Consider the following 81824-nt stretch of genomic DNA (forward strand, 5'->3'; position numbering starts at 1 on the left):
GTCGTTGGCTTCTATAAGAATGCCACCGTGGCGCATAGACGCCTCGGCTTGGGCGAGTCCATCCAATTACAGTAAGGTAGGTTTAGCCGGCGAGCATCGGGTAGGTGAACAGGCCGAAGTGCAGCAGATTCAAGCCAAAGTGCGTGGCAATCGCCGCGCCGAGCCCGCCGAACCGATACGCCAGGCCGTAACCCACGCCGGCAATACTCGCCAGCAGCATCCATTGCCAACCCGCAGCAAAATGCACCAGACCGAATAACAGCGAGGCCAGCAGCAAGGCGAGGTTCTCGCCATAGGGCAGGTGTTTGAAGCGTCGGCTCAGGCCGCCCTGGATATACCCGCGAAACAGCGCTTCTTCGACCAGCGTCACCAGTAGCAGGTTATTCAACACCCACAGCCACGCTTCGTCCGGCCATTTCGGCGCCCAACTGATCATCCCTAACAGCGCTGCGCCACCCAGGGCGGCGATGGCGGCCAGGGTCAGGGCCACGGCCGTGACGCAGATCGACAGGCGCAATGAGCGCCGCGCCACAATCCACGGGCAGGCCAGCAACAGCCAGAAGCCGATCAGGGGTTTGTCCTGGTTCAGGTACATCGAGAAGGGCACTGAGTCCGGAGTGAAACGCTGGGGCGCAATACCGCGACCGTTATAGAACCCCGGCAACCAGTGCATCGCCAGGCCCAGGGCCAGGACAATAAACAATCCGTGGCCCAGGTAGCGCGCCCAAGGGTTGCGTTGCTGGCGCACGGCGTACCCGGCCACCAGCAGCAGTGCGATGGAGACCGCCGCCAGTACGCCCAGTTGGCCGTAGATCAAGGCCACGACATAGCCAATGGAAAGTAGGGTGAGGTACAGCCAGGGCAAAGCAATCATGTGAAATCCTTGAAAAAAACTGGGCAGCATTATAGCGAGCGGTCTGCCTGGACGGCATGAAAACTCCTCCACCCACAGGGTGAGGGGAAAGGATTGCAAAGTATGTTTGCGGCTGGTTATAGTCGTCGCGTCTTAATCCCTTCAAAAAAGATCAGCACATGCCAGCTTCCCAGCGCATAGCGGTAGTCGATTCAGCGGTCAACGCTGTGGTCGTGCCGTGCCGTGGCAAGCAGCCTGCGCAGATCAGTCACTACCCCCCACCTGTCAGTAGCACGCCGGTGTACGCAGTCGTATCACCGCCGGGTGTTGGCATTTCGGGCTGATCAGCAATTTGCTGTTGCCCCGTGCCTGCCTGAAAAAACCTACTGAAATTCAGTTTTTTACTGAGTCGGCTTTTTTGCCTGATAACAGGTGGTAACCATGTCTGTGCTTTCAAAACAATCCGTGGCCGCGGCGGCCTCGACGAGCGTGTTTGTCTTGCTGTGGAGCAGCGGGGCGATCTTCTCCAAGTTGGGTCTTGCCCATGCTTCGCCCTTTGCCTTTCTGTTGATCCGGTTTGCCATCGCCCTGATGGGGTTGGTGGTGCTGGTGCCGCTCCTTAAGTTGAAGCTGCCACGTCCCGGCAAACCCCTGCTGTATGCGGCCGCGACGGGCCTGGTATTGCTGGGGGCCTACCAGATTTTCTATCTGCTGGCCCTGAACCTCAACGTCACCCCTGGGGTGATGGCGACTATCATGGGCGTGCAGCCGATCCTTACCGTGGTATTGGTGGAGCGCCAACGCTCCTGGCGCCGGCTGTTCGGCCTGGGGTTGGGGTTGGGGTTGGCGGGCTTGATCATGGTGGTGTATCAGGGCATCGGGCTGGCGGGCATGTCCCTGGCGGGGATGCTGTTCGGGCTGCTGGCGCTGGCAAGCATGACGTTTGGCTCGATCATGCAAAAGCGCATCACCGACAACCCCTTGGGCACGCTGCCACTGCAATACCTGGCTGGGTTGCTATTGTGCGCGGTGTTCGTGCCGTTCCAGCCGTTCCACTTTGAACACAGTGCACGCTTTTACCTGCCGGTACTGTGGATGGGGCTGGTGGTGTCCGTGCTGGCGACGCTGTTGCTGTACCGCCTGATTGCCCGGGGCAACCTGGTGAATGTCACCAGTTTGTTTTATCTGGTGCCAGCGGTGACGGCGGTGATGGACTACCTGATCTTCGGCAATCGCCTGGCCCTGCTGAGCGTGCTGGGAATGGCGTTAATCATCGTCGGCTTGGTCTTCGTGTTCCGTAAGCACTAAAACCCACCCCCCCTGTAGGAGCGAGCTTGCTCGCGAAGAACGTCAACGATAACGAGGGCATCCTGAATGAACAGGGTGCTCTCGGGTTTTTCGCGAGCAAGCTCGCTCCTACAGTAGTGAGGTTGTCATTTGGTCGGGCGCAGCACTAACCACAACGCTCCAGCGATCAACACTCCGCCATACAGATGAGCCATGGACAGCGGCTCATCCAACAGCAACGCCCCCCACAACACGCCGAACGGCGGAATCATGAAGGTCACTGTCATCGACTTGACCGGGCCAATGGATGACAGCAGGCGGAAATACAGGATGTAGGCAAACGCCGTACACACCAGCCCCAACCCCAGCAGCGACGACCACACCTGCCAGCCGCCCCAGCTCGCCGGTGGATGGCTGATGGCGCTGTAGGCAAAGAAAGGCAACAGAAACAACGTCGCCCCCAACATGCTGCCCAAGGCCGAGAGACGGCTGTCCAACCCGCCGCGCTGGTCCAGCCAACGCCGCGCCAGGAAACCGGCAAAGCCATAGCAGGTGGTCGCCAGCAGGCATGCCAGCGCACCCATCAACAATGACGCATCAAATGCCACCGGCCCCGCGCGGGTCAGGACGGCCACGCCAAACAGCCCCAGGGCCACCCCCGCGATTTTCGACGGCGTCAGGCGCTCACTGAAGAACAGCCCACCAATCAACACACCCATCAACGGTGTGGTGGCGTTGAAAATCGCCGAATAGCCCGCCGGCAGTACCTGCGCCGCCACCGAGTACATGGTCGCGGGAATCCCCGAGTTGATCACCCCCAGCAACAGGACCGTCTTGAACTTGCCCTGGAAATCCCAGCTCACGCGCATCATCGCCAGGATCACCAATAAACCCGCGGCGGCAATCGACACGCGGAAAAACGCGGTAGGCACCGTGCCGATTTCCGGCGCGATCATGCGCATGAACAGGAAACTCGCGCCCCAAATGGCGGCCAGCCCCAGCAGATACAGGGTGTCAACAGGTCTCACGGAAAACTCCTACGCCAATCGGGCGCAGAAGTGTTGCCCAGCGGGCAGGTCGGCACAATGGCTAATTGCAGTCAGTTCACCGCCGTGCAAAATCATTCTTCTCCTGCCTCGGTTCACTGGCTAAGCTCTGGGCTTCCAGATGCCCGTTCGAGGTTCCCCGCATGTCGCAGTCCGCCCTCGCTATCGCCCGGATGATCCTCGACGGTTTCGACGATTACCGTGAGCACTTCCGCCAGATCACCGATGGCGCCCGTGAGCGTTTCGAGAAGGCCCAGTGGCAGCAAGGGCAGGCCGCGTCGGCGGCGCGCATCAACCTCTATGAGGAGAAAGTCGCTGAGGTGACGACCCGCCTGCGCGCCAGTTTTGACCCTGAGGGATTGCAGGACATCGGCCAGTGGCCCCTGGTAAAAAGTGCCTATATCGGCTTGATCGACCTGCGCTTTGACGATGAGCTGTCCGAGACCTGGTACAACTCGATTTTCTGCGGCCTGTTCAGCCATGACCTGATCAGCGACGGCTGCATGTTCATCCACACCACCCGGCCAAGCCTGCGTCGGGCGCGGGCGGCGCAAACCCGCATCTACACGCCGGCCGGTAAAATAGCGGACATGCTCGCGCAGGTGTTCTCTGACTACAGCTTCAGCGAGCCCTACGCCGACCTGCCCGCTGACTTGCGCCGTCTCGAAGCCCAGTTGCGGGAAAACCTGCCGGATTGGGTGTGCAAGGACCCAGACCTCAAGGTCGAGTTGTTTTCCTCGGTGCTCTACCGTAACAAAGGCGCCTACCTCGTGGGGCGTATCTACACTCGCGACGAACAATGGCCGCTGGTGATCCCGCTGCTGCACCGCGAAGGGCGTGGCATCCAGATCGATGCGTTGATCACCGACGAAGCCGACGTGTCGATCATCTTCTCGTTCACCCGTTCCTACTTCATGGTCGATGTACCGGTGCCCGCCGAGTTCATCGGCTTTCTCAAACGCATCCTGCCGGGCAAGCACATTGCCGAGCTGTACACCTCCATCGGTTTCTACAAGCACGGCAAATCCGAGTTCTACCGCGCGCTGATCAACCACCTGGCCACCACCGATGACCAGTTCATCATGGCCCCCGGCGTGCGCGGCATGGTCATGAGCGTGTTCACGCTGCCGGGTTTCAATACGGTGTTCAAGATCATCAAGGACCGCTTTTCGCCGTCGAAAAACGTCAACCGCGCCACGGTGATCGAAAAGTACCGCCTGGTGAAAAGCGTCGACCGGGTAGGGCGCATGGCCGACACCCAGGAGTTCGCCGACTTCCGCTTCCCCTTGAGCAAGTTCGAGCCCGAGTGCCTGGCCGAGTTGCTGGAAGTCGCCGCCGGCACTGTCGAAGTGGAGGGTGACACGGTGCTTATCCGCCACTGCTGGACCGAGCGACGCATGACCCCGCTCAACCTCTACCTCGACAACGCCAACCCCGCCCAGGTGCGCGAAGCATTGGAGGATTACGGCCTGGCGATCAAGCAACTGGCGGCGGCGAATATCTTCCCCGGCGACATGCTGCTGAAAAACTTCGGCGTCACCCGCCACGGCCGCGTGGTGTTCTACGACTACGACGAAATCTGCTTTCTCACCGAAGCCAACTTCCGCCATATCCCCGCGCCGCGCACCCCCGAGGATGAAATGGCCTCCGAGCCCTGGTACTCCATCGGCCCGCTGGACGTGTTCCCTGAAGAGTTCCCGCCGTTCCTGTTTGCCGACGCCGGGCAACGCCGGTTGTTCGATGAGCTGCATGGCGAGTTGTACAACGCTGACTACTGGAAGGGCCTGCAGGACGCGATTCGTGCCGGCAAGGTGATCGACGTATTCCCTTATAAGAGGAAAGAGCAGCCATAAGCTGCAAGCGGCAAGTGAAAGCGAATCTGCTCTTGCTTGCCGCTTGAAGCTTGCCGCTCGCAGCTGCTTTTCTGCGACAATCGGCCCCCTGCATAAATAGACGACCCAAACGCACCTGATGACAGACCAAGCACTCACCCTCGACCAACTGCTCAAAACCCTCGATCACGCCATGCTCGCCGACCGCCACCGCTTGCGGCGCCAGTTGCTAGAGCTGCGCAAGAAGCCCGACGAGGACAAGCTGGCGCAGTGGGTGGCGCGCATGCAAGCATCTTGCGCGCAGGTCACGGCGCGGCGTGCCAGCCTGCCGGTGATTCGCTATGACGACAGCCTGCCGATTGCCGCCAAGCGCGATGAGATCAAAGACGCGCTGAACAAGCACCAGGTGCTGATCATCGCCGGTGAGACCGGCTCGGGTAAAACCACGCAGTTGCCGAAAATCTGCCTGGAAATCGGCCGCGGCCAGTTCGGCCTGATCGGCCACACCCAGCCACGTCGGATCGCGGCGCGCAGTGTCGCCAGCCGCGTCGCTGAAGAACTGGCCACGCCCCTGGGCGCGTTGGTCGGCTATCAAGTGCGCTTTGAAGACCAGAGCGATGCCAACACCCTGATCAAGCTGATGACCGACGGCATCCTGCTGGCCGAAACCCAGAACGACCGTTACCTGGAACGCTACGACACGATCATCGTCGACGAAGCCCACGAACGCAGCCTGAACATCGACTTCCTGCTCGGCTACCTCAAGACCTTGCTGCCGCGTCGCCCCGACCTGAAAGTCATCATCACCTCGGCCACCATCGACCTGGAGCGCTTTTCCAAGCATTTTGACGATGCGCCGATTGTCGAGGTGTCGGGCCGTACCTTCCCGGTGGACACCTGGTATCGCCCGCTTACCCTGGAACAGGATGAGGAGGGCAACCGCGTCGAGGACGACCTGACTGTCGACCAGGCGATCCTCGCTACCCTCGATGAAATCGCCGCCTATGAGCGCAGCGAACGCCGCAGCCCTGGCGACGTGCTGGTGTTTTTGCCCGGCGAGCGCGAGATTCGTGACGCCGCCGACATGCTGCGCAAGGCCCAGCTCAAGCACACAGAAATTTTGCCGTTGTACGCACGGCTGTCGCCGGCCGAGCAGCAGCGCATTTTCCAGTCCCACCCGGGCCGCCGGGTGGTACTGGCGACCAACGTCGCGGAAACCTCGCTGACCGTGCCGGGCATTCGCTACGTGATCGACAGCGGCACGGCGCGCATCAGCCGCTACAGCTACCGCGCCAAGGTGCAGCGTTTGCCCATCGAGGCTATTTCCCAGGCCAGCGCCAACCAGCGTAAAGGCCGTTGCGGCCGGGTTGAGCCGGGCATTTGCGTACGCCTGTACAGCGAAGAAGATTTTATCGGCCGCCCGGAATTCACCGACCCGGAGATCCTGCGTACCAACCTTGCGGCCGTGATCCTGCAGATGTTGCACCTGCGCCTGGGTGAAATTACTGATTTCCCGTTTATCGAACCGCCGGATGGCAAGGCCATCAGCGACGGTTTCAACCTGCTGCAAGAACTCTCGGCGGTGGACCGCAACAGCCAGCTCACGCCGCTGGGCCGCCAGCTCGCCCGCTTGCCGGTGGACCCGCGCATGGGTCGCATGTTGCTGGAAGCGGCCAAGCTCGGCAGTTTGCAGGAAGTGTTGATCGTCGCCAGCGCCATGTCGATCCAGGACCCGCGCGAGCGCCCACCAGAGCGTCAACAAGCGGCCGACCAGGCCCACGCACAGTGGAAAGACCCGGATTCGGACTTCGCCGGGTTGGTCAACCTGTGGCGCGGTTTCGAGGAGCAGCGCCAGGAACTGACCGCCAGCCCGTTGCGCAACTGGTGCCGCAAGAACTTCCTCAACTACTTGCGCCTGCGCGAGTGGCGCGACTCCCATCGTCAATTGAGCCTGATCTGCCGCGACATGCAGCTGAGCCTCAACAAAGAGCCCGCCGACTATCCGAAGCTGCATAAAGCCGTGTTGTCCGGCCTGCTCAGCCAGATCGGCCAGAAGACCGAAGACGGCGATTACCTCGGAGCGCGCCAGCGTCGCTTCTGGATTCACCCGTCTTCGGGCATCGGCAAGAAGCGCCCGCAATGGCTGATGACCGCCGAACTGGTGGAAACCACCAAGCTCTATGCACGCATGGTGGCGAAAATCGACGCGGACTGGATCGAGCCGCTGGCCGGGCACTTGATCAAGAAAAACCACTTCGAACCCCATTGGGAGAAGAAGCGCGGCCAGGTGGTGGCGTTTGAGCAGATCACCCTGTTCGGACTGATCGTGGTCGGGCGCCGGCCGGTGCATTACGGGCCGATTGACCCGGTGGTGTCCCGTGAGTTGTTTATCCGTGAAGGCCTGGTGCGCGGCGAGATTCAGTCCCGGGCCAAGTGCCTGACGGCCAACCAGAAACTGCTGGAGCAACTCGACGAACTGGAAGCCAAGGCCCGCCGTCGCGACATCCTGGCCGACGAAGAAACCCTGTACGCCTTCTACGATGCGCGCCTGCCCGCAGAGATTCACCAGACCGCCACTTTCGACAGTTGGTACAAGGTCAACAGCCAGAAAGACCCGCAACTGCTGATCATGCGCGAAGAAGATGTATTGGCCCGCGAGGCCAGTGAAGTCACCGCTGCGCATTACCCGGACACCTTGCACCTGGGCGACCTGGCCCTGGCCTTGAGTTACCACTTCGAACCCAACCACCCTCGCGATGGCGTGACCCTGCGGGTGCCGGCGCCGTTGTTGCCGGCGTTGCCAGCCGAGCGCCTGGAGTGGCTGGTGCCGGGGTTGATCGAAGCCAAATGCATCGCCCTGGTGCGCAACTTGCCCAAGGCGTTGCGCAAAAACTTCGTGCCGGTGCCGGACTTCGTCAAGGCCGCGCTGCAACGCATCGAATTTGGCCAGGGCTCGTTGCCCCAGGCGCTGGGGCGTGAATTGCTGCGCATGACCGGTGCGCGAGTCAGCGATGAGGCGTGGGCGGAGGCGGCGCAGCAGGTGGAAAACCACCTGAAGATGAACCTGGAAGTGGTCGACGGCCAGGGCAAGTTCCTCGGCGAAGGCCGTGACCTGGCCGAGCTCACCGCACGGTTCGCCGAAGCCAGCCAGGCTGCCTTGGCCGTGCCGCAAACCGCAAAGAGCCAGCAGCCGGTAGAGGCCAAGGTGTTTGCGGCGGTGGCGGAAAAAACCCAGCAGAACATCGCCGGCCTGTCGATGACGGTGTACCCGGCCCTGGTGGAAGAGAACGGCACGGTCAAGGAGGGGCGTTTCTCGACCGCTGCCGAAGCCGAGTTCCAGCACCGTCGCGCCTTGCAGCGCCTGCTGATGCAGCAATTGGCGGAGCCGGCGAAATTCCTGCGCGGAAAATTGCCGGGCTTGACCGAACTGGGCTTGATGTACCGTGAACTGGGGCGTATCGACGCGCTGGTGGAAGACATCCTGCTGGCCAGCCTCGATACCTGTGTACTTGAAGGCGAAGATAGCCTGCCACGGGACGGCGCTGGCCTGGCAGCCTTGGCTGAACGCAAGCGCGGCACTTGGACTGAGCACGCCGAACGCCTGGCACGCCTGACCCTGGAAGTGCTGAAGCTCTGGCACGGCCTGCAAAAACGTTTCAAGGGCAAGATCGACCTGGCCCAGGCCGTGGCCTTGAACGATATCAAGCAGCAACTGAGCAACCTGGTGTACCCAGGTTTTGTGCGGGAAACCCCGGCCCAGTGGTTCAAGGAACTGCCGCGTTTCCTCAAGGCCATTGAGCTACGCCTGGAAAAACTGCCGAGCCAGGTGCAAAAGGACCGGGTGTGGAGCAGCGAATTGGGCGGTTTGTGGGCGCAGTACCAGAACCGCCTGAACAAACATACCCAGGAAGGCAAGCGCGACCCGCAGTTGGAGCTGTACCGCTGGTGGCTGGAGGAATACCGGGTGTCGCTGTTTGCCCAGCAGTTGGGCACCAAGGTACCGATTTCCGATAAGCGCCTGAGCAAGCAATGGAGCCAGGTGGAGCCCTGAACCCCTGGCCCACCTGTAGGAGCGAGCTTGCTCGCGAAAAACGTCAACGATAACGCGTGTTTCCTGAATAAACGCGGCGCCTGTGAGTTTTTCGCGAGCAAGCTCGCTCCTACAGGCATTAGGGCAAGCCCCGTCCCACAATGGGATGTTTGTTTGGCCTATAGCGCCAAATCCCCAGTGTTGTGGCAAACTTCGCGGTTACAAGAGTGAATAAAAGCATTGCCAGTTTGATGCCCGCTGGATGACATCAAACCACTTTAAGTTTGGTACGACGGTACCAATATCTTCTGCCTGACAGATTTAGAGGAACGACCGTGCATAACGTCGTCATCAGCGGCACTGGCCTGTACACCCCGGCCAACAGCATTTCCAACGAAGAGCTGGTGCAGTCTTTCAATGCCTACGTACAACAGTTCAACGCCGACAACGCCGCTGCTATCGAACGTGGCGATGTGCAGGCGCTGACTGAGTCGAGCGCGGCATTCATCGAAAAGGCATCCGGCATCAAGAGCCGTTTTGTGATGGACAAGGACGGCATCCTCGATCCGCAGCGCATGGCACCGCGCCTGCCCGAGCGCAGCAACGACGAATGGTCGGTGCTTTGCCAGATGGCCATCGGTGCCGCCGAACAAGCCTTGCAGCGCGCCGGCAAGACCGCCGCCGACATCGACGGCGTGATCGTCGCCTGCTCCAACCTGCAACGCGCCTACCCGGCGATCGCCATCGAAGTCCAGGAAGCCTTGGGTATCCAGGGCTTCGGTTTCGACATGAACGTGGCGTGTTCCTCGGCCACCTTCGGCATCCAGAACGCGGCCAACAGCATCCAGTTGGGCCAGGCCCGGGCGATCCTGATGGTCAACCCGGAAGTCTGCACCGGCCACCTGAACTTTCGTGACCGTGACAGCCACTTCATCTTCGGCGATGCCGCCACGGCGGTGATCCTGGAGCGTGCTGACCTGGCGACGTCCGAACATCAGTTCGACGTGGTGAGCACCAAGCTGCTGACCAAGTTTTCCAACAATATCCGCAACAACTTCGGCTTCCTCAACCGCACGGCGGAAGAGGGCATCGGCGCCCCCGACAAGCTGTTCGTGCAGGAAGGCCGCAAGGTATTCCGTGATGTCTGCCCGATGGTGGCCGAATTGATCGGCGAACACTTGGCAGAAAACCAGCTGAGTGTCACCGATGTGAAACGCTTCTGGCTGCACCAGGCCAACCTGAGCATGAACCACCTGATCGTGAAGAAACTGCTGGGGCGCGACGCGTCGGTGGAAGAAGCGCCAGTGATCCTCGATACTTACGCCAATACCAGCTCGGCCGGCTCGGTGATTGCGTTCCACACTTATCAGGATGACCTGCCCAAGGGCGCGGTTGCCGTACTCAGCTCCTTTGGCGCCGGGTATTCGATTGGCAGTGTGATCCTGCGCAAACGCTGAGTGTGTGGGAGCTGGCTTGCCTGCGATGGCATCACAGTGGTGTGCCTGATATACCGAGGTGTCTGCATCGCAGGCAAGCCAGCTCACACAGGGTTGGGTGTGCACTTTTAAATCGAGGTTTGAATGGCAGCAGCGGACGACGCGCACCTGCTTGAACGCCTGCTCAAGGGTGAGCAGCGGGCTTATAAGGAATTGGTCAACACCTACCAGAGTGCAATGCGGGCAGTGGCCTATGCCATCGTCGGCCAGCGCCATGCCGATGAGGTGGTGCAAGATGCCTGGCTCTCGGTGGTGCGCAACCTGGCCAAGTTCGAAGGGCGATCCAGCCTCAAGACGTGGTTATTAACCATTACTGCCAACTCCGCAAAGAATCGTTACAAACAAAATCGTCGGGAAGTTCTGCTCGACGATCTGCCCTCACCCCACGGCACTATCGGTGATGACCGCTTCAGCCCGGATGATGGCCATTGGGCGGTCGCCCCGTATGCCTGGCACCAGGACACCCCGGAAGCGCTGCTGACCGAAGATGAATTGCGCCAATGCCTGGAGCATACGATTCTGAGTTTGTCCGAATTGCAAAGCAGTGTGCTGGTGTTGCGTGAACGCCAGGGTTTGGAGCTGGAAGAGATCTGTAATCTTCTCACCCTTTCACTCTCCAACGTCCGTGTGCTGTTGCATCGAGCACGGCTTAAAGTCTTCGCCACGGTGGAGCATTTTGAGGAAACGGGCGAATGTTGACCTGTAAAGAGCAAGTAGCGCGTTCCAGTGACTATCTCGATGGGCAATTGACCTTTCGGGAGCGTCTTATGGTGCGTCATCACTTGATGTTTTGCCCGAACTGCCGGCGCTTTATCCGTCAGATGCGCCTGATGCAGGCGACGCTCAAGCGTATGCCGCAGGAGCCGGTGGAGGGTGTTGATACGCTGGCTGAACAACTGGCGGTCGAGCGGCGTAAAGACATCATGTAGGAGCGAGGGGGACGCCTAGTTCTTGCTCGCGAAGAACCCACAGGCAACGCGATTATCCAGGATACCCGCGTTATCGTTGACGTTCTTCGCGAGCAAGCTCGCTCCTACCTGTTAAGCATTAGAACTTGGCTTCAGCATCCAACTGCAAGGTGTTGGTGTCGGCATCCCGCTGGGTCCGGCTGGCAAAGTCAGCCTTGGTCAGGAAGTAGGTGGCGCCGATGGCGAAGTTCTTGTCGATGTCGTAGCTGACTTTCATCTTGTGACCGCGCGAGCCGGTGGTGCCGTTGGCGAAGTCCGAATCGGTGAAGGCGCCTACGACGGCATTACGTTGAACGTCGCGGTAGTTGTAGTCCAGGTTCAAACCGAACACCTTGGACTTGGCACCCAGCAACCAGGCGGTGTCCTGGTCGGTCACCGCATCGTTGTTTTTCACGTACTGGCCGTAGAACGACAGCGGCACAGCCAGGCCACCGATGTCTGCTTGTGCAAAGCCTTCGTACAAGCGGAATTCGTTGTTGGCCGAGTTGCCGTTGACTGCCAGTGCGCAAGGCGTGGTGGTGGTTGTGCAACGGCTGTCTTCGTCATTCTTGTAGGCGTAGATGCTGCCGCCCAAGGTCATTTTCAGGTTGTCGGTGACCGAGAAACGCGTACCCAACTGGCCAGACGTCAGGCGCAGGTCATGGCGAAATTGCACGCCGTCCCCGTCCACGTTGTCCTTGAGGTTGTAGTTACCCAGGCTGCCGAACAGCTCAGCGCTGCTACCCAATGGGTATTTGTAGGTGACGGCCAGGCCTTCAGGGTTGATGTCGCTATCCCAGATCACGTCGCCCATGTTCACCCACGGCTGCAGCATCTTGCCGCCGATCACGTGCAGGTTCTTGATCTGGTCCGGGTGGTAGTCGATGTAGCCGAGGTCCAGCCAGATCGACTTTTTATCGAAGTAGCCGTCCTGGTCCTGGTTGGTGGAACGCGCATCGTCGCCGCCGCCTGTAGCGATACGGATACCGGTGTCCACTTGCGGGTTGATTTCGGTGTAGGCGCCCAGGCGCGCACGGATACGTTGACGGTCCTTGTCACGGCCACCGTTGTTGGGCTCGCCGTCGATCTTGATGGTTTCCTGACGGAAGCGCACATCACCCTTGAACTGGGTCTTGGCTGCCCAAGCCAATTTCTGGTCGAAGCTGCTCAGCTCGTTGGTTTTTTTCGCAGTGGCCGCAATCTGCTCGTTGGTCTCTTGTTGAGCCTGGCGGGCGATCTGTTGTTCTTTCTGATCCCTGGCCAGTTCCATTTGCAGTTCGGTGTACTGCGCTGCGGTGATCTGGCCGTTGGCCTTGAGCATGTCGAGCAATTTAGCGTCGACTGCAGCGCTGGCAGGAACGCTCAGTGCCAGCAACAGGCCGCCACACAGGACCGCCGCAGTTTTAGTGGAAGCAAGACGCATATCAATCTCCGAAAGTGAGGAGGGAGGGCAACACCCTCCAGGACACAACCGACCCATGACGGACGGAAAAATGTCGCCCGGTAGACCCGGACGCTCTAAAAACTGGCGTCAGTATCGCGACCGTTTATGACGGAGTAGTGGCTAAGTGATTTCATCTAGATGACAAATCGTTACGCTACGGAACTAAGGGTTTTGAGGCCTGTCCGCGTGTTTTGAGGATGTGCGCGCGGCTGTGATCAGCGATACTCGCCAGGTTTTCATGCCAAGAAACAATGAGGATGCCGATGCCGCTGCAACGCCTGGACAGCCTGTCCGATATCGCTGCGCACACGTGGGATGCCCTGATGCCACAGGCCCAGCCGTTCATGCAGCATGGGTTTCTCAGTGCGCTGGAAGACAGCGCCAGTGTCGGCCCGCATTCGGGCTGGCAGACGGAGCACTTGCTGCACTGGGAAGGCGACCGGCTGATGGCGGCATTGCCGGGTTATCGCAAATGGCATTCTTATGGCGAGTACGTGTTCGATCACGGCTGGGCCGACGCCTGCGAGCGCGCCGGCATCGACTACTACCCCAAGTTGCTGACGGCCGTGCCGTTCAGCCCGGTCGGTGGGCCGCGCGTGTTGGCTGCCAGTGCCGCAGATGCGTTCGAATTGCTCAATAGCCTGCCTGGGTATCTGGAGATCGAAGGCCTGTCGAGCGCCCATATCAACTTTACCGATGCCCTCTCCGATGAAGCCATGGCCCAACACCCCGGCTGGTTGCAACGCCTGGGTTGTCAGTTTCATTGGCAGAACCGAGGCTACCGCGACTTCCAGGATTTCCTCGACGCCCTGAGTTCACGCAAGCGTAAACAGATGCGCAAAGAGCGCGAACAAGTGGCGGGGCAGGGTATCGAGTTCGAGTGGTTGCAAGGCCATGAGCTGAGCGAAGCCCAGTGGGATTTTGTCTACGCCTGCTACGCCAACACCTACGCGGTGCGCCGGCAATCGCCCTACCTGACCCGCGCGTTTTTCAGCCTGCTGGCTGAGCGCATGCCCGCAGCCATCCGCGTAGTCTTGGCCAAACAAGGCACGCGCCCTGTGGCCATGGCCTTCAGCCTGCTTGGTGGCGACAGCTTCTATGGCCGCTACTGGGGCTGCCTGGGGGAATTCGACCGCCTGCATTTCGAAACCTGTTTCTACCAGGGCATGGACTACGCCATCGCCCACGGCCTGCAACGCTTCGATGCCGGTGCCCAGGGGGAGCACAAATTGATTCGCGGGTTTGAGCCGGTGATTACGCGGTCATGGCACTACCTGCGTCACCCGGGCTTGAAGAACGCCGTGGAGGATTTTCTTGAGCGCGAACGGGTGGGGGTTCTGGCGTATGCCGAAGAGGCGAGGGCGGCCCTGCCTTATCGGCAGGTCTGAACCATCGGTCTGGCAACCCTGCTGACTAACAATAAAACCGCTAATCTGTATGTACAATCGTACATACAGGGCATGCCATGCATTTTGAGTGGGATGAATCTAAGAACAAAGCCAATATTTCTAAGCACGGCATCGACTTTAACGACGTCCCAGATATTTTTCGGCATCCAATGCTGGCCTTGCGCGATGATCGGGCAGATTATGGCGAAGAGCGTTGGATCAGTATTGGCTGGATCAAATTGTTAATGGGTGTGGTCGTATATACCGAGCGGTGTGGTGATGTGATCCGTATCATCTCTGCGCGAAAAGCAACCAAGAAGGAGGCCAAATACTATGACGCAAACATCGAAAACTGATTGGGAGCGCCTGGCCAACATGAATGATAAAGAAATCGACACCAGCGATATTCCTGAGCTGGACGCCGAATTTTTTCGACGCGCCGAGTTACGTGTTCCGGTGAAGCAGGCGGTGACCATTCGACTGGATGCCGATGTTCTGGAGTGGTTCAAAGGTCAAGGCACCGGATACCAGACACGCATTAACCAATTGTTGCGTCAGTACATGCAAGCCCACCAGGGTTGAAGCGCATTCAATAGAGGTCAAGGCGTAAAACACACTGTAGGAGCGAGCTTGCTCGCGAAGAACGTACAGACGACGCGGGTTTACAGCTGTAAGCGCTGCGTCATCGTTGGCGTTTTTCGCGAGCAAGCTCGCTCCTACAGGGGTTTGATCAAGCGGGTTTTTCTGCACCCAACCATCGGTAGGTGATGCCGCCAATCACCGCGCCGAGGATCGGCGCGAGCCAGAACAGCCACAACTGCTGCAGCGCCCAGCCGCCGACAATCAACGCAGGCCCTGTGCTGCGGGCCGGGTTGACCGAGGTGTTGGTGACCGGGATCGAGATCAGGTGGATCAGCGTCAGCCCCAGGCCAATGGCGATGGGCGCGAAGCCTGCCGGGGCTCGACGGTCGGTGGCGCCAAGGATGATCAGCACGAACATCGCCGTCATCACCAGCTCACAGACAAAGCCTGCCGCCATGGAATAACCACCGGGTGAATGCTCGCCGTAACCATTGCTTGCCAGCCCGGAGGCCAGTTCGAACCCAGGTTTGCCACTGGCGATGAAGTACAGCAGTGCCGCGGCGATGGCGCCACCGATCACTTGCGACACTACATAGGCCGGCAATTCCTTGGCCGGGAATCTGCCGCTGACCACCAACCCCACCGAGACGGCCGGGTTAAGGTGGCAGCCGCTGATATGCCCGATGGCAAACGCCATGGTCAGCACCGTGAGCCCGAAGGCCAGGGACACGCCGAGCAGGCCGATGCCCACGTTGGGAAACGCTGCGGCCAACACCGCACTCCCGCAGCCGCCCAACACCAGCCAAAACGTACCCAGTCCTTCCGTTACGGAACGTTTGAACAGTGACATGAACACTTCCTTAGATTGCTCTATCTGATTAACGGTCTGTGTGGCTTCCCTGCCGCCTTAAATCAGGGCCCTCCTGGGGCCTGATTGCAGTACAGCAGGATTGTGCCGCAAGACCAGCCAGATAGAGAAAGCTGTCAGAATTGTTCGGAATTGAGCGGGGCTTTACCCAACAAAATCAGTCTATACCGACAAACCCTCCGGTTTGATGCTGCCATAACCGCGAATAAAGCCCGCCGTATGCCAGCAACTCGGAATGGCTGCCGCTTTCGGCGATCTGGCCTTTTTCCAGCACCACCAGGCGGTCCATTCGTGCGATGGTCGACAACCGGTGCGCAATCGCAATCACCGTCTTGCCCTGCATCAGGGTTTCCAGGCTCTCCTGGATTGCCGCTTCCACTTCCGAGTCCAGCGCAGAGGTGGCTTCGTCCATGATCAGGATCGGCGCGTCCTTGAGCAGTACGCGGGCGATAGCGATACGCTGGCGTTGCCCGCCGGAGAGTTTCACCCCGCGCTCACCCACATGGGCATCCAGCCCGGTGCGGCCCTCGGAATCCGACAGCAGTGGGATGAACTCATCGGCGCGGGCCTTATGCACCGCCGCCCAGAGTTCCTCGTCAGTCGCGTCGGGCTTGCCATACAGCAGGTTGTCGCGGATCGAGCGGTGCAGCAACGAGGTGTCTTGGGTGATCATGCCGATTTGTGCGCGCAGGCTCTCTTGGGCGACTTCGGCGATGTCCTGGCCGTCGATGAGGATGCGCCCGCCCTGCAGGTCGTAAAGGCGCAGCAGCAGGTTGACCAGCGTCGACTTGCCCGCGCCGGATGGGCCGATCAAACCGATCTTTTCCCCGGCCTTGATCTCAAGGTTCAGGCCGCCAATGATTCCGCTCTTTTTGCCGTAGTGGAAGTCCACCTGCTCAAAGCGCACCTGGCCGTGGGGCACCGTCAGGCGCGGCGCGTTTTCACGATCGACCACGGCCAGTGGCTGGGCGATGGTCTTCAGGCCGTCCTGCACGATGCCGATGTTTTCGAAGATGCCGTTGACCACCCACATGATCCAGCCGGACATGTTGACGATGCGGATCACCAGGCCGGTAGCCAGGGCAATCGCGCCCACGGAAATCAGCGACTGTGTCCACAGCCACAGGGCCAGGCCAGTGGTGGTGACGATCAGCAAGCCGTTCAAAATGCAGATCACGGTGTCCATGCTGGTGAGCACACGGGCAGCCAGTTGGGTTTTTTCGGTCTGCTCGATGATCGCTTGCTTGGCGTATTCCTGTTCGTTCTGTGTATGGGCGAACAGCTTCAAGGTGGTGATGTTGGTATAGCCGTCGACAATACGGCCCATCAACTTGGAGCGCGCCTCCGAGGAGACCACCGAGCGTTCTTTCACGCGAGGTACGAAGTAACGCAGGGCCAGGCTGTAGCAAACGATCCAGGTGATCAGCGGGATCATCAGCCGCCAGTCGGCCTCGGCAAACAACACCAGGGCACTGATGGCGTAGATCGACACGTGCCAGATAGCCTCCGCGGTCGCCACCGCCGAGTCACGCAAGGAGTTGCCGGTTTGCATGATCCGCTGGGCGATGCGCCCGGCGAAATCGTTCTGAAAGAAATTCAGGCTCTGCTTGAGCACGTAGCTGTGGTTCTGCCAGCGGATCAGGCTGGTCATCCCAGGGTTGATGGTCTGGTGCACCAGCAAGTCATGCAGGCCATTGAAGAGCGGGCGCAACAACAGTGCGACCACGGCCATCCAGATCAGCTCGGCGCTGTGGATCTGGAAAAAGTTCGCCGGCGGCGTGCCCTGGGCCAGGTCGATGATGCGGCTCAAATAGCTGAACAACGCCACTTCGATCAGGGCGCCGACCAGCCCCACTACCAAGAGCGCGGCGAAGCACGGCCACACCTGGCGCAGGTAATAGAGATAGAAGGGCAGGACTTTTTCGGGAGGGGCCGCGCTGGGGGCGTCGCGGAAAATATCGATCAGCTGTTCAAAACGACGATAGAGCATTAGGTTTGACGCCCGCCGGGCGGGCTCTCCTTTCAAAGGTGCACGGTGCCGTACGGGCACCGCGCAAAGCTGCCTGCAGACCTCAGTCGATGCGCTTGGCCGACTTGATCAACACAGGATCGATTGGCACGTTCTGCATGCCTTGCTTGGTGGTGGTCTGGGAGTTGACGATGATGTCGACCACGTCCATGCCCTTGACCACTTTGGCGAACACGGCATAACCGGCATCGCGGCCCGGGTCGAGGAAGGCATTGTCTGCCACGTTGATGAAGAATTGGCTGGTGGCCGAGTTCGGGTCATTGGTGCGAGCCATGGACAAGGTGCCACGCACGTTATGCAGGCCATTGCTGGCTTCGTTCTTGATCGGGGCTTCGGTCGGCTTTTGCGACATTTGCTGGGTGAACCCGCCGCCCTGAACCATGAAGCCCGGGATCACGCGGTGAAAGATCGTGTTGGTGTAGAAGCCCTTGTCGACATAGGCCAGGAAGTTCTTGGTGCTGATCGGCGCCTTGACCGGGTCCAGTTCGATTTCAATCTGGCCGTTGGTGGTGTCGAGCAAAACATGTGGCGCCTTGGCCGGCTCAGCCGCCATCAGGTTGGCAGCGAACAAGGCGGAACCGGCAAAGAAGGCGATTTTTTTCAGCATGGGTCAGTGATCCTGGTAGTGGTTTCGACGGTCTTTAGAAAATCGAGCAAGGTCGCGTTAAAAACCTCGGGTTGGTCCAAGGGCGTGGCATGGCGGGAATCTTCAATGACCACCAGTCGCGCATCGGGCAGCAGTTTTACATAGTTTTCTTTCTGCGCCACGGGGGTGTAGTCATGGTCGGCGCTGATGACCAGGGTTGGACAGGCAATTCTCGACAGTTGTTCCTGCACGCCCCAGGCCATGGGTGAACTCCGTTTCAGGCTTGTTGGGGAGCGGCAAAGGGCGCGTCCAGGGGAGCGGTGTCAAAGGTGCGCAGCAATTCCACGAGGATCTGCGTGGCGGGCCCCAGGGGCTTGTCTTTGTTGGAGTACAGGTAAAACGTCGGGTTGCGACTGCCGCCTTTTTCCAGGGGAAGCTGCTTGAGCACGCCTTCCTTGAGTTCGCGTTCGATCATGTGCCGGGGCAGCCAGGCAAAGCCCAGGCCGCTGCCGACGAAGGTGGCGGCGGTAGCGAGGCTGCCAACGGTCCAGCGCTGTTCGGCGCCGAGCCAGCCGACGTCGCGAGGTTGTTGGCGGCCCGAGTCACGGATCACCACCTGCATCTGGCTTTCAAGGTCATGAAAGCTCAGCTCACGGTTGAGGCGATGCAGCGAGTGGTCGGGGTGGGCCACGGCGACGAACTCCACATCGCTCATTTCCGTGCCCAGGTAGCCCGGGATAATAAACCCGCAAATGGCCAGGTCCGCCATGCCATCGAGCAGCAACTCTTCGACGCCGGACAGCACTTCCTCGCGCAGGCGCACCCGGCAGCCACGGCTTTGCGGCATAAAGGCGGTCAACGCGCGAACGAGGCGTGCGCTGGGGTAGGCGGCATCCACCACCAGGCGCACTTCGGCTTCCCAGCCCTGTTCCATATGGTGGGCGAGGTCTTCCAGTTGGCTGGCGTTTTTCACCAGTTGGCGAGAGCGGCGCAGCAGCACCTCACCGGCCTCGGTCAGCACCGCCTTGCGCCCGTCGATGCGCAGCAGCGGGACGCCAAGTTGGTCCTGCATGCGCGCCACGGTGTAGCTCACCGAAGATTGCGAACGGTGCAGTGCTTCGGCGGCTTGGGCAAAGCCGCCGTGGTCGACCACGGCTTGCAAGGTGCGCCATTGATCGAGGGTAACGCGGGGCGCTTTCAAGATGAGCTCCTCTTGTCCTAAGCTGGCGGTCCTTATTGGAGACTGCCGAATGAGAAAATTGTGTTGTGTGTTGCTGGCGCTGCTGCCGATGAGCGCGTTTGCCTACCCCATCGACGTGACGAAAAAGATCGACGGCGTGAGCATTGATTACACAGCGTCCGATGTGGACGGCGACATCAGTTCGATCGAGCTGAACAACTACGGCACCCAGGACGCGGTGTGCAAGGTCACCTTCACCAACGGCCCGGAATCGCCACGCCGTCGCACCGTGACCGTGCCAGCCGGCAAAAGCACCAACACTACCGTCAAGTTCAACCGCGCCATCATCAAGATGCGTATTGCCCTGAACTGCGCGCCAAAATAAAGCAACAGCGGAGCATGCCCACAGGAATACTCCGCATATAAACAAATTTCTAGATGGGTTGTAGCAGTTTTTTGCGCTTTTTTATCGAATGGTCCCTGGTTAACCTTCTCTCCATCGACTTACAGCAATTACCGATGGAGCCTACGAAGCCATGTCCAATGTTCTGATCATCGAAAGCAGTGCGCGCCAGCAGGATTCCATTTCCCGCCAGCTCACCCAACAGTTCATCAGCCAATGGCAAACCACCCATCCGGCAGACCGCATCACCGTGCGCGACGTTGCGGTCAATCCGGTACCCCACCTGGATGCCAACCTGCTGGGCGGCTGGATGAAACCGGCGGAGCAGCGCAACGACGACGAACAGGTTTCCCTGGACCGCTCCAACGAGTTGACTGACGAACTGCTGGCCGCCGACGTGTTGGTGATGGCCGCGCCGATGTACAACTTCGCCATCCCCAGCACCCTCAAAGCCTGGCTGGATCACGTGTTGCGGGCCGGTGTGACCTTCAAATACACCTCCACTGGGCCTCAGGGCTTGTTGACCGGCAAGCGCGCTATCGTGCTCACCGCACGCGGTGGTATCCACACCGGCGCCACCTCGGATCATCAGGAGCCGTACCTGCGCCAGGTCATGGCATTTATCGGCATTCATGACGTCACCTTCATTCACGCCGAAGGCGTCAACCTGGGCGGTGACTTCCAAGAGAAGGGCGTCAATCACGCCAAGGCACTGCTGGCCCAGGTGGCCTGAGGCGTTAATCGTCAGATAATCCCGTGCTGCTTATATAGCCCCACGCAAACCCTTCAAGTACGCGTATCGAACCTCCCTTTGCACTTTTTGCTCCTGAGTGCTCCTGCCCGACTGCCGCTTTAGCGAGGTCGGGTTTTTTTTGCGCCGAGTTTCTTCAAACCCCAAAAAGCTTTAATGTCGCGCCCATTCGAAACGAGGCGCGCATGGGCTATCTACTGGTTGTCACCCTGATTCAGGCATTTTCCTTCAGCTTGATCGGCGAATACCTCGCCGGTCACGTCGACAGCTACTTTGCCGTGCTGGTGCGTGTGGTGCTGGCCGGGCTGATCTTTATTCCGCTGACACGCTGGCGCTCGGTGGAGCCCGCGTTCATGCGCGGCATGTTGGTGATCGGTGCATTGCAGTTTGGTGTGACCTATGTGTGCCTGTACCTGAGCTTTCGCGTGCTCACGGTGCCGGAAGTGCTGCTGTTCACCATCCTCACGCCGCTGCATGTGACGCTGATCGAGGACGCACTTAATCGCCGCTTCAATCCCTGGGCACTGGTGGCGGCCCTGGTGGCGGTGGGTGGTGCGGCGGTGATTCGTTTCGATCAGATCACCCCGCACTTCCTGATGGGGTTCTTGCTGCTGCAATTGGCCAACTTCACCTACGCCGCCGGGCAGGTCATGTACAAGCACCTGGTGGCGCGTTATCCCAGTGACCAGCCGCACTTCCGGCGTTTCGGTTATTTCTACCTGGGCGCGTTGTTGGTGGTATTGCCGGCGTTCCTGCTGTTCGGCAAAGCTGACTTCCTGCCGCAAGCGCCGCTGCAATGGGGTGTGCTGGTGTTCCTCGGGTTGGTCAGCACCGCGCTGGGCATGTACTGGTGGAACAAGGGCGCCTGCCTGGTCAATGGCGGCACCCTGGCGGTGATGAACAACCTGCATGTGCCGGTGGGGTTGCTGCTGAACCTGCTGATCTGGAACCAGCACGAACCGCTGGGCCGTTTGGCCCTGGGCGGTCTGGTGATTCTGGGGGCGGTGTGGATCAGCCGGCTGGGTGTGCGTCGGGCGGTGCCGTCGCCATCGTGATCACCACCTTGCCTTTGGCGCGGCCTTGTTCGACATAGTCCAGGGCCGCGGCGGTGGATTCGAAAGGAAAGGTACGGTCGATGACCGGCCGGATAGTCCCGGACTCGACCAGCGCGGTGATTTCATCCAGTTGGGCGCCGCTGGCACGCATGAACACAAAGTCATAGCTCACGCCTTGCTTGCGTGCTTTCCTGCGGATACCGCTGCTCAACAGGCCCATGACCAGGCCTAATACCCATGGCAGCTTCTGGGTACGGGCGAAGGCGGGCGTCGGCGGCCCGGAGATGGAGATGAGCTGACCGCCGGGCTTGAGAATCTTCAGTGACTTGGCCAGCGCATCCGCGCCAAGGCTGTTCAGCACCACATCGTAATCCCGCAGCACGGCCTCGAAGGCTTGCTGTTTGTAGTCGATCACCACATCCGCGCCTAACGCCTTGACCCACTCCACATTGGCGGTGCTGGTGGTGGTCGCAACGAAGGCGCCCAAATGCTTGGCCAGCTGGATGGCGATACTGCCCACTCCGCCTGAGCCCGCATGAATGAACACCTTCTGGCCTTTCTGCAGCTTCGCGGTGTCCACCAGCACCTGCCACGCCGTCAGCGCGACCAGGGGCAGGGAGGCGGCTTGCTCCATGCTGATGTTGTCGGGTTTGCGCCCCAGTGCGTCTTCGTGCACGGCAATCCGCTCGGCGAAGGTGCCGATACGCTGCTGGGGTGGGCGGGCGTAGACTTCGTCCCCCGGCTTGAAGCGTTGTACCGCAGCACCGACGCTGAGCACCACGCCGGCCAGATCATTGCCCAGTGTCAACGGTAACGCATACGGTAGGATCAGTTTGAATTCGCCCTTGGCGATCTTTGCATCCAGCACATTGACACTGCTGGCCCGCACCTGAACCAGCACGTCGTGCTCACCCACGATAGGCGCGGGGGCCTCAATGAGGCGGCCGGGCTGTTTGCCGTACCGTTCGATGGAAAATGCCTTCATGGTTCAACGCTCGTCGCTTGGCTGAGAAGGGCAGGCGCGGAGCACGCCTGCTATCGGTTGATCAGGCGTTGGCCAGATAACGCTCGGCAACCTGGGACTGCTTGATCTGCGCGAGCAGGCCTTGTCGCGCAGCCTGCAACGCGTCCCAGCGGGCGCCGTCCTGCAACGGCGGAATGGTCACCGGCTCGCGGCGATCGAAACCGACCAGCGCTGCGTCCACCAGATCACCCACTTCCATCACGTCCGTGAGGGTGTTGATATCAATGCCCGCACGTTCCCAGATCTCGGTACGCGTAGCGGCGGGCAGCACGGCTTGCACGTACACGCCTTTGGGCGCCAGCTCCAGGCTCATGCCCTGGGACAGGAACAGCACGAACGCCTTGGTCGCGCCGTAGACCGTCATGCCGAATTCCGGGGCCAGGCCCACTACCGAGCCAATGTTGATGATAGCGCCGTTGCCCGCTGCCGCCAGGCGCGGAGTGATGGCACTGGCCAGGCGTACCAGCGCCGTGGTGTTGAGGGCGACCAACTGCGCGACGCTGTCGGTGGATTGTTCGATAAAACCGCCGGACTGCGCGGCGCCGGCATTGTTGACCAGGGTGCCAATGCTGGCGTCATCGCGCAGGCGCGCTTCAACCACTGCCAGGTCCGCGCTCTGGGTCAGGTCGGCCGGGAGAATATCAATGCTGACGGCATGCTGTTCACGCAGTCGGGCGGCGAGCGCTTCCAGGCGCGTGACGTCACGGGCGACCAGTACGAGGTCGTGGCCGCGTGCGGCAAAGCGTTCGGCGTAGGCGGCGCCAATGCCGGTCGAAGCGCCAGTTATCAGAACGGTGTTGGAAGTGCTCATGGTGTGATGCTCTGTGAGTGCGAGGAGGTTTTATGATGTCGATCATAATCAAAGCTGTCAACGGTTTTGATTATGATCGACATCATAGTAATATGCCTATCTCGCAAGCGGGCAGGACCACACACATGAAGATCACCAAGGCGCAGTCACAGAACAATCGGGCCCATATCGTCGCGACAGCTTCCGAGTTGTTCCGCGAGCGGGGTTTCGATGGGGTGGGCGTGGCCGAGTTGATGGCCGCGGCCGGTTTTACCCAGGGCGGCTTTTACAAGCACTTCGGTTCCAAGGCGGACCTGATGGCGGAAGCCGCCGCCAACAGCCTGGCGCAGTCATTGGCCGACAGCGCAGAGATGGAGGTGGAGCAATTTTTCGAGGTTTACCTGTCCCGTCAGCACCGCGATCATCGCGGCGGCGGATGCACATTGGCGGCGTTGTGTGCCGATGCTGCCCGTCAATCGGACACGCTGAAGGCGACCTTTGCCAACGGCTTGGAAAACACCCTGCAAGCCCTGGAAGCAAAGTACAACGCGGCTCATGAAACGCCACAAGAAGGCGTGCGCGCGAAAATGCTCGACAGCATGGCCCATGCCATCGGCGCAATCATGCTGTCGCGGGCGTGCCCGGATGATTCCGCCCTGGCCGATGAAGTGCTTGAGGTGTGCCGCAAGGAGATTACGGCATCACTGCCGTAATCCCGTTCGCATCACCTCATGCCGTTTCGGCGACGGGCACCGGCATGGCCCCTGCCAATGCCGGCAGCACGCCGGCGCGCAGGTCGTTGCCGCTCGGCTGCTGATACAGGCTCAGCCCGAACTCCGGCAGCACGGCCAATAGGTAATCGAAGATATCGCCCTGGATCCGCTCGTAATCGCCCCACGCGGTGGTGCGGGTAAAGCAGTAGATCTCCAGCGGCACGCCCTGGGCGGTGGTTTGCATCTGGCGCACCATGCAGGTCATGTTCGGCTGGATGTCCGGGTGGCTTTGCAGGTACGCCAGGGCGTAGGCGCGGAAGGTGCCGAGGTTGGTCATGCGCCGACGGTTGGCCGACAGTTGCGCGCTGTGGCCCTGGGCCTCGTTCCAGGCCTTGAGTTCGGCCTGTTTGCGGCTGATGTAGCCGCTGAGCAAGTGCACCTGGGTCATGCGCACTTCTTCTTCATCGTTCAGGAAACGCACGCCGCTGGCGTCGATGTACAGGCTGCGCTTGATACGGCGCCCACCGGAAGCCTGCATGCCCCGCCAGTTCTTGAACGACTCGGACATCAGGCGCCAGGTGGGGATGGAGACGATGGTCTTGTCGAAGTTCTGCACCTTCACCGTGTGCAGGGTGATATCCACCACATCGCCATCGGCGCCGACCTGGGGCATTTCGATCCAGTCACCCACGCGCAGCATGTCGTTGCTGGTCAATTGCACACTGGCGACGAACGACAGCAGGGTGTCCTTGTACACCAACAGAATCACCGCCGACATCGCACCCAGGCCTGACAGCAGCAACAGCGGCGAGCGGTCGATCAGGGTGGCGACGATGATGATCGCGCCAAACACGAACAGCACCATTTTCGCCAATTGCACATAGCCCTTGATCGAGCGGGTGCGTGCGTGTTCGGTGCGTGCGTAGATATCCAGCAGCGCGTTGAGCAGGGCGCTCATCGCCAGCACCATGAACAGAATGCTGATCGCCAGGGCCACGTTGCCGATGAACAGGATGGCGGTCTTGCTCAGGTCCGGCACCAGATACAGGCCGAACTGGACCACCAGCGACGGCGTCATTTGCGCCAGGCGATGGAAGACTTTGTTGTGCCGCAGGTCGTTCAGCCAGTGCAGCGCCGGTTGCCGGCCGAGCAATTTGACCGCGTGCAGGATGAGGTAACGGGCGACCCGTCCCACCACCAATGCCACCACCAGCAACACCAGCAAGCCTAGGCTGGAATGCAGGACCGGGTGTTCATCGAGGGCGCCCCAGAGGTCTTGGACGTTGAGCCAGAGCTGTTTGATATCCATGAGTGAACCGATTCTTCTTTAAGACAACACGGGGCGATTAGAGCATTTAAGTGCAACAAAGTTGACGCTCTAGACAAAATCGCTGACAAAAAAGCAGCTGATTAGCCCCGTTCGCGTAAAGAAACTCGGTTTGGGCGCGCGAAACCGGTAACCTATGCAGCTGATATTTTGTATTTCTTCGAGGTAGCACCCGTGTTTTCCCAATTCGCCCTGCACGAACGCCTGCTCAAAGCCGTGGCCGAGCTTAAATTTGTCGAGCCTACGCCTGTGCAAGCAGCGGCCATCCCGCTCGCGCTGCAAGGGCGTGACCTGCGGGTGACGGCGCAAACCGGCAGCGGCAAGACCGCCGCTTTCGTCCTGCCGGTGCTCAACCGCCTGATCGGCCCAGCCAAGGTACGCGTCAGCATCAAGACCCTGATCCTGCTGCCGACCCGCGAGCTGGCCCAGCAAACCCTGAAGGAAGTCGAGCGTTTCTCGCAGTTCACCTTCATCAAGTCCGGCATCATTACCGGTGGCGAAGACTTCAAGGTCCAGGCCGCCATGCTGCGCAAGGTGCCGGATATTCTGATCGGCACCCCAGGGCGCATGATCGAGCAGCTCAACGCTGGCAACCTTGACCTCAAGGAAGTCGAAGTGCTGGTGCTCGACGAAGCCGACCGCATGCTCGACATGGGCTTTGCCGATGATGTGCAGCGTCTGGTCGGCGAGTGCGTCAACCGCCAGCAGACCATGTTGTTCTCCGCCACCACCGGTGGTTCGACCCTGCGCGACATGGTCGCCAAGGTGCTGAACAACCCTGAGCACTTGCAGGTCAACAACGTCAGCGACCTGAACGCCACCACGCGCCAGCAGATCGTCACCGCTGACCATAACGTGCACAAAGAACAGATCCTGAACTGGTTGCTGGCCAACGAGACCTACCAAAAGGCCATCGTGTTCACCAACACCCGTGCCGCCGCCGACCGTATCTACGGGCGCCTGGTTGCGCAGGAATACAAGGCGTTCGTGCTACACGGCGAGAAAGACCAGAAGGACCGCAAGCTGGCCATCGACCGTCTCAAGGCGGGCGGCGTGAAGATCCTGGTGGCCACCGACGTTGCCGCACGCGGCCTCGACGTGGACGGCCTGGACCTGGTGATCAACTTCGACATGCCCCGCAGCGGCGACGAATACGTGCACCGCATCGGCCGTACCGGGCGGGCCGGCAACGATGGCCTGGCCATCTCGCTGATCTGCCACGGCGACTGGAACCTGATGTCGAGCATCGAACGCTACCTGAAGCAGTCGTTCGAGCGCCGCACCATCAAGGAAGTCAAAGGCACGTACACCGGGCCGAAGAAGGTCAAGGCGTCGGGCAAGGCCGTTGGCGTGAAGAAGAAAAAGACCGACGCCAAGGGCGACAAGAAGAAAACCGGCGCCAAGTCGCCGACCAAGCGCAAGATTGCCAACCGGCCGAAGACCGACAACCTGTCGCTCGTCAGCAAGGATGGCATGGCCCCGCTCAAGCGCCGCAAGCCAGAAGCTCCGGCTGCCGAATAAGCAGGCGGCCTAAAAAAACCGGACGATGTCCGGTTTTTTTTCGCCCTGATCGTTCCCACGCTCCGCGTGGGAATGCCTCCCAAGACGCTCTGCGTCCCGCTGTGCTCAACGCTTCCCCGCAGCTTCTCTGAGCTCCTTGAGCCGCGCATCGATCAACTGGCACTTGTCGGGAAACTCGGCGCTTTCGGTATCCAGGTCCATCTTCTGCAACTCGTCATTCATCTCCTTGGCCTTGGTCGGGTTCTGCTCTGTCAGCTTGGTCACTTCCCTAGCCAGCTCCTCACGCTTGGCGGTGGCCTCCTCGGGCGTGCAGGCCCAGGCGGGCAGGGCGCTCAACAGCGTGGCGGCGAGGGTCAGCTTCAGCAAGGTTTTCATGGTCGGACTTCCTTGGCAGTGATGTGCAGTTGAGGCGGCGAACCTCTGGAAAGTTCAGAGAAATGACGCCCGTCCGTTCGGTTGAACGGCCAGTGCCAGGACGTGTCACTCCCTTAGACGGGCTAACTCCATCGGCCTGCAGGAGGAATCAGGATGAAGGCTTACAATTGGGATCTGATCGAACGTCTGCTGCATGAGGTGCAGAACGGCGAGGGCAGCTTTGCCCCGCGCAAATACGCTGAGCAGGAAGCGGCCGAGAAGGCGACGGCCGGCGAGGCCACTGGCAACCTGGATGCGCTGAAGAAGACCGCTGCCGATTACGAGGCGCTGCTGTTCAAGCGTGGCTTTATCGAGTCGCGGCCCGAAGAAGAGGGCGGCAATGGCGAGAATTTCATTCTGACGGCGCTGGGTGCGCAATTGCTGGCGCTGATCGACAGTTCGATTCCGGGCAATGATCATCCGCGCCAGGTGTTGGATGAGCAGGAGGACGCGCTTGATCCGGCAACGTTCGTTGAAGTGGCCTCCAAAGCCCAGATCGCCTGATTCGCTGCGCCCCGGTACCCTGCGAGGGTGCCGGGTGAACCTGTCGAATCGGTAATCTGCCGCTAAGGTTGCTGACAGCCGGAGAATCCTAATCTGCTGCCATTCAACTCACGGACTTGAATCGGCATGCACTCCACAACCTCCAGACGCACATTCGTCAAAGGCCTGGCCGCGGGCGGCCTGCTCGGCGGGCTCGGGCTTTGGCGCCCGCCGGTGTGGGCGCTGACCAGCCCCGGCCAGCCCACGGTACTCGCCGGCAGCGAATTTGACCTGTTTATTGACCAGACCCCCGTCAACCTGACAGGCCAACCGCGCACCGCGTTGACCGTCAACGGTAGCCTGCCCGGCCCGCTGTTACGCTGGCGGGAGGGCGACACTGTGACCCTGCGCGTGAAAAACCGCCTCGGGGAGCCCACCTCGATCCACTGGCACGGCATCCTGCTGCCATCGACCATGGACGGCGTGCCCGGCCTGAGCTTCAAGGGCATCGAACCGGGCGGCCTTTACGTCTACCAGTTCAAGGTCAAACAGCACGGCACTTACTGGTATCACAGCCATTCCGGGCTTCAGGAACAGCAGGGCGTGTATGGCCCGCTGGTCATCGACCCCAAGGAGCCCGAGCCTTATACCTACCAGCGTGATTACGTGGTGATGCTGTCGGACTGGACCGACGAAGACCCCGTCGCCCTGATGAAGACCCTCAAAAAGCAGTCCGATTACTACAATCTGCACAAACCCACCCTGGGCGATTTCATCCGGGATGTCGGCGAGCAGGGCTGGTCGGCCACGGCTGCCGACCGGCTGATGTGGGCACAAATGAAGATGAACCCCACCGACCTTGCGGACGTCAGCGGTGAGACCTACACCTACTTGCTCAACGGCCAGTCGCCTGGGCAGAACTGGACCGGGGTGTTCAAACCGGGAGAAAAGATTCGCCTGCGCTTTATCAATGGCTCGGCGATGACCTATTTCGATGTGCGTATTCCCGGGTTGAAGATGACCGTGATCGCCGCGGATGGGCAGCCGGTGAAGCCGGTGAGCGTCGATGAGTTCCGTATTGCCGTGGCTGAAACCTACGATGTGCTGGTCGAACCCTTGGCAGACGCCTACACGCTGTTTGCCCAGTCCATGGACCGCACCGGCTATGCCCGTGGCACCCTCGCCCGACAGCCAGGCGCGACTGCGCCGGTACCGTCGCTTGATCCGCGCCCGTGGCTGACCATGGATGATATGGGCATGGGCGGCATGGACCACGGTGCCATGGCCGATATGCCGGGCATGGAAGGGATGGATCACAGCGCCATGGGCGCGATGGCGATGCAGAAGCACCCCGCCAGCGAGCAGAACAACCCGCTAGTGGACATGCAGGCGATGAACCCGGTGCCCAAGCTGGACGACCCGGGGATTGGCCTGCGCAACAACGGCCGTCGGGTGCTCACCTATGCCGACCTGCGCAGTACCTTCGCGGACCCCGATGGCCGCGACCCCTCGCGCACCGTCGAATTGCACCTCACCGGGCATATGGAGAAGTTCGCCTGGTCGTTCAATGGCGTGAAGTTTTCCGATGCCGAACCCCTGCAACTGACCTACGGCGAGCGCGTGCGGGTGGTGTTGGTCAACGACACCATGATGGCCCACCCGATTCACCTGCATGGTTTATGGAGCGACCTGGAGGACGAAAACGGCGAGTTCCAGGTGCGCAAACACACCATCGACATGCCACCGGGCTCCCGTCGCAGTTACCGCGTCACCGCCGATGCCCTGGGGCGCTGGGCCTATCACTGCCACCTGCTGTACCACATGGAAATGGGCATGTTCCGTGAGGTGCGCGTGCATGAATAAGGAAGCGAGCATGAACCGTTGCGTCTCGTCCCTGTGCATCGCCTTCGCGACGCTGGGTTTCGCCCCATGGGCGTTGGCGGCCGAGGATGAATTTCAGGGCATGAGCCCGGCAACGCCAGCACTGACCGAAAGCCGTACGCCGATTCCGGCGCTGACCGACGCAGACCGCGCGGCGGTCTACAACGCGCCGGGAGGGCATCAAGTGCACGACAGCGGCGTCAACTCGATGCTGCTGATCAACCAGTTGGAATGGCAGGGCGGCGACGGTAACGCGCAGAGTTGGGACATCAAGGGTTGGGTCGGCGGTGACATCGACCGCCTTTGGCTGCGTAGTGAAGGCGAACGCAGCGCCGGCCGCACTGAAAGCGCAGAAGCCCAAGCCTTGTGGGGGCATGCCATCAGTCCGTGGTGGGACGTGGTCGGCGGCGTGCGCCAGGACTTCAAACCCGGTGACAGCCAGACCTGGGCGGCCCTTGGCGTACAAGGCATGGCGCTCTACAACTTCGAGGCCGAAGCCACGTTGTTTGTCGGCGAATCGGGGAATACCGCCGCACGCCTGGAAGGCGACTACGACATTCTGCTCACCAACCGTCTGATCCTGCAGCCCACCGCAGAACTCAATTTCTATGCGCAGAACGATCCGCAACGCGGTATGGGTTCGGGCTTGTCAGAAAGTGAACTGGGCCTGCGCTTGCGCTACGAAATTCGCCGGGAGTTTGCGCCCTACGTTGGGGTCAGCTGGAACCGGGCTTATGGCCAGACCGCGCAATACGCACGGGACGAAGACGAAGACATCAATCAACTGCGCTGGGTCGTCGGCGTGCGCCTGTGGTTCTGACGGGTTTCCCTTTTTATTATTCGCCGCCTGGCGCGGCCTGGAGTCTTGCATGTCTATGTTGAAAACCACGCTGCTGGGTGCTGCGTTGTGGGTAGGTTTAACTCTTGGTTTGCCCGCTTCGGCGCACCCCAAGCTGCTGTCATCCATCCCGGCGGCAGGCGCACAGGGCGTCGCTCCCGCAGTGATTGAATTGCATTTCTCAGAAAACCTGCTGACCCAGTTTTCCGGGGCCAAGCTGATCATGACCGACATGCCGGGCATGCCCAATTCGCCGATGCCGGTGAAAGCCAGCGTGTCGGCGAGCAGCGACCCCAAGGTGATGTTGATCAAGCCGGCCTCCGCACTCACCGCCGGCAGCTATCGGGTGGATTGGCGTGCGGTGTCGTCCGATACGCATCCGATCACGGGTAATGTGGTGTTCCGCGTGCAGCCATGAGTGAGCTGATCCCCATCGCATTGCGCTTCGCGCTCTATCTCGACCTTATGGTGCTATTTGGACTGGGGCTGTTTGGCCTTTACGGCCTCTACGCTGAGCAACGCAGGTTGCTCAATCTAAAGGCGTTGATGAGATTGACGGGCGGCTTGGGGCTGGTGTTTTCGGTAGCGTCGCTGCTGGTCATGACCCAGACCATGAGCGGCGCCACGGATTGGCAGGCGCTGTGGCCGCACCTGCAAATGATGCTGTGGCAGACCGACTTGGGGTTGACGTGGTGGGTGCGTATCGCGGCGTTGATCGTTGCGGCACTGAGTCCGCACCTGGCGCTGGCCACGCTGTCGGCTGGCGTGGCGTTGGTCACCCTGGTGTGGACAGGGCACGGCGTGATGCACGAAGGTGCGCAAGGTGTGTGGCATATCGTCAGCGACAGTGCACACCTGTTGGCGGCGGCGGGTTGGGTAGGGGCGTTGGCGGCATTCGGTTTGTTGTTGATGGCTGCGCCGTTGCCACAGGGTGATCGGGTCCAGGTTCTGGCCAGAGCATTGGCAGGCTTTGAGCGCATTGGCGCGGGATTTGTCCTGGTGCTGATCGGCACTGGCGTTGCCAATTATCTGTTTGTTGTCGGGCCGAATCTGGGGGGCATCACCGGTGGAGACTACGCGGTGCTGTTGTGCCTGAAGCTGGGGTTGTTTGGCCTGATGCTGGCGTTGGCGGCGCTCAATCGCTTTCACCTGACGCCGCTTCTGCAACGATCCATCGCGGCGGGCGACTATAACGTGGCGATCCGTGCGTTACGGCGCAGCATAGCCCTGGAGTTTGGCGCTGTGGTGCTCATCCTTGGCCTGGTGGCCTGGCTGGGCACCTTGGCGCCTGGCTAAGACTGTGCGCTTTTCAGGCATTTGAGTGCCTGGAAGTCGCTGCGGACCTTATCGATTTTCTGGGTGAGTTTCAGGCGCTGCGCTGGAGAGCTTTGGGCCATCACGTCGACGAGCAAGCTGCGCGCGGCGCCTTCGGTCTGGGCATAGGCGGCGCGGTATTGCGGGGTCCACAGGCTTTCGCGGTCCACCAGCAATTGCTGGATTTTCTGCGGGAAATCGGCACTGTGACGTTGTTGCAGTGCGTCGATGAATTGCGCCTGCCAATGGGCGCGGTTACCGATCCATGCCTGGTTTTGTGCGCCCAACTCGGCAGACCAGGCCGTCACGCGGTTTTGCTGGCCTGGGTTCAACGGGCCAATCCAGGCGTCCAGGCGCTTGCTCATGCGTTCGGCGCGTTCCTTGATTTGTTGAGCCAGTGGTGGCTTGAGGTATTCGTCCTGGCGTTTGCGCAGGTCCTTGGCCAGGGCGTCGCTCATGTCCTTGACCTGCTGATCGTCCAGGCCTTGCAGCAATTGCACAGCTGAGGGCGTGATTTCCCGCGCAATCTCGGCAATTGCCTGTTTGGCTTCGACAGTGCGGGTTTGCAATGCGGCGTCGGTGACCTGGTTGCTGTCGACCATCTGCTGCAGGCGGTCGAGCCAGTCCAGGTAGCCAGGCAATTGCGTGGTGCAGTGCCAGGCCAGGTGGTCCTTGAGGGTGTCGTTGAACCAGCTCTTTTGCCCGGCATTCATGTCCAGGTAGTCGTTGAGGGTCCAGGGGATGATCACGTCGAGGTTTCGGTAGGCCAGGCCCACGCGATTACAGCCGGCAAGCACCAGGCTCAGGGTCAGCAGTACCATCAGGAGTTTGAGCCGGCGCAACATGGGCAGGTCCTTGCACGGAGGGCGTTAATGCATGTGAACCTGCGCGGGGTGCGACAGTTCAGCCCATCAATAAAACGACCGTGCAGCCTTCAAGGTCAACAGCCCATCACATTGCGAATTGTGTCCGGAGTAGGCCGAGCAGTCACTGCCGCTGAGGCTGGAGCCGCTGTAGATCAGGTCCAGGTCAATGCCTTTCCAGGCCCGGGAAAATTGCACCGACCAATCGCTGAAACTGCTGATGGCGCCGTTCTCTACCGAGACCGGCGTGCCCAGTTGATGGGTGGTGTACTTCATGCTGACGCCGATGCCAAAAGGCTGGGTACCGCCCAGGTCGGCGAACAGGGTGCTGTCCTGGCGGTCGGGGTCGTTGCTGAAAGACACGCCAAAGCGGTTGCCCAACAGGTTAAGCCCACCGTAGAACTCCTGGCTGTCGAGGGGGCTGACCTTGGGGTAGCTGTAGTGGATCAAGCCGACTTCGTAGCCCAGGGTCTGGTCGAACGGACGCTTGAAGCCCATGTAGGAGTCGACTTCAAGGTTATTGGCCGACGACAGGCCCATATTCGGGGAAAACTGGCCGAAATACAGGCCGCTGTCGTGGGTAAGGTCCAGGCCACCGTGGAACGAGTCGCTGCCAGGGGTGGTCGGCTTGACCAGGCCCTGGGCCATGGTGCGGCTGGGGGTCGTACCTAATTTCAGGTCGAAGTCACCCAATTCGCGCTGGAAGATATGCGCTTGGGTCAAAGGGCTGGCGACCAAGAGGCTGACCACGACAATACAGCGTTTAAGCATGCTTCACTCCATGAAAAGCGAGGAGCAGTAACGGAAAGATTCAGGCGGATGCCCGTGCTAGACGTGTGCAAGGATACCGGCGAATGCCAGGCATTGAGGCCCGTTCGTCGATTAGCTGCGTATTGAAGGTGTTGGGAGGGGGTTGCAACTCTAGTCCTAGCGCCTTGAGGGCAAGACGCTTAGGGACCAGATGCAGTGCGCGGGTAAGACTATTACTTCTTGCCCAGGCTGATTTGCTTGGACGGGCCGAAAGTCTGGCCGCTCACGCCCTTGGCAATTTGCTGGATTTCGCCGCCGGACTTGAGGAACGCAGCGATCTGGCTGTTGATCGATTCGCTGGTTTCAACGGCGGGAGCTGGCTTTGCTTTGCTGTTGGATGCTTTTACACGCATGGCGGCCACTAACCTGTAGAAAATTAACTTGGCCAGGCATCGTACAGGAAATACTTGACAATTGCTTGGCAAATATCCCTCAGTATTAATACGCAGCGCTGGAAATAGCCGAAGTTCAGTACCGAAATAAAGCGCTAACTTACTGTTTTAGCTGGAAACCACAGGCTGGGTGGCCCGCGGGTGGCCTGCTCAAAGTGAACCGAACGATCAGACGAGTGGGGCGCTGCCATTGGAACGCCATGCCAGCCCGCGATTTTTCAGGCGCGCGCGCGTGCAGGGCCCAACTCGGGTAGAATGCCGCCCACGCAATGAGGGTATTGGAAATGGCTTTAGTCGGGCGCTACAACAGCTTGCAAGTGGTCAAGCACACTAACTTTGGTTTGTACCTCGATGGTGCGCAAGATGGGGAAATCCTCTTGCCTAATCGGTATATCCCTAAAGATATTCCCAGTGAAGATGAAGACTGGCTCAACGTTTTCATCTATTTGGACAGCGATGACAAACTTATCGCCACCACCGAAAAGCCCAAAGTTCAAGTCGGTGAATTTGCCAGTTTGAAAGTTGTGGAAGTCAATAGCATTGGCGTGTTCCTTGATTGGGGTTTGCCCAAGGATCTGCTGCTGCCGTACTCGGAAGAAAAACGCCAGATGACTGCGGGCGAATATTGCGTGGTGCACGTCTACCTCGACAAGCACACCAAGCGCATCACCGCCACCGCTCGCCTTGACCGTTACCTGGACAAGACACCGGCCAACTACCAAGTGGGCCAGGAAGTCGACTTGCTGGTGGCCGAAGCCACCGACATGGGCTTCAAGGCGATCATCAACAACAAGCACTGGGGCCTGATCCACAAGAACGAAGTGTTCAAGTTCCTGCGTCCGGGCAAGGAAGAGAAGGGTTTCATCAAAGAGATCCGCGCCGATGGCAACATCAGCCTGAGCCTGCAACCGGTGGGCCAGGAAGCGGCCTCCAGCCTGAACTCCAAGATCCTCGCCAAGTTGCGCGACAACAACGGCACCCTGCCGGTCAGCGACAAAAGCGACCCGGCGGTGATCAGCAACTTGTTCGGCGTGAGCAAGGGCAACTTCAAGAAGGCTATTGGCGCGCTCTACAAGCAGGGCCAGATCGTGATACATGCGGACCGCATTGAACTAAGCTGAGTACAGGCTGCTCTCCTGTAGGAGCGAGCTTGCTCGCGAAAATATTCCAGGCGCAGTGTGGCGTCGGATGTACGTTTTTCGCGAGCAAGCTCGCTCCTACAGGGTTGTGTCATGTCGAAAAGAACGGTTTTTGCCTACCTCGGCACCTTGCTCGCCTTCCTGGTCCTCGACGGCGTCTGGCTCGGCGTGCTCATGGGACCTACCTATAAATCCCTGCTCGGCGCGCTGATGCTTGATCAGCCACGCCTGCTGCCTGCGGTATTGTTCTATCTCCTGTATGTCCTCGGTTGCGTAGTATTGGTGGTCTTGCCCAGCGCCAGTTGGCAGCGCGCTGCGCGTTTGGGCGCCTTGCTTGGCCTGGTGGCCTACGGCACCTATGACCTGAGCAACTGGGCCACGCTTCAAGGCTGGTCTGCCGGGTTGGCACTGATGGACATGGCGTGGGGCACCTGCCTAACCGCCATTTGCTGCACCGTTGGCCACTTGTGTGCAGATCGGCTGCGCCGGTAGCGGACGGTTGATCAGTACTGAACCGGCTAATAGCAACCCGGTACCGGCAACCACCAGCGCCGGTTGCAGGCCGCCACTGAGGTGGCTGCTGACCGACGCCAACAGGGGCCCGCTCAATTGGCCGATGGCGAAGCTGGCGGTCAGCAACCCCGTGCTGCGTTGGTAGCCATGGGGCGCGACTTCTCTGAGCCGCGCCATCACCAGTTGCATGCAGGCCAGAAATGGCGCACCGCATAGCAACACGCCCAGCGCCAAGCCCCAGCCATTGCCAAGCAGGCAGGCGAACACCCCGGCCGCTTGCAGCCATAAAGTCGCCATCAGCCAGCGACGGGTGGTGTTCGGGTGCTTGCGGCGCAGGCTTGCCACCCCCACTCCCAGCGCGGCCGCCAGGCCAAAACAGGGCCAGAACAGATCGGCCTGCCAGGCCCCGTGGAATTGTGCGCTGGCCATCTGCGACAGAAAGGTCGCCGGGATGATGTAGCCCAGGCCGTACAGGAAATAAATCCAGCACAGGTGCGCAATGCTGCCGTTGCTCCCCGCGCTGGCGACTTGGGTAACCGTGACGGCCGGCTTGGGTAAAAACGGCAGGATCGCCAGCAACATCACCAGCGCCACCGTCCCGTAGAGCAACCACAGCGTGGCAGAACTTTGCCCTAATAGGTTGGAAACCAACGCCAGCAGCCCCGTCAGCACAATCCCCAACCCTGGTCCTGCAAACACCAGCGCACCCAGGCGCGGGCGGCCGGCGGCAATCGCCAGTGGCTGGCTCAGGCTGGTAATCATCACCAGGGCCCAGGCACTGGCGACCCCGGTGCCAAAGCGCAGCAACACATGCGGCCAGAACCCGTTAGCCCAGGAGGACGCCAGGGTTAGCAATACGCACAGCCACAACCCGCCGTATAGGCGCCCGCGCACATGCTGATGGCTACGGGCAAAGATCGAGTCCACCGCGCCGACGAAATAACCCAGGTAATTGGCGGCAGCGAGCAGGCCGGCCCCGGTCAGGTCGATCTGGCCTTCACTGAGCAAATGCGGCATTTGCGGGGTCAGGGCGAAGCGGCCAATGCCCATGGCCATCATCAGGGCGACGAAGCTGGCGAGTAAACGAATCAGCGGGGACATGTTCAGGTTTCCTGCAAAGAAGCGAATGCCTTGCAGGCTAAGACGGATTGACTTTCTGTAAAATTGAATAATAGTGAGTGACTTGTTCAGTTTTGGAGAAAGTAATGGAGTTCAGTCAATTGCGCATTTTCCAGGCCGTGGCGGAAGAGGGCTCCATCACCCGCGCCGCCGAGCGCCTGCACCGTGTGCCCTCCAACCTGTCGACCCGGCTTAAACAAATGGAAGAGCAACTGGGCGTCGATCTGTTCGTGCGCGAGCGCCAGCGTTTGCAGCTATCTCCGGCGGGCAAGGTGCTGCTGGACTACAGCACCCGCCTGCTGGCGCTGCACGATGAAGCCCACGGCGCGGTACAAGGCGGGCAGCCGGCCGGTGATTTCGTCTTGGGCAGCATGTACAGCACCGCCGCGGTTCATTTGCCGAAGCTGCTGGCGCACTATCACAGGACTTACCCCATGGTGAACCTGCAGGTGCAGTCGGCGCCCAGTGGGGAGTTGCTGGAAGGGCTGATTACCGGGCGCCTGGACGCAGCCTTTGTCGACGGCCCGCTGACCATTGCCACCCTGGATGGCGTACCGCTGTGCGAAGAGCGCCTGGTGCTGATTTGCGAGGCCGATCACCCGCCGGTGCGTGGCCCCCAGGATGTGGCGGGCCGTGCGGTGTTCACGTTCCGGCGCAGTTGCGCCTACCGCACGCGCCTGGAAACCTGGTTTTCCCACGAGCGTGTGGCGATGGGGCGAGCGATCGAGATCGAGTCTTACCAAGGCATGCTCGCCTGTGTGATCGCCGGTTCCGGGGTGGCGTTGATGTCTGAGTCCATGCTCGCAAGCCTGCCCGGCAAGGACAGCGTGTCCGTTCATCCGCTGACTGGGCCTTTTGCCACTGCGACCACCTGGCTGATGTGGCGAAAGGGTATGCTCGGCGCTAACCTCAATGCATGGATCGACCTGCAGCAAGACGGCAACCCGCGATGCGTGCAAGACACCCGTGCCATTGCTTGAACGATCCGTCAGGATTCGGATCAATTCAGTAATAGTTCGTTGTGGTTTCCTTCAAGCATTACCTAGGACTTAGGGCTACTATCACTGTAGGAAACGGCGACAGAACTCACGCCGGCCAGCACTACCCTCAAAGGGGGCAATCATGAAAGAGAAAATCCAAAACTGGCTCCACGACCTTGGCGTTGCATTGGGCTTGATCGAGCCTCCGCTGCAACCGGTGCCGATCCGCACGGATGACGAGCAGCGCCGGCCACGTCGCCGCTAATCACGCGGTCTAAAAAAATGTGGGAGCGGGCTTGCTCGCGAATAGGCTGTATCAGCCAAAATAAGGTTGAATGACATACCGCTTTCGCGAGCAAGTCGAATCGTCGCACCGCCGCTCCCACAGTTGTTCTGCACTAGGCGAAAAAAAACGGGCGCGACCTCCGACGTCGCGCCCGCTGAAGAAAATATTCCCGTCCTTGTTATAGCTCAAACCACCGCAGCCGCCACCTTGGCCGGCCGACGTGACAGCAAGCTCATCAGCACAAAGCTCACCAGCGCCACCGCCAGGCTGTAGTAGATCGGCGTGTTTGCATCCAACCCATCCTTGAACATAAACACCAGCGCGGTCACAAAGCCCAGGCTCATGGACGTGATTGCGCCCGAGGTTGTCGCGCGCTTCCAGAAGATCGCGCCGATCAAGGGCACCAACATACCGCCCACCAACAGGTTATAGGCCAGGGTCAGGGCGCTGATCACGTCGTTCACCACCAAGGCGATGCCCAGCACGGCAATGCCGGTCAACAGGGTGAACAAGCGGTTGATACGCAGGCTCGACGCCTTGCCGCCGCGCAGGCGAGGCAACAAGTCTTCGGTTAACACAGTGGAGGCGGCGAGCAGGCCGGCGCTGGCGGTGGACATCATGGCGGCCAGCGCGGCGGCGATGACCAGGCCGCGAATGCCGTCCGGCAGCGAAGCTTTGACGATCGCGGCGAAGGCATTGTTGACGTTGTCCAGGTCCGGGATCAGCACATGGGCAGCCATGCCGATCAGCGCACAGGCCAGGCCGTACAGGATGCAATAGAAGCCGGCGAAAGTGCCTGCGTACTGGGCGACCTTTTCATCACGGGCAGTGAACACCCGTTGCCAGATATCCTGGCCGATCAGGATGCCGAAGAAGTAGATCATGAAGTAGGTGATGATCGTGTCCCAGCCGATCGTGGTGAAGCTGAAGTTCGACGCTGGCAGCTTGGTCACCAGCTCATCCCAGCCACCGACGCGGTACAAGCAGATCGGCAACAGGATGAACATCAGGCCGACGGTCTTGATCACGAATTGCACAATGTCGGTGAGGGTCAGCGACCACATGCCACCGATGGTCGAGTACACCACCACCACGCCGCCGCCCACCAGTACCGACATCCAGAACGGCAGGTCGAACAGCACTTGCAGCACGGTGCCAATGGCCAGGATCGAGGTCACGCCGATCATCAGCGCGTAGGCCAGCATGATCACCGCGCTGGCCTGGCGGGCCATGGGGTTGTAGCGTTTTTCCAGGACCTGGGTGACGGTGAAGATTTTCAGCTTCAACAGCGGCTTGGCCAGGAACAGGTTCAGGGCAATGATGCCCGCGCCGAGCGCGGCGCACAGCCAGAAACCCGAAATACCATGTACATACCCCAGGCGCACGGTCCCGACGGTGGAGGCACCGCCCAGCACCGTGGCGGCCATGGTGCCCATGTACAGTGACGGTCCGAGGTTACGGCCGGCGACCAGGTAGTCTTCGTGGGTCTTGGCGCGACGCATGCCATAGTAGCCGAGCACCAGCATGCCGGCGGCGTAGATGAGTACGACGAATAAATCCAAAGCCATGACGGCGGTTCTCCGATTATATTTTTTATGGGCGATCAGGCGGCAGCTGGCTCGGTAAGCACGCGAGCGAAAGTCAGGTACATCGTTGTGGGGGATCTGTACGATCCCCTTGGTTGTTAATGTGGAGACGCTGTTTTTATCGTTCTCAACCCGCGTTCGCCGTTATCAGCGATGCGCGACGCCAGGCAATACGCAGAGCATTTCGTACAGCAAGTTGGCGCCCAGCAGCGAGGTGTTGCCGGTGGTGTCGTAGGGCGGCGACACTTCTACCAGGTCGCAACCAATCAGATCGAGGCCCTGGCAGCCACGGATGATTTCGATGGCCTGGATGGTGGTCAGCCCGCCGATTTCCGGGGTGCCGGTGCCGGGTGCCCAGGCGGGGTCGATGCCGTCGATGTCGAAGCTCAGGTATACAGGGCCGCCGCCGACTTTTTCTCGCACTTCGGCCATCAGCGGCGCGAGGGAGTGATGCCAGCATTCTTCGGCCTGGACCACGCGGAAGCCTTGCTTGCGGCTCCAGTTGAAGTCTTCGGCGGTATACCCCTGGGCGCGCAGGCCGATCTGCACCACGCGGTCGCAATCGAGCAAGCCCTCTTCCACGGCGCGGCGGAAGGTGGTGCCGTGGGCAATTTTCTCGCCGAACATATGGTCGTTGACGTCGGCGTGGGCATCGATGTGCACCAGCCCGACCTTGCCATGTTTTTTGTGGATCGCCCGCAGGATCGGCAGGGTGATGGTGTGGTCGCCACCCAGGGTCAGGGGGATGACGTCGTGCTCGAGGATCTCGTCGTAGGCCTCTTCGATGATGCGCACCGCGTCAAGCAGGTTAAAGGTATTGATCGCCACGTCGCCGATATCGGCCACCGACAATGAGTCGAAGGGGGCAGCGCCGGTGGCCATGTTATAGGGCCGGATCATCACCGACTCGGCGCGGATTTCCCGTGGGCCGAAGCGCGTACCGGCGCGCAGCGAGGTGCCGATATCCAGAGGTACGCCGACGAAGGCGGCGTCCAGGCCCTTGGCGGTTTGCAGGTGGGGAAGACGCATCATGGTGGCGATGCCGGCGAAGCGCGGCATTTCGTTGCCGCCCAGTGGTTGGTGGAAAATCTTGTCCACGGGATTGCCTCATCGTTGTTTTGGTTGTCAGGGGCCGATTCTGCGAAAAGCCTGGCGTAGGAAGAATCGGCAGAGGCAAATACTTAGTTCAGATTTTTCTGAACTAAAGCCTGGGTTAAACTCCCTGATCCCTGTAGGAGCGAGCTTGCTCGCGAAAAACGTCAACGATGATGCGCAGCCCCAGAATGTACGCGGCGTCCTCAGGTTTTTCGCGAGCAAGCTCGCTCCTACAGTTAGTTGAAGTTTATGGAGCCACCATGGCCAACGCCTTGCCCGACCTGAAACTCCTGCGCATCTTCGTCAGCGTCGTGCGCCATCAAGGGTTCGCCAATGCCCAGCACGAACTCAACCTGTCGACGTCGGCCATCAGCACCTACATGAGCCAACTCGAATCTGCCTTGGGCCTGGTGCTGTGCCATCGTGGCCGTGGCGGCTTCAGCCTGACCAGCAAGGGCGAGCTGTTTCATCAGGAAACCCTGCGCCTGTTGGGCGAACTCGAAGGTTTCGAGCAATACGCCGCTGCGTTGAAAGGCGAATTGCGCGGCACCCTCAAGCTGGGGGTGCTCGACTCCACCGTCAGCGACAAGGCCTTGCCGTTCGCCGAAGTGATTGGCGCCTACAGCCTGGAGCACCCGGCGGTGCATTTGCACCTGTCGGTGATGAGCCCCTACGAATTGCAATTGGGGGTGCAGGACAACCGCCTGGACCTGGCCATCGGTGCGTTTTCCAACCGCATGAGCGGGCTGGTCTACATGCCGCTGTACCGCGAACAGCACTGGTTGTATTGCAGCACACGGCACCCGCTGTTTAACGAGCGGCGCATCCCGGAACAAGTGATCACCCAGCAACGTATGGTCGGGCGAGGTTACTGGAGCCAGGCCGAGCTGGCGCGCCACGGCTTCAAGCACAGCGCTGCGACGGTGGAAAGTATGGAGGCGCAACTGATTCTGGTGTTGTCGGGTGCTTATATTGGCTATCTGCCGGAGCATTACGCCCAGGCCTGGGCTGACAAGGGCGACCTGCGCGTTTTGCTGCCGGCCACCTTTGGTTACCAGGCACCGTTTTCGATGATCATGCGCCGTGGCCGCAGCCGTGAGCCACTGATCCAGACCTTCCGCGATTTGCTCAAGACCCAGCTCAACCAGGCCTGAACACACCATGTCCCGACCCCACTGCCTGCGCTGCCTGCGCCCCACCACGCACTGCCTCTGTGCGCTGATCCCCCACCTCGACAGCCGCACCCGCGTGTTGCTGTTGCAGCACCCGAGCGAGGTCGGCCATGCGCTCAATACTGCGCGGTTGGCGGCGTTGGGCCTGAACAATGCGCAGTTGGTGGTGGGGGAGGTGTTTGATGATCTACCTACGCTATTGAACCCGACTGGCTATCGGGCACGCCTGTTGTTCCCGGCGGATGACGCCGAGCCGCTGCACGCCTACGCACCTGACGATCAGCCACTGCTGTTGGTGGTTCCCGATGGCACCTGGCGCAAGGCACGCAAGCTGTTGCACCTCAACCCTTTGCTGGCGGCGTTGCCCCGGGTGACATTGGCCGACGGCGGCGTTTCCCGCTATCGCTTGCGCAAGGCGCCGGGGCCTGGCGCCTTGTCGACGGTCGAAGCCATCACGCAAGCGCTGCAGGTATTGGAAGCGCCGATGTCGTTTGAGCCGCTGCTCAAACCCTTTGAAGCGCTGATCGAAGGGCAGATTACCGCGATGGGCGCTGAAGTTTTCCAGCGTAACCATGGCGACCCGACATAAACGCTGCTTATGCCTTTAAGCCATAAGCACCGCACTTTGCGTGATATGGCCCGCCGGCCTTTCCCGGTATGATGTGCGCCCCGCAGTCTGGATTGCGAATACGCCATGACCTTGCAGTACCCAACAATCGCCGATTGCGTCGGCAACACGCCCCTGGTCCGCTTGCAACGCATGGCGGGTGAAACCAGCAATACCCTGCTGCTCAAACTCGAGGGCAACAACCCGGCCGGCTCGGTCAAAGACCGCCCGGCGCTGTCGATGATCGCCCGTGCCGAGTTGCGTGGGCAGATCAAACCCGGCGACACCCTGATCGAAGCCACCTCCGGTAACACCGGGATCGCCCTGGCCATGGCCGCGGCGATCAAGGGCTACAAGATGGTGCTGATCATGCCCGACAATGGCAGTGCCGAGCGCAAGGCGGCGATGACCGCCTATGGTGCCCAGCTGATCCTGGTTACCCAGGAAGAAGGCATGGAAGGCGCTCGCGATCTTGCCGAGCGCATGGCCGCCGAAGGCCGTGGCGTGGTGCTCGATCAGTTCGCCAACGGCGACAACCCCGAGGCGCACTACACCAGCACCGGTCCGGAGATCTGGCGCCAGACCCAGGGCACCATCACCCACTTCGTCAGCTCCATGGGCACCACCGGTACCATCATGGGCAACTCGCGCTACCTCAAGGAGCAGAACCCGGCGATCCAGATCGTCGGCCTGCAACCGATGGAAGGCGCGGCCATCCCGGGTATTCGCCGTTGGCCCGAAGAGTATTTGCCGAAGATCTACAACGCCACGCGGGTAGACCGCATCATCGACATGGCCCAGCGCGAAGCCGAAGACACGACCCGCCGCCTGGCCCGTGAAGAAGGCATCTTCTGCGGCGTGTCCTCCGGTGGCGCCGTGGCCGGTATGTTGCGCTTGTCCAAAGAAGTGGAAAACGCGGTGATCGTCGCGATCATCTGTGACCGAGGCGACCGTTACCTGTCGACCGGCATTTTCGACGAACCCAACTGATGGCCAAGCACGAGAGAGGCCTGCGCTTCCAACCGACGGGCGGCAGCCGGGCCCCACAGATACCCGTGGGCAAGAAACAGCGCCTGACCATCGAGCGCCTGGCCAATGACGGCCGGGGCATCGTGTTCTTTGAAGGCCGCACCTGGTTTGTGAATGGCGCGTTGGCCGGCGAAGAGGTGGAAGCACGGGTGTTGGGCGCCCATGGCAAAGTGGTCGAGGCGCGTACCGAACGGGTGTTCCAGGCCAGCGAACTGCGTCGCCCAGCACCCTGTGCCCATGTTGGCCGCTGCGGCGGTTGCAGCGTGCAGCACCTGCCCCATGAAGAACAACTTGCCCTGAAACAGCGCATGCTCGTTGAGCAATTGTCCCGGGTGGCCGGCGTCGAGCCGCAAGAGTGGGCAGCGCCGTTGAGCGGGCCGGAGTTCGGTTATCGGCGCCGCGCCCGCGTGGCCGTACGTTGGGACGCCAAGGCGAAGAAACTCGAAGTGGGTTTTCGCGCCGTGGCCAGCCAGGACATCGTCGCTATCGATGATTGCCCGGTGCTGGTACAGGCCTTGCAACCGATCATGCAGCGTTTGCCAACGATGCTGCGTCGCTTGAGCAAACCGCAGGCGTTGGGGCATGTCGAGTTGTTCAGCGGTTCGTCCATCGCCGTGTTGCTGCGGCATATGGCACCGTTGTCCGAGGCTGACCTGCAGATCCTCAAGGAATTCTGCGCCTTCCATGACGCCCAATTGTGGCTGCACGGGGAAGGGCAGCCGGAGCCCGTTGAGCCGGGTCAGGCCCTGGGCTTCCGTTTGGATGCCTGGGACTTGGAGCTGGCGTACCGGCCGGGCGACTTTGTGCAGGTCAACGCCGGGGTCAACCAGGCGATGGTCGCCCAAGCGCTGCAATGGCTGGCGCCACAAGCCGACGAACGGGTACTGGACCTGTTTTGCGGCCTGGGCAACTTCGCCCTGCCACTGGCTCGCCACGTACGCGAAGTGGTGGCGGTGGAGGGCGTACAGGCCATGGTGGACCGTGCGGCCCTCAATGCCGTCAGCAACGATTTGCATAACGTGCAGTTTTTTCAGGCCGATCTGTCCCAGCCTTTGATCGACGCAGAATGGGCCAAACAGGGCTTTTCTGCGGTACTCTTGGACCCACCCCGCGATGGTGCCCAAGAGGTTGTGCGCAAGCTTGCTACCCTTGGAGCCAAGCGCCTGGTGTATGTGTCCTGCAACCCAGCCACGCTGGCGCGGGACACGGTTGAGTTGGTCAAGCAAGGCTACCGGCTAAAGCGTGCCGGGATCCTCGACATGTTTCCGCAGACCGCGCATGTCGAGGCCATGGCGTTATTTGAAGCGGGCTAGGATGCCCGTTTAATCCGACTGGCCTGCGTTCTCCAGGGCCTGAACACTGCCACGGAGCTCGCAGTAAAAGTCGGCGATGATTTTGGCGCATCGAAGGTGCGTCGTAGGGAAGGTAAGCAAGATGGTACAGGTGAGAGCACACCAGCCGATCAACACCGACGGCAGTATCAATCTCGAGGCATGGCTGGATCATGCCGTCAGTGTCGACCCGGCACTGGACCGTGAAGCCTTGAAAGCAGCCTGCGAGTTCGCTCGTGAGTCTGAACAGCAAGACAATGCGGCCAAGAACCTGTGGGCCGAGGGCACTTCAAGTTTTCGCACTGGCCTGGAAATCGCCGAGATCCTCGCCGATCTCAAGCTGGACCAGGATTCGCTGATCGCCGCCGTGCTCTATCGCGGCGTGCGCGAAGGGCACATTGCGTTGCCGCTGGTCAGCCAGCGTTTCGGCGCGGTGGTGGCCAAGCTGATCGACGGCGTGCTGCGCATGGCGGCCATCAGCGCCAGCCTCAGCCCGCGTCAGTCGATGGTGTTGGGCACCCAGGGCCAGGTAGAGAACCTGCGCAAAATGCTGGTAGCGATGGTCGACGACGTACGCGTCGCCCTGATCAAGCTGGCCGAACGCACCTGCGCGATCCGTGCGGTGAAGACCGCTGATGACGAAAAACGCAACCGCGTGGCCCGTGAAGTCTTCGACATCTACGCGCCGCTGGCCCATCGCCTGGGCATCGGCCACATCAAGTGGGAGCTGGAGGATTTGTCCTTCCGCTACCTGGAACCCGACCAATACAAACAGATCGCTACGCTGCTGCATGAGCGGCGACTGGACCGCGAGCGCTTTATCAGCGACGTGATGGGCCAGTTGCGTTCGGAGCTGCAGGCCACCGGCGTGGATGCCGACATCAGCGGTCGCGCCAAGCACATCTATTCCATCTGGCGCAAAATGCAGCGCAAGGGCCTGGCCTTCAGCCAGATCTACGACGTGCGTGCAGTGCGCGTGCTGGTGCCGGAAATGCGCGACTGCTACACCGCGCTGGGTATCGTCCACACGCTGTGGCGGCACATTCCCAAGGAATTCGACGACTACATCGCCAACCCCAAGGAAAACGGCTACCGCTCGCTGCACACGGCGGTAATCGGCCCTGAAGGCAAGGTGCTGGAAGTGCAGATCCGCACCCACGCCATGCACGAAGAGGCCGAGCTGGGGGTGTGTGCGCACTGGCGCTACAAGGGCACCGACGTCAAGGCCGGTTCCAACCAGTACGAAGAGAAAATTTCCTGGCTGCGCCAAGTGCTGGAATGGCACGAGGAACTCGGCGATATCGGCGGCCTGGCCGAGCAACTGCGCGTGGATATCGAGCCGGACCGGGTCTATATCTTCACGCCTGACGGCCACGCCATCGATTTGCCCAAGGGCGCCACGCCGCTGGACTTTGCCTACCGCGTGCACACCGAAATCGGGCATAACTGCCGCGGCGCCAAGATCAACGGGCGCATCGTGCCGCTCAACTACAGCCTGCAAACCGGTGAACAGGTCGAGATCATCACCAGCAAGCACGGCACACCGAGCCGCGACTGGCTGAACCCGAACCTGGGCTACATCACCACCTCGCGGGCGCGGGCGAAGATCGTCCACTGGTTCAAACTGCAAGCGCGCGACCAGAACGTCGCCGCCGGCAAGACCTTGCTTGAACGCGAACTGGCGCGCCTGGGCCTGCCTCAGGTGGACTTCGACAAGCTGGCCGAAAAGGCCAACATGAAGATCGCCGAAGACATGTTCGCCGCCCTCGGCGCGGGCGACCTGCGCCTGGCGCAACTGGTCAACCTGGCCCAGCAACTGGTCGAGCCGGAGCGCGGCAACGAACAGCTGGAGCTGATCCCGCGCAAAGCCACCGGCTACAAGCCGGGCAAGCGTGGCGATATCCAGATCCAGGGCGTGGGCAACCTGATGACGCAAATGGCCGGCTGCTGCCAGCCGTTGCCGGGCGACGCCATTGTCGGCTACATCACCCAGGGCCGTGGCGTGAGCATTCACCGCCAGGACTGCGCCTCGGTACTGCAGCTGGGCGGGCGCGAGCCGGAGCGGATCATCCAGGTCAGCTGGGGCCCGGTGCCGGTGCTCACGTATCCGGTGGACATCATCATCCGTGCCTACGACCGTTCCGGCTTGCTGCGTGACGTCTCGCAAGTGCTGCTCAACGAGCGGATCAACGTGCTGGCGGTCAACACCCGTTCGAACAAGGAAGACAACACTGCGTTGATGTCCCTGACCATCGAGATTCCGGGGTTGGATGCACTGGGACGGCTGCTGGGGCGCATTTCCCAGTTGCCGAACATCATCGAAACCCGGCGCAACCGCACCCCATGATTAGCTGGATAAACGCGGACTGAATTGTGGGAGCTGCTTCATGTGGGAGCTGGCTTGCCTGCGATAGCATCACCTCGGTCTAACTGATGCACCGAGTCGCCGGCATCGCAGGCAAGCCAGCTCCCACATTAGATATTCAGCGGAAAGAGACACGATGTATTCACTCGAAGACCTGCTGCACCTGATGAGCCGCCTGCGCGACCCGCAATACGGCTGCCCGTGGGACATCAAGCAAACCTACGCGACCATCGTCCCGCACACGCTGGAAGAAGCCTATGAAGTGGCCGACGCCATCGAGCGCGGCGACTTTGACCATCTGCAAGGCGAGCTGGGCGACCTGCTGTTCCAAGTGGTGTATTACAGCCAACTGGCCCGGGAAGAAGGGCGCTTCGAATTTGCCGGCGTGATCGACAGCATTACCCGCAAGCTGATCCGACGGCATCCTCACGTGTTCCCAACGGGCGACCTGTACGCGCCGCTGGATATCCCGCGGTTGAGCGAAGAACAGGTCAAGCAGCGCTGGGAGCAGATCAAGGCCGAGGAGCGCGCAGAAAAGTCCGACGCTCCCGAGCAACTCTCCCTGCTCGATGATGTGCCCGCCGCCTTACCGTCGTTGTCCCGCGCGGCCAAATTGCAAAAGCGCGCCAGCCAGGTCGGTTTCGACTGGCCGTCCGCGTTGCCGGTGGTGGATAACGTGCGCGAAGAGTTGGACGAAGTGCTCGAAGCCATGGCCGATAACGACTCGGTAGCCATTGCCGATGAAGTCGGCGACCTGCTGTTTGCCGCGGTCAACCTGGCCCGTCACCTCAAGGTCGACCCGGAAACCGCCTTGCGCGGTGCCAATGCCAAGTTCGAACGACGTTTCCGATTTATCGAACAGGCATTGCGCGATACGCACCAACCCATAGAAGATTGCACCCTCGAAGAGTTGGACGCCCTGTGGGGCGAAGCCAAACGCCAGGAAAAGAATGTGTCCAGCTGCGGTTGAGCAGCTGCCTAAGTGAGTAAGCACCATGAGCCTTTCCCTTCGCGACCAGTTGCTCAAAGCAGGTCTGGTCAACCAAAAGCAGGCCAAACAGGTCGGCAAAGAGAAGCAGAAACAGCAGCGCCTGGTCCACAAGGGCCAGGCCGAAGTCGATGATACCCAGGCGCGCCTGGCCGCTGAGGCACACGCCGAGAAGGTCAAGCGTGATCAGGAGCTGAACCGTCAGCAGCAGGAAAAAGCCGAGGCCAAGGCGCGTACCGCCCAGGTCAAGCAACTGATCGAGACCTCGCGCCTGCCCAAGCTGACCACCGAGGACTACTACAACTTCGTCGATGACAAGAAGGTCAAGCGCCTGTCGGTCAACACGCTGATGCGCAACAAGCTGAGCAACGGCTCCCTGGCGATCGTGCACCACGGTGGCGGCTACGAGGTGATCCCGCGGGAAGCGGCGCTGAAGATCCAGGAGCGCGCTCCGGAGCGTATCGTGCAGCTCAACATCCTCACCGAAAGCCAGGTGCCGGACGAGGATGATCCGTACGCCGCTTACCAGATCCCTGATGATCTGATGTGGTAAGCCGCTGGAAATGACAAACCCCGCCAAAAGGCGGGGTTTGTGTTTTAAGCGTGCAGCACCAGCCGGTTACCAATCCACTGCGTAACTCAGGCTGAAGGTACGACCCTCGGCATTCGGGTACGGTGCGCGGGCGTTGGCCTGGGCGAACATGTTTTGGTAGTTGCGGTTGGTGAGGTTGTACACCGCACCTTCCAGGCGACCTACCGGCAACCTTACCGAGCCGAGCAGGTCGACCAGGGTGTAGCCCTGGATATCGCGACCGTTGTTGTCCTTGGCCGCCGCGTCATAATTGGCCAGGCGCATACCCTGCAAGCGCAGGCTGTAGTCGTCACGTTCATAGCCGACAAACGCTGTGGTCTTGGCGGGAGAGATACGGGTGGCAGGCAAGTCGATCCATTTGCCGTTCTGCTGGGTCTCGCCTTTGGCGTAAGCGTAAGTACCGCCGACGGACCATTGGTCGGTGATGTTATAGGTCAGGCCGGTTTCGACGCCACGCACGCGCTCTTTCTGATTGATCAGGCGCAGCACACGATCATTGGCATCATAGAACTGGGTGACATCCGAGGTGTTTTCATACGCGGTGACACTGGCCTGCCACTTGTCCCAGTCGCCACGCCAGCCCAGCTCGTAGCTGTCGACTTTAAGGGCCTGGGCATTGAGGTTCTGGATATCGTATTTGCTGTTCACGTCACGCAGGAAGCGCTGGATATCCGGCAGGGAAAAGCCCTGGCTGAAGTTGACGAACACATCCTGGTTGTCGGTCAGGTGGTACACCGCCCCGAGGTTATACAGCGTGTCATCGTATTTGAGCGTGCCACCGGGCAGCGTCGCGCGGTTGCCGGTCTGGACGATTTCGCCATACGCGATGCTGTCGGAGACCTTGCTCTCAATCCACTCGCGACGTACGCCACCGCGCAAGGTCCAGTTGTCGATGTCGTAGGAGAGTTGGCCAAAGATGGCTTTGGTGGTGGTCTCGATATCTGGGCCCAGTTCGAACGTGGTACCGGTTTTGGTGTAGGTCAGGCCATTGACCCGGTATTGGTCGCCACGCTGGCGTGAGGTTTCATGGTCGTAGTCCGCGCCCCATACCAGATTGCCCGTTGCCGGGCCGATGTCCGGCATTTGTGTGTCGATTGCAGCCCGCAGGCCGTAGACGTCCTGCACGCTGTTGTTGTCTGACACGCCTGCCCGGCCTCGGGACAGGTCTGGGAAGAACAGTGCATCCGCCCGCCGCCAGTAACTTTCCACCTGCAAACCCTGGCCGTAGAAATCCTTGTCGGCGTAGTTGAGGTTGACCGCCTGGTTATGGGTATAGGGTTGGTCGCCCAGGTCCAGGCCTTTTACGGCGACTGCGTTGCTGGTGATGCGTGGGTTCTTGGTGTAGCGAGTGTCTTGTTCGTCTTTATAGTCTTGCAGCGACAGGCTGATCTTCTTGTCATCATCAAGCTCATAGCCGAAGCGACCTTGCAGGTCGTAGGTATCGGTGTCCATGTTGCTGCCCTGGGACGTGTCCTGGGGAATGCGCTTGCCGTTACCGTCGAACTGATCGTTGCGCTGCACGGTGTTGCCCGAGAGGTACCAATCCACCGGGCCCTTGCGGCCCGTGGCGCTTTGGAACGCTTGGTAGGCGAACCCCTTGTGGCTGAAGTTGTTGCCGGCGGTCATGCCGATCTTGCTGCTGAACGCCAGGTCTTCACCTTGGTTGCGTTTGGTGATGATGTTGATGATGCCGCCCGATGCGCCTGCGCCGTAGACACTGCTGGCGCCGGAGATCACTTCGATGCGCTCGATGCTTTCCGGTGCCACGCTGTTGAGCTGGCGGAAGTTATCGCGCGTGGCGTTTTGCGAAACCCCGTCGATCAGGATCAGGGTATTGCGCCCGCGAAGCGTCTGGCCGAAGTTGCTCATGCCGCCGCTGGAAGGCGCGATGCCGGGCACCAGTTGGCCGAGGATATCGGCGACCCGACGTCCTGCACCTGTCTGCTGGCGGATTTGCGCTTCATTGATCACCTGCACCGAGCCTGGAATCTGCGCAATGCTGGTTTCGCTGCGCGTGGCCGAAACCACTGTCGCCTGCAGTTGCAGGCTGGTCGGCGTTGCCGGTGTCTGTTCGGTCTGATCGGCCCAGGCAGGGGCGCTTATCGACCCAAGAAGTGGCAGCAGTACTGCCCATTGCGATGTGTTCATGATCATGTCTCAGAGTTATTAGAAGTATTGACAGAAAAATCGGATGTCTCAGGCGCTCGCGCAAACGAACGGATGGCGCGGATACTCACGGCGGCCAGGGCATAGGTGAGTGCGACCAGCCAGAAGCTGTGCGCCAGGCCCACCCACCCCATGCCGATACCGCCCAACAAGGCGCCGCACAGCGCACCGGCTTTGGCGGCGCTGTTGCCCATGCCCAGGGCAAAACCCTGCTGGCTGTGCGCTACGGTAGTGGCGATGAGTGTGTAGGCCACGGGCAACAAAGCACCCTGCCACACGCCCCACAGCAGCCGGCTGGCGATAAACCCCACCCATTCACTGGCCAGTGCCGTGCAGGCCAGCGTGAAGGCGCAGGCCCACGTGACCCACTCGATGATGCGCAGCGTATGGGCTGGCTGATGCCGGTCGAACAGGCGGCCCCACAACGGCGCGGACAGTGCCAGGCTCAAGGCGCTGGCGCCATAGCTGGCGCCGATCAGCCACGCGGGTGCGTGCAAAACCTCGGCGACATACAGGGCGTAAAACGGTTGCGGCATCATCCTGGCTGCCTGGATCAATACGATGATCCCCAGCATCGCGCCAATCCAGCCTTTGGGGAGTGCGGCAGGCTGGGACGTGCGGGTAGGTCTCGATCGTGGTGAGTCGCTGGGTAAGAACGCGCTGATTATCGCGCACAACAGGCAGACGGCGGTGGCGCTGTAGCACAGCAATGCGAAACCGGATATGTCCATCAGCCAGCCACCCAACACCGGCCCGGCCAGGGAACCTACGGCGGTGGCTGATTGCAGCCGGGCAAGAATATGCCCGCGTCCGCCGTCACCGCAGCAGGCCAGCGCGTAAGCTTGGGCCGCGGCGATGAAACCAGCCAATGCGCCTTGTACCACGCGGATGACCACCAGCCACCACGGATCAGGCGTAATCGCAGCCAGCGCCTGGCACACCGCCAACGCCAGCAGCGCGCGGATAATCATGAGCTTATGGCCGGTGCGGTCGCCCAGTCTTCCCCACATAGGCGTCAGGATCATCGCCGCCATCATTGGCCCGGCATACACCAGCGAAGACAGCAGGCCGGTGTACTGGGCATTGGCAACGCCCAGCAGCTTCTGGATTTGCAGCGGCCAGAACGGGCCGCTCATTTCCATCGCCCCCATGGACACCAACTGAATCACCACCAGCAGCCGCAGCGCGGTGTTGTTAGTCGGCATTGGCGGCCGCGCTCAACGGGTTAGGCAGACGCCCGACGATATCGGCATGACTCTCCAGCAGGCGCATGCGCATGAACGACTTGGCCGGCCACGCGTGCTCCAGCAGTGCTTCGCGCTCGGTGGCCCAGCGCTGCGGGTCAACCTGCGTGCGCAGGTCGTCAAAACACTGGCTGACCTGAGCCGACAGTTCATGCCAGAGCAGCGCCTGGGGGATGTCGAAGTGGCGCGCAGCAAGCAGGATCAGCTCGCCCAAATGGCACATGAATACGGTGTGCAGCAGCTTGTCCCGAACGAAGCCTGCGTCGTCGTATAGCGTCATCTTCGGGTCGTGCAGTTCAATGTCCAGGCCGTGGGCGTGCAAGGTCTTGCGGTCGATTCGGATATCGCCGAAGTCGCGCAATAGCAGGCGGCTCAATTGTCCGTCTGCGGCCATCACCATGAAGGAGTTTTGCTGATGGGCCTCAAAAGCGATGCCATAACGCAAGTACATGCCCAGCAGTGCTGGCACGGTGATCGCTGCGTAGTCATGGAAGAACGCGAGCATGGCCGCCGCGTCATCCTTGCCTTGGCTCAGGCGCACCCATTGGCGCAGCAGCGGCTGGCCGTGTTGATCAATGGCAAACAGGCTGCCCACCGGTACGGCCATTTCCCCTGGCTGGAGTTGGCTCTGGGGATTGTCGCGATAGAGCACCGCCAGGTGGCGAGCGTGCTCATCATTGGCCGGTTGTGGCTGGAAGTGCACACCGATTCGCTCGGGAACGATGTTCAGGCGTTTTTGAATGACCGGTTCGCGTTCCAGGATGCTCAGCAGCAGATGGCTGATCCTTGGGCCCATGCGCGCTGAACGCGGCGATACGGTGCGCTGTACGCTGGTCAGGCGCAGTGACACGGGTAGCTTGACCATCGGCGCATCGCGACGGCCCTCAGGCAACACCGTCCTGAATGACATGGTGGGGTGGGCGGTAAACGCGACGATATCGGTCAGCACCAGCAGCTTGTCGCCAATTTCGTTGGCGAACAGTTGAGGCAGTTCCTGGCGTGCCTGCCAAGGGTGGGCGGGCAATGGCAGATAATCGCTTGCCTCAAGACCCTGTGCTTGCAGGACTGCGGTCAAGTGCTGTGCCGCTTGCGGGAAGCGCTCGCGCCACCACTGCCAGTAATCTGCGGTGCCGGCCAACTTTTCGACATGGGCAAATTGGCGATGCAGCGCGCACAGCAGCACGGGGAAGCGTGCTTCGAATTCCGGCGAATAGTCGATGACTTGTGCGGTATTCAGGCCCAGCTTGGTCTTGTAGTTGGGGTGCCATGGGTGACCCAATGTTCCCCACTGTTCAAGCACGGAAGTCGGGTTGATAACGCTCGGGCTGTTCTTGAGATGACTCAGCAGGTTGTCTTGATGCACCGGGTCCATGGACGCATGCAACTTGAGCGTCCATTGCTCATGGAAGGCCAGGCACAAGGTGTCGTTGATGAAGCTGTCGTCGATCTCGACGTTGAGGCGGTTGAGCACTTCCCGGTCGGCAGGCGACTCAAGGCTGGCGTTAAGCAGCGTCAACAACTGTGAGGGGAACTGGATTTTCTGTTCGGGCTGGCCTTCGCGCAACAGGATGACTTCGCCGCGCAGGTCCCAGCTTGCCATGCGACCAGGACGCAAATGTTCGAAACGCAGCCGGGCTTGGCAAGGCAGTGTCAGCGAGCAATGCCCACGTTCGTCATAAATGAGGGTGCTGGGGTCCAGCAGGCTTTCACGAAACAACGCTTGGATCAGGCGTTGGAAGCTACGTTCGGCGGCGGGTGCCAGCGTATTGATCAGTGCTTGGAGGCTGATGTGGCTGGCCTGAAATTGCGCAGTGGCAAGTGCTTCGCTCCAGCGTTCCAGTAACGCGTTTTCTGGCTTGCTGCTGTTTCCATGCATCAAATTGATTCCCTGATTCGTGAGCCTGAATGAAAGGTGCACGAATGATATCGAGAATCATTATTTGTGTGTGTTTTTGTTACATTTATTTATGGCGATTATTGACAAAAAAACCGCGCTCCAAAGGCGCGGTTTCTTGTTGACGGCCCGGCTGCGTGGGCCGGGCGTCCACATGATTTCAGAGCTTCAGGAGCTTTTTGCCTGGCGTTGCAGTTCGAGAGTTTCGAGCTCGTTCTTATAATTGTGGGCGTCGCTCTCGTTGTGGAACATGCCGACCAATACGTCTTGCTGATGGACATCCCAGATGTGAATCCCGTGGCCTACTGCTTCATGGGACATGTGTTCATCGTCGCGTTCAGTTACTTTTACAGTCATCTGCTTGCTCCAATCTCTGGTTGATCTGCGGCAAGTCGTCGCAGGCCTCTGTTATATGATTTGTTAGCTTGCTAAGTAAACTGATTTTGCGCGCAATAATTCATTGCAGGAAGCGCAACAATGCTGGAGGCCGCGTAAACCAAGGCATTGCGTCGCCATGGCAGAGGCTTTATGACAAAAGTTTCATGTTCAGGTCGACTAGGTTGACCTCGGAACCGCCATCGCAGGCAAGCCAGCTCCCACCTTGAAATGCATTCCCCTGTGGGAGCTGGCTTGCCTGCGATAGCGGTAGTGGTCGCGCTGAAAATTCCAGGCAAAAAAAAGCCCCGCATTCAGCGAGGCTCTTTTCCAGCACATCAGCGCATCAGCTACCTTTGACGGCCTGGCCGTCAACAGTGCCATCCTGCAGCATTATGTTGTACTCCTTGCCATCAGTCTCAACCTGGCGCAGGGCAACCAGGATGCCGCCCTGGTCCTTGGCAAACCACATCTGGGTGATGCGCTTGCTCTGCGACGGATCACGCACGCGCTCGACCTTGATCGCGTCGATCGAACCGACCTTGGTCTGGACCTTTTCCGAGCCGATCACGCGGAAGTCGTAGGTATCGGTATCGGTACCCTCAACTACGCGGTAGCTCATGCTCTTTTTGCCCGCAGCCACATCACGCTGCAGGGCGAGCTGATAGGTGGACTTGTCGAGCATGCCGCTTTCGAGAGTGACATTGACCGGGTCTTTGTTTTCAAAGCCGGTGACTTTCTTGGCGCTCTGGTCGAAATCCAGGTTGATCTTCTTCGCCTTGCCCAGGCCGCCGCGTTCGAAGCTGTAGCTCTTGGGTTGCAGGGTGTCCTTGTCGAACAGGATCACACTGGTTTCGGTCAGGCTGGCAATCATCATCGAGGCCTTGAAATTCAAGGTCCAGGTACCGTCGCCATTCTTGGCCAGGCTGCGTTCAGCCGAACCGCTCATGGGCAGTTGTTTCCAGTCGGCGGTGTAGCTGACGGAGAAGGGGTGAAGGTCTGCCGCTTGTACGGCAGGCAAAGCGAACAGCGCAAAAGCGAAAAGCAGGGCGCGACGCATAAAATCTCCTAGGTTCGAATCAAGTGGCCGCTGGCCGCGAGTAACTGACCGTCCAATAATGCACCCTGGTCGCCAAGAATCAACCGTCCTTCGGCAAACCAGCGAACAGCCAGCGGGTAAATCCTGTGTTCCTGGGTATGCACCCGTTGCGCAAGCGTCTGCGCCGAGTCGCCTGACTCTACCGGAACCACTGCCTGTACGACCAGAGGCCCGCCATCGAGTTCCTCGGTCACAAAGTGCACGCTGCAGCCATGCTCACTGTCGCCGGCGTCGAGGGCGCGCTGGTGGGTGTGCATGCCTTTGTACTTGGGCAGCAGGGAAGGGTGGATATTGAGCAGGCGACCTTCGTAGTGCCGGACGAAATCTGCGCTGAGGATGCGCATGAAACCGGCAAGGACCACGAGTTTGGGGTTGAAGGCGTCGATCAGTTCGATCAAGGCGCTGTCGAAGGCCTCGCGACCGTCGAACGCCTTGTGATCCAGGGAGCGAGTATCGATACCCGCGTCACGGGCGCGTTGCAGGCCGTAGGCGTCGCTGCGGTTGGAAATCACCGCAGCGATGCGCACCGGGCTGTCGCCGGTGCGCGTGCTCTCGATCAGGGCCTGCAAGTTACTGCCGGTGCCGGAAAGCAGCACCACGACATCACAGGTCTGGGGCATCAGTGAGCCTTGAGGTTCTTCAGTTCAACCTGGGCTGCGCCTTCGGCAGCAGTGGCGATCTGGCCAATGACCCAAGGTTGCTCGCCGGCTTCACGCAGCACGTTCAGCGCGGTTTCAACGTGTTCCTGCGCAACGCAGATCACCATGCCTACGCCGCAGTTCAGCACGCGGTGCATTTCGGTTTCGTTGACGTTGCCTTTTTCCTGCAGCCAATCGAAGACTGCCGGGCGCTGCCAGCTGGCCACGTCGACAATCGCCTGGGCGCCTTTTGGCAGGACGCGGGGGATGTTGTCCAGCAGGCCGCCACCGGTGATGTGGGCCATGGCCTTGACGGCGCCGGTGTCCTTGATCAGCTTGAGCAGTGGCTTGACGTAGATGCGGGTCGGCGCCATCAGCAGGTCGGTCAGTGGCTTGCCGTCGAGCTGGATGTTCTCGATGTCGGCGCCGGACACTTCGATGATCTTGCGGATCAGCGAGTAGCCGTTGGAGTGCGGGCCGGACGATGGCAAGGCGAGCAGGGCGTCACCAGCAGCGACTTTGGAGCCGTCGATGATCTCGGCTTTTTCCACGACACCCACGCAGAAGCCGGCCAGGTCGTAGTCTTCGCCTTCGTACATGCCTGGCATTTCAGCGGTTTCACCGCCGACCAGGGAGCAACCCGACAGTTCGCAGCCAGCACCGATGCCGGTCACGACCTGGGTCGCGGTCTCGACATTGAGCTTGCCGGTGGCGTAGTAGTCGAGGAAGAACAGCGGCTCGGCGCCGCACACCACCAGGTCGTTGACGCACATGGCGACCAGATCGATGCCGATGCTGTCGTGCTTGTTCAGGTTCAGGGCCAGGCGCAGCTTGGTGCCCACGCCGTCGGTGCCGGACACCAGTACAGGCTGCTTGTAGCCGGCCGGGATTTCGCAGAGGGCGCCAAAACCGCCCAGGCCACCCATGACTTCAGGGCGCGCAGTGCGCTTGGCGACGCTCTTGATGCGTTCGACCAATGCTTCACCGGCGTCGATGTCTACACCGGCGTCCTTGTAGCTCAGGGAGGGTTGCTTGCTCATGATCCAGGCCTTTAGGGGGGATTTCTGGGTAACGACCGGGCGGGCGGGGGCTTTTGGAAAGGGCCCTGCCGTTGACGGTCTGCGAAGGCGCGCGATTTTATCAGGCTTGAGGGGCAGCGGCCATCCTCGGGCCGACGGGCAGGGCATATGAGCTCAAAAAAATGCAAATCGGGCCGGTAATCGTGCGTATTAAGGTATAGCCTTGAACTCGCTAGCGTTATGACAGTATGAAAACTTACCGGGACCCTGTGAATGTTTTACCGGTCGCTGTGTCACAGCCTTGCCAAACCGAGATCACGCGGTCTGTTCCAACCGCTAAATTTGTCGTTCGGGAATCTTCCATGCGTCTGTGTAAATTCTTCTTTGTAGGCTGCTTGTCGTTGGTCAGCCTGGCGAGTCATGCCGAAACCCTCAATGGCCTCTATCAAGTACTTGAACCGGTCAGCAGCCAGTCGCCCCAAGAGCGCGACCAAGCCACCCAGCGTGCCGTGCAGACCCTGGTGATCCGCCTGACCGGCGACGCCAAGGCCGCCGATGGCCCGGGCCTGGCGGCGATCCGCAAAGATCCGCAACAAATCATCAGCCAGTACGGCTACGACGCCGGCCCGCCGGAAAGCCTGCAAGTGGACTTCGACCCGGTCAGCACCGACCGCGCCTTGCGTGATGCGGGCCTGTCGATCTGGGGCAGCAACCGGCCGTCAATCCTGGGGTGGTGGCTGAACGATTCAACCGAAGGCAGCAGCCTGGTCGGCGATGGCCAGGCCGTTGCCCAGGCCCTGCGCCGGGCCGCGCAGCACCGGGGTCTGCCGCTGCGCTTGCCGCTGGGAGACCTGGATGAACAGGTAGTCGCCACCGCGCCGAATCTTGAAAGCCCGGACGCCACGCCTTTGCGTGCAGCGTCCGAGCGCTACGGTGCCGATGCGTTGCTGGCAGTGCATGCGCGTCAGGAAGGCAGTCAATGGCAGGCCAAATGGCGCCTGTGGCTGGGCGACAAGGCTGAGGAAGGCGCCGCCCAAGGCGCTGACACTGCCGCGCTCGCCGACGCTGTCTTGCTGGCGGTCAGTCAAAAGCTGGCGCCACGCTTTGCCGTCAAGCCGGGCGTGAGCACTGAGCAACTGCTTGAAGTGCAAGGCATGAACCTGGAGCGCTACGCCGCCCTGGGTCGTTTGCTGGAGCCCTTTGGCGGCCAGCCGCATTTAGTGGATGGCAACCGGATTGTGTATCGCGTCAATGGCAGCGCCGAACAACTGCGCACCCAATTGAGCTTGGCCAAGCTGCAGGAAATTCCTGCTGGCGAAGCCCCGGCCCAGCCAGCCGTGGTCGATGGTGCGCAACCGGCGGCTGCACCTGAGCCTCAGGCGCAACTGCGTTTTCGTTGGTAAACGGTGTTCCTCCTTCTATATAGAAGAAGGGCGTAAATAACAGATGGAGTGGTTTATGGCGGATACGCGTCGTTGGGTGTGGCTTGGCGGGATTGTCCTGCTGTGCGTTTTTGTGTTCTTGCTGCATTCGATCCTGACGCCGTTCCTGGTGGCGCTGCTGCTCGCCTATCTGTTCGATCCGGTGGTGGATCGCCTGGAAAAAGTCGGCATGTCGCGCACCTGGGGCGTGATCACGGTGTTTGCGCTGTTCACGTTGATCATCACGGCGCTGGTGTTGATATTGGTGCCGATGTTGGCCAAGCAGCTGTTCCGCCTTTATGAACTGGCGCCGCAGATGCTCGACTGGTTGCAGCACACGGCAATGCCGTGGGCCCAGTCCAAGTTCGGGCTGGCAGATGGCTTCTGGAAGTTCGACAAGGTCAAGGCGGCCATCAGCGAGCATATGGACAAGACCACCGACATCGTCACGGTGGTGCTCAGCCAGGCAACCGCGTCGAGCCTGGCGCTGATCGGCTGGTTGACCAACCTGGTGCTGATCCCGGTGGTGGCGTTCTACCTGCTGCGAGACTGGGACATCATGATGGCCAAGATCCGCAGCCTGCTGCCCCGTGACCGCGAAGAGCGCGTGGTTTCACTGGCGGCGGAGTGTCATGAGGTGCTGGGTGCGTTCGTGCGCGGGCAGCTGCTGGTGATGCTGGCCCTGGGCGTGATTTACGCTGCCGGCCTGATGGCGATCGGCCTGGAGCTGGGGCTGTTGATCGGCTTGATCGCGGGCCTGGCGGCCATCGTGCCGTACATGGGCTTTGTGATCGGCATCGGCGCGGCGCTGGTGGCGGGGCTGTTCCAGTTTGGCGGCGACCTGTACCCGATGCTGGGGATTGTCGCGGTGTTCATGGTCGGCCAGGCCTTGGAAGGTATGGTGCTGACGCCACTGCTGGTGGGCGATCGAATTGGCCTGCACCCGGTGGCGGTGATATTTGCGATCCTGGCGGGGGGCGAGCTGTTCGGCTTTACCGGCATCCTGCTGGCGTTGCCGGTGGCGGCGGTGATCATGGTGCTGGTGCGCCATGTGCACGACCTGTACAAGGATTCGGACGTTTACACAGGGGTGGATGAGCCCGAGTTGTAATCGCAATGTCACAAACCCGGCCTTGGCCGGGTTTGTTGTTATGGGCGCCGGGTGCGTCAAACAATTCGCGTAAACCTGCGAGTTAACGCAAACCTTTGATTTTGCTTGTGGTCTGCTGCATTGTGCGCCCGGCGTCACGGGTATAAACTTTGCAAACTTTACACAGAGGCCACTAACGGTTCGATGGGAGCCGTTCAGTCAGCATGAAACCGATTCAGCTGCCCCTAGGTGTGCGTCTGCGTGATGACGCTACCTTTATCAACTACTACCCAGGCGCCAATGCCGCTGCACTCGGCTATGTCGAGCGGCTCTGCGAAGCCGACGCCGGGTGGACTGAAAGCCTGATTTATCTGTGGGGCAAGCATGGCGTGGGGCGCACCCACCTGCTGCAGGCCGCTTGCCTGCGTTTCGAACAGATGGGCGAACCGGCGGTGTACCTGCCCCTGGCAGAGTTGATGGACCGCGGCATCGGCATCTTCGATAACCTTGAGCAGTACGAACTGGTATGTCTCGACGACCTGCAGGCAGTGGCCGGCAAAGCAGAGTGGGAAGAGGCGCTGTTTCATCTGTTCAACCGCCTGCGCGACAGCGGCCGACGCCTGCTGATTGCGGCTTCTACATCGCCTCGTGAGCTGCCGGTGAAGCTGGCCGACCTCAAGTCGCGCCTGACCCTGGCGCTGATCTTCCAGATGCGCCCGTTGTCCGACGAGGACAAGCTGCGTGCGCTGCAACTGCGTGCTTCGCGTCGTGGCCTGCACCTGACTGACGAAGTCGGGCACTTTATTCTCACCCGTGGCACCCGCAGCATGAGTGCACTGTTCGATTTGCTTGAACAGCTCGACCAGGCTTCTTTACAAGCACAAAGAAAATTGACGATTCCTTTCCTGAAAGAAACCTTGGGTTGGTAACGTCTTGATTTTCCCTGTGTCGGCATTTTCAAGGCGTCAGAAAACCTGCGTTTGAGCCCAAAGGACTACGCAACTGAAGCGATAAATGGAATCACGGCTTAGATGGCATAGTCGAAACGATAAGTCACATAGATCACGATTGAATTTGCAAATCGATGTGATAGAGGGCATAGTCTCGGCTTCTTTACACATCAGCCACGGTCGTGCCCATGCTAAATCGCTTCGCACCCCTCGTGCCTCTCGCACTCGTTACCCTGTTGTTTGGTTGCGCCTCCCACCCTCAGCAGGTGGCAGAACAGCAAAAACCACAGGTTCAAAATCAGGCAAAGTTCGTTGCTGCACAGTCTGCTTCTGTTTATGAAGAAGAGGTGGCAACCGAGAAAGAACTCGCCGAGTTCTCTGACAGCAAGCCTTACCAACTGCCTCTTCTGGCCGACAGCATCCTTGAGCGCGGCATGTCCTTGATCGGTACCCGTTACCGTTTCGGCGGCACCTCGGAAGCCGGTTTTGATTGCAGTGGTTTCATTGGCTACCTGTTTCGTGAAGAAGCCGGCATGAATCTGCCGCGCTCCACGCGCGAGATGATCAACGTGAATGCACCGTTGGTCGCGCGAAACAACCTCAAGCCCGGTGATCTGCTTTTCTTTAGTACCAGTGGCCGCGGTCGTGTCAGCCACGCCGGTATCTACCTGGGCGATAACCAGTTTATTCACTCCAGCAGCCGCCGCAGTGGTGGTGTTCGGGTCGATAACCTGGGTGACAGCTACTGGAGCAAAACCTTCATCGAAGCCAAGCGCGCACTCGCCATGGCCCCGACCACGGTTACCGCTAGTAAGTAAAGTTAAAGTGATACTTGAAGTTTGACGTGTAAGCGCTAGAATCTCTGGACATTGTTGTCATCCGTTCGCGCGAGCTTTGCTTGCGCGTTCTGGTTTTCAACGTTCGGCAGCGAAAGCCGCATCCAGACCAGGATTGTTCTGCACATGTCGACCTCGGCCCGCCTGATGCTCATTGTTTGCGCCGCGCTGCTCAGCGCCTGCGCCAGTCGCACACCGCCGCCCGCGCCCGTCGCGGTCAAGCCTAAGCCGGTGTTCAACTATGCCACCCAGAATTTCTCGCCGGCTGCCGAAGACGTGCTCTTTCGTGCGCTGGGCCTGGTCGGCACGCCTTATCGCTGGGGCGGCAACACACCGGACTCGGGTTTTGATTGCAGCGGCCTGATCGGCTTTGTATTCCGCGACGCCGCCGGCATCTCATTGCCGCGCACCACTCGCGAACTGATCGTGATGCGTGCCCAGGACGTCAGCGAACAAAACCTGCAAACCGGTGACCTGCTGTTCTTCGCCACCGGTGGTGGTTCGCGGGTCAGCCATGCGGGTATTTATGTGGGCGAAGGGCGCTTCGTGCACGCACCGCAAACCGGCGGTACGGTGAAGCTGGATACGCTATCCAAAGCGTATTGGCAGAATGCCTACCTGAGTGCCAAGCGCGTGTTGCCGGGGAACCTGGCGCGTAATCCCTGAATCAATAAAACTCCAAAATGTGGGAGCAGGCTTGCCCGCGAATGCAGTGTGTCAGTCAACGGATTAGTTGGCTGGGCCACCGTAATCGCGGGCAAGCCCGCTCCCACATTGGTGTGTGGCGATCTACTTAGCAGCCGACACCCGCCAAACCTTATTGCCCACATCATCGGCCACCAGCAAATCCCCTTGCTGATCAATTACCACCCCAACCGGCCGGCCCATGGCTTTCTCATCGCTATCAAGAAACCCCGTCAGCACATCCACCGGTTGCCCTTTCGGCTGGCCCCCTTCGAACGGCACGAAAATCACCTTGTAGCCACTGTGCGGCTTGCGGTTCCAGGAACCATGCTGGCCGATAAATGCGCCATTAGTGAAGGGGGCGGGGAGTTTGCTGCCCTCGGCGAAGGTCAGCCCCAGCGACGCAGTATGAGGGCCAACCGCGTAATCGGGGGCGATGGCCTTGGCGACCATGTCCAGGTTCTGCGGGGTGACACGCACATCCACATGCTGGCCGTAATAACTGAAAGGCCAGCCGTAGAAGCCGCCATCCTTGACCGAGGTGATGTAGTCGGGCACCAGATCACTGCCGATTTCGTCGCGCTCGTTGACCGCCGTCCACAGCTTGCCGCTCTGCGGTTCCCACGCCATGCCGTTGGGGTTGCGCAGGCCAGAAGCAAAAATGCGGTGCTGGCCGCTGGCGCGGTCGACTTCCCAAATGGCGGCGCGGCCCTGTTCGGCTTCCAGGCCGTTTTCGCCGACGTTGCTGTTGGAGCCGACGCTCACGTACAGTTTGCTGCCGTCCTGGCTGGCCACCACGTTTTTGGTCCAGTGGTGGTTCAAGGGGCCACCGGGTAAATCCACCACCTTGGTGCCGGGGGAGGTGATCGCGGTTTCGCCCGGCTGATAGGGGAAGCGCAGCAATTTATCCGAGTCGGCCACATACAGGTCGTTACCCACCAGGGTCATGCCAAACGGCGAATTGAGGTTTTCCAGGAACGCCGTGCGAGTTTCTGCCACGCCATCATGGTCGGCATCGCGCAGCAAGGTAATGCGGTTCGGGCTCGGTACGCCGGCGCCAGCGCGGTCCATGACTTTTTCCATCACCCAGCCGCGCAGGCCTTTGGCGTCGTCCGGCTTGGGCGGTGCATTGGTCTCGGCCACCAGCACGTCGCCGTTGGGCAATACGTAAAGCCAGCGCGGGTGATCCAGGCCTTCGGCAAACGCGGCCACTTGGGTGCCGGCAGCGGCGACGGGCTTGGCGCTTTCTGGCCAGCCGATGGCCGGGGCGATATTGACGGTGGGGATCAGCGTCTTGTTCGGCTCCGGCAGTCGGGGCGAGGGCCCGGTGCCATCGGCGACCTGCAGGGTCGAGCTTTCGCCGCACGCAGCGAGGCTGCCGGCGAACATGATCAGTAGGGCGAGTCGGGTTTTAGGCATGGTTTTCTCCTTGATACCTGTAGGGGTAGAGAAGCACGAACGGCGGATGGTTCAAGTACAAGGCCAGCTTTAATTGACGCTCCATCCCCAACCCACTAACCTTCGCGGCTTGTTCCAGGTGCTCTGTGGCGCGCGCGTCGACAGAGTGAAACAGGGAAGCCGGTGAGTGAGCGCACTTGTACACAGTGCTGCCGCGATTCCGGCGCTGCCCCCGCAACGGTAAATGAGTCAAGACGGTGCTGTTTGCCACTGTATCGCGTGCGATATGGGAAGGCGCACCCTCGGTTGCTTGCTATCAAAAGCGCCACTCATGAGTCCGGAGACCGGCCTGGATCATCCAACAGCATCACGGTGGGCGATGCTTGGCTGTCTGATTTTTCTTTTTCCTGCCCGCCGTTTTTGTCCAGCCCCAACGGAGAGCTGCCATGACTGATTCCCCCGAACGCGACGAACGCCACCTGGCACGCATGCTGCGCAAAAAAGCCGTGATCGACGAGCGCATCGCCAATTCCCCCAACGAGTGCGGCCTGCTGCTGGTGCTGACCGGCAATGGCAAAGGCAAGAGCAGTTCGGCGTTCGGCATGTTGGCCCGCGCCATGGGCCATGGCATGCAATGCGGTGTGGTGCAGTTCATCAAGGGGCGTAACAGCACCGGCGAAGAATTGTTCTTCCGCCGCTTCCCCGAGCAGGTGCGCTTTCATGTGATGGGCGAAGGTTTCACTTGGGAAACCCAGGACCGCCAGCGCGATATCGCCGCCGCCGAAGCGGCTTGGGTGGTATCTCGGGCCATGTTGAATGACCCCTCTATCGGCTTGGTGGTGCTGGACGAGCTGAACATCGCCCTCAAGCACGGTTACCTCGACCTGGACCAGGTACTCAGCGACCTGCAAGCGCGCCCGCCCATGCAGCATGTGGTGGTCACCGGCCGTGGCGCCAAGCCTGAGCTGATCGAAATGGGCGACACCGTCACCGAAATGGGCATGCTCAAGCACGCGTTTCAGGCAGGTATCAAGGCACAAAAAGGCGTCGAACTTTGAATCAGCCCCGTCATTGCCCGGCCGTATTGATCGCCGCTCCGGCGTCCGGCCAGGGCAAAACCACGGTCACCGCCGCGCTGGCGCGTTTGCACCGCAACTTGGGACGCAAGGTGCGCGTGTTCAAATGCGGGCCGGACTTTCTCGACCCGATGATCCACGAGCGTGCCAGTGGCGCGCCGGTGTACCAGTTGGACATGTGGATGGTGGGCGAGCAGGAAAGCCGCCGCCTGCTCTGGGAGGCGGCGGGGGAGGCCGACCTGATTCTCATCGAAGGCGTGATGGGCCTGTTCGACGGCACGCCTTCCAGCGCTGACCTGGCGCGGCACTTCGGTGTACCGGTGCTGGGTGTGATCGATGGCACCGCCATGGCCCAGACATTCGGCGCCCTGGCCCTCGGGCTGGCGCGCTATCAACCCGACCTGCCGTTCGCCGGCGTGCTGGCCAACCGCGTCGGCACGTTGCGCCATGCGCAATTGCTCGAAGGCAGCCTCACCGAAGGCTTGCGTTGGTACGGTGCATTGTCCCGCGAGACCGGCATCGAACTGCCCAGCCGTCATCTGGGCCTGGTGCAAGCCAGCGAACTGAACGACCTTGATGTACGCCTGGACGCCGCCGCCCAGGCGTTGGGCAGCAGTTGCGAAGTGGCCCTGCCGCCGCCGGTGACCTTTGCCGCGCCCGAGGTGATCGAAGCCGAACCCTTGCTGGCCGGTGTGCGTATTGCCGTGGCCCGTGACGAAGCCTTTGCTTTTACCTACGGCGCCAGTTTGGATTTGCTGCGGGCGATGGGCGCCGAGCTGAAGTTCTTCTCACCGATCCATGATTGCCAGTTGCCCGAGGCTGACAGCCTCTATTTGCCCGGCGGGTATCCAGAACTGCACCACCAGGCATTATCGGCCAATACCGCGATGCTGGACGCCATTCGTGCTCATCACGCCGCTGGCAAACCGCTGCTCGCCGAGTGCGGTGGCATGCTCTATCTGCTCGACTCGTTGACCGATGTGGAGGGTACACGCGCCGAACTGGTTGGCTTGTTACAAGGCGATGCAGTGATGCAGAAGAAACTCGCGGCCCTGGCGCTGCAAAGCGTTGAGCTGCCGGAGGGCACGTTGCGTGGGCATACCTATCACCATTCCCTGACCAGTACCGAATGGGCGCCGATTGCCCGTGGCCTGAGCCCTAACGGCGGGCGCGGGGCTGAAGCGGTCTACCGCCAAGGTCGATTGACCGCCTCCTACGTACACTTTTATTTTCCGTCGAATCTTGGCGCGGTGGCCGCGTTGTTTGCGCCAGACCTTGAGACCGCTATCGCAGGCAAGCCAGCTCCCACAGGGGAATGCATTTCAAATGTGGGAGCGGGCTTGCTCGCGAAGAGGCCATGACTGACAACGCATTCCCCCAAGCTGACCGCGATGCCGTCTACCGCGCCATCGCCGAACGCCGCGACATGCGCCACTTCAGCGGCGGCAGCGTCGCGCCTGAACTGCTGCAACGCCTGCTCCACGCCGCGCACCAGGCACCCAGCGTCGGCCTGATGCAGCCGTGGCGTTTTATCCGCATCAGCGATCGCCCGTTGCGCAGCCAGATTCAACAGTTGGTAGAAGAAGAGCGCGTGCGCACCGCCGAAGCATTGGGCGAACGCTCCGATGCGTTCATGAAGCTCAAGGTCGAAGGCATCAACGACTGCGCCGAGGTACTGGTCGCCGCCTTGATGGACGATCGTGAGCGCCACATTTTCGGGCGCCGCACCTTGCCGGAAATGGACATGGCCTCGCTCTCCTGCGCGATCCAGAACCTGTGGCTGGCGGCGCGCGTGGAAGGATTGGGCATGGGCTGGGTTTCGCTGTTCGATCCCCAGGCCCTGGCCGAGCTGCTGGGCTTGCCGCCCGGCGCAAAACCCCTGGCCGTGTTGTGCCTGGGGCCGGTGGCCGAGTTTTACCCGGCACCGATGTTGCAGCTAGAAGGCTGGGCCGTGCCGCGACCGCTAAGTGACATGCTGTATGAAAACACGTGGGGAGTGAGTCAATGAGTGTGGCCTTGCTGTGTGTCGCTGCAGTGGCGCTGGATGCGCTGCTGGGTGAGCCCAGGCGCTGGCATCCGCTGGTGGCGTTCGGCAATTTCGCCGGGCGCATCGAGCAACGTTTCAATAGCGGTGGGCGTGGCTGGCGCAGCCATGGCGTGACCGCGTGGTTTATCGCGGTGGTGCCGCTGACCCTGCTGGCCACGGCGTTGTCGTGGGCGCCCTATATCGGCTGGCTACTGGAGATCCTGGCGTTGTACTGCGCCCTGGGCATGCGCAGCCTGGGCGAGCACGTGATGCCGGTGGCCCGGGCCCTGCGCCGTGACGACCTGGACGAAGCGCGCACGCGGGTGAGTTACCTGGTCAGCCGCCAGACCAGCGAACTGGACCGCACTGAAGTCGCCCGTGCTGCCACCGAATCGGTGCTGGAGAACGGCAGCGATGCGGTATTCGCTGCGTTGTTCTGGTTTGTGGTGGCCGGTGTGCCAGGCGTGGTGCTCTATCGCCTCAGCAATACCCTGGACGCCATGTGGGGCTATCGCAATGAGCGCTTTGAGCGCTTCGGCTGGGCAGCCGCCAGGATCGATGATGTGCTCAACTATATTCCTGCGCGTTTGGTGGCCTTAACCTACGCGTTATTGGGCAAAACCCGCCTGGCGCTCAAATGCTGGCGCACCCAGGGGCCGACCTGGGACAGCCCCAACGCCGGCCCGGTGATGGCCGCGGGGGCCGGTGCCTTGGGTGTCGAACTGGGCGGTGCGGCGATTTATCACGGCGAGGTGCATCAGCGCCCGCCATTGGGCGAAGGCCCGCCGGCCGACGCCGATTCCATTGATCGCGGCTGGCAACTGGTGCAGCGCGGCGTATGGCTGTGGCTGCTGGTCCTGTGCGTGGGGGCGCAAATCTATGCTTGAACATGGTGGTCGGCTGCGTAAGGCCGCGATTGAGTACGGCATTGCCGAAGCGGATTGGCTCGACCTGTCCAGCGGCCTGGCGCCCTGGCCGTGGCCGATTCCCGAGATTCCCTTGCGTGCCTGGGCGCGCTTGCCGGAAACCGATGACGGCTTGGAGAAGGCTGCCAGCGAGTATTACGGTGCCGGCCCGTTGCTGCCGGTGCCGGGCTCCCAGGCAGCGATTCAACTGCTGCCGCGCCTGCGTCGTTCCGGTAAGGTCGGCGTGCTTTCGCCCTGTTACGCCGAGCACGCCGAAGCCTGGCGCCGTGCCGGTTATGTGGTGCGTGAAGTGCAGGAGCAGGAAGTCGACTTCTTTCTCGACAGCCTCGACGTGCTGGTCGTGGTCAACCCCAACAACCCCACGGGCTTGAGCCTGAGCCCGCAACGCCTGCTGGATTGGCATGCGCGGTTGGCCCAACGTGGTGGCTGGCTGGTGGTAGACGAGGCGTTCATTGACGTAACCCCGGATTTGAGCCTGGCCAGCCATGCCGATCAGGTCGGCTTGATCGTGCTGCGCTCATTCGGCAAGTTCTTCGGCCTGGCCGGCGTGCGCCTGGGCTTTGTGCTGGCCGAGCGCAAGTTGCTCAAGCTGTTGGCCGAACAGGTCGGGCCCTGGGCTGTCAGTGGTCCGACGCGGGTGCTGGGCCAAGTGTGCCTGCGCGACACCGACGGGCATGCGCGCCAGCGCAGTCGTTGCATCGCAGCCGGCCAGCGTCTGTTCGAGTTGCTTGAGCGCCGCGGCCTTCAACCCCACGGTGGCTGCGCCTTGTTCCAGTGGTTGATTACCCCCCACGCTGAACGGCTGTACGAATTCATGGCCCAGCGCGGCATCCTGCTGCGCCTGTTTGTACACAACAGCAGCGTGCGCTTGGGCCTGCCCGACACCGAAGCCGACTGGCTGCGCCTTGATGAAGCCCTGGCCGCCTACAAGGACGCCACATGACCACGCTGATGGTGCAGGGCACCACCTCTGACGCCGGCAAAAGCACCCTGGTGACCGCGCTGTGTCGCTGGCTGGTACGCCAGGGCGTCGCGGTGGCACCGTTCAAGCCGCAGAACATGGCGCTCAACAGCGCGGTGACCGCCGAAGGCGGCGAGATCGGCCGCGCCCAGGCGGTGCAGGCCCAGGCCGCCTACCTGGCGCCCCACACCGATATGAACCCGGTGTTGCTCAAGCCCAACAGCGACACCGGTTCCCAGGTGATCATCCATGGCCGTGCCGTCACCAGCATGAATGCCGTGGCCTACCACGACTACAAAGCCATTGCGATGCAAGCGGTGCTGGCCTCCCACACGCGTTTGAGCCAGGCCTACCCGGTGGTGATGGTCGAAGGCGCGGGCTCCCCGGCCGAGATCAACTTGCGCGCCAATGACATCGCCAACATGGGCTTCGCCGAAGCGGTGGACTGCCCGGTGCTGTTGATCGCAGACATCAATCGCGGTGGCGTGTTCGCCCATCTGGTCGGCACCCTGGAACTGCTGTCGCCCAGCGAGCAGGCGCGGGTCAAGGGCTTCATCATCAACCGTTTTCGCGGTGATATCGCGTTGCTGCAACCCGGGCTGGATTGGCTCGAAGCGCGCACCGGCAAACCGGTGGTCGGCGTGCTGCCCTACGTGATGGACCTGCACCTGGAGGCGGAAGACGGCATCGACCAGCGCCAGATCGACAAAGCCGCCCAGGTGCTCAAGGTGGTGGTGCCGGTGCTGCCGCGCATCAGCAACCATACCGATTTCGACCCGCTGCGCTTGCATCCCCAGGTGGACTTGCAGTTCGTCGGGCCGGGCCAGGCGATACCGGCTGCTGACCTGATCATCCTGCCGGGCTCGAAAAGCGTGCGCAGTGACCTGGCCTACCTGCGTGCCAATGGCTGGGACACCGCCGTGGCGCGGCACCTGCGTTATGGCGGCAAGGTGCTGGGGATCTGCGGCGGCTTGCAGATGCTCGGCGAGCAAGTCCATGACCCGTTGGGCCTGGAAGGGCATGCGGGCTCCAGCGACGGCCTCGGGTTACTGGCGTTCAGCACCACCCTGGAACAAGAGAAGCAGTTGCGCAACGTGCGTGGACGCCTGGTGTTGGAAGACGCCGAAGTCAGCGGTTATGAGATCCATGCGGGGGTAACCTGCGGCGCTGCCTTGGCAAGCGCTGCGGTGCTGCTGGACGATGGCCGCAGCGATGGTGCACAGAGCGCCGATGGGCAAATTCTAGGCACCTACCTGCACGGCTTATTCGAGACCCCGGCGGCGTGCAGTGCTTTGCTGCGTTGGGCCGGGTTGCAGGACGTGCAAGAGGTGGATTATCACGGCTTGCGCGAGCGCGATATCGAGCGCTTGGCGGACTTGGTGGAGCATCACCTGGATACCGATTTATTGCGCAAGCTATGTGGGATCTGACGGTGTTCACACGACCCAATTGTGGGAGCTGGCTTGCCGGCGATAGCGGTGGATCGGTGTACATATCCATTGCTGCGGCAACGACCACTTATGGTTCCGCTCTTACAGCGGGTCACTTTTGGAAGGACCCAAAAGTAACCAAAAGGTCCTCGCCCCACCACTCGGCACCTCGCCTAGGCTCGGTGTGCCCTCTCTCCGGCTTGAATCCGTGGGCCGCCGCAATGGGCCATCCCTGGCCCAGTGCGGCTAACCCGGCGTCCTGCCGGGTTACCCACGGATTCAAGCCTGCGTTCGGCCAGCGTGGTTTAACGGGGCGCATGAGATCAAAATCAAAAGCCTGCGCAAAAGCCGATCAGGTTTCCTGTGGGAGCTGGCTTGCCTGCGATAGCGCTCTGGCGACCGCCTTGTGTCCACCTGACGCACCACAATTTAACTGTGGGAGCGGGCTTGCTCGCGAATGCGGTGGGTCAGCCAAAAATGCATTCACTGACACGCCGCGTTCGCGAGCAAGCCCGCTCCCACATTGTTTACCAGGGGCCTTTGCATGTATCAATTGATCCTCGGCGGCGCCCGTTCGGGCAAGAGCCGCCTGGCCGAAAAGCTTGCCGCAGAGAGCGGGCTTGCCGTCATTTATATCGCCACCAGCCAACCCCTCGACGGTGAGATGAACGAGCGCGTCGCACTGCACCGCCAGCGTCGCCCCGACCATTGGGGCCTGGTTGAAGAGCCCATCGACCTAGCGCGCGTGCTGCGTGAAAACGCCGCCACTGATCGCTGCCTGTTGGTGGATTGCCTGACCTTATGGCTCACCAATCTTCTGATGCTCGAAGACCCGGCGCGTCTTGCCTTCGAGCGCGATCAACTGTTGCAAACCCTGGCCTCGCTGCCGGGGGAAATCATTTTTGTCAGCAACGAGACCGGCCTGGGTGTCGTGCCGCTGGGCGAATTGACTCGCCGCTATGTGGATGAAGCCGGTTGGCTGCATCAAGCCTTGGCCGAGCAATGTCAGCGCGTTGTGCTGACGGTTGCCGGCCTGCCCCTGACTTTGAAAGGTACTGCGTTATGACCGATTCCTGGTGGCTCAACCCCTGCAAGACTATTGATGCCACGGCCCACGAACAGGCGCTGGCGCGTCAGCAGCAGTTGACCAAACCCGCCGGCTCCCTCGGCCAGTTGGAAGCGCTGGCGGTGCAGCTGGCGGGTTTGCAGGGCCAGGCCAAACCCTCGGTAGATCACATATGGATCGCGATTTTTGCTGGCGATCACGGTGTGGTCGCTGAAGGTGTCTCGGCATTTCCCCAGGCGGTGACCGGGCAGATGCTGCAAAACTTCGTCAGCGGTGGTGCGGCAATCAGCGTGTTGGCGCAGCAACTGCAAGCGCAATTGGAAGTGGTTGACCTCGGCACCGTCACGCCGTCCCTGGATCTGCCCGGCGTTCGTCACCTGAATATCGGCGCGGGCACGGCCAATTTCGTCCATGGCCCGGCGATGACCCAAGCCCAAGGGCAGTTGGCCTTGCAAGCTGGACGAGACAGCGCACGCCGCGCCCTGGAAAGCGGCGCGCAACTCTTTATCGGCGGTGAGATGGGCATCGGCAATACCACTGCCGCCAGTGCCTTGGCCTGCGCATTGCTGGATTGCCAGGTCACTGACCTCACAGGCCCTGGCACCGGTTTGAACGCTGCTGGGGTCAGCCACAAGGTCGCGGTCATTGAACGGGCCTTGGCGTTGCACGCGGGCCAGCGCAGTGATGCGCTGCAAACCCTGTTCAATCTCGGTGGTTTTGAAATAGCCGCGCTGGTCGGCGCCTACCTGGCCTGCGCCCAGGAAGGCGTCGTGGTGCTGGTGGATGGGTTCATCTGCAGCGTGGCCGCGCTGGTCGCGGTGCGCTTGAACCCGGCGTGTCGCGAATGGCTGGTGTTCGGCCATCGGGGCGCCGAGCCGGGCCATCGCCATGTGCTGCACAGCCTCCAAGCGCAGCCGTTGCTGGAACTGGGCCTGCGCCTGGGCGAAGGCAGCGGCGCGGCGTTGGCGGTGCCCTTGTTGCGCCTGGCGTGTGCGCTGCACGGGCAAATGGCGACCTTCGCCGAAGCCGCCGTGGCGGACCGCCCCGCATGACCTTGCGCCTGGACCTGCTGCGCCACGGCGAAACCGAACTGGGCGGTGGCCTGCGTGGCAGCCTGGACGATGCGCTGACCGCCAACGGCTGGCAGCAGATGCGCGACGCAGTGGTGGGGCAGGGACCATGGGATCGGCTGATCAGCTCGCCGCTGCAACGCTGCGCTCTGTTCGCCCGGGAGCTGGGGACGCAACTTGATTTGCCGGTGAGTCTGGAGCCTGACTTGCAGGAGCTTCACTTCGGCGCCTGGGAAGGGCAGAGTGCGGCCGCGTTGATGGATACCGATGCCGAAGGGCTGGGCTTGTTCTGGGCCAACCCCTATGCCTTCACGCCGCCGCAGGGCGAGCCGGTCATCCGGTTTTCCGAGCGGGTGCTTGGCGCTGTCGCCCGGCTGCATCAGGCCTATGCTGGCCAGCGCGTGCTGTTGATCAGTCATGGCGGTGTAATGCGCCTGCTGCTGGCCCAGGCGCGAGGGTTGCCCCGTGAGCAACTGCTGAATGTCGAAGTGGGTCACGGTGCCCTGTTCGGCCTGCAGGTTGAAGCCGATGGCGTGTTGAAGGAAGGACGCTGACGATGCTGCCGTTCTGGATCGCCCTGCAATTTCTCAGCAGCCTGCCCATTCGCTTGCCGGGCATGCCGCAGCCTCAAGAGCTGGGCCGTTCGTTGCTGTTTTATCCGCTGGTAGGGTTGCTGTTCGGCGTGCTGTTATGGGGCCTCAACCAGGTGTTGCTGGGCGCCCCGTTGCTGTTGCACGCCGCGTTGCTGCTCACGGCCTGGGTGTTGCTCAGCGGTGGCTTGCACCTGGACGGGCTGGCCGACAGCGCCGATGCCTGGCTGGGTGGCTTTGGCGACCGCGAGCGCACCCTCAGCATCATGAAAGACCCGCGCAGCGGCCCGATTGCGGTGGTCACCCTGGGCCTGGTGCTGCTGCTCAAGTTCAGCGCCTTGGTGGCGTTGATCGAACAACACAATGGCGCCGCCTTGATCCTGGCGCCCCTGATCGGACGCGCCTCGATGCTGGCACTGTTTCTCACCACGCGCTATGTGCGCGCGGGCGGATTGGGCCAGGCACTGTCAGACCATCTGCCGCGAATTGTCGGCCAGCAGGTGCTGATCCTCAGCGGGTTGGCCTGCATCCTGATCGGCGGTTTCAGCGGCGGCATCGCGGTGTTGCTGGCGGCATTGTGTTTCGTGTGGCTGCGCCAGTTGATGGTCAAGCGTCTGGGCGGCACCACGGGCGATACCGCTGGTGCACTGCTGGAGCTGCTTGAAGTCGCGGTGTTGGTCGGGCTGGCGTTGTAACGCTTTCTTGCAATTGGTTAACTCCGGGTATATACACGCTCTATGCTTGCCTCCCAATGTTTATGCACCAACCTGCGACGCGCCGCCCGTGGCGTCAGCAGGCACTACGACGGCGCTCTCGACGGCTTCGGGATCAACGTTGCCCAGTATTCTCTGTTGTGCAACCTGCAGCGTCTCGACCAGCCGAGCATTTCCAGCCTGGCGGACGCCATGGGCCTGGATCGCAGCACCCTGGGGCGCAACCTGCGTGTCTTGGAAGGCGAGGGGCTGGTGCAGTTGGTGGAGGGCGACGATTTGCGCAACCGCCTGGTGGTGTTGACTGACGCCGGCCATCAACGGCTGGCCGCTGCGTTGCCGGCGTGGGAAGCAGCGCAACAGAAACTGATTGATAAGCTGGGTGCTGAAAAGCGCGAAATGTTGTTGGCCTTGCTGGATGAACTCGCCTGAACGGCGGTTTGTTCGACTACAAGCGGGTATATACCCGCGAACGGAGAATAAGAAATGACCTCGATGTGGCGCACCAGTGGTTGGGTCCTTTTAGGGAGTGCGCTGATCCTGGCGTTGTCCTTGGGCGTACGGCATGGCTTTGGCCTGTTTCTGGCGCCGATGAGCAGCGAATTCGGTTGGGGGCGTGAAACCTTTGCCTTTGCCATCGCCTTGCAGAATCTGATCTGGGGCTTGGCGCAGCCATTTACCGGGGCCTTGGCCGACCGTTTCGGCGCGACCAAGGCGGTGTTTGTCGGCGGGGTGTTGTACGCCGTCGGCCTGGTGCTGATGGGCCTGTCTGATTCTGCGTGGTCGCTGTCGTTGAGCGCAGGCTTGCTGATTGGCATTGGCCTGTCCGGCACCTCGTTCTCGGTGATTCTCGGCGTGGTTGGCCGCGCCGTAGCGCCCGAAAAACGCAGCATGGCCATGGGCATTGCCAGTGCGGCGGGGTCGTTCGGCCAGTTCGCCATGGTGCCCGGCACCCTCGGTTTGATTGGCTGGCTGGGCTGGTCGGCAGCGCTGCTGGCGTTGGGCTTGATGGTGGCGCTGATCCTGCCGCTGGTCGCCATGCTCAAGGACCGGCCGCTGGCGGTCACGGTGGGCCAGCAAACCCTGGGTGAGGCGCTCAAAGAGGCCTGTTCTCACTCCGGCTTCTGGCTACTGTCCTTCGGCTTTTTTGTCTGCGGTTTCCAAGTGGTGTTCATCGGTGTGCACTTGCCGGCGTACCTGGTCGACCAGCATCTGCCGGCCACGGTGGGTACGACGGTGCTGGCCTTGATTGGCCTGTTCAATGTGTTCGGCACCTACACAGCCGGTTGGCTTGGTGGGCGCATGTCCAAGCCGCGCCTGCTCACGGGCTTGTACCTGTTGCGGGCGGTGGTGATTGTGTTGTTCCTGTGGGCGCCGGTCACTGAAGTCACGGCATATCTGTTTGGCATGGCGATGGGCTTTTTGTGGTTGTCCACCGTGCCACTGACCAACGGCACCGTCGCGACCCTGTTTGGTGTGCGCAACCTCTCGATGCTGGGCGGGATCGTGTTCCTGTTCCACCAGCTTGGCTCGTTCCTCGGCGGGTGGCTGGGCGGGGTGGTCTATGATCGAACCGGCAGCTACGATTTGATCTGGCAGGTGGCAATTTTGCTCAGCCTGCTCGCCGCCGCGCTGAATTGGCCGGTGCGTGAGCGGCCGGTGGCACGTATTCAGGCGCAGATGGAGGCGGCATGAGCATGACAGCGCGTCTTATGCTGCTGGCAGCGGGGATGGTGGTGTTGCTGCTGGCCTGGTGGGGCTGGCAGCGGGGCGGCCTGGCATTGATGCAACTGGGCATGGCGATCTGTTAAGTTGTGGGTCTGAACCGACTCAAGGACTTTTGACATGCAGATGCGCTGGCTCGCTGTACCCGTCCTGATGGCTATTGGCAGCGTGGCGATGGCCGCCAGTTGCCCACCGTTGCTTGCGGGCCAATTGCCCAAGCTGCGGGCCAAGGAATCCATCGACCTGTGCCAGCAATTCGCTGGCAAACCCTTGGTGATCGTCAATACAGCGAGCTTCTGCGGCTTTGCTCCGCAATTCAAAGGCCTGGAAGCGTTATATCAGCGCTACAAGGGCCAAGGCCTGGAAGTGATTGGCGTGCCGTCCGATGACTTCAAGCAGGAAGCCAAGACCGGTGAGGAAACCGCCAAGGTCTGCTACGTGAATTATGGCGTGACCTTCACCATGACCGAGCCGCAGAAGGTCAAGGGGCCGGATGCGGTGCACCTGTTCAAGGTGCTTGCACAGCAGGCCGACGCGGCGCCGAAGTGGAACTTCTACAAGTATGTAGTGGATCGCCAGGGCAATGTGGTTGCCAGTTTTTCCAGCCTGACCAAGCCGGACAGCCCGGAACTGATCGAGGCGGTGGAGCAGGCCATAGCGTCAAAACCCTGATTGGCGAGTACTGAAAAGCCCCGCCTCCTTCACAGGAGAGCGGGGCTTTTTTATACGGCTGCGGGTTAGAACTTGTAGGTCATGCCCAAGCCGAAACCGTTGGCGCTGTTTTCATACTTGGCGTTGTAGCTGGCCAATTGGTTGGAGCGCGCAACCTTCACGTCCTCTTCCTTCAGGTAGGAGTAGGCCAGGTCGATGGTCATGTTGTCCATGACCTGGTAGCCCAGGCCCAGGCTGAAGATCGTACGGTCGCCGGTCGGGATACGCGGCGAGCGATCCGTGTTGTTGGTAGGCGACTGGTCGAACGTCAGGCCGGTACGCAGTACCACCTGCTTGGTGAGCTGGTACGAGGTACCCACGGCGTAAGCCCAGGTGTCGTGCCAGTTCTGGTCTTCCTTGATCGTGCTGACCAGGCCTGGGGCAAGCGCGCCGTGACGCCTTCGTTCTTGACGGTGATGTCTTTCAGGCGGCTCCAGCGCGTCCAGGTCGCACCGGCGTAAAGTTTCCAAGCGTCTGTCAGGTCTTGAGTAACGGACAGGTCGTAGGACTCAGGGGTGTCGATTTTCAGCGAGGCGTCGTAGCGGTTGCTACGCAGGAACGGCGAGGTCGCAGTCGGTGCGGTGACTTCGGTGTGGCCGTCCAGCTTGTAGCTGACCTTGGAGTGGTAGGTCAGGCCGACACGGGTGGTATCGGTGGCTTGAACCAGCACGCCGATGTTGAAGCCCAGTGCGGTGTCGTCACCCTTGATCTTGATATTGGTGTCTGGCGCGCGAGGGTTCAGCGTCAGGTCCGATTCCAGGGTACCGGCAATGCGGTTGATGGTCGGGCCGAAACCTACGGAAACGCGATCGTTGAAGGCGTAGCTGACGGTCGGTTGCAAAGTGATGACTTTCACTTCGCTCTTGCTGCCAAAGCCACGGCCCTGGAAGCCGCTTTCGTAGTCGGTCACCAGGCCGAACGGCGCATAGACGCCGAAGCCGACAGCCCACTGGTCGTTAAGTTTATTGGTGTAGAAACCGAAAGGCACGGCAGTGAAAGGCACCATATCGCCTTTATTGCTACCAGCGGAACGGCCGCTGACATTGCTGATATCGGTGGAGGCATCAATGGCTGCAACGCCACCGGTGATCTGTTGGCCTTCCAGACGTGCCATACCGGCAGGGTTACCGAACACAGTGCTCGCATCATCGGCAGAAGAAGAGCGACCTGCGAAACCGGTACCCATCCCGCTCACGCTCTGTTCGTTGAGGGCAAAGCCACTGGCGAACAGTTGGGAGGATGCCATGGCAACGGCGAGGCTAAGTGTGGTCTTGAGCATTACTTTTTTCATTATTAGAACTCCGTGTGATCACCGCTGCGGAAAGTATCAATAAATTTCACATCGCGCTATAGGCTGTAATGCTGGAGATAGACCTGTTTTGTAGGACAATCCGACCAAAATTGCCGTTTTTTGCCGAATCTTGCAATTTGCCCGGTCAACAAGTTGCCTGTTTCATTGGGCTTACACAGGTTTGCCAGGCTTGAGTGAAATCTCGCAGGCGCCCCTGAGGGTGGAATATTTCTTTCCAGATACGCGCCATGGCCAGTACATCGCCGGGTGCGGGCAGGGCAGGACGATGTTGTTCCACCAGCAGCCAGGCGATCGCCGTGGCGTAGCGCAGGTTTACCGTCAACTCCAACTGGGGCGCGCTGAGGAACGCATGTTGGCTGGCCAGCCCACGCACCAGGCTGGCGCGTTCCGGGTCCAGCGCCAGGTAGCCATCCCAGAGGGCGCGGTGGCGGGGTTCGGTGATGCTGTAGAGGCCATGGCCGCGGCGGTCATGCAGCGCGGAGCCCAGTTCGGACTGGCTGGCGGCAATACCCAGCAACAGGGATTCGGCTGTTGGGCTGTGACGGCCGAGGTACATCAGCGTCGGCCTGATCACATAACGACACAATTCACTGGCGGCAATACCCATACGAGCCTCAGTCCTTGCAAAGAGTGGACGAGCCTGAGAAGGGGAGCTTGGCAGCGGCGAATCGGATCTCAGGCCCGTCGTAAGCGGATCATGCCGCTTGAGTTGAAGTGTAGTGTCATATTCACGATGTAAAGGACTGTTTTTAAAACATCTTCTGCAATCGGTTATAACGTTTATATCGATTTGTACTTAGCGTCACGGGCTCAAGGCCAAATTCCAGGCAATAAAAAACCCTGTTATTCAAACAGGGTTTTTTGAGTTTCAGCGACGCGGGTCGATCAGGCGGTCAGTGCCTGACGGGTACGATCGATCACGGCCTGCAGCGGTTCTGCGCTGGAGTATTGATCGGGGTACAGGCGTTCGCTGTGACGAGCGATGCCGTGTTCATTGACCAGGGTGAAGCTGAAGCAGCCTTTGCGAGCGGCCATGATCAGGCAGTTCATCGGGGCAAAAGCGTTGGTGAGGGTGCGAATGGCATCCTGAGTGTGGATTTGAGCGTTCATATTATTGGTGTTCCTACAAATGACACGGATAAGAACCGTGCAACGTTAAAACGTTCCAGTAACGCTGATCACCATTGATCAAACGAAGAACCCGACTGGAACAAAGCAGCCAGTTTGAAGCGCTATTAAATTAGGCGCGCTTGGGCTGGCAGGTAGGTACTTAGGAGGGCAGGCAACACAACAGGGGCAAAGGTTCTGGGCCCGGGGTGAAGATCCTGATCAATTTGCAGGTTGGTTCGGTCAGAGTATTGGAACTTCGCGCCACCCTTTGCTTGTTCAAAGGCAGTGTCGTCGCAAGGAATACCTGGAAACCATCGAGGTGGTCGATCCCATGTGGTTCAGGGGACGTGTTCGACCAGAATTGACTTTCAGCTTGGTACTAACGCCGCGGATAGTAACGGATTGAAACAGGGAAGGGAAGGCCGATTGCAAAAAAACTTCATCAGCCGCCGAGCAACTCGCGATACACCAGCACGGTCATGGACGCGGCCAGGGCGCACCCCAGCCCGTAGGCGGCGAGCGTCAATCGCAAGGACTGCCCGGTCTCGATCATGCGGATCACATCGCCCATGTCGTTGATTCTGCCATCACTGAGTTCGATGCACAGGATCACGGCGGTAAAGGCGGCCGATAGCAGAATAGCAATAGCAAACAGTGCGCCGTCCGGGGAGGGGAGCGCTGCATTGATCCCAAGCGAGGTCGCGCAGATGGCCAGCAGCAGCCCGGCGAATAACAGAATTCCTTTCATCGGACCTACTGGTTTGCATTGTCGGTGGCGCAGTGTGGCGAGCCGAGGCAGCTTTGAAAAGCCCTCGGGTTTGCCTGCTCAGTAACATGTTTAACCGGTGTTGAATCAAAAAACGCCGACGATATAACCAGCCGATCGGGACTTGTGCACATTCGTGGCCAAGGGTGTAACCCTGCTGTCATTGGTGTGCAAGTGCGCCCATTTGCCTGTAATCAAAATTTAAGTCAATGAAAAATCTCGCTTTTTTTTATTGGTGAAAAAATCGTCAGTTTGACTGCGGCCCCCGTTCCATGGGGCTTTGCGCCTGTTCAAGGGGGGTTGTCCACTGAGTTATCCACAGCTTCTGTGGATTGTCCCGAGCGCTTGCTCTAGGACGGGCGTGCACGGTTTTTTCAGCTTTACCTGTACGAAAAAAAGAGTAGAGTGGCGCGCCTTCCGTTCTGCCCCACAGTGCTTTATGAAGTTTCGCTCAGTATCACCTTCTGTTACCGACACGCCCCAAACTGTTACCGCACCCAAGCGTTTTTCCTTGAAGGTCGCTTTGTGGCTGCTCGACAGCCCGCGCCTGGGGCAGAGTACCAATATCAAGCATATCGCCGGCCGCTTGCTCAAGCAGCCTGCCCGCGAAGGTGTGGTGGCCGCCCAGAGCCGTCTTGGCCAACTGATGTGCCGCGAGTGCGGAAACGCCCGTGACCGGCGCATCGGCCACGATTTGTTGCGTTCGGCTGCTCGCGCCGGTGACCGTCGCGCCCAGCGCGAACTGGGCCAGGTCGAAGACTGAGCTGTCCTCCGGCCTTAGGCTTGGTTACCCTTGATCTTTTTCGGTGATGGCAGAAATGGCTATGGTGTTTGACTGGACCAGTATCGCCCTGGGTCTTGTGGGCGCAGCCGTGCCGCTACTGGCGTTGTGCTGGCAACTCCAGCGGCGCCTGACCGCACGCACCACCGGCTGGGAGCTGTTGGAGGAGCGCCTGGCGACCGCGCAACTGGCCCAGGAAGGGCTCGCCGCCCAACTGGACGCCAGCCGCGATGAGATCAGTGACCTGAGCCAGGCCAATGCTGCCAAGCAAGCCGACCTGGCGGCGCTGCGCCGTGAAGTCGAGCTGTTGCAGATCGACCGCGATAACGCCCGCGATGCCGCGCACGCCTGGAACCTCGACCGCAGCGCCAAGGAAACCGAATTGCGGCGCCTCGACGCCTTGGCCGCGGCCCTGAGCGCCGAATTGCGCGAGCAGCAAGAGAGTCATCAGCAACGCCTCACCGACCTGCAAGGCTCGCGGGACGAGCTGCGTGCGCAATTTGCCGAGCTGGCCGGCAAGATCTTCGACGAGCGTGAGCAACGCTTTGCCGAGACCAGCCAGGAACGCCTCGGCCAACTGCTGGACCCGCTCAAGGAACGTATCCAGTCCTTCGAGAAGCGTGTCGAAGAAAGCTATCAGAACGAAGCCCGTGAGCGCTTTTCCCTGGCCAAAGAGCTTGAGCGCCTGCAGCAATTGAACCTGCGCCTGTCGGACGAAGCCACCAACCTGACCCGCGCCCTCAAGGGCCAGAAAACCCAAGGCAACTGGGGCGAGCTGATTCTTGAGCGGGTGCTGGAGCACGCGGGCCTGGAGAAGGGCCGTGAGTATCAGACCCAGGTCAGCCTCAAAGGCCCGGATGGCGAGCGTTTCCAGCCCGATGTGCTGATCATGTTGCCGGGCGACAAGCAGGTAGTGGTCGACTCCAAGGTCAGCTTGACCGCCTATCAACAGTACGTCGCGGCGGATGACGAGGTGATTGGCCAGGCCGCCTTGAAGCAGCATGTGCTGTCCCTGCGCAATCATGTCAAAGGCTTGGCCGGCAAGGACTACAAGCGCCTGGAGGGTTTGCACAGCCTGGATTTCGTGCTGCTGTTCGTACCGATCGAGGCTGCCTTTTCTGCCGCATTGCAGGCCGAGCCCAACCTGTTCCAGGAAGCCTTCGACCGCCATATCGTGATCGTCAGCCCCACCACCTTGCTCGCCACCCTGCGCGTGATCGACAGCCTGTGGAAGCAGGAACGCCAGAGCCAGAACGCCCGGGAAATTGCCGAGCGTGCCGGCTGGCTGTATGACAAGTTCGTGCTGTTTATCCAGGACCTGGACGAAGTGGGCAACCGGCTGCAACAGTTGGACAAAGCCTACAGCGCGGCGCGCAACAAGCTGACGGATGGGCGTGGGAACCTAGTCAGCCGTACCGAGCAACTAAAGTTGCTCGGCGCCCGCGCCAGTAAGAGCTTGCCAGCAGATCTGCTGGAGCGGGCAATGACCGATTCGGACGGCGTGGCGCATCTCCCGGAATAAACACGGGTCGAAATTGTGGGCGGGCTTGCTCGCGAAAGCGGTGTTTCAGTGTTAGATGTGCTGACTGACATTACGCTTTCGCGAGCAAGCCCGCTCCCACACACACACACAGATTGAGTTCAGCCCCGTCATAACGGTAACCACGATGCGAAGCGAGCCGCTCTTGATCTGCTTTTGATCTTAGGCGCCCCGTTAAACCACACTGGCCGGAATTCGACAGGGATTTGGGGGGGTAAACCGGCAGGGATGCCGGTTTAGCCGCCCCGCGCCATGGATGGC

General features: G+C 60.7%; 78 protein-coding genes, 2 pseudogenes and 1 riboswitch. Of the genes and pseudogenes, 50 read left to right on the plus strand and 30 right to left on the minus strand.

Features of this window, described 5'->3' with window-relative positions; translation table 11 throughout:
- Positions 1 to 82 precede the first annotated feature (82 nt).
- Entirely contained in the window at positions 83 to 874 is a 792-nt protein-coding gene (locus tag DK871_RS14240; protein ID WP_003193151.1) for a CPBP family intramembrane glutamic endopeptidase, read from the minus strand.
- 420 nt (positions 875 to 1294) lie between these two features.
- On the opposite strand from DK871_RS14240, the gene DK871_RS14245 reads away from it, so the two are divergent.
- Positions 1295 to 2161, plus strand: a complete 867-nt coding sequence (locus DK871_RS14245) for a DMT family transporter (protein ID WP_161905481.1) — start codon at positions 1295 to 1297, stop codon at positions 2159 to 2161.
- A gap of 125 nt (positions 2162 to 2286) precedes the next feature.
- On the opposite strand, the gene DK871_RS14250 is transcribed toward DK871_RS14245, so the two are convergent.
- Positions 2287 to 3168: a DMT family transporter gene (locus DK871_RS14250; RefSeq protein ID WP_161905482.1), complete on the minus strand. Its 882-nt coding sequence runs from the start codon at positions 3166 to 3168 to the stop codon at positions 2287 to 2289.
- A gap of 161 nt (positions 3169 to 3329) precedes the next feature.
- Between DK871_RS14250 and aceK the strand changes: the two genes are divergently transcribed.
- From aceK to DK871_RS14275, 5 genes are all read left to right on the plus strand, one after another.
- Entirely contained in the window at positions 3330 to 5039 is a 1710-nt protein-coding gene (gene aceK, locus DK871_RS14255) for a bifunctional isocitrate dehydrogenase kinase/phosphatase (RefSeq protein WP_161905483.1), read from the plus strand.
- Positions 5040 to 5157: 118 nt separating this feature from the next.
- Positions 5158 to 9069 (plus strand): ATP-dependent RNA helicase HrpA, encoded by a 3912-nt coding sequence (gene hrpA / locus DK871_RS14260; RefSeq protein WP_161905484.1) that lies wholly within the window; start codon positions 5158 to 5160, stop codon positions 9067 to 9069.
- Between the two features lie 314 nt (positions 9070 to 9383).
- Positions 9384 to 10505: a beta-ketoacyl-ACP synthase III gene (locus DK871_RS14265; RefSeq protein WP_003193141.1), complete on the plus strand. Its 1122-nt coding sequence runs from the start codon at positions 9384 to 9386 to the stop codon at positions 10503 to 10505.
- Between the two features lie 123 nt (positions 10506 to 10628).
- The gene (locus DK871_RS14270; RefSeq protein WP_161905485.1) at positions 10629 to 11243 is read left to right on the plus strand and encodes an RNA polymerase sigma factor; all 615 of its coding nucleotides are present in this window, start codon (positions 10629 to 10631) and stop codon (positions 11241 to 11243) included.
- Positions 11237 to 11473 (plus strand): anti-sigma factor, encoded by a 237-nt coding sequence (locus tag DK871_RS14275; RefSeq protein WP_161905486.1) that lies wholly within the window; start codon positions 11237 to 11239, stop codon positions 11471 to 11473. Before DK871_RS14270 ends, DK871_RS14275 begins: the two co-directional genes overlap by 7 nt.
- A 118-nt stretch (positions 11474 to 11591) precedes the next feature.
- On the opposite strand, the gene DK871_RS14280 is transcribed toward DK871_RS14275, so the two are convergent.
- Complete coding sequence (locus DK871_RS14280; RefSeq protein WP_003193136.1) at positions 11592 to 12914, minus strand: putative porin; 1323 nt, start codon at positions 12912 to 12914, stop codon at positions 11592 to 11594.
- Positions 12915 to 13198: 284 nt separating this feature from the next.
- Here DK871_RS14280 and DK871_RS14285 point away from each other — a divergent pair, with 284 nt between their 5' ends.
- From DK871_RS14285 to DK871_RS14295, 3 genes are all read left to right on the plus strand, one after another.
- Positions 13199 to 14323, plus strand: coding sequence for a GNAT family N-acetyltransferase (locus DK871_RS14285; RefSeq protein WP_161905487.1), 1125 nt, complete (start codon positions 13199 to 13201; stop codon positions 14321 to 14323).
- A 77-nt stretch (positions 14324 to 14400) separates the two neighbouring features.
- Entirely contained in the window at positions 14401 to 14679 is a 279-nt protein-coding gene (locus DK871_RS14290; RefSeq protein ID WP_003193132.1) for a BrnT family toxin, read from the plus strand.
- The gene (locus tag DK871_RS14295) at positions 14657 to 14905 is read left to right on the plus strand and encodes a BrnA antitoxin family protein (protein WP_032895852.1); all 249 of its coding nucleotides are present in this window, start codon (positions 14657 to 14659) and stop codon (positions 14903 to 14905) included. The genes DK871_RS14290 and DK871_RS14295 overlap by 23 nt, the downstream gene beginning before the upstream one ends.
- 148 nt (positions 14906 to 15053) lie before the next feature.
- Here the strand turns inward: DK871_RS14295 and aqpZ are convergent, their stop codons facing one another.
- From aqpZ to DK871_RS14320, 5 genes and pseudogenes are all read right to left on the minus strand, one after another.
- Positions 15054 to 15755, minus strand: coding sequence for an aquaporin Z (gene aqpZ / locus DK871_RS14300; RefSeq protein ID WP_161905488.1), 702 nt, complete (start codon positions 15753 to 15755; stop codon positions 15054 to 15056).
- A 175-nt stretch (positions 15756 to 15930) separates the two neighbouring features.
- The gene (locus DK871_RS14305) at positions 15931 to 17763 is read right to left on the minus strand and encodes an ABC transporter ATP-binding protein (protein WP_003193125.1); all 1833 of its coding nucleotides are present in this window, start codon (positions 17761 to 17763) and stop codon (positions 15931 to 15933) included.
- An 82-nt stretch (positions 17764 to 17845) separates the two neighbouring features.
- The gene (locus DK871_RS14310; protein ID WP_120248437.1) at positions 17846 to 18409 is read right to left on the minus strand and encodes a peptidylprolyl isomerase; all 564 of its coding nucleotides are present in this window, start codon (positions 18407 to 18409) and stop codon (positions 17846 to 17848) included.
- Positions 18403 to 18651: pseudogene (locus DK871_RS14315) on the minus strand (alpha/beta fold hydrolase); the annotation flags it as partial. The pseudogene DK871_RS14315 and the gene DK871_RS14310, both read right to left, overlap by 7 nt.
- Before the next feature lie 14 nt (positions 18652 to 18665).
- On the minus strand, positions 18666 to 19589 hold the full coding sequence (locus DK871_RS14320) for a LysR family transcriptional regulator (protein WP_003193120.1): 924 nt from the start codon (positions 19587 to 19589) through the stop codon (positions 18666 to 18668).
- Between the two features lie 49 nt (positions 19590 to 19638).
- Here DK871_RS14320 and DK871_RS14325 point away from each other — a divergent pair, with 49 nt between their 5' ends.
- The 3 genes from DK871_RS14325 (at position 19639) to DK871_RS14335 (ending at position 21777) form a co-directional block, all read left to right on the plus strand.
- A complete protein-coding gene (locus DK871_RS14325; protein ID WP_161905489.1) occupies positions 19639 to 19953 on the plus strand; it encodes a 3-phosphoglycerate kinase in 315 nt (104 codons plus the stop codon).
- A gap of 151 nt (positions 19954 to 20104) precedes the next feature.
- Positions 20105 to 20704: an FMN-dependent NADH-azoreductase gene (locus tag DK871_RS14330; protein WP_161905490.1), complete on the plus strand. Its 600-nt coding sequence runs from the start codon at positions 20105 to 20107 to the stop codon at positions 20702 to 20704.
- 203 nt (positions 20705 to 20907) lie between these two features.
- Entirely contained in the window at positions 20908 to 21777 is an 870-nt protein-coding gene (locus DK871_RS14335) for a carboxylate/amino acid/amine transporter (protein WP_034136149.1), read from the plus strand.
- Here the strand turns inward: DK871_RS14335 and DK871_RS14340 are convergent.
- Together DK871_RS14340 and DK871_RS14345 are read right to left on the minus strand one after the other, a co-directional pair.
- Positions 21734 to 22762: an NADP-dependent oxidoreductase gene (locus DK871_RS14340; RefSeq protein ID WP_161905491.1), complete on the minus strand. Its 1029-nt coding sequence runs from the start codon at positions 22760 to 22762 to the stop codon at positions 21734 to 21736. The two genes, DK871_RS14335 and DK871_RS14340, sit on opposite strands and share 44 nt — an antisense overlap.
- 61 nt (positions 22763 to 22823) lie before the next feature.
- The gene (locus DK871_RS14345; RefSeq protein WP_098950693.1) at positions 22824 to 23612 is read right to left on the minus strand and encodes an SDR family oxidoreductase; all 789 of its coding nucleotides are present in this window, start codon (positions 23610 to 23612) and stop codon (positions 22824 to 22826) included.
- A 125-nt stretch (positions 23613 to 23737) separates the two neighbouring features.
- On the opposite strand from DK871_RS14345, the gene DK871_RS14350 reads away from it, so the two are divergent.
- Complete coding sequence (locus DK871_RS14350; protein ID WP_056786582.1) at positions 23738 to 24304, plus strand: TetR/AcrR family transcriptional regulator; 567 nt, start codon at positions 23738 to 23740, stop codon at positions 24302 to 24304.
- A gap of 16 nt (positions 24305 to 24320) precedes the next feature.
- Here the strand turns inward: DK871_RS14350 and DK871_RS14355 are convergent, their stop codons facing one another.
- Positions 24321 to 25613 carry a mechanosensitive ion channel family protein gene (locus DK871_RS14355; RefSeq protein WP_161905492.1) on the minus strand — a complete coding sequence of 431 codons (1293 nt, stop codon included), beginning with the start codon at positions 25611 to 25613 and terminating at the stop codon, positions 24321 to 24323.
- Between the two features lie 192 nt (positions 25614 to 25805).
- Here DK871_RS14355 and DK871_RS14360 point away from each other — a divergent pair, with 192 nt between their 5' ends.
- A complete protein-coding gene (locus DK871_RS14360; protein ID WP_003193110.1) occupies positions 25806 to 27152 on the plus strand; it encodes a DEAD/DEAH box helicase in 1347 nt (448 codons plus the stop codon).
- A 105-nt stretch (positions 27153 to 27257) separates the two neighbouring features.
- Here DK871_RS14360 and DK871_RS14365 read toward each other — a convergent pair whose 3' ends face one another.
- A complete protein-coding gene (locus DK871_RS14365; RefSeq protein WP_161905493.1) occupies positions 27258 to 27527 on the minus strand; it encodes a hypothetical protein in 270 nt (89 codons plus the stop codon).
- Between the two features lie 153 nt (positions 27528 to 27680).
- Here DK871_RS14365 and DK871_RS14370 point away from each other — a divergent pair, with 153 nt between their 5' ends.
- The 5 genes from DK871_RS14370 to copD all read left to right on the plus strand — a co-directional run bounded on the left by DK871_RS14370 (position 27681) and on the right by copD (position 32064).
- Positions 27681 to 28070 (plus strand): transcriptional regulator, encoded by a 390-nt coding sequence (locus DK871_RS14370; RefSeq protein ID WP_161905494.1) that lies wholly within the window; start codon positions 27681 to 27683, stop codon positions 28068 to 28070.
- Between the two features lie 126 nt (positions 28071 to 28196).
- Positions 28197 to 29912, plus strand: coding sequence for a copper resistance system multicopper oxidase (locus tag DK871_RS14375; protein ID WP_161905495.1), 1716 nt, complete (start codon positions 28197 to 28199; stop codon positions 29910 to 29912).
- Between the two features lie 10 nt (positions 29913 to 29922).
- Positions 29923 to 30750 (plus strand): copper resistance protein B, encoded by an 828-nt coding sequence (locus DK871_RS14380; RefSeq protein ID WP_056786568.1) that lies wholly within the window; start codon positions 29923 to 29925, stop codon positions 30748 to 30750.
- Between the two features lie 49 nt (positions 30751 to 30799).
- Positions 30800 to 31186 carry a copper homeostasis periplasmic binding protein CopC gene (copC, locus tag DK871_RS14385; protein WP_056786565.1) on the plus strand — a complete coding sequence of 129 codons (387 nt, stop codon included), beginning with the start codon at positions 30800 to 30802 and terminating at the stop codon, positions 31184 to 31186.
- Positions 31183 to 32064 (plus strand): copper homeostasis membrane protein CopD, encoded by an 882-nt coding sequence (gene copD, locus DK871_RS14390; protein WP_056786562.1) that lies wholly within the window; start codon positions 31183 to 31185, stop codon positions 32062 to 32064. The genes copC and copD overlap by 4 nt, the downstream gene beginning before the upstream one ends.
- Here the strand turns inward: copD and DK871_RS14395 are convergent.
- From DK871_RS14395 to DK871_RS14405, 3 genes are all read right to left on the minus strand, one after another.
- Complete coding sequence (locus DK871_RS14395) at positions 32061 to 32927, minus strand: DUF6279 family lipoprotein (protein ID WP_161905496.1); 867 nt, start codon at positions 32925 to 32927, stop codon at positions 32061 to 32063. The genes copD and DK871_RS14395 overlap by 4 nt on opposite strands.
- Before the next feature lie 66 nt (positions 32928 to 32993).
- A complete protein-coding gene (locus DK871_RS14400) occupies positions 32994 to 33716 on the minus strand; it encodes a TorF family putative porin (protein WP_161905497.1) in 723 nt (240 codons plus the stop codon).
- Positions 33717 to 33928: 212 nt separating this feature from the next.
- Positions 33929 to 34108 (minus strand): hypothetical protein, encoded by a 180-nt coding sequence (locus DK871_RS14405; RefSeq protein WP_003193095.1) that lies wholly within the window; start codon positions 34106 to 34108, stop codon positions 33929 to 33931.
- A gap of 323 nt (positions 34109 to 34431) precedes the next feature.
- On the opposite strand from DK871_RS14405, the gene DK871_RS14410 reads away from it, so the two are divergent.
- Together DK871_RS14410 and DK871_RS14415 are read left to right on the plus strand one after the other, a co-directional pair.
- The gene (locus tag DK871_RS14410; protein WP_044275017.1) at positions 34432 to 35268 is read left to right on the plus strand and encodes a S1 RNA-binding domain-containing protein; all 837 of its coding nucleotides are present in this window, start codon (positions 34432 to 34434) and stop codon (positions 35266 to 35268) included.
- Positions 35269 to 35379: 111 nt separating this feature from the next.
- Complete coding sequence (locus DK871_RS14415; RefSeq protein WP_161905498.1) at positions 35380 to 35778, plus strand: DUF2177 family protein; 399 nt, start codon at positions 35380 to 35382, stop codon at positions 35776 to 35778.
- Here DK871_RS14415 and DK871_RS14420 read toward each other — a convergent pair.
- The gene (locus tag DK871_RS14420; protein ID WP_161905499.1) at positions 35722 to 36900 is read right to left on the minus strand and encodes an MFS transporter; all 1179 of its coding nucleotides are present in this window, start codon (positions 36898 to 36900) and stop codon (positions 35722 to 35724) included. The genes DK871_RS14415 and DK871_RS14420 overlap by 57 nt on opposite strands.
- A gap of 104 nt (positions 36901 to 37004) precedes the next feature.
- Here DK871_RS14420 and DK871_RS14425 point away from each other — a divergent pair, with 104 nt between their 5' ends.
- The gene (locus tag DK871_RS14425) at positions 37005 to 37898 is read left to right on the plus strand and encodes a LysR family transcriptional regulator (RefSeq protein WP_161905500.1); all 894 of its coding nucleotides are present in this window, start codon (positions 37005 to 37007) and stop codon (positions 37896 to 37898) included.
- Positions 37899 to 38040: 142 nt separating this feature from the next.
- The gene (locus tag DK871_RS29145; protein WP_003193089.1) at positions 38041 to 38163 is read left to right on the plus strand and encodes a PA1414 family protein; all 123 of its coding nucleotides are present in this window, start codon (positions 38041 to 38043) and stop codon (positions 38161 to 38163) included.
- A gap of 206 nt (positions 38164 to 38369) precedes the next feature.
- Here DK871_RS29145 and DK871_RS14430 read toward each other — a convergent pair whose 3' ends face one another.
- Both DK871_RS14430 and speB read right to left on the minus strand, forming a co-directional pair.
- A complete protein-coding gene (locus DK871_RS14430; RefSeq protein WP_161905501.1) occupies positions 38370 to 39752 on the minus strand; it encodes a sodium:solute symporter in 1383 nt (460 codons plus the stop codon).
- A 165-nt stretch (positions 39753 to 39917) separates the two neighbouring features.
- Complete coding sequence (speB, locus tag DK871_RS14435; RefSeq protein WP_065909690.1) at positions 39918 to 40868, minus strand: agmatinase; 951 nt, start codon at positions 40866 to 40868, stop codon at positions 39918 to 39920.
- Between the two features lie 257 nt (positions 40869 to 41125).
- Between speB and DK871_RS14440 the strand changes: the two genes are divergently transcribed.
- The 7 genes from DK871_RS14440 to DK871_RS14470 all read left to right on the plus strand — a co-directional run bounded on the left by DK871_RS14440 (position 41126) and on the right by DK871_RS14470 (position 48910).
- Positions 41126 to 42019: a LysR family transcriptional regulator gene (locus DK871_RS14440; RefSeq protein ID WP_032895879.1), complete on the plus strand. Its 894-nt coding sequence runs from the start codon at positions 41126 to 41128 to the stop codon at positions 42017 to 42019.
- A gap of 7 nt (positions 42020 to 42026) precedes the next feature.
- Complete coding sequence (locus DK871_RS14445; RefSeq protein WP_161905502.1) at positions 42027 to 42626, plus strand: tRNA-uridine aminocarboxypropyltransferase; 600 nt, start codon at positions 42027 to 42029, stop codon at positions 42624 to 42626.
- Between the two features lie 105 nt (positions 42627 to 42731).
- Entirely contained in the window at positions 42732 to 43634 is a 903-nt protein-coding gene (gene cysM / locus DK871_RS14450; protein ID WP_003193080.1) for a cysteine synthase CysM, read from the plus strand.
- Positions 43634 to 44986, plus strand: a complete 1353-nt coding sequence (gene rlmD / locus DK871_RS14455; RefSeq protein ID WP_161905503.1) for a 23S rRNA (uracil(1939)-C(5))-methyltransferase RlmD — start codon at positions 43634 to 43636, stop codon at positions 44984 to 44986. The genes cysM and rlmD overlap by 1 nt, the downstream gene beginning before the upstream one ends.
- Before the next feature lie 121 nt (positions 44987 to 45107).
- On the plus strand, positions 45108 to 47351 hold the full coding sequence (gene relA, locus DK871_RS14460; protein WP_003193076.1) for a GTP diphosphokinase: 2244 nt from the start codon (positions 45108 to 45110) through the stop codon (positions 47349 to 47351).
- Between the two features lie 154 nt (positions 47352 to 47505).
- Positions 47506 to 48339 (plus strand): nucleoside triphosphate pyrophosphohydrolase, encoded by an 834-nt coding sequence (gene mazG / locus DK871_RS14465; RefSeq protein ID WP_161905504.1) that lies wholly within the window; start codon positions 47506 to 47508, stop codon positions 48337 to 48339.
- 25 nt (positions 48340 to 48364) lie between these two features.
- Positions 48365 to 48910: a DUF2058 domain-containing protein gene (locus tag DK871_RS14470; RefSeq protein ID WP_014719402.1), complete on the plus strand. Its 546-nt coding sequence runs from the start codon at positions 48365 to 48367 to the stop codon at positions 48908 to 48910.
- 66 nt (positions 48911 to 48976) lie between these two features.
- On the opposite strand, the gene DK871_RS14475 is transcribed toward DK871_RS14470, so the two are convergent.
- The 7 genes from DK871_RS14475 to purM all read right to left on the minus strand — a co-directional run bounded on the left by DK871_RS14475 (position 48977) and on the right by purM (position 57405).
- On the minus strand, positions 48977 to 51097 hold the full coding sequence (locus tag DK871_RS14475; protein WP_161905505.1) for a TonB-dependent receptor: 2121 nt from the start codon (positions 51095 to 51097) through the stop codon (positions 48977 to 48979).
- Between the two features lie 2 nt (positions 51098 to 51099).
- Entirely contained in the window at positions 51100 to 52320 is a 1221-nt protein-coding gene (locus DK871_RS14480) for an MFS transporter (RefSeq protein ID WP_161905506.1), read from the minus strand.
- Complete coding sequence (locus tag DK871_RS14485; RefSeq protein ID WP_161905507.1) at positions 52310 to 54235, minus strand: IucA/IucC family siderophore biosynthesis protein; 1926 nt, start codon at positions 54233 to 54235, stop codon at positions 52310 to 52312. The genes DK871_RS14480 and DK871_RS14485 overlap by 11 nt, the downstream gene beginning before the upstream one ends.
- Positions 54236 to 54421: 186 nt before the next feature.
- The gene (locus DK871_RS14490; RefSeq protein WP_003193064.1) at positions 54422 to 54610 is read right to left on the minus strand and encodes a hypothetical protein; all 189 of its coding nucleotides are present in this window, start codon (positions 54608 to 54610) and stop codon (positions 54422 to 54424) included.
- 364 nt (positions 54611 to 54974) lie between these two features.
- Positions 54975 to 55688 carry a DUF3108 domain-containing protein gene (locus tag DK871_RS14495; protein ID WP_161905508.1) on the minus strand — a complete coding sequence of 238 codons (714 nt, stop codon included), beginning with the start codon at positions 55686 to 55688 and terminating at the stop codon, positions 54975 to 54977.
- A gap of 8 nt (positions 55689 to 55696) precedes the next feature.
- A complete protein-coding gene (gene purN, locus DK871_RS14500; RefSeq protein ID WP_161905509.1) occupies positions 55697 to 56347 on the minus strand; it encodes a phosphoribosylglycinamide formyltransferase in 651 nt (216 codons plus the stop codon).
- Positions 56347 to 57405, minus strand: coding sequence for a phosphoribosylformylglycinamidine cyclo-ligase (purM, locus tag DK871_RS14505; protein ID WP_014719398.1), 1059 nt, complete (start codon positions 57403 to 57405; stop codon positions 56347 to 56349). Before purM ends, purN begins: the two co-directional genes overlap by 1 nt.
- Before the next feature lie 341 nt (positions 57406 to 57746).
- Here purM and DK871_RS14510 point away from each other — a divergent pair, with 341 nt between their 5' ends.
- The 5 genes from DK871_RS14510 to DK871_RS14530 all read left to right on the plus strand — a co-directional run bounded on the left by DK871_RS14510 (position 57747) and on the right by DK871_RS14530 (position 62347).
- Positions 57747 to 58787 (plus strand): DUF2066 domain-containing protein, encoded by a 1041-nt coding sequence (locus DK871_RS14510; protein WP_161905510.1) that lies wholly within the window; start codon positions 57747 to 57749, stop codon positions 58785 to 58787.
- 55 nt (positions 58788 to 58842) lie between these two features.
- The gene (locus tag DK871_RS14515) at positions 58843 to 59916 is read left to right on the plus strand and encodes an AI-2E family transporter (RefSeq protein WP_003193054.1); all 1074 of its coding nucleotides are present in this window, start codon (positions 58843 to 58845) and stop codon (positions 59914 to 59916) included.
- 203 nt (positions 59917 to 60119) lie between these two features.
- Complete coding sequence (gene hda, locus DK871_RS14520) at positions 60120 to 60824, plus strand: DnaA regulatory inactivator Hda (RefSeq protein WP_003193052.1); 705 nt, start codon at positions 60120 to 60122, stop codon at positions 60822 to 60824.
- A gap of 209 nt (positions 60825 to 61033) precedes the next feature.
- Positions 61034 to 61663: a C40 family peptidase gene (locus DK871_RS14525; protein ID WP_003193051.1), complete on the plus strand. Its 630-nt coding sequence runs from the start codon at positions 61034 to 61036 to the stop codon at positions 61661 to 61663.
- Between the two features lie 144 nt (positions 61664 to 61807).
- A complete protein-coding gene (locus DK871_RS14530; RefSeq protein ID WP_003193049.1) occupies positions 61808 to 62347 on the plus strand; it encodes a C40 family peptidase in 540 nt (179 codons plus the stop codon).
- A 123-nt stretch (positions 62348 to 62470) separates the two neighbouring features.
- Here the strand turns inward: DK871_RS14530 and DK871_RS14535 are convergent, their stop codons facing one another.
- Complete coding sequence (locus DK871_RS14535; RefSeq protein ID WP_161905511.1) at positions 62471 to 63784, minus strand: sorbosone dehydrogenase family protein; 1314 nt, start codon at positions 63782 to 63784, stop codon at positions 62471 to 62473.
- Positions 63785 to 63883: 99 nt separating this feature from the next.
- Positions 63884 to 64131: riboswitch (cobalamin riboswitch) on the plus strand.
- Between the two features lie 78 nt (positions 64132 to 64209).
- Between DK871_RS14535 and cobO the strand changes: the two genes are divergently transcribed.
- The 13 genes from cobO to DK871_RS14600 all read left to right on the plus strand — a co-directional run bounded on the left by cobO (position 64210) and on the right by DK871_RS14600 (position 76015).
- Positions 64210 to 64821 carry a cob(I)yrinic acid a,c-diamide adenosyltransferase gene (gene cobO, locus DK871_RS14540; protein WP_161905512.1) on the plus strand — a complete coding sequence of 204 codons (612 nt, stop codon included), beginning with the start codon at positions 64210 to 64212 and terminating at the stop codon, positions 64819 to 64821.
- Positions 64818 to 66200: a cobyrinate a,c-diamide synthase gene (locus DK871_RS14545; protein ID WP_161905513.1), complete on the plus strand. Its 1383-nt coding sequence runs from the start codon at positions 64818 to 64820 to the stop codon at positions 66198 to 66200. The genes cobO and DK871_RS14545 overlap by 4 nt, the downstream gene beginning before the upstream one ends.
- Positions 66197 to 66847, plus strand: coding sequence for a 5,6-dimethylbenzimidazole synthase (gene bluB, locus DK871_RS14550; RefSeq protein WP_161905514.1), 651 nt, complete (start codon positions 66197 to 66199; stop codon positions 66845 to 66847). Before DK871_RS14545 ends, bluB begins: the two co-directional genes overlap by 4 nt.
- A complete protein-coding gene (gene cbiB / locus DK871_RS14555) occupies positions 66844 to 67752 on the plus strand; it encodes an adenosylcobinamide-phosphate synthase CbiB (protein WP_161905515.1) in 909 nt (302 codons plus the stop codon). Before bluB ends, cbiB begins: the two co-directional genes overlap by 4 nt.
- On the plus strand, positions 67745 to 68734 hold the full coding sequence (gene cobD / locus DK871_RS14560) for a threonine-phosphate decarboxylase CobD (RefSeq protein WP_020302677.1): 990 nt from the start codon (positions 67745 to 67747) through the stop codon (positions 68732 to 68734). The genes cbiB and cobD overlap by 8 nt, the downstream gene beginning before the upstream one ends.
- Positions 68731 to 70182, plus strand: coding sequence for a cobyric acid synthase (locus DK871_RS14565; protein ID WP_161905516.1), 1452 nt, complete (start codon positions 68731 to 68733; stop codon positions 70180 to 70182). Before cobD ends, DK871_RS14565 begins: the two co-directional genes overlap by 4 nt.
- 544 nt (positions 70183 to 70726) lie before the next feature.
- Positions 70727 to 71248 (plus strand): bifunctional adenosylcobinamide kinase/adenosylcobinamide-phosphate guanylyltransferase, encoded by a 522-nt coding sequence (gene cobU / locus DK871_RS14570; protein ID WP_161905517.1) that lies wholly within the window; start codon positions 70727 to 70729, stop codon positions 71246 to 71248.
- Positions 71245 to 72300 (plus strand): nicotinate-nucleotide--dimethylbenzimidazole phosphoribosyltransferase, encoded by a 1056-nt coding sequence (cobT, locus tag DK871_RS14575; RefSeq protein ID WP_161905518.1) that lies wholly within the window; start codon positions 71245 to 71247, stop codon positions 72298 to 72300. Before cobU ends, cobT begins: the two co-directional genes overlap by 4 nt.
- The gene (cobC, locus tag DK871_RS14580) at positions 72297 to 72872 is read left to right on the plus strand and encodes an alpha-ribazole phosphatase family protein (RefSeq protein WP_161905519.1); all 576 of its coding nucleotides are present in this window, start codon (positions 72297 to 72299) and stop codon (positions 72870 to 72872) included. The genes cobT and cobC overlap by 4 nt, the downstream gene beginning before the upstream one ends.
- Before the next feature lie 2 nt (positions 72873 to 72874).
- Positions 72875 to 73603: an adenosylcobinamide-GDP ribazoletransferase gene (locus tag DK871_RS14585; protein WP_161905520.1), complete on the plus strand. Its 729-nt coding sequence runs from the start codon at positions 72875 to 72877 to the stop codon at positions 73601 to 73603.
- 42 nt (positions 73604 to 73645) lie between these two features.
- A complete protein-coding gene (locus DK871_RS14590; RefSeq protein ID WP_161905521.1) occupies positions 73646 to 74050 on the plus strand; it encodes a MarR family winged helix-turn-helix transcriptional regulator in 405 nt (134 codons plus the stop codon).
- A 54-nt stretch (positions 74051 to 74104) separates the two neighbouring features.
- On the plus strand, positions 74105 to 75313 hold the full coding sequence (locus DK871_RS14595; protein ID WP_375139739.1) for an MFS transporter: 1209 nt from the start codon (positions 74105 to 74107) through the stop codon (positions 75311 to 75313).
- A 150-nt stretch (positions 75314 to 75463) separates the two neighbouring features.
- Entirely contained in the window at positions 75464 to 76015 is a 552-nt protein-coding gene (locus DK871_RS14600; RefSeq protein ID WP_161905522.1) for a glutathione peroxidase, read from the plus strand.
- Between the two features lie 65 nt (positions 76016 to 76080).
- Here DK871_RS14600 and DK871_RS14605 read toward each other — a convergent pair.
- The 4 genes and pseudogenes from DK871_RS14605 to DK871_RS14620 form a co-directional block, all read right to left on the minus strand.
- A pseudogene (locus DK871_RS14605) lies at positions 76081 to 77345 on the minus strand (OmpP1/FadL family transporter).
- Between the two features lie 145 nt (positions 77346 to 77490).
- A complete protein-coding gene (locus DK871_RS14610) occupies positions 77491 to 77973 on the minus strand; it encodes a hypothetical protein (RefSeq protein ID WP_044268450.1) in 483 nt (160 codons plus the stop codon).
- Positions 77974 to 78251: 278 nt separating this feature from the next.
- Positions 78252 to 78476, minus strand: a complete 225-nt coding sequence (locus DK871_RS14615; protein ID WP_003193022.1) for a hypothetical protein — start codon at positions 78474 to 78476, stop codon at positions 78252 to 78254.
- A gap of 442 nt (positions 78477 to 78918) precedes the next feature.
- The gene (locus tag DK871_RS14620; protein ID WP_032895920.1) at positions 78919 to 79224 is read right to left on the minus strand and encodes a hypothetical protein; all 306 of its coding nucleotides are present in this window, start codon (positions 79222 to 79224) and stop codon (positions 78919 to 78921) included.
- Positions 79225 to 79681: 457 nt separating this feature from the next.
- Here DK871_RS14620 and DK871_RS14625 point away from each other — a divergent pair, with 457 nt between their 5' ends.
- Complete coding sequence (locus DK871_RS14625) at positions 79682 to 80005, plus strand: sel1 repeat family protein (RefSeq protein ID WP_161905523.1); 324 nt, start codon at positions 79682 to 79684, stop codon at positions 80003 to 80005.
- A 175-nt stretch (positions 80006 to 80180) separates the two neighbouring features.
- The gene (gene rmuC, locus DK871_RS14630; RefSeq protein WP_178116055.1) at positions 80181 to 81545 is read left to right on the plus strand and encodes a DNA recombination protein RmuC; all 1365 of its coding nucleotides are present in this window, start codon (positions 80181 to 80183) and stop codon (positions 81543 to 81545) included.
- Positions 81546 to 81824: the final 279 nt, after the last annotated feature.

Source organism: Pseudomonas sp. L13 (genome assembly GCF_009935965.1).
In the GTDB taxonomy this organism is placed as follows: domain Bacteria; phylum Pseudomonadota; class Gammaproteobacteria; order Pseudomonadales; family Pseudomonadaceae; genus Aquipseudomonas; species Aquipseudomonas lactis.

Coding starts and splice junctions, on each gene's coding strand:
- DK871_RS14240 (WP_003193151.1), bottom strand. CDS start 874: ATGATTGCTTTGCCCTGGCTGTACCTCACCCTACTTTCCATTGGCTAT.
- DK871_RS14245 (WP_161905481.1), top strand. CDS start 1,295: ATGTCTGTGCTTTCAAAACAATCCGTGGCCGCGGCGGCCTCGACGAGC.
- aceK (WP_161905483.1), top strand. CDS start 3,330: ATGTCGCAGTCCGCCCTCGCTATCGCCCGGATGATCCTCGACGGTTTC.
- hrpA (WP_161905484.1), top strand. CDS start 5,158: ATGACAGACCAAGCACTCACCCTCGACCAACTGCTCAAAACCCTCGAT.
- DK871_RS14270 (WP_161905485.1), top strand. CDS start 10,629: ATGGCAGCAGCGGACGACGCGCACCTGCTTGAACGCCTGCTCAAGGGT.
- DK871_RS14275 (WP_161905486.1), top strand. CDS start 11,237: ATGTTGACCTGTAAAGAGCAAGTAGCGCGTTCCAGTGACTATCTCGAT.
- DK871_RS14280 (WP_003193136.1), bottom strand. CDS start 12,914: ATGCGTCTTGCTTCCACTAAAACTGCGGCGGTCCTGTGTGGCGGCCTG.
- DK871_RS14285 (WP_161905487.1), top strand. CDS start 13,199: ATGCCGCTGCAACGCCTGGACAGCCTGTCCGATATCGCTGCGCACACG.
- DK871_RS14290 (WP_003193132.1), top strand. CDS start 14,401: ATGCATTTTGAGTGGGATGAATCTAAGAACAAAGCCAATATTTCTAAG.
- DK871_RS14295 (WP_032895852.1), top strand. CDS start 14,657: ATGACGCAAACATCGAAAACTGATTGGGAGCGCCTGGCCAACATGAAT.
- aqpZ (WP_161905488.1), bottom strand. CDS start 15,755: ATGTCACTGTTCAAACGTTCCGTAACGGAAGGACTGGGTACGTTTTGG.
- DK871_RS14305 (WP_003193125.1), bottom strand. CDS start 17,763: ATGCTCTATCGTCGTTTTGAACAGCTGATCGATATTTTCCGCGACGCC.
- DK871_RS14310 (WP_120248437.1), bottom strand. CDS start 18,409: ATGCTGAAAAAAATCGCCTTCTTTGCCGGTTCCGCCTTGTTCGCTGCC.
- DK871_RS14325 (WP_161905489.1), top strand. CDS start 19,639: ATGAGAAAATTGTGTTGTGTGTTGCTGGCGCTGCTGCCGATGAGCGCG.
- DK871_RS14330 (WP_161905490.1), top strand. CDS start 20,105: ATGTCCAATGTTCTGATCATCGAAAGCAGTGCGCGCCAGCAGGATTCC.
- DK871_RS14335 (WP_034136149.1), top strand. CDS start 20,908: ATGGGCTATCTACTGGTTGTCACCCTGATTCAGGCATTTTCCTTCAGC.
- DK871_RS14340 (WP_161905491.1), bottom strand. CDS start 22,762: ATGAAGGCATTTTCCATCGAACGGTACGGCAAACAGCCCGGCCGCCTC.
- DK871_RS14345 (WP_098950693.1), bottom strand. CDS start 23,612: ATGAGCACTTCCAACACCGTTCTGATAACTGGCGCTTCGACCGGCATT.
- DK871_RS14350 (WP_056786582.1), top strand. CDS start 23,738: ATGAAGATCACCAAGGCGCAGTCACAGAACAATCGGGCCCATATCGTC.
- DK871_RS14355 (WP_161905492.1), bottom strand. CDS start 25,613: ATGGATATCAAACAGCTCTGGCTCAACGTCCAAGACCTCTGGGGCGCC.
- DK871_RS14365 (WP_161905493.1), bottom strand. CDS start 27,527: ATGAAAACCTTGCTGAAGCTGACCCTCGCCGCCACGCTGTTGAGCGCC.
- DK871_RS14370 (WP_161905494.1), top strand. CDS start 27,681: ATGAAGGCTTACAATTGGGATCTGATCGAACGTCTGCTGCATGAGGTG.
- DK871_RS14375 (WP_161905495.1), top strand. CDS start 28,197: ATGCACTCCACAACCTCCAGACGCACATTCGTCAAAGGCCTGGCCGCG.
- DK871_RS14380 (WP_056786568.1), top strand. CDS start 29,923: ATGAACCGTTGCGTCTCGTCCCTGTGCATCGCCTTCGCGACGCTGGGT.
- copC (WP_056786565.1), top strand. CDS start 30,800: ATGTCTATGTTGAAAACCACGCTGCTGGGTGCTGCGTTGTGGGTAGGT.
- copD (WP_056786562.1), top strand. CDS start 31,183: ATGAGTGAGCTGATCCCCATCGCATTGCGCTTCGCGCTCTATCTCGAC.
- DK871_RS14395 (WP_161905496.1), bottom strand. CDS start 32,927: ATGTTGCGCCGGCTCAAACTCCTGATGGTACTGCTGACCCTGAGCCTG.
- DK871_RS14400 (WP_161905497.1), bottom strand. CDS start 33,716: ATGCTTAAACGCTGTATTGTCGTGGTCAGCCTCTTGGTCGCCAGCCCT.
- DK871_RS14405 (WP_003193095.1), bottom strand. CDS start 34,108: ATGCGTGTAAAAGCATCCAACAGCAAAGCAAAGCCAGCTCCCGCCGTT.
- DK871_RS14410 (WP_044275017.1), top strand. CDS start 34,432: ATGGCTTTAGTCGGGCGCTACAACAGCTTGCAAGTGGTCAAGCACACT.
- DK871_RS14415 (WP_161905498.1), top strand. CDS start 35,380: ATGTCGAAAAGAACGGTTTTTGCCTACCTCGGCACCTTGCTCGCCTTC.
- DK871_RS14420 (WP_161905499.1), bottom strand. CDS start 36,900: ATGTCCCCGCTGATTCGTTTACTCGCCAGCTTCGTCGCCCTGATGATG.
- DK871_RS14425 (WP_161905500.1), top strand. CDS start 37,005: ATGGAGTTCAGTCAATTGCGCATTTTCCAGGCCGTGGCGGAAGAGGGC.
- DK871_RS29145 (WP_003193089.1), top strand. CDS start 38,041: ATGAAAGAGAAAATCCAAAACTGGCTCCACGACCTTGGCGTTGCATTG.
- DK871_RS14430 (WP_161905501.1), bottom strand. CDS start 39,752: ATGGCTTTGGATTTATTCGTCGTACTCATCTACGCCGCCGGCATGCTG.
- DK871_RS14440 (WP_032895879.1), top strand. CDS start 41,126: ATGGCCAACGCCTTGCCCGACCTGAAACTCCTGCGCATCTTCGTCAGC.
- DK871_RS14445 (WP_161905502.1), top strand. CDS start 42,027: ATGTCCCGACCCCACTGCCTGCGCTGCCTGCGCCCCACCACGCACTGC.
- cysM (WP_003193080.1), top strand. CDS start 42,732: ATGACCTTGCAGTACCCAACAATCGCCGATTGCGTCGGCAACACGCCC.
- rlmD (WP_161905503.1), top strand. CDS start 43,634: ATGGCCAAGCACGAGAGAGGCCTGCGCTTCCAACCGACGGGCGGCAGC.
- relA (WP_003193076.1), top strand. CDS start 45,108: ATGGTACAGGTGAGAGCACACCAGCCGATCAACACCGACGGCAGTATC.
- mazG (WP_161905504.1), top strand. CDS start 47,506: ATGTATTCACTCGAAGACCTGCTGCACCTGATGAGCCGCCTGCGCGAC.
- DK871_RS14470 (WP_014719402.1), top strand. CDS start 48,365: ATGAGCCTTTCCCTTCGCGACCAGTTGCTCAAAGCAGGTCTGGTCAAC.
- DK871_RS14475 (WP_161905505.1), bottom strand. CDS start 51,097: ATGAACACATCGCAATGGGCAGTACTGCTGCCACTTCTTGGGTCGATA.
- DK871_RS14480 (WP_161905506.1), bottom strand. CDS start 52,320: ATGCCGACTAACAACACCGCGCTGCGGCTGCTGGTGGTGATTCAGTTG.
- DK871_RS14485 (WP_161905507.1), bottom strand. CDS start 54,235: ATGCATGGAAACAGCAGCAAGCCAGAAAACGCGTTACTGGAACGCTGG.
- DK871_RS14490 (WP_003193064.1), bottom strand. CDS start 54,610: ATGACTGTAAAAGTAACTGAACGCGACGATGAACACATGTCCCATGAA.
- DK871_RS14495 (WP_161905508.1), bottom strand. CDS start 55,688: ATGCGTCGCGCCCTGCTTTTCGCTTTTGCGCTGTTCGCTTTGCCTGCC.
- purN (WP_161905509.1), bottom strand. CDS start 56,347: ATGCCCCAGACCTGTGATGTCGTGGTGCTGCTTTCCGGCACCGGCAGT.
- purM (WP_014719398.1), bottom strand. CDS start 57,405: ATGAGCAAGCAACCCTCCCTGAGCTACAAGGACGCCGGTGTAGACATC.
- DK871_RS14510 (WP_161905510.1), top strand. CDS start 57,747: ATGCGTCTGTGTAAATTCTTCTTTGTAGGCTGCTTGTCGTTGGTCAGC.
- DK871_RS14515 (WP_003193054.1), top strand. CDS start 58,843: ATGGCGGATACGCGTCGTTGGGTGTGGCTTGGCGGGATTGTCCTGCTG.
- hda (WP_003193052.1), top strand. CDS start 60,120: ATGAAACCGATTCAGCTGCCCCTAGGTGTGCGTCTGCGTGATGACGCT.
- DK871_RS14525 (WP_003193051.1), top strand. CDS start 61,034: ATGCTAAATCGCTTCGCACCCCTCGTGCCTCTCGCACTCGTTACCCTG.
- DK871_RS14530 (WP_003193049.1), top strand. CDS start 61,808: ATGTCGACCTCGGCCCGCCTGATGCTCATTGTTTGCGCCGCGCTGCTC.
- DK871_RS14535 (WP_161905511.1), bottom strand. CDS start 63,784: ATGCCTAAAACCCGACTCGCCCTACTGATCATGTTCGCCGGCAGCCTC.
- cobO (WP_161905512.1), top strand. CDS start 64,210: ATGACTGATTCCCCCGAACGCGACGAACGCCACCTGGCACGCATGCTG.
- bluB (WP_161905514.1), top strand. CDS start 66,197: ATGACTGACAACGCATTCCCCCAAGCTGACCGCGATGCCGTCTACCGC.
- cbiB (WP_161905515.1), top strand. CDS start 66,844: ATGAGTGTGGCCTTGCTGTGTGTCGCTGCAGTGGCGCTGGATGCGCTG.
- cobD (WP_020302677.1), top strand. CDS start 67,745: ATGCTTGAACATGGTGGTCGGCTGCGTAAGGCCGCGATTGAGTACGGC.
- DK871_RS14565 (WP_161905516.1), top strand. CDS start 68,731: ATGACCACGCTGATGGTGCAGGGCACCACCTCTGACGCCGGCAAAAGC.
- cobU (WP_161905517.1), top strand. CDS start 70,727: ATGTATCAATTGATCCTCGGCGGCGCCCGTTCGGGCAAGAGCCGCCTG.
- cobT (WP_161905518.1), top strand. CDS start 71,245: ATGACCGATTCCTGGTGGCTCAACCCCTGCAAGACTATTGATGCCACG.
- cobC (WP_161905519.1), top strand. CDS start 72,297: ATGACCTTGCGCCTGGACCTGCTGCGCCACGGCGAAACCGAACTGGGC.
- DK871_RS14585 (WP_161905520.1), top strand. CDS start 72,875: ATGCTGCCGTTCTGGATCGCCCTGCAATTTCTCAGCAGCCTGCCCATT.
- DK871_RS14590 (WP_161905521.1), top strand. CDS start 73,646: ATGCTTGCCTCCCAATGTTTATGCACCAACCTGCGACGCGCCGCCCGT.
- DK871_RS14595 (WP_375139739.1), top strand. CDS start 74,105: ATGACCTCGATGTGGCGCACCAGTGGTTGGGTCCTTTTAGGGAGTGCG.
- DK871_RS14600 (WP_161905522.1), top strand. CDS start 75,464: ATGCAGATGCGCTGGCTCGCTGTACCCGTCCTGATGGCTATTGGCAGC.
- DK871_RS14610 (WP_044268450.1), bottom strand. CDS start 77,973: ATGGGTATTGCCGCCAGTGAATTGTGTCGTTATGTGATCAGGCCGACG.
- DK871_RS14615 (WP_003193022.1), bottom strand. CDS start 78,476: ATGAACGCTCAAATCCACACTCAGGATGCCATTCGCACCCTCACCAAC.
- DK871_RS14620 (WP_032895920.1), bottom strand. CDS start 79,224: ATGAAAGGAATTCTGTTATTCGCCGGGCTGCTGCTGGCCATCTGCGCG.
- DK871_RS14625 (WP_161905523.1), top strand. CDS start 79,682: ATGAAGTTTCGCTCAGTATCACCTTCTGTTACCGACACGCCCCAAACT.